This is a genomic window from Nonomuraea sp. NPDC049750 (genome assembly GCF_040659625.1).
In the GTDB taxonomy this organism is placed as follows: domain Bacteria; phylum Actinomycetota; class Actinomycetes; order Streptosporangiales; family Streptosporangiaceae; genus Nonomuraea.
On record NZ_JBFANB010000026.1, the window covers coordinates 57,178 to 157,975 of the forward strand.

The following is a 100,798-nucleotide window of genomic DNA, read 5'->3' on the forward strand; positions in this document are numbered from 1 at the left end:
CCGCACCTTCGTCGACGCCGCCGCCGAGGCCGGAGTTGCCCACCTGGTGTACATCTCCTTCTACGGCGCCGCCCCCGATGCCACGTTCACGCTGGCGCGCGACCACTGGGCCACCGAACAGCACATCCGCGCCAGTGGCCTGGCCTTCACCTTCCTGCGCGACAACCTCTACGCCGACTTCACGCCGGCCTTGGTCGGCGACGACGGCGTCATCCGCGGTCCCGGCGGACAGGGGCGAGCCGCGGTCGTCGCGCAGGACGACATCGCCGACGCCGCCACCGGCGTACTGCTCCATGCCCCCGAGCACGCCGGAGCCACCTACGACCTGACCGGCCCGCAATCGCTCACCCTCGCCGAAATCGCCGCGATCCTGTCGCGGACCACGGGACGCGCCATCACCTACCACCCCGAGGACGTGGAAGAGGCCTACCGCTCCCGCGCCTCCTACGGCGCCCCGGACTGGCAGCTCGACGCCTGGGTCTCCACCTACACCGCCATCGCCAACGGCGAGATGGACGGGGTCAGCGACGCCATCCCTCGCCTGACCGGCCACCCCGCGACACCGCTGGCCGACGTTGTCTCGGATACCTAGAGCTTGCGCCTGGTGACGCAGGCCGTGTGCTCGCTCTTCGAGAGCGATCACTATGTATGGTGCCGGTATGGGGTCATATGACGTCGTTGTCGCGGGTGGCGGGCACAACGGGTTGGTGGCGGCCGCGTACCTGGCGCGGGCCGGGCGGCGGGTGCTGGTGCTGGAGCGGCTCGGGTACGTGGGCGGCCTGGCGATCTCCGCGCGCCCCTTTCCGGGCGTGGATGTACGGCTGTCGCGCTACTCCTACCTGGTCAGCCTCCTGCCCACGGAGATCGTCCGCGACCTGGGGCTCCGCCTGGACCTGCGCCGGCGCCGCTACTCCTCCTACACGCCCCACGGCGACACCGGCCTGCTCGTGGACGACGGCGACGAAAGCGCGACCGCCGCCTCGTTCAGAACCGTCACCGGAGGCGACGCCGACCACCGGGCATGGCGGGAGTTCTACGGGCTGACCGCCGAGGTGGCCCGGGTCCTGGCGCCCACATTGCTCGAACCCCTGCGTACCCCGGCCGAGATCGAGCGCTTGGTGGGCGCCGAGGCGTGGCGGGAGCTGTTCCAGCGGCCGATCGGGCAGACGGTGGACGAGCGGTTCGCTGACGACACCGTACGCGGCGTGGTGCTGACCGACGCGCTGATCGGGACGTTCGCCGACCCCGCAGCGGACCTGCTGGCCAACCGGTGCTTCCTCTACCACGTGATCGGCGACGGGACGGGCGACTGGAACGTGCCGGTCGGCGGGATGGGCGCGGTTTCAGGGGCGCTCGAAGCGGCCGCCAGACAGGCGGGGGCGGAGATCAGGACCGGTGCGGAGATCATCGGGATCTCCCCATCGGGTGAGGTGGCGTTCCGCGCGGACGACGGCGAGCACACGGTCACCGGACGCCACGTGCTGGCCAACCTGCCGCCGGCGGTGCTCGACCGGCTGCTCGGCGCGACACCGGAGGTGCCCGAGGGCGCGCAGCTGAAGGTCAACATGGTGCTGAGCAGGCTGCCGCGGCTCAAGGACGACTCGGTGGACCCGCGCGCGGCCTTCAGCGGTACGTTCCACATCAACGAGAGCCGTGACCAGCTGGCCCGCGCCCACGCGCAGGCGGTGGCGGGCCGGATCCCCGACCTGCCGCCCGCCGAGGTCTACTGCCACTCGCTGACCGACCCGTCGATCCTCGGCCCCGAGCTGCGCGGCCGGGCGGAGACGCTGACGCTGTTCGGGCTGCACATGCCCGCCCGCCTGTTCCGCGACGATCCGGACAAAGCGCGGGAGGAGGCGCTCAGGGCCACCCTGGCCTCCATCGACAGCGTGCTGGCCGAGCCCATCGAGAGCTGCCTCCTGCGCGCCCCCGACGGCACGCCTTGTGTCGAGGCCAAGTCGCCGGTGGACCTGGAGAACGAGGCGGGCCTGCCCGGCGGGCACATCTTCCACCGTGACCTGAGCTGGCCGTACGCGGAGGAAGGCGGCTGGGGGGTGGAGACCGGGCACGAGCGGATCCTGCTGTGCGGCGCGGGCGCCCGCCGGGGCGGCGGCGTCAGCGGTATCGCGGGCCACAACGCGGCGATGGCCCTACTGACCTGAGGACTCGTGGTCTGAGACCAGCCGGGTCGCCACGGTCATGGCGGCAGCGGCCAGCTCGGACGGCGGCAGGTCCATGCCGAACAGCTCCGGCACCCCGCCCAGGATCAGCGCGAACACCGCCAGCCGCGCCTCGAACTGCGCGATCGCGTCGGCCCCCGGCCTGCTCAGCACCGACACCAGCGTGACGATGCGCTCCTGCATCCGGTCGCCCACCGAAGACTGGGCGAAGGCCCCCTGGTTCATCTGCGCGAAGCGCATCAGCGGCCGCCACTTGTCCTCCAGCAACTCGGAGATGCGCCGCAGGATCTCCTGCCGGGCCTCGGGCGTGTCCGGCTGAGCGCGAGCCCACTCCGCGAGCTCGTCGAGCGAGGTGATGAACCCGTCGGCGATGCTGGCGAGAATCTCCTCTTTCGTCCGGAAGTGGTAGTACAGCGCCGGCCGGGTGATCTCCAGCCGCTCCGCGACCTCCTGCAACGTGGTCTTGTCGTAGCCCCGCTCGGCGAACAGCTCCATCGCGACCCGCTGGATCCGCTCACGTGTATCGGTCCGCCGCCCTGCCATTTCGCTCCGTTTCGCTTGACGGCCGGGCTCTCCATTGCTTACTTTCGCGTAAGTAAGCAATGCGATTCCGGCTTCGTAGGGAGCAAGACTATGACCACCTCCTTTCCTGTCCCGCGCACGTGTCCGTACGCGCCGCCGCCCGAGTACGAGCGGATGCGCGAGGAGGCGCCGCTCGTACGGACGTCGCTGCCCAACGGCGACGTCTGGCTGGTCACCAGGTACGCCGAAGCCAGGCAGGTGCTGAACGGCCAGGGCATCAGCACCAGCCCGGCCACCCCCGGCCATCCGAACAACGCCTTCACCACCGAGGAGCCCACCGAGGAACAGCGCGAGTTCATGGAACGGTTCAGGGTCGGCCAGTTCATCGACATGGACCCGCCCGAGCACGGCCGATTCAGGCGGCTGCTCATCCCCGAGTTCACCGTCAGACGGGTCAAGGAGATGCGGCCCGGCATCCAGCGGACCGCCGACCTGCTCATCGACGACATGCTCGCCAAGGGCCCGGAGGCCGAGCTGGTCGCCGACTTCGGGCTGGCGCTGCCGTCGCTGGTCATCTGCCAGCTGCTCGGCGTGCCGTACAGCGACCACGAGTTCTTCCAGTCGCGTACCCGCATGATGGTGTCGAGCGACGACCCGCAGGCGAGCATCGCGGCGATCATGGAGATCAAGGGATACCTCGACGGGCTTGTCACCGAGGCCGAGAAGCAGCCCAAGGACGACCTGCTCGGGCGGCTGATCGTGGCGGGACAGGTGAGCCACGACGAGATCGTCGGCATGATCTCGCTGCTGCTCATCGCCGGCCACGAGACCACCGCCAACATGATCCCGCTCGGCGTCCTGACCCTGCTGCGCCACCCCGACCAGCTGGCCAGGCTGCGCGAGGACCCGGGACTGTGGCCGATGGCGATCGAGGAGCTGCTGCGCTACCTGTCGATCGTCGACTGGGTGGCCTTCGACCGGGTGGCCATCGAGGACCAGGAGATCGGCGGGCAACTCGTCAAGAAGGGCGAGGGCATCTTCGTGCTCGGCGCCTCGGCGAACCGGGACGAGCGGGCCTTCGAGCGGCCGGACGAGTTCGACATCGACCGCGGCGCCCGCCACCACGTCGCCTTCGGCTACGGCGTGCACCAGTGCCTCGGCCAGAACCTGGCCAGGGCCGAGCTGGAGATCGCCTACCGGACGCTGTTCGAGCGGATCCCGTCGCTGCGTCTCGCGGTGGACGAGGAGGAGGTGTCATTCAAGTACAGTCAGGTCATCTTCGGGGCGAACGCCATGCCCGTCACGTGGTAGCTGCTTTAGCACTCATGAAACGGCCTCGGAACTGTTCATGGCGTTCTCATGATGGGGCCTTAGCGTAAAGATTATGAGTGAGCCCGCACGGTTGCTGGTGGTGGACGACGAGCCCGCGTTGCGCGAGGCGCTGCAGTCGAGCCTGGAGTTCGAGGGCTACAAGGTCGTCACCGCCAACGACGGGCAGGCGGCGCTGGACCAGGTGGCGCGCGAGACGTACGACGCGGTGCTGCTCGACGTCATGATGCCGCGCCTCGACGGGCTGACCGCCTGCCGCCGGCTCAGGGCCACGGGCAACCACATCCCCGTGCTCATGCTGACCGCGCGCGACGCCGTCGGCGACCGGGTCTCCGGGCTCGACGCGGGCGCCGACGACTACCTGGTCAAGCCGTTCGAGCTGGACGAATTGCTGGCCAGGGTCCGCGCCCTGCTGCGGCGGGGCGCGCTCAACTCGGCCGTCCCGGAGGTCACGCTGACCTACGGCGACCTGCGCATGGACCCCGACACCCGCGAGGTCACCAGGGGCGAGCGGCGGCTGGACCTGACCAGGACCGAATACCTGCTGATGGAGCTGTTCCTGACGCACCCGCGCCAGGTGCTGACCCGCGAGCAGATCCTGGGCGAGGTGTGGGGGTTCGACTTCGAGCCGACGTCGAACTCGCTCGACGTGTACGTGATGTACCTGCGGCGCAAGACCGAGGCCGGCGGCGAACCGCGGGTGATCCACACCGTCCGCGGCGTCGGCTACACCCTCCGGGCCGCGCCGTGAGGCGATATAGCCTGCGCTCCCGGCTCACCCTCCTCGTCACGGTCGCCGTGGCCTTGGCCATCGCGGCCTGTGCGGGGCTGTCGTGGTTCATCGTGCGCGAGCAGATGGTCCGCCAGCTTGACCAGACCATCATGGATCCCTCGGACAAAGAGGACAAGAGGTGGCTGAGGGACCATTGCTCGGTGGAGGGAACCCCCGCCGAATACGCCGCAGGCCTGGTGACGTTGCTGTCCGGGGACGGTAGTACCTGCTCGCTTGGCTCGCCGATCGTGGTGACTGAGGAGGACAAACCGGCCATCCCCCACCCCGGCAAGCCGATCTACCGCTACGGCGTCACCAAGGACGGCATGCCGGTGCGCGTAGTGACGGTGAACTTCTCGCCAGGCGTGGCCGTCCTGGAGGCCAGGCCGCTGTTCCACCTTCAGGACACGTTGCGCAACACCGCGTTCGCGCTGGCCGCCGTCGCCGCCCTTGGCGTGCTCGGTGCCGGATGGGCGGGCCTGGCCATCTCCCGTACGGCTCTGGCGCCCGTCGGCCGCCTCACCAAGGCCGTTGAGCACATCGCCCAGACCGAGGACCTCGACACCCCCATTCCCGTCAAGGGCGGCGACGAGATCGCCCGGCTGAGCCTGGCGTTCAACGGCATGATCACCGCTCTGGCCGGATCACGCGAGCGCCAGCAGCAACTCGTCGCCGACGCCGGGCACGAGCTGCGCACCCCGCTGACCACCCTGCGTACCAACATCGACCTGCTGCTGCGCAGCGAGCAGACCGGCCGCAGCCTCGACCCCGGTGCCAAGGAACGCCTGCTGATCAACGTGAAGGCCCAGTTCGCCGAGCTCACCGCGCTCGTCGGCGACCTGCTCCAGCTGGCCAGAGGCGACACCGACCACGAGCCGCACGTCGAGCTGGGCCTGCACCAGGTGGTCACCGCCGCCGTCGAACGGGCCAGGCTGCGCGGCGCCGACGTCACGCTCGACCTCCTGCCCTGGTACGTCGTCGGTAACGCCGCCTCCTTGGAACGTGCCGTGCTCAACCTCATCGACAACGCCGCCAAGTTCAGCCCGGACGGCGAGGTCGAGGTGACCCTGCGACAGGGCGAGCTGACCGTACGCGATCACGGACCCGGCATCCCCGAAGAGGACCTGCCGCACGTCTTCGAGCGCTTCTGGCGCTCCCCGGCCGCACGCGGCCTGCCCGGATCCGGTCTCGGCCTCGCGATCGTCGCGCAGGCCGTTGCCGAGGCGGGCGGAAAGGTACGCCTGGAGAACGCCTCTGGCGGCGGCGCGATTGCGATCGTCGAACTGCCTGGGAATCTCACCCCTCACTCATAATCGGCTAATTCCCGTTAAAGACCCCAGCGATGGGATCTGGGTCATGCACACAACAGTGAAGACCCGGCTGGTCGAGGTGGTCGTCCCGGTCTACAACGAGCAGCTGGCCCTGCGCGACAGCATCGGCCGGCTGCACGCCTACCTCTCGGGCACCTTCCCCTACGACTACCGCATCACGATCGCCGACAACGCCAGCACGGACGACACCTGGCGGCTGGCCATAGAGCTGGCCGCCGAACTGCCGCACGTACGGGCCGTACACCTGGACGGCAAGGGACGCGGGCGGGCGCTGCGCCAGGTGTGGTCGGACAGCGACGCGGACGTCGTCAGTTATATGGACGTCGACCTGTCCACCGACCTCGACGCGTTCCTTCCCCTGGTCGCCCCGCTGCTGTCGGGCCACAGCGACCTGGCCATCGGCACCCGGCTGGCCAGGTCGTCGCGGGTGGTGCGCGGGCCGAAGCGCGAGCTCATCTCCCGTTCGTACAACCTGCTGCTCCACTCGGTCATGGGCGCGAAGTTCTCCGACGCCCAGTGCGGCTTCAAGGCCGTACGCACCGAGATCGCGCAGGCGCTGCTGCCCGCCGTCGAGGACGAACAGTGGTTCTTCGACACCGAACTGCTGCTGCTGGCCGAGCGGCACGGGCTGCGCATCCACGAGGTGCCCGTCGACTGGGTGGACGACCCCGACAGCCGGGTGGACGTCTTTCAGACCGCCATGGACGACCTGCGCGGCCTGGTCAGGGTGGCACGCAAGACGCTGTCGGGCGCGGCCCGCATCCCGGTGCCCGCCCGTGTCTCGCAGGCGCGGCTGCCGCGCGGGATGGCGGCGCAGCTGCCTCGGTTCGCGGTCGTGGGGGTGGTGAGCACGCTGGCGTATCTGGTGCTGTTCTCGGGGTTGCGGCAGGCGATCCCGGTGCTGGCGGCCAACGCGATCGCGCTGCTGGTGACGGCCGTGGCCAACACCGCGGCCAACCGGCGCTTCACCTTTGGGGTGACGGGGTCGGCGGGGGCCATGCGGCACCAGTTCGAGGGGCTGATCGCGTTCCTCGTGGGGCTGGCGCTGACCAGCGGCGTGCTGGCGCTGCTGCCGGAGGGGGTCTCTCATGGGGTGGAGCTGGTGGCGGTCGTTGTGGCTAACGCGCTGGCTACGTTGGTCCGCTTTCTGTTGCTGCGCGTCTGGGTCTTCAACCCTCGCCGGAGCACGTCATGACCGATGCGCGTCGCGTTCTTCAACCCTCGCCGGAGGACCTCGTGACCATGACCCTCGACCGTCCGAGTCACCGTCGCATGTCCCGTCCGGCCCGGATCTGGCGCGGCGCCCCGGAGGACCCCCGCTGGTCCCGGCCCGCGCTCTGGGCCGTCCTGGCTGTCGCCCTCGTCCTCTACACCTGGGCACTGAGCGGCAACGCCAACGAGTACTACTCCGCCGCCATCCTGTCGGGCACCAAGAGCTGGAAGGCGTTCTTCTTCGGCGCGATCGACTCCAGCTCGTACATCACGGTCGACAAGCCGCCGCTGGCCCTGTGGGTGATGGGTCTGTCGGCGCGGATCTTCGGCTTCTCGACCTGGAGCATGCTGATCCCGCAGGCGCTGGCCGGTGTGGCCTCCGTCGGCCTGGTGTTCTCCGCCGTTCGACGGGCGTACCCGGTCGTCGTGTCTGCCCACTCGGAGGTACGGCAGGCACACGTGGCGGGCCTGATCGCGGCCGTGGTCATGACGCTCACCCCGATCACGGTGGCGATCAACCGCGACAACAACCCCGACACGATCCTGGTGCTGTTGCTAGTGCTGGCCGCCTGGTTCTGCCTGGAGTCGCTGCGCACCGGGCGGCTGGGGTCGCTGCTGGTGTGCTCGTTGTTCGTGGGGCTGGCGTTCAATGTCAAGATGCTCCAGGCGTACCTGGTGGTGCCCGCGCTCGCGCTGGCGTACCTGCTGTGTGCGCGGGTCTCGTGGGTGAAGCGTGTCGGGCATCTGCTGGCGGCGGGCGCCGTGATGGTGGTGTCGAGCGCCTGGTGGATGGTGATCGTGGACCTGTGGCCCGCTGACTCCCGTCCGTATGTAGGCGGCTCGACCGACAACACTGTCTGGGACCTGGTCATCGGCTACAACGGCTTGGGCCGGATCTTCGGCCAGGGCGGCGGCGGTCCCGGGGGCGGCGGTGGGGGTGGCGCCTCGTTCGGCGGGGCAGCGGGGGCGGACCGGCTGTTCAACGAGACGATGGCAGGTCAGATCTCCTGGCTGCTGCCGTTCTGCGGGCTGGCCTTGGTGTTCGCGCTGTCCGCCCGATGGCGGCGCGCCAAGCTCACTGCCCTGCCTGGGGCCGGCACGGACACCAGCGCCGCCGCTAGGTCTGGGGGCGCTGCGGACGCGAGCGGCGTCGCCAAGCCTGAGACGACCACGCCTTGGGTCGGCCTGGTCACGCCCAAGGTTGGCGCCGCGTCCGAAGTTGGCACCGCGTCGGTGGTTGGCGCCGCGCCTAAGGGTGGTGCCGCGTCCGAGGTCAGTGCCTCGCCGATATTCGTCGGCGCTTCGGGGATTGCTGCTCAGCCCGGAGCGAGCCTTGCCGCGTGGCTGGTCTGGGGTGGGTGGCTCGTCGTTCACTTCATGGTGTTCAGCTTCGCCAGCGGCACCTTCCACCCGTACTACACGACCGCCATGGCACCCGCCGTCGCCGCCATCACCGCTTTCGGCGGACTGGCCATGTGGGACGCGTACCGGCACTCGCGGGTGTGGGCGTGGGTCCTGCCCCTAGGCATCGCCATCACGGGCGCCTGGTCGTTTATGGTGCTGCGCCGTACACCCGACTTCCTGCCGTGGCTGGCCTGGGTGGTGCTCGCCGCGACCGTTGTGGCGGTGGTGGGGCTGGTCCTGGCCAAGTTCCGTCGCAAGGTCGCGGTCCGTCTAGCTGCGATCGGGCTGGCGGCGGCAGTGATCGCCGGGCTCGCCGGACCGGCCGCGTACGCGGTGTCACCCTTGGGGTCGCAGGTCAACGGCTCGAACCCGACAGCGGGACCGTCCACGGGCGGGATGGGCTTCGGCCCTGGAGGCGGCTTCCGCGGCATGATGCGCCCAGGCCAGAACGGCCAGCCTCCCATGACCCCACCGAACGGCCAGGACGGACAGGGCCAGAACGGGCAGGATGCTCAGGACAGCCGGGCTCAGGACAGGCAGGACGGACAGGGCGCGGATGGCCGGTTCGGACGAATGGGCGGTTTCGGCGGCGGAGGCGGTGTCAGCAGCTCGATGATCTCCTACCTGGAGGCCAACCAGGGCAACGCGGAGTGGCTCGTGGCCGTGAGCAGTGCCATGCAGGCGTCGTCGATCATTCTGTCCACCGGCAAGCCGGTCATGGCCATGGGCGGCTTCACCGGAAGCGACCCCGCCATGAACGTCACCCGCCTCAAGGAACTGGTGGCGTCCGGCAAGCTCCGCTATGTACTGGCCAGCGGCGACGACCGGGGTGGGCCCGGCAGGGGCAACAACGAGGTCACCACCTGGGTCCAGGCCAACTGCAAGGCCGTGACCGGCCAGGACGGGCTGTACGACTGCACTGCATGATTCGAGACAAGGGGCGCCGCGATCCATGGCGATGCGGCGCCCCAGCGTCACCCACCTCGAACAGCAATACGGCGTCGCACGCCAAACGGACCGCACGCGAACATGGCGGCGATAGAAGGAACGAGGGGTGAAAGCCCAGGATCCACGAGGGGTGGGCATCGTATGTTGAGTTCAGCCAGCCAGCAGCGCTCCGGAGGAGGTCCTCATGAGCACACATGAAGCGGACCACCCCGCCTACCCGCCGATCAGGCCCTGCTTGTCAGCCGAGGAGTTGCTTGCGGCCAAGAACACCCAGCCGATCCGCTCCGTGGACGACCTCGCCGCCGACACCTTCGAGTCGGATGAGGAACTGGAGGAGTTCCTGGCCTTCACCTACGCCGAGCGCCATCGCGACGTAACCTGAACCGACGCCGCGCAACCTGTCATCTTCGACACCGACATCGCCTCGCTGATCCACAAGCGCAAACTCACCGGCCCGCTGGCCACCCGCCTGATCGGCCGCAAGCCGCTGATCACTTTCGCGACCTTCGGCGAGTTGACCAAGTGGGCTGAGATCCGCCGCTGGGGCACCCGCAGCCGCCAGGAGTTGGCCGACTGGCTCTCTGGTATTCCGATCCTGCCCGGTGACGAACCGGTCGCGGCGATGTGGGCTCGACTGTCGGCCGCCGGCATCCAGCGTGGACGCCCCCGCCCGATCAACGACATGTGGATCGCCGCCTGCTGCCTCACCTACGATCTGCCGCTGGCCACGCTCAACCTCAAGGACTACGAGGACTTCAAGACCCACCACGGTTTGCGCATCCTCGGCACTGACTAGCCCCCGCGAACGCGTGGTCGTTCATGGTCCTGTGCCGTACGCCCGACGTCGTACCGTGGCTGGCCTGGATGGTGCTCGCCGCGACCGTTATGGCGGTGGTGGGGCTGGTCCTGGCCACGTTCTGTCGCGAGGTCGCGGTACGGCTGGTCGCGGTCGGGCTGGCGGCGGCAGTGATCGCCGGGCTGGCCGGGCCAGCCGTGTACGCGGTCACTCCGCTCCAGTCCCAGGTCAACGGCTCGAACCCGACGGCAGGACCGTCAGGCGGCGCAGGCTTCGACCCTGGAGACGGCTTCCGCGGCATGATGCGTCCCGGACAGAACGGCCAGCCCCCTATAACCCCACCGAACGGCCAGGACGGCCAAAGCCAGAACAGCCAGTACGTCCGGGCTCAGGACGGTCAGAACGGGCAGGGCACGGGCGGCCGGTTCGGGCGAACGGGCGGTTTGGGTGGCGGCGGGGCCAGCAGCTCGATGATCTCTTACCTGGAGGCCAACCAGGGCAAAGCGGAGTGGCTCGTCGCGGTGAGCAGCGCCATGCAGGCGTCATCGATCATCTTGTCCACGGGCAAGCCGGTCATGGCCATGGGCGGCTTCACCGGCAGCGACCCCGCCATGACCGTCACGCGCCTCAAGGAGCTGGTGGTATCCGGCAAGCTCCGCTATGCACTGGCCAGCGGCGACGACCGGAGCGGCCCCGGCAGGGGCAACAGCGAGGTCACCACCTGGGTCCAGGCCAACTGCAAGGCCGTGACCGGCCAGGAGGGGCTGTACGACTGCTCCTCATGATCCAGCCAAGGGGCGCCGTGATCCGTAGCGACGCGGCGCCTCAAAGCGCGCCTTCAAGGGCGGCAGGGCTTCCAAGGAACCGAAGCTCTGGCGTACCCAGGCGAGCGATCTCACAGGCTTCGTTCAGCAGGCCGATGAGGGTCAGCACTTGACTCGACCTCTCCTGAACGCCTCTCCTGTCCAGCAAAACTGAGCGATCCATCACTCCTTAGCCCGTCATGCGCATACATGTCATCATGCACGACTGATCATGCGGTAAGTCGCGTTCCGTGATCCTTGATCGCAAAAATCGATCTTGTGTCCGTTTTATGCGCAGCTTACGCTTTGCCCGTTTGGCAATCTTGCTCCGAGCCGCATGGGCCAAGAACCTTCGGGTTCGTACCAGGTGGGTGGAGCTTCGTCCGGCGCTGAGAGGCGCCCCGCGTGGTTCGGAGTGTGACGGCATATGCGCCGGTATTTGGCATGGGATCGTGCACGGCGTTGTCTGCTGATCGCGCGTGTCGCGGTCTTCCTGGCGCTGGTGCCGGGGCTGGCGCAGGTTGCCGTGCTACCTGCCGTTGCGGACTCGCGGGATGCTGCCGTTGCGGCGCAGGGCACGCCTGATACGCCGCGGCAGCAGATGGGCGTGACCAAGGATTTGCCGTCGTTGGTGCCCGCGAGCGTGACGACGGCTCCCGTAACGGGGAAGGCAGCTAGAAGCAAGATCAAGCCCCCGAAGGGTGCCCTTGTTCCTGATATTGCGGCGCGAACGCAGAGCACAAAGTCTGCGAGTGCGGCGTTGCCGTCGGGTGTGGCGCGGGCCGAGGCGAGGGACGCGTCGGAAGATGGCCCCGAGATCGATGACATGTGGCCGCTGAACGGGGCCCTGTCGGGGTCGGTGACACCAACGCTGGTGGCGCATGCCGATGGCGGCGAGTCGCCGTATCGGTATAAATTCACCGTCTGCAAGGCACCCAGCGAGGATGAGCAGTCAAGTTCGAATTACGATCTGTGGTGCTATTGGACAGCTCCCGACGGGACGTTGCGTCTACCGGTGGCGTATTCCGGGCAGCTCGCTGCCGGGGTGAATACTTGGAAGGTCCCGGCGGACTCGCTCAAGTGGGACTGGACCTATGCCTGGAAGGTGGAAGCCACCGACGCGACAGGAGAGACGGTCGCCTCGGCCTATCGGACGTTCGTGACCGGCATACGGCAGCCTTCGGTCGGCTCGCAACTGGCCACCCGTGACAAGAGTGGGCAAGAGTTCCAGGCAGTGTCGGGAAACTACACCACCACGGTGGTCGATGCCTCGGTGGCCACGGCGGGTCCGGCTTTGTCGGTGGTGCGCTCGTACAACAGCCTGGATGCTCGCCGAGACGGCCTGTTCGGCGCCGGTTGGTCGACCCGTTTCGATATGCGCGTTGAGGCGGAGCCGAGCACGAGTTTGCTGGTGACCTATCCCGATGGGCGGCGGCTGCGGTTCTCGCCGAAGGGTGACGGTTCCTTCCTGCCGCCGCCTGGCATGCATGCGACGCTGGCCGCGGTGTCGGGCGGCGGGTGGAAGCTGATGGACAAGTCCTCCACCGTCTACCATTTCAACGGTCAGGGGCGGCTGACGCGCATCGTGGACGCTCGCGGGCTGGCTCAAGAGCTCACTTACGGTAGTGACGGCAAACTGTCCAAGGCCACCTCCGTGGGCCGATCGCTGAACTTCACCTGGAACGGGGCACACGTCTCCACCGTGTCCACCGATCCCGTCAACGGCGAGCCGCTCACGTGGAGCTACTCCTACGAAGGGGACAAGCTCACCACCACCTGCAATCCGGGCCCGACACCCAATTGCACGACCTATGCCTACAACACCGGCTCCCTGTATCGGGGCCTGGTTGAAGACGACGAGCCGGTGGGCTACTGGCGGCTGGGCGCACCCGCCCCCCAGCCCACTCCGACGCCGACGGCACCCTGCCCCCTTCCCCCGCTTTGCGGGCCCCAGGGAACAAACGAGTTCCCTAGCCTGGGTTGGGGTCTGGGGCCGGCTCCCTACACGCGGATCACGCTGGATCAGCCGGGCGCGCTGGTCGGCTCGACCGACACTTCGGCCACACTCGACGGCGAGTCGGAGATTGAGCTTCCGGCCAACGCCCTCGCTCGGCTGTCTGGCCCGCTGTCGTTGGAGCTGTGGTTCAAGACCACTTCGTCAGGCACCTTGGCCTACACCGCGCGGGAGAAGCCCTCATACGTTCTACATCCTTTTCTCTTCAAGGGCGGTACGCCGCTGCTTACCGTCGGCACCGACGGCAAGCTGCGGGGCCAGTTCCGCACTCTCGACACCAGTGGCGCTGATATCGACTCGCCCATCACCTCGGCCGCTGCGGTAAACAACGGCCAATGGCACCACGCGGTGCTGAGCGGCACCGGCACCAGCCAGACGCTCTATCTGGATGGGGTCGCCCTCGGCTCCCTGACCGGAAAGATCGACCACAACTGGATGGCGTACACGGCCATCGGTACGGGCGTGACCTCCAGTTGGCCGGCCAGCAAACCGTCAGAATCGCATGATCACCTCACTAAGTGGGGATTCGTCGGCAACATCGACGAGGTCGCCCTCTACGACCGCGCCCTCGGCGTGGGCGAGGTCACCGAGCACTACGGGGCCCGCCTGGCCGCCCCGCACCTGCTGTCGAAGGTCACCCTGCCGTCCGGCCGCGTCTGGGCGAACAACACCTACAACACCGCCAGCGACCGACTGCTGACCCACACCGATGAGCATGGCGGCACCTGGACACTCGCCGAACCCACCCCGATCAACACCGAGACCGGCTCCACGACCGTCACCGTGACCGACCCCGCCAACCAGAAGATCAGCTACGAGCATGACGCCTGGCGCGGCTACCGCACCATCACCCGTACCGACCAAAAGCTTCAGAAGACCACCTACGAATACGACAGCGGTGGCTACCCCTTCCTGATCAAGGACCCGAACGGCATCTTCACCAGGCTCGCCTACGACGACCGCGGCAACCTGCGCTCCTCCCTCCAATGCCAGCCCCAAGACCCGAACCTGCCGCTGGCGTGCTACGGATTCCCGTCACCGGGAGACCCGCCAGTGGTGAATGAAATGGCGTACGACTACTACGTCAACAAAGACAACGAATTCGACCCACGCAATGACCGGTTGACCAAGGTCCGCGACGGCCGCTCCTCCTCCGACGCCGACAACAGTTACGCCACCACCTTGGAGTACAACCAGTACGGCGAGCAGACCAAGCAGACCACGCCCGCAACCTTAGATTTCCCCAACGGTCGATCCGTCACGGTCATCTACACGGACGGCAGCGAGCCCGCCATCGGCGGCGGCACCACTCCGGCAGGCCTCGCCGCGTCGCAGACCGACGCCCGGGGCAACACCTGGACCTACCGCTACACCGCTGCCGGAGATCTGGCCGAGCAGACCGATCCGGCGGGCCTGCTGGTCAAACTCAGTTACGACGCTCTCGGCCGGGTAGGCGAGAAGTCGCAAGTGTCACAGGCTTATCCGGCTGGGGTGAAGACCACCTTCACCTATGACACGCTGGGCCGCCCCGCGACGCAGACCGACTCGGGGGTGAAGAACGAGGTCTCTCAGGTCACGCACACCAAGCGGACGACGTTCGCCTACGATCCGGACGGCAACAAGCTCAGCGACACCATCACCGACCTGACCGGCGGTGACGCTCAGCGCGCCACCGTCTACACCTACGACAGTCACGGCCAGCTCGAAACCACCACCGACCCCGAGGGCGGTGTCCTCCGACAGGGCTGGAACAGCCTCGGCCTGCTGGCTACGGTGACCGATGCGCGGGGCGCGGTGGTGGATTACGCCTACACCGAGCGCGGCCAGCTGGCCTCGCGCACGTTGAAGGGGTGGACGGACAGCCCGGTCAATCCGAAGCCGGCCAAGGATGTGCCGCTGGAGTCGTTCAGCTATGACCCTGGGGGCCGGCTGGCCGCGCAGCTGGACGTGATGCTCCGCAAAACCTCCTTCACCTACTTCGCCGACGGTCGGCTCCACCAGAAGATCGCCGATGATGTCAGGCTGAACAACGCCACGAGCACTACGGACGTGGTGCTGGAGGATCACACCTATGACAAGGCGGGCAACCAGACCAAACTCGTGACCGGTGGCGGCAAATCAACCACCGAGTTCGTCTACGATGCCGCCAACCGTGTGACCTCGCAGACGTTCGATCCCGCAGACTTGGCCCGCAAGACGGTCTTCGCCTACGACGCCAATGACAACGTGCTGAAGACCACCCGCACCGGCGCCGGGAGCAGCCGCTCCGAGGTCACCGAGTTCGCCTACAACAAGGTCAACCAGGTCACCAAGACCACCGTCGAGAACGGCGACCAGGATCTGATCTCCACCACCTCCTACGACGATCGCGGTGTGGCCACCGCCACTACCGACCCGCGCGGCAACGTGACCGGCGCCAACGCGGCGGACTTCACCTCCACCATGCGCTACGACCTGCTGGGCCGCCTGATCGAGGTGACCGGCCCACAGGTCAAGGTAGACAAGGCTGGCACGGCCAGCGACGCCCACCCCACGGCCCACATCGGCTATGACACGCTCGGCGCCAAGACGCACGAGACCGACGCCGAGGGCCGCACCATCACCTCGGTCTTCGACAAGGCCGGGCGACTGACCAGCCAGAGTGCCCCCAGCTACACCCCGCCGGGCGGCACCGCAGTCACCCCGACCACCTCGCACGGCTACGACCTGGCAGGGCAGTTGACCTCCACCACCGACCCGCGCGGCTACGTCACCACCTTCGAGTACGACAAGCTCGGCCGCCAGGTCCGCATCACCGACCCGGCCCCCGACGGACAGACGCCCGGCCGGTCGATCATCGAGTACGACCTGGCAGGGGAGAAGCTGGCCACCGTCGATGCGACCGGTGCCCGCACCCAGGCGACCTACGACGACCTCGGCCGACAGATCACCCAGACCCAGATCGAACGCAAACCCACTACGGCCGCCTACACCACCACGCTGACCTATGACGAAGCGGGTTTCCTGATCAAGACGGTCGCGCCCGGGCCGAACAGCAAGACCACCAACTACACGGTCAACGCCGACGGCTCGGTCAAGACCCAGACCGACCCGATGACCAACAAGACCACCCTGGACTACGACCTGGCCGGCCGCCTGGTCAAGACCACCGACGCGAACGGCAACGTCACCACCGCCGAATACGACCTGGCCGGCCGCCAGACCGGTGCACAGGACCTGGACCCGACTACGCCCAATGCCGTGGTGCGCACCACCAGCGCCGGCTACGACCCGGCCGGTAACCAGATCAGCGCCACCTCCGGCGAAGGCCACACCACCAAGCAGACTTTCGACGCGCTCAACCGCGTCACCTCACTGATCGAGCCGATCTCCGCCACCGACTCGATCACCACCAGCTTCGGCTACGACGCCACTGGCGCCCGCACCCGCCTGACCGACGGCCGCGGCAACACCACCTGGACCACCTACAACACCCTCGCCCTGGCCGAAACGGTCACCGAACCCGCCACCACCGCCCACCCGAACGCCGCCGACCGTACCTGGACCGCCATCTACGACCAGGCAGGCAACCCAGCCGCGGAACTACAGCCGGGCGGAGTACGCATCGACCGCACCTTCGACCACCTGGGCCGCCTCACCAAGGAGGCAGGCGCCGGGGGAGGAGCGGCCAGCGCTGAGCGCACCTTCGGCTACGACCTGGCCGGTCGGCGGACGGCGATAGGCGACCTGGGCGTCGATTACAACGACCGCAGCCTGCCCTTGTCCATCAAGCGTGGCGCCACTCAGCAGACCGGCTATAGCTACGACGAGCTCGGCAATCCCCTCCAACGTGTCGATGCGGCTGGGACGGCCACCTTCACCTGGGACAAGAACAACCGCCCGGCCACCGCCACCGACCCGGTCACCGGCCGGAAGATCACCTACGGCTACGACAAGAACAACCTGGCCTCGCTGACAGCCACCGTCGGCACCACCACCGTCGACACCCAGATCTTCACCTACGACAAGCTGAACCGGCCAGAAACCCAGACCCTGCGTAAGGGCACCAGCACCGGCACCCAGCTCGCGAAGATCACCTACGGGTGGGACAAGGACGACAACCTCACCACCAAGACCACCGCTGGATTGGCCGGGGCGGGCACCAACACCTACGGCTACGACCACGCCGGACGCTTAACCTCCTGGACCGCACCCGGCGACGCCACCACCGCGTACGAGTGGGACAAGGCCGGAAACCGCACCAAAGCCGGCGACAAGACCTACACCTACGACGAACGCAACCGGCTGACCAACGGCGACGGCACCGACTACACCTACACTCCGCGCGGCACCCTGGCCACCCAGACCAAGGCTGGCGTTACCACCCAGCTCACCTTCGACGCCTTTGACCGGCTGATCGCCGATGGCGACAGCCTCTACAGCTACGACGCCCTCGACCGCGTCAGCTCGCGTATCAAGGGGGCGGCCAAGCAGAATTTCGCCTACGCAGGACTGAGTAACGACCTGGCCACCATCACTGACAGCGGGGGCGCTGTCCAGGCCAAGTACGGTCGCAACGCAGGAGGCGCGCTCCTCGGTCAGCAAGAGGGCACCAACCCCGCCCTGGCCACGCTGACCGACCTGCACGGCGACTTGGTCGCCACCTACAGCACCAGCGCGCTGGCCACCACCACCGCGTACGACCCGTTCGGCACCGTCACTGCCCAAACCGGCGTCAAGACCACCCTCGGCTACCAGAGCGAATACACCGACCCGGACACCGGCAAGGTCAACATGCACGCCCGCTGGTACCAGCCCGGCACCGGCAACTTCACCAGCCGCGACACCGCGACGCTGAATCCGAATCCATCGGTCCAGGCCAACCGCTACACCTACGCCAACGCCTCCCCCCTCACCGGCACCGACCCCACTGGCCACTACACCACCCAGATGGACAGCTGGGGCGCCTACAACCCCGTCTACAACACACAAACCGTTGCCGACACCTACGCTTGGTCGGCGGTCTCAGGAGTCGCAGGCACACCCTACGGGCCCGTCCGAGACGACTACGAAACCGGTGATTGCATGGCTTGCATCAGCGCAGGTGAGGTTGTGCTCGGTGGTCTCACTGTTATGACCGAAGAAGAAATGCGAAGGCAAAATCTTCTTCCTAACGGAATGGAGGCGCCGAAGGGTTTGTGGAGAGAGAAGCGTAGCTTCATTAAGAAATTTATCCAAGCTGTCAATGATGGGTTGGATGAAGCATCATTGATGCTTATGTGGGCGACATATAAGATGGGCTCCTCGGCTCCGCAGGGCGGCGGCAAGGCGGGCCCCTCATCCTCGCCGAATGATTGTGCCAGTGGCAATTTGGGATTCTCTGACAAGTGCAAAAAGCAATATCTAAAATACTGTGGCACCGATCCAGGATCCAATGGCTGCGTGAAGTGGATCGATAAGCAGGTCCGCAATAGGCCGGCTTGGGCCAAGGATCTCCATCATGACTTCTATACTGCGCTGCTGTTTATAAGTTATGAAATGTCCACCAATTTGGATAGCCAAAGCTTTGCAAATATAAATAAAGACTTGCATAGTGGAAGCAAGAAAGCATATGCTAGGGCGCTAAATGAAATGCTAGGTCTGTTCAAGACGAATGGAAGGTGGGATCACAAGCAATACCTACGAAAGCATCTTCAGTTGGGCGACGGACCGTTGCGAAATGGTGGCTACATTTGCATCCAAAAGGACTGCAAGGGTGGCGAGCTGTTCTACGACGTCTTCTCTAATATACACTACGGCTTTATTATGGCGGCTCTTGGTTTCAATAAAAAGGCCACCGCGACTGCCCCTAAGGTGTATGCAATCAGGAGCAGAACGGTCGAAGATGCAGGTGATAGGGCGTCGGAGATGCTTGGATGGGCCATGTATACTCGATTCGACCATGGTGATATTAACTCGGCTCGCCAGAACGGCGTCTATGACCTCTTTATAAGCATGGATGGACTAATTGTAATGCTCAGGGATCGAAACCTGGGCCAGTATAGAGATTAGGAGGTCTATAGTGAAGGCTTCCACGCACCGGCTTCTTGGTGTCGTGCTCGTTATTCTGTCAGTGTCCAGCTGCGCAGCAATCGGCAGATCCGCTCCAGTGCCTGACGGTGTCAAAGTGGAGAATGTTTCTATTGATGCCATTCTAATCGGCGAATCAGAAATTCCTGCAAGCCTTACGGAGCGGCTGCAGTTACGGAACCGGTTGGCAGACGTGCGCAAGGAATCTCTGGTCGAATTTATGGGAGCGAAGAATTATCGAATACGTTCCTGGAATCGCGAAGGGGCAGGACGTAGTGCTTCGTTATCTCAAGTGGTCTATGAATTCCCTAACCCGGATCAGGCGCGGTCGTATTTCGTTGAGCGTCCTTATGGGGAAAACTTCCATCTCGTCGATGGGCTAAAAGCTACGATTGTAGAAGACCTTCGGGGAGTTCAGGCAGATGACTCAAACGTGTTCTGTGTTTCAAGCGCCCAATTGAGAATCCCCATAAACACATGCGGGCAATGGGGAGCGAGGCTGCGCTATAAGAGTTTCGTCGTCGACTTGATTGTTCGCCGCTATGTGGGAGGGGGAGATTATGCAAGTGTTCCGGTGGGCTCGTTTTTCGATTATGTGAGGCTTGTTGATGATTATATTGCCAAGAAAATTGGTAAGTGAACCATTTTCTATGCTGTGTAGATAGTTTCGCGAAATGGCTATCATCGTAGCAGCTGTGGGATAATGAGGGGGTGGCGCCATACGTGCTCTGACTGATACACGCACTGCTTACCGCTATATGATCAGCTGTTGCATCGCCTGTGGAGTGGCCAACCGCTGGCGCCCGGTGAAGAGTCGGAGAATGCCTATCTCCATTTGATTTTGTGGGGAACACCATTGGCCGCAGTGAAACCACCGTCAAGAGTATGTGGTCAATCAAATAGCTAGATAAGGGGCAATCAGCACCGCAAGCGGCGGTCGAGAGACAAGCTGCCGCCATGCGAGGATTGGATGAGTGTATCGGGATAGCCAAGCAATCACGTTGTTCTGATTTCTCCGGATGAAAGGTATTGGCCTCCGTTCAATCCTTGGCGGATTTTATGAGGCTCTATCTAAAGCCTTGTCCACCAGCTCCGGCCACCGCCCCAGCGCGGCCCGGTGCATCGCGGCAACCGCCACCACCGCCTCACCCCATACGTTCGGCGCCGCCGTCATCACGGGCGGTCGGGATCCAGCGCGACGATCCATTCAGCCAGCCCTGACCGCAGCTGACCGGCCCGGCCGCCGACCCGCCGCACCCAGGAACGCACCGTCCACGCCGACCGGCCCATCGCGGTGGCGATCCGCCCATATCCCTGACCCGCCGCGGCCCGGCCGAGTACCTCGCCGGACACCGTGAACTCATCAGCCCGGCGCACCAGCACGTTCGCCGGGAGCAACATGTGCGTGGCGGCACGCACGGCATCGCGCCCGCCGGGGTCGCAGAATCAACCGGGCCCGCACGCCAGGCGCCGTAGCGCGCGCCATGGCTCCACGGCCGCAGAGCATCCGGGACAGGTCAACACGCCGGAGACCAGCGCAGACTCGACCCGCTCGGGACAGGTGCCTACGGTGAGCATCGCAGTCGCAACTCTGCACGGCGCGGCTCTTTCCGGCGGCTGGGCAAAACCATCCGGAAAGAGCCGTTCTTCGTCTCCGTGCTCAAGGTGTCGCCGGGCACGAACGGCGATAACGGGAACAACCACACCCAAGATCATGGACAACGGCTATGACGCCGTACGTCACCTACGTGCTCAAACGGAGTGTCGCTCTACAAGCTGTCACCGTACGGCAGGCAACGGGTCGCCGACTTCATCACCGGCGCCTCCTGCCTGGACGGAACCGTGACGGCTCGCAGGCGGACAAGCCTCAAGAGTGATTTTTAAGCTCTATCTCTCTTTCCGCACGCGAACCAGGGGACGGAGCGGGCGGGCGGGGAACCTGTAGCCCAGGTTCCCCGCCCGCCTAGGGCGTTCGATCAGGCGATGTCGAATTCTCCGTCGTTGACGCCTGCGAGGAAGGCGGTCCACTCCGATGGGGTGAAGATCAACGGTTGGTCGGAGCGGTGCCGGGAGTTACGGACTGCGATCAGCCCTGGCAGGTTGGTGGCGACCTCTACACAGTTGCCGCCGTCCCCACCGCTGTGGCTGCTCTTTCGCCATTCGGCGTGCTGAAGGTCGGGGGCGTCATTGTGGGCCATGCGTCATCACGTCCTTGATGATGTTCAACGATAGATGGTGCGGATAGGCCTCTGAGCGGACGTAATCGTAACGCCGCAGAACGCCGGAGATAATGGCCCGATCCTCATACGCTCGGCCGTGTGGTTGCGACTCCACGTACACCGTCGATGGTGTCCCGTGTCGCTCGGCGATGATCAGCCCGCCGAGCAGCCCCGCGTATGCCCCGGCGTTGTACGGCACGACCTGTACGGAGATCTGGCGATGCTGCGCCAGCTCCAGGATGTGGGCGAGTTGGTTGCGCATCACCTCAACGCCCCCGACCGGTCTGCGCAGGACGCCTTCGTCCATGATGGCGGTGATCGTCGGCGGTTTGTCCCTCGTCAAGACCCTCTGACGTTGCATGCGGGCTTCGGCGCGTTCGCCCACCTCCTGGGGAGTGATCCCGGGCTCGGCGGCGAACAGTGCGCGGGCGTACGCCTCGGTCTGCAGGAGCCCGGTTACCAGCATCGGCTCCCAGCTACGCAGCGCTGTCGCCTCCTGCTCTTCGTCAAGCCACGCGCGGAAATGCTCGGGGCTACCCGCCCAGGTCGTACGCACGTACAGCTGACCGAATTCCTCAATGCCGAACTCGGTATCGAGGAGGTCGGCGAGATGCTGCGTCGGGCGGCGCCGGCCCTGCTCGACCATGCCGATCTGGCTTTCGGAGTAGCCGAGCCGGTCGGCCAAGTCGCGTTGTGTCAGCCCGCCCGAGGTGCGGAGCCGCCGAAGTAGGTAGGCGAACGCGGCCCGGGGGCTCTCGTCCGGGTCGATCTCCACTGATCTGGACATGGACCTCCCATAATAACTCTCGGTGTTGGGACTGCTACACAGCGAGCCTACAAAGAGCGTGGTGTGACTGTGGGGTGATTTCTCAGTCACTCTCTGTTCGCGATCGTCATTCTGGTAGGGGTCAACCCAGTCGGAGAGCGAGGCAAGAACGTGAACGCCCACAAGCCCACCGCCCAACCTGTGGGCACGCAGCCGACCTCCTCGCTCGCGCAGGAGCGTGCCGCCGAGCTCATCCAGACCCTTGCTCGGCAGCACAACATCCCTGCGTTCGCCCTGCCACTACGAGACGGGCAGGTCATCATCTCGATCTACATCGGCCTGTTGGTCTACACCGACGGGACATGGCTCTGGTGGCTCGTTCCCGACACCCGTGGGCGCCCCACGCCGCTTTGGACGTACGCCGCCACCGTGCCGACCGCGGCGGAGCGGCTCGCCGCTCACTACCAAGAGCTGGGCAGCCGTCCCTTGGCCGAGTTGCTACCCGCCACTGGCAGGGCGATGGGGCGCGGACCCGCATACCTCGCCCATAGACGCTGGCAGACCCCGTCGTTGGGCGCGCGGATGCCGCCCCGTGATGTCCACATGCCTGGTGGGGGCTCCCAGCGCACTCATTCACAGGCACCGATACTGAACGGTACGTGTCCATGGCCTTCACACTCAGCTTCCTCAAGCGCTTCCACAGGTGTTTCCGCAAGCCAGATGTTGCGCCCAAGTACCTCTACCATCCGCCGACGTGGTCGCCGGGCGGCCTGATGGCGAGCACCGTGCAAGTCGGGCAGGACCTGCACTGGGACCTGCCTGATGATCCACTCGTAATCGGGCAGGCGCGCGATCTGGTCCGCGACACCCTCACCTCGTGGAATCTGCACCACCTGATCGACGACATCACTCTGGTCATCAGCGAGTTGGTCACCAACGCGTTGATCCACGGCGCCCCTCCGATCAGGCTGTACTTGGGCCTAACCGCCGAGGCGTTGACTGGGCGCGTCTATGACCAGGGTGCCGGACGACCTCGCTGTCTCATGGTCCGACACGACTCAGACCATGGCCGCGGCCTGTCGATCGTGGCTGCTCTCACGGACGAATGGCAGTACGAACCGGTCCCTTGCGGCATAGGGAAAGCCATCTGGTTCAGCCGCAGTCTTCAACCCGCATCTCCGCCACCAAAATCTACGTAAGAGTCCGGTGGCAGAGGCCCGTAGGGGTGAACGGCACGGGTCGGTGGCGGCGACTTCGTTGCCTCCGAGCTCTTCACACCCGTGGGACATATCGGTACGGCCGTGCCCATGAAGAGCAGTCCATGCGCTCATAACGCGCTACCGGGCGAGATCGTCGTGGATGGCAAGCCGATCGCGTTTGAGTCCGTCAAGGAGGCCAGACGGGCGGGGATCGAGACCGTCTACCTGGGCCTCGGCCATGCTGACCGATCACGCTCCGATCAGCCGGTGATTGGCGCGTTCACGGTCAGCACCTCCTCACCTGCGGCCCCATTCAGTCGGATCGAGAGCTCCCAGACGCCGGTCATCGGGAAGAACTCGCCCTCGGCGACGAAGTGGCCGGGTTCCGGCTCCTGGGCGGTGATCTCCGGCATGGCGTGACCCATGGTGGGCATCACCGCGGACAAGGCCGCGCTGTTCGCGTCACCTGAAGTCAGCCGCACATCCACGACGACGCGTCCCGTGGTCGGTCGTTCGATCGAGACGGTGGCCGCGTAATGCGTTCCCCTGGCGGTCACCTGGAGCGGGTCGGGGGCCGAGTTTCTTCCTATGATGAGGAACGTCACCACTGCCACCGCGAGGACGGCGACGGCCACCGCAGCCCGCTTCACTGTGAGGCTCCCGATGCCGTGACGTTGATGGTGAAAGGCGCGGTCACGATGTGGTCGCCGGTCGCGTACTGGACCCAGGCGAGGTAGCGGCCCGGCGACGGGAAGCTGAAGGTGAACCGGAGCCGGGGGCCAGGCGTACCCATCTCGTGTACGTGGCCGAGGAAGGTGCCGTCCTGGCTGCGGACGATCAAGTGGCCGGTCATGCCCAACCAGGGGCGTGGGGTGCCGGACGTGTTGAGTTCGATCGTCGTTGGGCGGCCAGCGACCGGATCGGCGGGCTGCAGGAGCGGCGTGACGGCCTCAACAGGTGTCTCCGCCTCAACAGAAGCGGCGTCAGCGTTAACGCTGAACTCGCCGGTGATGAGTTGCCCGCTGGAGTCCTCGCGCTCCAACTCGGCGTACGCCAGATACCGCCCCGGCCGGTCGGCGCGCATCTTGACCTCCAGCCGGCCCGGTGCCGTGCGCAGGGGGTGTACGTGGCGGAAGTAGCGACCGTCCTCGCTCGTCACGATCACATGGGCGAGGGCGTCATGGTGCAGGACGAGGTCGTCCACCGGCCTGCCGGTGGAGCCGTCGACGAGGTCGAGCCGCATCGTGAACTCCTCTCCGGAGGCCGGGCGGGCCGGGAGCGTCGCCACCCGGCCCTGCACGAACGGGCGCCCGCCGGTCGCCGCCGCCCCCACAGTCGCGCCCGCCGTCGCCGCCACCGTTGGTGGGGCGCCATCGGGTGGGGAAGCAGGGAGTAGTGGCTCGAAGATGACGACCATGGCGGCGACCGTCAAACCGATCGCGGCGCCGCCCGTCAGCAGCATCGCCTGATTGCGGCGGGCCAGTGCTCCGGTGAGCAGGCCGCCGATCATCAGCAGGGCCGCCACGAGCAGGCCGCCGTAGATCAGTAGCTCTATCGGCGACCCGCGGTCCACCAGGACGCGGAATGGCACCACGGCGGTCTCGTTCCCGGCCCGCAGCGTGAGCTCGTGCGGGCCGGTCTGGTCTACCTTGAGCTGCGTGTACTGAGGTTCGTACGCGGCCCGCGCCACGCCCGTCACCGTACGGCTGTCCGCGACCGAGCGCAGCTCCAGGGCAACCGGCAGGTCGGTCACCGGCTGGAAGGCGATGACACCGATCTGCAAAGGCCCGGGCACCCGCTTCGTCCCTTTGATGACGACGGTGACCTCCGTGCCCGCGATCGTCTGGGCGATTCGCAGATCCGCTCCGACCGTGACATTGTGCGCGGCGGCTGGAGCGGCGCCGGCCAGCATCAGGACGGCGGCCAGACAGAGGACCCGGAGGACTCGGATCATGCCCGGTCGGCGTCGGCCGCGCTGGGCGAAACCGGCTCAGGGTCGACCGCACTGGGCTGAACCGACGTGGCAGTGACCGCGCTGGGCGGAACCGGCTCGGCGTCGGCCGCGCTCGGCGGAACCGGCTCCGCGTCCGCCGTGCTGGGCCGAACAGGCTCGGCGGTGACCGCGTTGGGCAGGAACAGCGCCCCGAGCGCGAGCCCGACCAGTCCGGCCACGACCGGCGCGCCGGTCCACAGCTCGGTGACGGCGGGCAGCCCGCCGCCCGCCACCGACGCGGCCCCCATGTACAGCGACCAGGTGAGGAAGCCCGACAACCCGGCGAACGCCCAGTAAGCGCCCCGTCGCTCGCCCGAGGGCTTCAGCCAGAGGATCAGCAGGTCGCTCACGAGGCCCGCGGCCACGAACGTCAGCAGCACCGCCAGATTCCCGAACGCGGTCTGCGCGCCCGACATCAAGATGCCCACAGCGTGCAGGATGGTCACGCTGCCGAACGGCAGGCGCCAGCGACGCGCCAGCAGCAGTACGGGGGCGAGCGTGACGACGTTGCTGATGACCATGCCGGCGGCCAGCCGGTCGGCGCCCTGGCCCTCCATGTCGGAGAAGGCCCTGACGATGCCCTCCGGGCTCCACTGCAGGGCGTCGGCGTACCCCAGGAACAGCGACACCAGCGTGGTGGCGAACGCGAGCCCGATCAGCGCCGGGAGCATCCGGCCCAGCGAAGGGCTCGGGCCCAGGCCGGGGGCGTTCCACAGGGAGCGGAGCGGTGTGGTGATGATGAGGAGCATCGTCACGATCAGCCCGAGATGCGAAGGGCTGAACAGGATGTTGAGGGTGGTCTCGATGCCGAGGAAGGTGTGCCACATCATGTCCGCGAGCCCGAAGACGGCGAACCCGGGAATCGCGAGCAGCCCGGCCAGGTAGCCCGTGGGCACCGCCGCGACCCCCTGGCGGCCGGTCTGGACGTTGCGCCATACCTGCCAGATGATCCAGCCGGACACCACGGCGAACCCCGAATAGAACGCCGCGTGCCAAGGCGTGAAGAACGTCTCCAGCTGCGTCAGGTTCGAGTGCGCCCACGCGTCGATCATCAGCCCGATGCCGAACCAGACCCCGAGCAGCGCGGTGACCAGGTCCGTTCTGGGTGACACCCAGCCGCGTTGCTCTCCCGAGTCCGCGAGTAATCGCTGTATGCCGGTGTTGGTCACTGCCATGTCAAGACTCCCTCCTTCTTCTAGATCGAATAGATCGGACAGCTCGCATCCTGGCAGACGGAGCTGGGAGATGAGCGCCCGGGTGATGATCTTCTCGAAGGCCGCTCGTCATCGCCCCGCCCGGCCGCGTGCGGGAAGGGGGACGTACGGTACACGTCCGGGTCCTTCGTGACGCCAAGTCCCGAACAGCGTAAGCGTCCACGAGTTCGGGGCGCTTCGTACGGCCATACCAAGCCGTGTGAAGATCGGGGTTGACAACGATGTCATACGCGGCACTTGATAGTTCTATGTCCGCACCGCTGCTGGAAGCCCGGGGGATCGTCAAGAGTTACGGCCACGTGGAGGCGCTGCGCGGCGCGGACTTCGCGCTGCTTCCCGGCGAGGTCGTGGCGTTGATCGGCGACAACGGCGCCGGGAAGTCGACGCTGGTCAACATCATTTCGGGCTCCGAAGGACCGGACGCCGGTGAGATCATCGTGGATGGCGAGCCGGTGGAGTTCGGGTCGGTGGAGGACGCCAGGGAAGCCGGGATTGAGACGGTCTATCAGGATCTCGCGCTGTGTGCCGATCTGAGTCCGGCGGCCAATTTCTTCCTCGGCAGGGAACTACTGCAAAAAGGTCTGCTCGGTCGGCTCGGACTGCTCGACAACGCGGCCATGCGGGCTCGTACCAGAGAGGCATGTGAAACGCTCGGGGTGCGGCTCAAGTCGCAGAGCGCGCCGGTTTCCACGTTGTCGGGCGGGCAGCGGCAGGGGGTCGCGGTCGCGCGGGCGGTGACGTGGGCGCGCAGGGTGGTGTTCATGGACGAGCCGACCGCCGCGCTCGGGGTCGTGCAGACGCAGAAGGTGCTCGATCTCATCCGCAGGGTGCGGGACACCGGGGTGGCGGTGGTGCTGGTCAGTCACAACATGCAGGACGTCAAGGCGGTGTCCGACCGGGTCGAGGTGCTGCGGCTGGGGCGGCGGGTGGCCAGGTTCGAGACGGCGCGGGTCTCGATGGAGGATCTGGTCGGCGCCATGACGGGCGCGATCGAACAAGCCGCTGGTCAGGCAATCGAGCAAGCCGAAGGCCAGGTCGCCGAGCAATCGGAGATTCCCAAGTGAGCGTAATCGAATCGCCGCCCGAAACGAGCGCCCCCGAGAAGACCCGCCTGCGCGACCGCCAAGTCGTCTGGATCGCCGCCGTCCTAGCCGCCCTCCTGATCATCTTCTCCATCCTGCGCCCAGCCAGCTTCGCCACCTCCTTCAACCTTCTCAACCTCGTCAGCGACGCCGCCATCCTGCTCCTCCTCGCCACCGGCATGACCTACGTGATCATCACCGCGGGCATCGACCTGTCCGTCGGCGGAGTGCTGGTGTTCAGCGCGGTCGCGGCCACCAAGCTCATGGACGCCACCGGCTCACTCCTGCTCGGCGCCGCGACCGCCGTACTGACCGGTCTGACCTGGGGCCTGCTGAACGGCTTCCTGATCGCCAAGGGCCGCATTCCGGCGCTGATCGTGACGCTCGGCACGCTGGGCATGTCGCTCGGCGGCGCGCTGCTGCTGACGGGCGGCGTGGATCTGCGCGCGCCCAGCGACCTCAACCTCGGCCTGGGGCTGGCGCGCTGGCTCGGCGTGCCGCTGATCGCGTGGATCTGCGCGGCGATCACCGCCGTGCTCGGCGTCACGCTGACACGCACCCGGTTCGGCCGTCACACGTACGCGATCGGCTCCAACGCCAAGGCGGCCCGCCGCGGTGGCGTGGCCGTGAACAGGCATTTGATCAAGGTGTACGGCCTGGCGGGGTTGCTGGCGGGCCTGGCCGGGTACTTGTCGCTCGCCAAGTACGGGATCACCGGCGTCTCCGCCCACTCCACCGACAACCTGCAGGCCATCGCGGCCGTGGTGATCGGCGGCACGTCGCTGTTCGGCGGCGTGGGGACCGTGGTCGGGACCGTCATCGGGGTGTTCATCCCGGTGGTGCTGCAGAACGGGTTCCAGATTCTCGGGGTGCGGCCGTTCTGGCAGCAGGTGGTGGTGGGCGCCGTGCTCGTCGCCGCCGTCTATGTCGACCAGTGGCAGCGCGGCAGGCGCGACCAGTAAGGAGACAGGCATGCGTAAGGCTCTGGCACTCGCGACGCTGTTGCTCACCGTCGCGGCCTGTGGCGGTGGAGGGACGGCGACCCAGAGCGGGCCCACCAAGATAACGCTCATCCAAGGCCTGGCCGGCGAGGAGTTCTACGAGACCATGGCCTGCGGCGCCAAGGCCAAGGCCAAGGAGCTGGGCGTGCAGCTCGACGTACAGGGGCCGCAGAAGTTCGACCCGACGCTGCAGACGCCGATCGTCAATTCCGTGATCGCCAGCAAGCCCAACGCCATGCTGATCGCCCCGACCGACGTGAAGGCGCTGATCGCGCCGCTCACCCAGGCCAAGCAGCAGGACATCAAGATCATCCTGGTGGACACGGTGGTGGAGGACCCGAGCATCGGCCTGTCCCGGATCAGTACCGACAACGTCAAGGGCGGCGCCGCCGCCGCGAAGGCGCTGGCCGAGCAGATCGGCGACAAGGGCAAGGCGCTGGTCATCTCCACCGACCCGGGCGTCAGCTCGGTGGACGCCCGGATCAAGGGGTTCGAGGAGGAGATCAAGGCGAGCCACCCGGGGATCTCCTATCTCGGCGTCCAGTACTCGCACAACGACGTCAGCGAAGCCTCCAAGATCGTCAACGCCGCGCTGGCCAAGGACCCGGACCTGGCCGGGATCTTCGCCACGAACCTCAACTCCGCCACCGGCGCGGGCAGCGCGCTCCAGCAGGCGGGCAAGCTGGACAAGGTGAAGATGGTCGGCTTCGACGCCGGTCCCGCACAGGTCAAGCAGCTCCAGGACGGCGTCGTGTCCGCCCTGATCGCCCAGCTGCCCGGCGAGATCGGCGCCAAGGGCGTAGAGCAGGCCGTCGCCGCGGTGAAGGGCCAGCCGGTCACCGCCTCGATCCCGACCGACGCCACGATCGTCACCAAGCAGAACCTGAACACCCCCGAGATCCAGAAGGTCCTCTACAAGTCAGGCTGCTAAGGGCCAGCTGAGGGCGGATAGGCTGACCCGGTGCGGAGTACGAACCGGGCCGAACAGGCAGACCAGCGCAGGGCCGAGCTCCTGGAGGCCACCCGCAAGGTGGTCCTGGAGCGCGGCCTGGCCCACACCCGGATCGCCGACATCGCCAAGTCGGTGAACGTCAGCGGCGGCCTCATCCACTATCACTTCGCCACCAAGGACGAGCTGATCACCGCCATGCTGCGGGCCACCCTCGACATCGAGGGCGCCCGCCTGGGGGAGCTGGCGGCCGGCCCCGGCACCGCGGTCGAGCGCCTGGACCGGGTTCTCCGCTATTACATCCCGGAGTCCCGTTCCGACCAGAGCTGGCTGCTGTGGATCGACGCCTGGAACACCGCCCTGCGCGAGTCGGCGGTCAGCGAGATCATGCTGGAGCTCGAGTCGGCGTGGCTGGGGGCCCTCACTCAGGTCCTCGCGGACGGTACGGAGTCGGGCGAGTTCAGCTGCGAAGACCCGGCGGCCTCCGCCGAACGCATCGACGCCATGCTGGACGGCCTGGTCATCCGCTACACGCTCCACCCGGCGGTCCTGACCCGCTCCCGCCTGCTGGATCACGCGCACACGGCGGCGGCCAGAGAGGCCGGGATCGAGCCTTCGTCGTTCGAGTAGGGAAGGCGCTTTCCCGACAGGCCTAAAAAAGGAGCTACGCGGGCAACGCGGCCAGGAGGAAGGCCAGCCGGGCGGCCGCGCCCTCGACGTCATCCGTCGTGCCGAGCCGATAGCCCCACGAGGTGAGGAAACTCCCACCCTCGGAAAGGGTGACGGTTTCGGCGAGGTTGGCGGAGAAGCGATTACGCACGGACACGTAAGCGGGGTCGCTGGAAAGCGCGAGGTTCAGAATCGCCAGGTCGGCGTGTCGTCTCGCGTACCAAGCAAACCGCTCGAGGCTGAGCGCGGTGTCAAGCATCATGCATCACCTCCGCAACGTTCTCGCGACAGAATTGCACGATCTTGTGGTGGGAGGCAAGCAATTGCGATGGTTAATGTGAGGATTGTTTGCGGTAGTCGTTAAGAATGCCGATGATGACGTCCCGGCCCGCCTCGTCGAACTCCGCGCACTTCGCGTAGTCCTCGAAGGCCCGCACGTAGAAGGCGATGTCGTCGGGGTCGCGCAGCACCAGGTCTTTCGTCATGGTGGCCAGGCCGATCATGGCCTCGTTGTAGATCCAGAACCCGTTGATCGGCGACGAGGGGATCTCGGTGTCGAACGGGATGACCCCGAACTCCACGTTCGGCAGCGTGCTCACCGCCAGCAGCCGGTCGAGCTGGCCGTGCATGACGTCGAGCGGCGCGATCCGGGTGCGCAGCGCCGACTCCGTCACGACGAACCTGAACGTGCGGCTCCGGTCATAGAGGATCTCCTGACGCTGCATCCGTACGCGAACGGCCGCGTCGATCTGGTCGGCGGCGCTGTAGAGGCGCTTGACCTTGCGGAAGACGTGCCTGGCGTACTCGGAGGTCTGCAGCAGCCCGATGACGATCGCCGGCTCGAACACCCGGAAGAGCTTGGTGCGGGCCTCCAGGTCGCGGATGTCCTCCTGGAGCGCGGCCAGGCCGCTGCGGTGCCGCTGCTTCCAGTCGTCGTGCCGCTCCAGCAGCGCGATGGACTGCCGGATCAGGTCGTCGGCCGTCTCCGAAGACGCCTGTACGGCAGCCGCCCAGACGACCACGTCGTCCTCTGTGGCGGTCTGCCGGGCGTTCTCCAGGCGTGACACCTTCGACGGCTGCCACCGGAGCCTCTCGGCCAGATCTTTGCCCGAAAGGTGGGCGGCCTCGCGCAACTGGCGTAGCTGGCTGCCGAGGTCGACGCGCGCCTGCTGAAACGACGTCACCGCATGAGGCTAGACCGGTTTGCGTGGATCATGCCAGACCCGGTCTGCAATTGTGATCAATCGGTCGCGGGGGGTGTCCCGTCCCTGCTCGGGAAAGCGGTTACCGGAGTTTCGGCCAGGACCCGGCGGGCTATTTCGGTAATGAGCTCGCGGGGTACCTCCACTGCCGTCTCGCCATCGAGGATGTCGCGGAGGTCCGCGAGGGCTTCTTTGTCGGTGAGTTCGAGGCCCTGAACGACGATCGTGCCCCGATCGGTCTCGTACAGGGTGGGGCAGGCGCCCGCCTCCGATGTGGAGCCGAGGAACCGCATCCGCATGTCTATCCTTCCCCGAGTATCAACTGCAATTGCGCGCAATTGTATGGCTCGGGAGGACATAAATGATCGTTTTGGGAAAAATCGGAATTTAGAGGCCAGCCATGAACTCCTGAGCCCTCGCGAACAGGGCCAGCGTGGTGGCGTGCAGCCGATCCCCGATGTCCTTGGGAGCCTGGCCGGCGCAGGCCCTGGCATGGGTGCCCTCCAGCACGATGCCCAGCTTGAAGCAGGCCAGCACGGCGTACCAGCCGATGGCCGACAGGTCGCGCTCGGACAGCGCCGCGTAGTAGGCGACGAGCTCTCCCGGCGGTGGCAGGCCCGGGACGTGTTCGTTGTTCGACGGCCAGGTGGCCAGCAGCCAGCCCAGGTCGAGCAGCGGATCGCCGATGGTGCACATCTCCCAGTCGACGATCGCCGCCACCCGGGGGCCGTCGTGAGCGAACATCAGGTTCGCGAAGTGGTAGTCGCCGTGCATGACCCCCGGCGTGAACGTCGCGGGCCGGTGCCGCTCCAGCCACTCGGCCGTCTGGGCGAGACGCGGGATGTCGGGCCCGGGGTAGCCGTCGAGCCGGCCGTAGGAGTCGAGCTCCTTGAGCCAGCGCGGCACCTGCCGTTCGAGGAACCCCTCAGGCCGGCCGAAGCCGGGCAGCGCGGCGGGATCGACGCGTCCCAGCTCTGCCAGCGCGCCCGCCGCCTCCAACCCCATCCGGTGCCGGATCGCCGGGTCGGAGGCGTGCGGCTCGGGCAGTCCGGTCGACGGGTTGAAGCCGTCGACCGGCTCCATCAGGTAGTAGACCGGCTCGTCCGCCGTCTGCGCGGCCACCAGCCTCGGCGCGGGCACCGAGGTGTCGCGCAGCACCGCGAGCACCCGCGCCTCCCGGCGCAGCACCTCGTTGCTCTGCTGCCGCGCGTGCAGGGGAGGTCTGCGCAGGATGTACGGGGTGCCGCCGCGTTGGAAGCGGACCATGACGTTCTGCGTGCCGCCGAGGACCGGGACGGCGTCGCCGATGTCGCCGCCGGGCAGGCCCTGGGTGTCCATCCAGGCGCCGAGCGCGCCGAAGTCGATGGCGCCGACGTCGATGTGGGTGGAGGTCATCGCCGCCCTTCAGTAGAATGAAGTTCTAGTACCTTATGAGAGGCACGTTCGGCCGGTCAACCGAGCGCCTGCATGTACGGCAGGAACTGGCGGGCCCGATCGCCAGGAAGCTCGCCGCCCAGCACCATGAGCGAGACCGGCCACGGGTTGCCGATGCCATGCTCACCCACCCACTTAACCAGGTCGTCCTTGGCCAGATCGAGGTCCAGTCGCACGACGCCGCCCACGTCCAGAGCCAGGTCGCCGATCAGCGCCTCGGCGGTCGCCTGGTCTCGCGCCACGACAGGGCCGATGACCACGTTGCCGTCGTTGCGCCACGCCTGCCCGAACCCGCCCTCGGTGACCCGCACCTGCTCCCCGAACCCGAACATGCGGCGCAGCAGCGCCGACCTGTCCGTGCCGAACACCTCCGCGTCCAGCGCCAGGATCGCGCCGAGATCCTCCTGCGTGGCGGGCCGGGTCCGGCCGGAACGCTCGCCCTGGAAGACACCGGTATGCGCGGCGACCCTGCCGACGGTACGGAAGCCGAGCCGCTCGTACAGCGGGCGCCCGTTCTCGGTCGCGTGCAGCCAGACGACGCGGTCTCCCGCCTGCCGCAGCACGTGCTCCATCAACTTGCCGGCCAATCCCTGCCTGCCGTATCGGGAGGCGGTGAGGACCATGCTGATCACGGCGTGGTCGTGGCCGTAGCGGGTCAGGATGTTCGTCGCGGCGAGGCCGTCGCCGTCGGGCGCGTCGATCCCGTACACCTCGCCGACCTCGAACAGCAGCCCCCACTTGTGCCGCTCGGGCGGCCACTCGCGGTCCTGGGCCAGCCGGGTGCAGGCGTCGAGGTCGGCTTGGGACAGCAGGCGCGGGTTCATGCCGCACAGCCTTCCCGGTCCCCGGCCGCTCGTTCAAACGATTTACTAGGCGTGTGGAATGCGTGGTGGCGGTCGATGTGGGTGGGACGACGCTGAAGGGCGGCCTCGTCGGCCGCGACGGGACTCCGCTGTACGTGGAGCGCCGGGCCACGCCGCGCGCCGAGGGCCCCGAACGGGTGATCGCCGCCATCTCGGCCTTCGTCACGGACCTCTCCCGCCGCTGCACATCTGGCGGTCTGGAGCCCGTCGCCGTGGGGCTGGCCGTGCCGGGGCTGGTGACGGCGACGCACGCGGTGTTCTCCGCCGCGATCGGCTGGCGTGACGTGCCCGTCGAGGCGTTCACAGAGGTCGACCTGCCGGTCGTGCTCGGCCACGATGTCCGCTCGGCGGGGGAGGCCGAACTGGCGTGCGGCGGCGGATCGGGAGACGTGCTGTACCTCCCCATCGGCACCGGCATCGCGGGCGCGGTGGTCCTGTCCGGCAGCCTGTACGGCGGAGCCGCCGGCTGGGCCGGCCAGATCGGCCACATCCCGGTACGGCCCGACGGCCTCCCCTGTGCCTGTGGCCAGCGCGGCTGCCTGGCGGCGTACGCCTCGGCCTCGGCCATCGCGGCCCGCTGCGGCGAGGACTCCGCCGCCGACGTGGTCACCCGGGTGCTGAGGGGCGACGCCCAGGCCGTGGCGGTCTGGAACGAGGCGGTGGAGGCGCTGGCCCTGGCCCTGGCCACGTACACGCTGCTGCTCGACCCGGCCCTGGTCGTCATCGGCGGCGGCCTCTCGCTGGCGGGCGACACTCTGATCGCGCCCCTCCGCGACCGGCTGGCGGCCCTGCTCACCTTCCGCCGTCCACCGGCCCTGCGCGTTTCGGCCCTCGGCGTCCACGCGGGTCTCCTGGGCGCGGGCCTCCTGGGCTGGCGCGCCCAGGAGGCTCACGTACGACCTATCGGCTGATGACACGCTCCGGCGTGTCCAGCCAGATGTGCTGGCCCTCGGGGGTGACCGTCATGCCGAACCGGTCACGGTCGGGCTCGCCCCAGCTCACCCACCGGTAGTAGGCGTCCACGGCCTCCTGCCAGACGTCCCGGTCGCCGATCTGGAAGACCTCGTAGACGTCCCGCTTCGGCTCCCAGGTCGCCGCCGCCCACCGGTCGCTGTCGCCGATGACCCACATGCGATAGAAGTCAGCCTCGCGATAGGTGCGAGATTGCAGGCCGGTCAGCGTCGAGATCGCCAGGTCGGCTCCGGCCGGGGCGTAGGCGAGGGTGCGCGGGTCGATCCTGGTGGTGGACAGTTGCGCCTGGTCGGGGTCGAAGTCGCCGATGTCGGTGCTCCGCTGGGAGCGCATCATCATGTACGAGGCGAAGCCGGGGAAGCGGCCGATCGCCGTGCCGTCCGGCCTGACCACGAGCCGCAGCGCATTGTTGAGGCCGAAGCCGGGACAGTATGGGGCGACGATCACCGCGCCGGGCCGGGACTGTGCTATCCAGGCGTAGGGCACGGTGTGGATGCCGCACGTGACATGCACCCGATCGAAGGGGGCGTGGCCGGGGAAGCCGTACGCGCCATCGCCGACGAGAAGATGCGGTTGTACTCCGGCGGCGACGAGGTTCTTGGCCGCCTGCTCGGCGTTAGCCCTGTCGATCTCGATCGAGGTGACGTTGGTCGCGCCGGCCACGTGAGAGAGCAGAGCGGCGGTCCAGCCGGTGCCGGTGCCCACCTCGAGCACCCGATGGCCGGGTTCGGGGTCCAGCCATTGGAGCAGGTCGGCTACGGTGCTGGGCGCGGAATTGGACGAGGTGGAGCCTCTGGCGCCGAGCTGGATCTCGGTGGCACCGTCATCGATCTGGGTGACGAGCACACTGTCGGAGTAGACCACCTCCCACCAGGTATCGGGGTCGGCGTCGCGGTCGATGACGCTCTCACGCTCCTCCAGCCCGACGAACGCCTGCGCGATCGACGGGATGAACAGGTGACGGGGAACGGCTCGCAGCGCGCTGAGCACCCACTTGCTGCGTGGGGAAACGGCCATGATCTCGTCGAGCATCCGCTCGATTCGGCCGGGGGCGTTCACTTCTTGTCCCCGTTGTCTTTGTTGTCCTTGTTGTCGCCCTTTCCGCCGCTGTGCTTGCCGTTTCCGCCGCACAAGGTGTCTTCGTCCTTGGCCTTGGGGGCAATGTACGGCTTGTACTTCTTGGGGTCGCCTTCGTGCTTACCCATGACGATCTCCGTCGCCTAGTTAGCGACTCCGCATAGTCATCCCAGCGCAACCATATGGCTACGGAACGTGATGGGGCAAGTGGATTCCGCTCTCAGGGCAGCAACCTCGCGCACACGTCGACCGGCTGGGCGCGTAGCTGCTCGCCAAGGGCCTTGGCCTGGGGATCCATACGAGGACTGGCCGCCACGCCCCTGCCCAGCAGGCCGTGGACGATGAAGTTGAGCGCGTGGAGGTTCGGGAGCTCGTAGCGGGTGATCCGGTGGGCCGCCAGGTCGGGGAGCAGCTCCTTGAGGCGGTCCGTCGTCAGGTACGCCGCCAGCCAGTCGTACCGCTCCGCCGTGTCGACCCAGACCCCCAGGTTGGCGTTGCCGCCCTTGTCGCCCGAGCGGGCGCCCGCCAGGCGGCCCAGCGGGGTGCGGACCGTTGGCTGGGCGCCCGAAACCCGTGCCGGGGACTGCCGTGCGTCATCGGCCCGCCGTGGTCGCGGAGATGATGAGACGGTGGTTCCATCGCGGTCCGTGACTGTCGGCACCTCCTCGCCGTCCAGAAAGACCCGGGCCCGCACCTCCGTAGCCGGTACCAGCACCGGCCAGTACACCCCATACGGCGACGCGTTGCCTGGCGGGGCGAGACCGTAGAAGCCGGGGTAACTGGCCAGCCCCGTCTCCACCACAGCCGAGGAGAAGGCGCGGCCGGCCCGGCGCTGGTCGGCGTCCATGACCGTGATCCGCAGCAGCCCCCCGTCCGCGAGCGTGACGTCCACCTCGTCGAACGACTCCTTCGGCACCCTGGCCCAGATCGCCTCCTCCGCCGCGCGGGCCTTGGCCTCGATATCCAGGCCCGTCAGGACCAGCGTCATCGTGTTGCGGTATCCGGCCAGGTAGTTGACCGCGACCTTGAGCGTGCCGGGCGGCGGCTCGCCGCGTACGCCGGAGACGCGGACCCGGTCGGGGCCGTCGTCCGACAGCGTGATGGTGTCGAAGCGGGCCACCACGTCGGGCCCGAGGTAGCGGGGGCCGGCGATCTCGTAGACGAGTTGGCCGGTCACCGTGCCGATCGAGACCAGGCCGCCGGTCCCCGGGTGCTTGGTGATCACGGAGGAGCCGTCGGCGTGCAGCTCGGCGATGGGGAAGCCGCAGTGCGCCAGATCCGGTACGTCCTGGAAGAACGCATAGTTGCCGCCCGTGGCCTGGCAGCCGCATTCGATGATGTGTCCCGCGACCACCGAGCCCGCCAGCGGGTCGAGGTCGTCGGGCTGCCAGCCGTACCGCCAGATGCCGGGGCCCGTCACCAGAGCGGCATCCGTGACGCGGCCGGTCACCACGACGTCGGCGCCGGCCGACAGGGCCGCCGCGATCGGGCGGCCGCCCAGGTAGGCGTTGGCGGTCAGGGGCGTCGCGGCGAGCTGCTCGCCGGTGTCGGCGTTGGTCAGGTCCAGGTCGCGGCCGGTGAGGTCGTCGCCGGTGACGTGGGCGACCCTGGGGGAGAGGCCGAGGCGGGCGGCGAGTTCGTGTACGGCGGCGGCGCACCCGGCCGGGTCCAGCCCGCCGGCGTTGGTCACGATTTTTATGCCTTTGTCGAGGCAGGTGCCGAGGACCTCTTCGAGCTGCTTCAGGAACGTCGGCGCGTAGCCGGGGCGGCCCTTGAGGCGGTTGCCGGCCAGGATGAGCATCGTCAGCTCCGCCAGCCAGTCGCCCGTGAGCACGTCGATCGGCCCGCCCTCGACCATCTCCCGCGCGGCCGACAGCCGGTCACCGTAGAAGCCGCTGCAGTTCGCGATGCGCAGTGTCATGAAGAAGGAACCCATTTGGCGGGGCGCTTGCCCATGAAGGCCGCGATGCCTTCCTGACCCTCCTCGGAGGTGAAGCGCTGGGCGGACAGCGCGGTCATCTGCCGCAGCCCCTCCTCGAACGACACCTGTGGCAGCTCCCTGACCAGCCGTTTCGTGATGGCCAGCGCCTCGGGGCCGCCCTTGAGCAGCATCCCGGCGTAGTGCCGCACGGTCGCGTCGAGCTCCTCGGCGGGTACGGCCCGCGTCAGCAGCCCGATCTCCACCGCCCTGGCCGCGTCGAACACCTCGCCGGTCAGGAAGTACTCGGCCGCCGCCCGGGGATCGAGCCTGCGCAGGACCGGTACGGAGATCATCGCGGGCACGACGCCGAGCCGTACCTCCGTGAACGCGAAGGAGGCCGTCACCGGCGCGATCGCGAAGTCGCACGCGGCCACCAGGCCGAGCCCGCCCGCGCGGGCGGTGCCGTTCAGGCGGCAGATGACCGGCTTCGGGCTCTCCCAGATCAACGAGAGGATCTCCGGGAACGACGCCGTCACCGGCGCGTCGCCGACCCCGGAAGCGGGCTCGACGCGCTGCTCCTTGAGGTCGGCGCCCGAGCAGAACACCGGGCCCGCGCCGGTCAGCACGATCACCCGGACCTCCGGCTCGGTCAGCGCCCAGTTCAGCCGGCGTTCCAGGTCGCCGAGCAGCCGTACGGACAGCGCGTTCCTGTTGGCCGGCGAGTCCAGCGTGATCGTCGCGATTCCGCCGGCCAGCTCCTTGTGGACCAGGCTCGTCATGAGTCCCCTTCCCGGATGATCGCCAGCACGGCGCCCGCCTCGACCTGCTGTCCCTTTTCGACGTGTACGCCGGAGACGACGCCGTCGGCGGGCGCGGCGATCTGATGCTCCATCTTCATCGCCTCCAGCACCAGCACCGCCTGGCCCTTCGACACGCGGTCACCCGGCTCGACATCGACCCGCAGCACGCTACCCGGCATGGGAGCGAGGAGTGAGCCGGGCGCGACCTGCTCGACGGGTTCGGGCAGCCGGGGAGCGGGCGTCAGCTCGACGGAACCGCTGGGGGAGTCGACGCAGACCTTACCGTCGTAGTGGGCGATGTCGAAGGTGTGCCGTACGCCGCCGCGTTCCAGGACGATTCTGGACGGGTCCGCATGGACCAGCTCGATTCCGTCGGGAAGCGGCTTGTAGACGACTTCGGCCTCTTCGAAGACGGCGCGCGAGGGCTGCGACCGGACGTTGCGCCAGCCGGAGGGCAGGCTGCGCAGGACCGGCGCGGCGGCCCGGTTGGCGGCGGCCTGGGCCAGGGCGGCGGCCAGCACGGCCAGCTCATCGAGGTGTCTCAGACCGGGTTCGTGTCCGTCAAGGAACCCGGTGTGCGTGTCCCCGGCCCTGAAGTCACGATTTTTCAGGACGCTGAGCAGTAAATCCCTGTTCGTGGTGAGCCCGTGGATCTGAGCGTGTCGCAGCGCCGTCGTCAGCTTCCGTACCGCCTCATCCCGGGACGAGCCATGAGCGATCACTTTGGCGAGCATCGCGTCGTAATGAGCGGAGACGACCAACCCGGCCTCGACTCCCGAATCAACCCGTACGTCCCCAGGCACCTCGAACCGTCGCAAGACCCCGGTCTGCGGAAGATAGTCCCCGTCCTCCGCGTACAGCCGCACTTCGACCGCATGCCCCTGAGGCGGCGGCGGGGAGCCCGGCAGCGCCAGCCCTTCGGCCACCTCGATCTGCAGCCGTACCAGGTCCACCCCGTAGACCAGCTCGGTGACCGGGTGCTCGACCTGGAGCCGGGTGTTCATCTCCAGGAAGGCCACCTGATCGCCCTTGACCAGAAACTCCACGGTCCCGGCCCCGACGTATCCGATGGCGTTGGCCGCCCTGACCGCCGCCTCGCAGAGCTCGTCCCTGACCCGCTGAGTGATGCCGGGGGAGGGGCATTCCTCCACGACCTTCTGGTGCCGCCGCTGGATGCTGCACTCCCGCTCGCCGAGCGCCCACACGGTGCCGTGCCGGTCGGCCAGGATCTGTACCTCTATGTGCCTGGCCCCTTCGAGCAGCGGCTCGACGAACACGGTCCCGTCGCCGAACGCCGCCTCGGACTCGCGCCGCGCCGACGCGATCTCCCGTTCCAGTTCGGCGGGGTCGCGCACCACCCGCATACCCCGCCCGCCACCACCGGCCGACGCTTTCACCAGCACGGGGAACGCTGTCACTGGGAACTCCGTCACGGCCGCCGTCAGTGACGGCAGCACCGGCACCCCGGCCTCGCCCATCAGCCGCTTGGCCTCGATCTTCGACCCCATGGCCGCGATCGACTGCGGCGACGGACCCACCCACATCAGCCCGGCATCCAGTACAGCCTGGGCGAAGTCCGCGTTCTCCGACAGGAACCCATATCCCGGGTGCACGGCGTCGGCGCCCGCCGCCTGGCAGGCCGCCACGATCCGCTCGATGTCCAGATAGGTCTCCGCGGGCTTGGCGCCGGGCAGCCGTACCGCGTAGTCGGCCTCGGCCACGTGCGGCGCCCCGGCGTCGGCGTCGGAGAAGACGGCCACGGTCTCGATGCCGAGCGAGCGGCAGGTACGGAAGACGCGCCGGGCGATCTCGCCCCGGTTCGCGACGAGCAGACGAGTGATCACGGCCGGAACACCCCGAATCCCGCCGCCTCGGGCACCGCGGCACTGTTGATCGCCGACAGGCACAGCCCCAGCACGGTCCTGGTGTCGCGCGGGTCGATCACCCCGTCGTCATAAAGCCGCCCCGACAGGAAGAACGGCAGTGACTCCGCCTCGATCTGCGCCTCCACCATCGCCCGCATGGCCGCGTCGCCCTCCTCGTCGTACACCTGACCGCGCGCCTCGGCCGAGGCCCGCCCGACGATCGACAGCACCCCGGCGAGCTGCGCGGGCCCCATCACCGCCGACTTCGCACTCGGCCACGCGAACAGGAACCGCGGATCGTAGGCCCGGCCGCACATCCCGTAGTTTCCGGCGCCGTAGGAGGCGCCCATCACCACGGTGAGGTGCGGCACCGTCGAGTTGGACACCGCGTTGATCATCATCGCGCCGTGCTTGATGATGCCGCCCTGCTCGTAGTCCTTGCCGACCATGTAACCGGTCGTGTTCTGGAGGAACAGCAACGGAGTGCGCGACTGGTTCGCGAGCTGGATGAACTGGGTCGCCTTCTGCGATTCCTCACTGAACAGCACGCCACGCGCGTTGGCCAGGATCCCGACCGGATAGCCGTGCAGCCGCGCCCACCCCGTCACCAGAGAGGCCCCGTACAGCGGCTTGAACTCCTCGAACTCGCTGCCGTCCACGATCCGCGCGATCACCTCGCGCGGATCGAACGGCACCTTCAGGTCCTGCGGCACGATCCCGAGGAGCTCTTCGGCCGGATATCGGGGCTCTTGTACGGCCTGAGGCCGCGTGCCGAGCTTGCGCCAGTCGAGCGACCGGATGATCTGCCGCCCGATCCGCAGCGCGTCGTGCTCGTCGAGGGCCAGGTAGTCGGCCAGGCCGCTGGTGCGCGCGTGCATGTCGGCCCCGCCGAGGGACTCGTCGTCGGACTCCTCGCCGGTCGCCATCTTGACCAGCGGCGGCCCGCCGAGGAACACCTTGGCCCGCTCCTTCACCATCACCACGTAGTCGCTCATTCCGGGCACATAGGCGCCTCCGGCTGTGGAGTTGCCGAACACGAGCGCGATCGTCGGGATCCCCGCCGCCGACAGCCGCGTCAGGTCCCGAAATATCCGCCCACCCGGGATGAAGATCTCCTTCTGCGTCGGCAGGTCCGCGCCACCGCTCTCCACCAGATTGACGTACGGCAGGCGATTCTGGAGCGCGATGTCGGCGGATCTGAGCGACTTCTTGAGCGTCCACGGGTTCGATGCGCCGCCTCTGACCGTGGGATCGTTCGCGGTGATCACGCACTCGACGCCCTCGATCACCCCGATCCCGGTGACCATGCTGGCGCCCACCGGGAACTCGCTGCCCCACGCGGCCAGCGGCGACAGCTCCAGGAAGGGGGAGTCGGGATCGATGAGCAGCTCGATCCGCTCGCGGGCCAGCAGCTTGCCCCGTTTCCGGTGCCGCTCCACGTATTTGTCGCCGCCGCCCGCGACCGCCTTGGCCTGCTCGGCGTCGAGCTCTTCCAGCTTGCCCAGCATCGCCGCGCGCCGCTCCTGATGGTCGGCGCCGCTGGGATCGAGCCTGCTTCGGATCACACGCCCTCCTGTTGCCAACTTGACGCCGATGTCAACCCGATGGCCCTGGCCCAGAGCTTGGTGAGCAGCTCCACCGCCGTCCGCTCGTCGGCCCGCTCGCCCAGGTCAAGCCAGACGTGGGCGAAGTGCTCCACCATCCCGCCCAGCATGACGGCCGTCAGCCGCGGATCGAGGGCCGGGTCGGCCAGCCCCTGCTCCTGCAGCCGGCGCAGCCCCTCGGCACCGCGCCGGACGAACACCTCGCGCAGCTCCAGCAGCAGGCCACGCAGGCCCTCCTCGGCGGTGGCGGCCTGTTCGAGCATCCGGACCAGCCGCGAGTTGGCCGCCCAGGCCCGTAGGTAGAGCCGGTTGGCCGCCTCGATGCGCGCGTACGGGTCGCCGGGCACGCCGGGACCCACGACGCTCGCCGTGAACATCTCCCCGACCACCGCCGCCGCCACCTCGCGGAACAAGGCGTCCTTGGCGTCGAAGTAGGTGTAGAAGGTGCCGTGGGAGACTCCGGCGCGGGCGCACACGTCGTCGATGCGCACCGCCTCGTAGCCGTGCTCGTCGAATGCCTCCCGGCCCGCCCGAACGAGCGCGTCCCTCGTACGCCGTCCTCGGGCGGTCAGCTCGGACTTGACGATCACGTCAACTAGGGTAACCCGCTTGTCCGGCACGCGAAAAGCCCTCCACGACGATCCTTTCCGTCGCGGAGGGCTTGTGGGCCTCGCTATCTCAGGTGCAGTGGCTCCAGCCGGACTTCCAGGACGTGGTGCCCCACGAGCCGCCCCAGATCACGCACTTCTTGACGGCCGCCACTCGCACCGGGCCCGCATAGGCGGTGAACTTGCCCGGGTTGCTGCCGCTGCCGCCGTTCTGTACCTGGAGGGTGGCGTTCATCGAGACCTTGCCGGGATACACCAGCTTGGACATCGTCACGACGCAGTTCTTGCCGTTGCCGTACAGCAGGTAGATCGTCGCGAAGCTGCCCAGCCCGTGGCTGTCGATCACCTTGAAGCCGGAGCCGCACACCGCCGCGGCGTTGAAGGTGTTCGGCTTGGGCGCGACGGTCGGCTTCACCGTTGGCTTCACGGTCGGCTTCACGGTCGGCTTGGTCGTCGGCTTGGTGCTCGGCTGGGGGTTCGGGTCGTCCGTGTTGTCCTCAGTAGGCGAGGTCTTGGGATCGGGGTCCGGGTCCACCATGTCGGTGCGCTTGGTCTTGGTGGGCCTGGGATCCGACTCCGGCTTGTGCGTCGTAGGCTTCGACGTCTGCGGGACAGTGGGGACGGTGACCGGGACCTGGCTGCTCGGGTCCTGGATCACCTGCTCCTTGGTCTTGCTCTTGGTGGGTTCGGGCTCGCTCAGCGTCGGGACCGGCTGCGAGACGACCGGGCTGTCCTCCGTCAGGGGCGGCTCGACGGGCTGTCCGCCCCCGGAGCCATCGGTGGGGGTGGCCTCGGAGGTGTTGCCGACGGCGACCACCTTCTGGATGCCGCCGCTGTTGGCCTGCACGATCACTGCGCCGCCCACGACCAGCAGGGCCGCCGCGGCGGCGCCGGTCAGAGCGAAGGTCAGGGTACGGCGCTGCTTCGCCGACCCGGCGTCAGCCGCCTGCGGCCCCTGCCCCGGCCCGCCCGCGCCGGGGCCGCGACCGCCAGGGCCGTGAGGGCTGTGAGGGCCGCCAGGGCCATATGCCGGGCTGCCAGGGCCTCCTGCGCCGAAGCCCGGAGCGCCGCTCTGTCCCGGTACGCCGCCCATGGGCTGTCCCGGTACGCCGCCCATGGGCTGGCCGGGAGCGCCTGCTCCCTGGGCCATTGGGTCCTGCCGCGTCGGACCGCCGGGTGCTCCCTGGCCGCCGACGGGCATCCCGGGGGCGGCCGGCGCGCTGCCGTGCGGCATGTTCTGGCCGCTCGGGGGGCTGCCCTGGGGCATGCCGGGTGAACCGGCCGAGGGACCTGCCGCCGCCATGGGAGCCGGGGCGCCGCCCTTGGTCGCGCCGGGAAGGCCGAAGTGACCGGTCTGACCGGTCTGACCGGTCTGGCCGGTCGGACCCGTCTGGGAGGCGGCGCCGGGCCGCATCCAGGGGCCGGGGTAGGAGTCCTGCGGGTTCGCGCCCGGCTGTGGCCCCGTACCTGCCGGGGCGCCCATGACGGCGCCCGTCTGAATGTCAGGCTGAGGGCCGGTGCCCTGGCGGTTCGGGCCCGTGGTCAGCGGGTCCACGGCCGCGGGCGGCGCCGGCTGTCCCGTGAGGTGCACGATCAGCTGGTCCGCGCTGGGCCGCTGCGACGGGTCCTTGGACAGGCACGCTGCCACGAGCTGCCCGAGCGCCCCCTCCATCTCGCCGAGCTCCGGCTCCTCGTTCAGGATCCGGTTCATCACCACGGGAATCGAGTCGGCGCCGAAGGCGGGCTTGCCCGTCGCCGCGAACACCATCGTGACGCCCCAGGCGAACACGTCCGCCGCCTCGGAGACGGCCGCCCCGCTGAGCTGCTCGGGCGCCAGGTACGACGGCGTCCCCATGGCCATGCCCGTGGCCGTCGCCCCGGGGGAGTCCAGCGCTCGGGCGATGCCGAAGTCGATCACGACGGGGCCCTCGGGCCCCATGAGGACGTTCGCGGGCTTGAAGTCGCGGTGCAGGATCCCGGCCCGGTGGATGGCCGCCAGCGCGGTCGCCGTACTGATCGCGAGCCGCTCCAGCGCCGCTCCCCGGCGCGGGCCCTCGTTGATCACCAACTGCCGGAGGGACGGCCCCGGTACGTACTCGCTCACGATGTACGGCCGGCTGCCCTCAAGGTCGGCGTGCAGCACCGGAGCCGTACAGAACCTGGCCACCCGCTGCGCCACCGCGACCTCGCGCAGGAATCTGCTCCTGGCGTCAGCGTCGGCCACCAGCGCGTTGTGCAGCAGCTTTACCGCCGCCTGCTCGCCGGTGTCACTCTGGCCGAGGTACACGACTCCCTGGCCGCCCTCACCAAGCCGGGCGACGAGGTCGTAGGCCCCCAGCCGCCGCGGGTCGTCCGCCGCCAGCGGCTGGTGCTGATTCACGCCGTACCCCCAAGACCACGTATAACAAATCGTCAGATGGTGCGAACGCTACCAGCGTGACCCTTGGGGCGTTGCCCGGACCTGTCAGATGTTTCGTCTTTTGACGCAGAATGTCAGTGTTTCGGGGCAGGTCGTGTCCACATTGGCCGGACTAGGTCACGGCTTGGTGAACTCAGATCGCTTTACCCGGATTGAGCAGGCCAAGCGGGTCGAAGACGGCCTTGATGCCCTGCTGCATCTCCTGCGCCACCGGTCCGAACTCCAGGCCGAGCCAGCGCCGCTTGAGGACGCCGACACCGTGCTCGCCGGTGAGCGTTCCCCCAAGCCGCAGAGCGTGCTTGAACACCTCGTCCGCCGCGGCCCACACCTCGGGCGGCGGCTCGGCCGTACCGTGCTCGAAGATGAAGACCGGGTGCAGGTTGCCGTCACCGGCGTGCGCGACTGTGGCGATTTTCACATCGTGCCGTACGGCGGCGGCCTCGATCGCCATGATCATGTCGGGCAGCACCGAACGCGGCACGCACACATCCTCGACCAGGCACGCGCCCATACGCTCCTTGGCGTCGTAGGCCATCCTGCGCAGCCCGATCAGCTCCTCGGTCTCCTGCGGGCTGGAGGAGACCGCCACGAACGACGCGCCGTTGTCGACGCACAGCTGCTCCATGCGCTTGACGACCGACTCGCTGTCCGACGCGTCGGACTGGCCGATCAGCATGGCGATCGTGCTCGTTTCCAGGCCGATGTTGCGATAGTCGTCGATGGCCTCCAGCGTCGCCCGGTCGAGCAGCTCCATCAGCGACGGCTGGCACCCGGCGGCCATGATCGCCGACACGGCCGCACCCGCCTCGCGCAGCGAGCCGAACTCCGCCGCGAACGTCGCCGGCGGCTTGTCCGGTGCCCTGCGCAGCCGTACCGTCGCCGAGGTGATCACGCCGAGCGTGCCTTCCGAGCCGACGAACAGGCCGGTCAGGTCGTACCCGGTGACGCCCTTCATCGTGCGCCGGCCCGTCTCGAGGATCCGGCCGTCGGCCAGCACCACCTCCAGGCCGAGCGCGGAGTCGCGGGTCACGCCGTACTTCACGCACCGCAGCCCGCCCGCGTTGGTGGCCAGGTTGCCGCCGATCGTGGAGATCTCGTACGACGACGGGTCGGGCGCGTACATCAGCCCGTGCTCCCTGGCCGCCCGGTCGAGGTCGGCGGTGATCACCCCGGGCTCGACCACGGCGATCTCGTCGGCGGGGGAGAGCTCCTTGATCGCCGTCATCCTGGCCACGGAGAGGATCACCGACCCGTCGCCGGCGGTGGCGGCGCCGGCCAGCCCCGTACCCCCGCCGCGCGGCACTACCGGGACCCGGTGCTCGGTCGCCCACCTGAGCGTCGTCACCACATCGTCACGCGACGTGGCGAGCACCGCGGCCAGCGGCTTGCCGGGCTCCAGGAACGTACGGTCGCGGGCATAGGAGTCGATGACGTCGGGGTCGGTCAGGACACGGCCCTCAGGCAGGGCGTTCACCAAGGCATCAATGGGTCTCACAAGGGAAACCTTACGGTTTGCGCCGACAGCGGCTAAAGGCCAGACTGCCCAGGTGGAAGTCACGTGTCCGGTATGCAGCCAGTCTGACCAGGTATCCGCAGTCCCTGGAGTGGTGGCGGCGGGCACCACGTACCGGATCGGCCGCGCCCGGATGGCCGCCACGCGCGACATCGTGGACCTGCCGACGGCGGCCTCGCTGGGCGCCTCGAAACACCTCATGAGCCGTACGCAGCTGGCGGTCTGGCTGTCGTTCCCCAGCCGCCACTACACGGCGTGGACCAGGAACCAGGGCTACATCCTGCTCGGCGTGGCCGCCCTGGTCCACCTGGTGACCGCGCTGGTGATCGCGATGGGCAAGGACGCGAACTGGACCGAGGTGCTGCTCGCGCCGTTCTGCCTGACCGGGTTGTTCTGGGGGTTCGGGCTGCTGTTCGTGCTGGGGTCGTACGGGGCCCGCAAGCGGGACACGGCGGAGGCGCCGGCCCGGGTGCAGGCGCTCACCGTGTGGGAGAGGTTGTGTTACTGCCCGCGGGACAACGTGGTGTTCGAGCCGGGCGTCGGGGTGTCGTTCCACCCGAGCGAGACCCGCGAGTACATCTTCGGCTTCCGCAAGACTCAGACCCGCACCATCTAGCCAGCCCCGCACTTCCGGTACGGCGGGCAGGCCGTACCGGAAGCCGCAGGTGTGTCAGGCGCGCGGGCCGAGTCGAAACGGCGGAATCAGACCCGCGAACCGTCGGACCAGGCGCGCGGGCTGAGTCGGAACCGTTGGATCAGGTGCACCCGTTGGCGGATCAGGCGCGCTCTTCGGCCACCGCGCGGACGCAGATGGCCAGACCGGCGATGGCCTGCTCCAGCTCCTCCAGATCGGGATAGGTAGGTGCGATCCGGATCGTCCGGTCGTCGGGGTCCTGACCGTAGGGGTGGGTGGCCCCGGCGGGGGTCAGCGCGATCCCGGCCGCCTTGGCCCTGGCCACGACCTCACCGGCATGCGACACCTCGAGGCTGATGAAGTAGCCGCCCTGCGGGCTCGTCCAGGTGCCGAGGTCGCCGAGCTCCTTGGCCAGCACCCGGTCGACGAGCTCGAACTTGGGCCACACCAGCTCGGCGTGCTTGCGCATGTGCGCGGCCACCCCGTCGGCGTCCTTCAGGAACTCGACGTGCCGGAGCTGGTTGAGCTTGTCGGGCCCGATGGACTGCTTGGCGGTGTTGGCCAGGAACCACTTCACGTTCGCGGGCGAGGACCCGAAGAACGACACGCCGCTACCCGCCAGGGTCACCTTGGACGTGGACCCGAACACGAAGGCCCGGTCGGCGTTGCCGTACTCCGCGGACAGGGCCAGCAGGTCGGCCAGCTCGGCGTGGGTGTCGGTGAGGTGGTGGACCGCATAGGCGTTGTCCCAGAAAATCCTGAAATCAGACGCCGCCGTGGACATAGCGGCCAGCCGCCGCACGGTCTCGTCGCTGTAGGTGGCGCCGGACGGGTTGCTGTACTTCGGCACACACCAGATGCCCTTGACACTCGCGTCCTCGGCGACGAGTCGCTCGACGACGTCCATGTCGGGCCCTTCGCCGTTCATCGGCACGGGCACCATCTTGATCCCGAACCGCTCACAGATCGTGAAATGCCGGTCATACCCCGGCACCGGGCACAGGAACGTGATCTCCGGCTCCTCCACCCACCGCCGCTCGGCCCCGGGCACCTTGGTGAGCAGCGCGTGCACGATCGTGTCGTGCATCACCGCAAGGCTGGAGTTGCCGCCGACGACCAACTGCTCGGCCGGCACTTGCAGCAACGGCCCGAACAGCTCCCGCAGCTCGCTGAGCCCCTGCAGGTTGCCGTAGTTACGCCCGTCGGTGCCGTCGGCCGCCTTGTAGGACGTCGGCAGTTTGAGCAGGTCATTGGCGAGATCCAGCTGTCGCGGCGACGGCTTCCCCCGGGTCAGGTCGAGCGAAAGGCCACGCTGGACGAGTTCGGCGTAGTCGCGCTGAGCGTTCACTGGATCTACTCCTCCGATCGGGTCGGATACGAAGGATAGAAGACGTACGGCCCTGAGCAGGAATCGGTCCGCCATGTGGATGGCCGGCCGCGCAGCAAGGTCCACGCACTTGGAGGACGCAGCTGCGGGAAGCTGCCGCAAAACCGGATGAATGAAGCGGTAAGTCGCACTCCGTCACATTTGATCACTTAAATAGATCTTGTGTGCCATTTATGCCGAGCTTACGCTTTGTCCGTTTGCAGTCATGCTCCGAGTCGCACGACTAGGGACTTTCGGGTTCGGGTCGTGGGGGTGGGGCTTCGTCTGGCGCTTTTTGGGGCGCCCCGCGTGGTTCGGAGTGTGACGGCGTATGCGCCGCTTGCTGGCATGGGCTCATTCTGCTCGTTTCAGGTTCGGCCTCGTGTTTTTGACCTTGGCGGCGACTCTTCCGGGTCTTCTGGCTTTACAGCCGCAGCCGGTAGCCGCTGATGTCGCGAACGCGGTTACGGTTTTCGGGAGTTTGCCTGATACGCCGAAGCAGATGTTGGGTACTGCTGGCGGTTTGCCGTCGCTGGTGTCTGCCGATGCGACGAAGGCGAAGGTTGATCCGGGTACGCCGAAGGCGAAGATCGCGATCCCGAAGAAGGCGTTGCCGAAGGAGGTGCGGGAGGGGGTCCTCCGCACCAAGCAGGCCGGTCCGCTGGCGCCGTCATTGATGCGTGGGGCTGCACCGGTAGGGGTCGCGGCCGCTGTTCCGCCGTGTGGTTCATATTCGCCGTGGCAGCGGTCGGTGTATGTGGCGTATGGCACCTACGTGTCGTCAGGCGGGCGCGTCTGGAAAGCCATCCAGAACATTCCGGCAAACCTGAATTTCTACCCGCCCGAGCAGGAACCGACGGGCTGGTTGCTGATCGGAGACTGCCCCAAGCCGCCGCCGCCCACAGTGACGTCGATGTCTCCCGACAATGGCATCCAGTTGATGACGACGGAGCCCACTTTGGCGGCCGAGGCCACCACGTGGTCAGGGGGCACGATCGGCTTCCATTTCGAGATATGCGACAACCCATCGATGTCGGGTTGTGCCCGCCACGATGACTGCTGCGCTCTGTCCGGCAGCTGGACTGTGCCGGAGGGCACGTTGGCGTGGGGCCGCCAGTATTGGTGGCGGGTCAATGTCAGTGACGCGTCCACTATCGGCGGGCTGAGCGCGTACTCCTCGACGTACACCTTCGTGTTGGGTGTGCGGCAACCGACGATCACCTCGCAGTTGTCGGTACGGGGTGTCAACGGGCAGGAGTTCAACCAGCAGTCCGGCAACTACACCACGACGTTTACCGATGCGCAGGTGGCGACGGCGGGGCCGCCGTTGTCGGTGGTGCGCTCGTTCAACAGTATGGATCCGCGGCGTGATGGCGCTTTCGGGGCGGGCTGGGCCACTCGCTGGGACATGCGGATCGTGCCGGAAAATGTGCGCGGGCGCGAGGCCGTTCTGGTCACCTATCCCGATGGCCGTCAGGTCCGCTTCGCCAAGAAGAGCGATGGGACGTATCAGCCGCCGCCGGGCATGTACGCCACTTTGGCCAAGAACGCCGACGGCAGTTGGCGGTTGATGGACAAGGCGTCGACGTCGTATCTGTTCGATGTCGGCGGACGTTTGCTGAAGGTGGCTGACAGCCGGGGCCGCGACCAGGAGCTGACCTATGGGACGGATGGCAAGCTGGCCAAGGTAACCGCGCCCGGAGGCCGATCGCTGACTTTCTCCTGGACCGGTGCGCACGTCACCACGGTTTCCACGGACCCGGTGGATGGCAAGGCGTTGAGCTGGGCGTACACCTATAACGGCGATGCGCTGGAGAAGGTGTGCGATCCGGCTCAGGCGTGCACCATCTACCAGCTGAATGCGAGTTCGCTGTATCGCAGTACGGTGCTGGACTCCGACCCGATGGGGTATTGGCGGCTGGGCGAAAGCTCCGGCTCGGAGGCGAAGGACCTCGGTTGGATGGGCGAGGGCGGCCACTACAACACCGACTACACGCTCGCCAAACCTGGCGCTTTGGCGGGGACCGCCGACACCGCCGTCCAGATCACCGCCTCGAACATCCCCAACATCAACCTGCCCGCCTACCTTATCCCTCGGACGGGCACCTGGGCCTCGGTGGAGACCTGGTTCAAGACAACCGGCAACGGTTCGATTTTGGGCGCGGACGGTTCGGCGGTCGCGGACCCGTACCCGGTGGTGCAGGTGACGAGCGCCGGGAAACTGTCGGCTGCCTTCAACGAGACCTCCACGCCGATCGTGAGCGGTGCCGCGGTCAAGGATGGCCTATGGCATCACGCCGTCCTGACCATCGGCGGCGATGTGCAGACGCTGTACCTGGACGGGCAGATCGCCGGCACGCTCAACGCGACCATCCCCGACCCCGAGGGCCTGGATTACCTGGACATCGGCGGCGATGGCCTGTCCGGATCCATCGACGAAGTGGCGGTCTATGATCGGCCGCTGTCGTCGGTCGAGGTGGCACGTCACTACGCGGCGCGCGTCGCGGCGCCGCACGAGCTGGCCAAGATCACGTTGCCGTCCGGGCGGGTTTGGGCGGCCAACATCTACGAGAGCTCGACCGAGCGGATCAAGACCCACACCGACCAGCACGGTGGCACCTGGCAACTGGCCGAGCCGACCATCGACCCGGCCGCAGGCACCTCCACAGTCGTGGTCACCGACCCCAAGAACGAGAAGCTGACCGCCGTCCACGATGTCTGGCGCGGCTATCGGCTGATCTCCAAGACCGACCAGCTCGGCAAGACGACTCGTTACGACTACGACACCGGCGGCTTCCTATCGGACATGGTGGACCCGAACTACAACGCCACCACCTGGTACAACGACGACCGCGGTAACACGCTGTCCGTCACGACATGTCATACAGACAGCAGCTGCCAGGACACTTACGCGGAGTTCTATGTCAACAAGAACGACCAGTTCGACGCGCGCAACGACCACCTGCTGAAGGCCCGCGACGCGCGCTCGTCCAGTGCAACCGACAACACCTACGCCACCAGCTACGAGTACAACCAGTACGGCGAGCAAACCAAGGAGACAACGCCGGCCACGACCGACTTCCCCAGCGGCCGCTCGACGGTGATCGCCTACACCGACGGCAGCGAGCCCGCAGTCGGTGGGGGAGTGACACCGGCCGGGCTGGTGAAATCGTGGACCGATGCTCGGGGTAGCTCCGGCACGAACCGCTACACCGCCGCCGGCGACCTCGCCCAGCAGACTCAGCCAGAAGGATTGGTCGTCAACTCCGCCTTCGACGTCCTGGGCCGGATGAAGAGCCGAACCGAGGTATCTGCGGCACAGCCCGGCGGGGTCACGACCACCTACACCTATGACGATCTGGGTCGGCTGGCCACCGAGACCGGCGCGGGGGTCAAGAACGAGGTCACCGACGTCACCCACACGGCGCAGACGGTCTATGCCTACGACCCGGACGGCAACGTGCTGTCCCAGACCGACAAGGACCTGACCGGCGGCGACCCGGACCGGACCACCTCCTATACCTATGACGGCCACGGCCGCGAGGAGACGGTCACCGACCCGGAAGGCGGCGTGACCCGAACAACCTGGGACGAAATAGGCGCCCGCACCTCCGTTACCGACGAACTGGGCTCAATCTTCGGCTACACCTACACCAAACGCGGCGAACTGGAGAAGCGCACGCTGAAGAACTGGACCGGCAGTCCGGTGGCGCCCATTCCAGCCAAAGAGATCACCCTGGAGTCGTACTCCTATGACCCGGCCGGACGGCTGGCCGGCCAGATGGACGCGATGCTTCGCAAGACCACTTACGTGTACTACGAGGACGACCTGCTGAAGCAGGTGATCGCCCATGACGCCATGCTGAACGGCGTGACCGCGACCAGGGACGTGGTCATCGAGGACGACACCTACGACAACGCGGGCAATCTCACGCAGCAAGTGCTGGGCGGCACGACGACTCGTACCGACTACGTCTACGACGCGGCCAGCCGCCTGACGTCGGAGACGCTCGACCCGGTGACGCCGGAGGATCCCGACCCGGCCCAACTCGGCCGCAAGACGACCTACGGGTACGACGCCAACGGCAACATCACCACCGCCAAGCGCTCGGCCGCGGGCACGAGCAGAATCGAAACGAGCGAGTTCGCCTACAACAGGGAGAACCTCCTCACTCGCCGCACGGTCAAGAACGACAGCCAGGACCTGACCACCACGTGGAAGGTCGATGATCGTGGCCTGGTGATCGAGACGACCGACGGGCGGGGCAACGTGTCGGGTGCGGACCCGACCGCCTACACCACCAACCTGCGCTACGACCTCGCCAATCAACTGGTCGAAGTAAAGACGCCGCCCGCTCAGATCGACAAGGCGGGCACCGCCCAGCAGGGCCGCGTCATCACCCGCTTCGGCTACGACGGCGCTGGCCGCCAGACCCACGCCGTCGACGGGGAGGGCCGCACCACCACCTCCGGTTTCGATCGGGCCGGACGTCTGACCTCAGTGACCGGCGCGCCCTACACGCCGCCCGGCGGCAGCACGCTCACTCCCCAGACGAGCTACGGCTACGACCCGGCCGGTCGGGTGATCAAGACCACTGACCCGCGCGGCCAGCTCACCACCCTGGAATACGACGCGCTCGACAACCCCGTCCGTGTTACCGACCCGCCATCCGCTCCGGGCCAGCCCGCCGGACGATGGGTTCGAGAGTACGACCTGCTTGGCGAGATGCTGACCGCGATCGACCCGACCGGGGCACGTACCGAGGCCACCTACGACGATCTCGGCCGCCAGGTCACCCAGACCACGATCGAACGCAAACCCGCCACAGCTGCCTACGTCACCAAGCTCGAGTACAACGATGCCGGCGCGCCCACCAAGGTGACCCTGCCCGGCAACAAGACCACCAATTACAAGGTCAACGCTGCTGGACAGGTCCTTACCGAGACGGACCCGCTGAATCACATCACCACCTACAGCTATGACTTGGCCGGCCGGCCCGCCAAGAGATCCAACGCGCTCGACAACTCCATTACCGCCGACTACGACCTGGCCGGCCGCCTGACCAGCCTCAAATACCTGAGCAAAGCCGGCGCGACGGTCAAGTCCCAGGGTTTCGGTTACAACGCCGCCGACAACCTCACCCAGATCACCTCCGGCGAGGGCCACATCACTCGGCGCACCTTCGACGCCACCGACCTGCTCACCCAGCTCGTCGAACCCGTCTCGGCCACCGACTCGATCACCACCAGCTTCGGCTACGACGCCACCGGCGCCCGCACCCGCCTGACCGACGGCCGCGGCAACTCCACCTGGACCAGCTACAACACCCTCGGCCTGATCGAGACGCTGACCGAGCCCGCCACCACCGCCCACCCGGACCTGGCCGACCGCACCTGGACCCACACCTACGACGCAGCAGGCAACGAGACCGCCCTCATCCAGCCAGGCGGCGTCCGCCTCGACCGACAGTACGACCAGCTCAACCGAGTCACCAAGGTCAGCGGCTCGGGCGCCGGCATTGTGGCCGGCGACAAGACCTACGGCTACGACCTCGCCGACCGCGTCACTACGGTCAGCGACCAGAGCCTGGAATACAACGACCGCAGCCTGCTCACCAAGGTCACCGGACCGTCAGGTGCGAGCTCGTTCGCCTACGATGCGCTCGGCAACCCCACCCAGCGCATCGACGCGACCGGCACCACTTCCTACACCTGGGACGCCGACAACCACCTCAAGACGGTCACCGACCCGGTCAGCGGCCGCACCAACACCTACGCCTACGACACGGTCGACCGGCTGAGCACTATCACCTCGACCAACCCCGTCAACACCCAGGTCTATACGTACGACGCCGCCGACCGCCTCGAAACCCACACCCTCAAGAACAGCACCGGCGGCCAACTCGCCAAGATCACTTATGGGTGGGACAAAGACGACAACCTCACCTCAAAGATCACCGCAGGGACGGCAGGGGCCGGGAACAACACCTACGGCTACGACCACGCCGGCCGCCTCACCTCCTGGACCGGCCCCGACGGCACAACCACCGCTTACGAATGGGACAAGTCAGGCAACCGCACCAAAGCCGGCAACAAGACCTACACCTATGACCAGCGCAACCGCCTGACCAGCGGCGACGGCACAGACTACACCTACACCCCGCGGGGCACTCTGGCCACCGAGACCAAGAACGGTACGACCAGAAACCTCACCTTCGATGCCTTCGACCGGCTCATCAACGACGGCGACACCGCCTACACCTACGACGCCTTCGACCGCATGGCCACCCGCCAAAAGTCCGGCGGCGCTCAGCAACGCTTCGCCTACGCCGGACTCGACAACGACATCATCGCCATCACCGACCAGAACGGCGCGGTCCAAGCCAAGTACGGCCGCGACCCCTCCGGCGGCCTCATCAGCGTCCAAGAAGGCACAGCCCCTGCCATTGGCGCGATGACCGACATCCACGACGACCTGATCGGCACCTTCTCCGGCACAGCCCTGTCCAGCACCACCGCCTACAACCCCTTCGGCGAGGTCACCGCCCAAACCGGTACCCAGTCGAGGCTCGGCTACCAGAGCGAATACACCGACCCCGACACCGGCAAAACCAACATGCACGCCCGCTGGTACCAGCCCGGCACCGCCACCTTCGCCTCCCGCGACACCTGGACCCTGCCCCCAGACCCCTCTATCCAGGCCAATCGCTATACCTACGCAAATGGCAGCCCACTTACCGGCCTGGATCCATCCGGGCACGCGCCGCCTGATAACTTGAGCGGCGGCCGCGCAGCGTCTGTAGGGACTCTGGAAAGAATTCCTGCACGAACAGGGGTAACCTCTGGCCAAAAAATGGCAAATGCGGTCTCCGCAGCAGCGGCAGCCATAGCAGCGGCGGCAGCCGCAGTAGCAGCGGCTAGCGCCGCAAAGAAAGCCTTTGAAGCACAGCAGCGAAGTAAGGCAAAACAGGGTTCTAAACCAGCAAAAAACTATCACGTCACCTTCTCTAAGAAGCAGGACCCTAACGGCGATGGCCACCGCGAGCCCATGGTTCAGCCTAAGAAGACCCCCGATCGATCAGGGCCATGCACGGTTCGGTGTGTAAGAGAGCCTGGTAAGTGCACGGTTCGGTGCGTAGCACCACCGAATCGATGCACTTCAAGTTGCGGTCCCAAGCCACCCACTACTAAGACGTGTAATAAAAATTGTGGCAAGAAAAAAGATGACCCCAAGAAAATAAAAACGGGAGGGGCGGACGGGGGCTGCACGGGCGTTTGCAACCCGCCGTGCCCCGAATGGGTCTGCCCGAAGCCATGTTCAGCTGGTCAACCGTGCGCGAACGAAGACGCGATCACTGTCGATGACTCATCCGTAGACAATCTGAGTGATCACGGAATCGAATATGGCGATCCCGTCATCAAATGCGATTCCTCTCGGTATGGCACAGGCACCTGCATAGACGGTGTCGCCGCAGTCGAGCCCACCGAGACAGACCCTGACTCTGACGGCACGCCACCAACGGCGCCCATCTTTGACTGCGACCTAGGCAACAGCTTCGTCCCTGGCACCAAGGTCCTCATGGCCGACGGCAGCACCAAGCCGATCGAAGGCATCAAGATCGGCGACCAGGTCATAGCCGCCGACCCGGTGACTGACCACACCGAACCCAGACCCGTCACCGCATTGATCACGGGTCAGGGCACCAAACGACTCGTCAAGCTCACGATCGACGTCGATGGGGATCGGGGCAATCAGACCGGAGCAATCACCGCCACCGACAACCACCCGTTCTGGGTGCCCGCACTCCGGCTATGGCTTCATGCCGACCAGTTGAAACCCGGCATGTGGCTACAGACGTCAGCCGGCACATATGTGCAGATCACGGCTATCGCGAAATGGACCGCGACCCGTCGTGTCCACAACCTCACCATCGACGACCTGCACACCTACCATGTGGTAGCAGGCGTCCAAGCCGTCCTGGTCCACAACGATGGAGGACTCAGCGACCAGGAATGCTTCGACGAAGCAGATCGACGACGTGATGCGGTTCTAGGTGGTTGGCACGACGGCGGAAAGACGAAGAGTCAGATCAATAAATATGCAATGATCGTAGGTGCGGTTGACTGCAAAACTGGGCGTTGGGCCGTAGGAAAGAAGCGGTCGGACGCGGGTAACTTTTGTGCAGAAGACATTGCTCGTGATGCGCTGGTTCGCTTAGGGTCTGATCCCGCGGATATTCGATACGGTCATCCACAGTGGCCAAACAGGCGCCTGGATGCAAAAGTTTGCTCTAGGTGTCAAGGGCGGCTCAGCGAAAGTCAGTTTCCCGATAACGTTCCAGCTCAAGAGAATGGTCCATGGGGGCGCTAGTGGAGTGGGACTGGTCACAGTTGGGCACATTGACAGGGGATGGAAAAATGATGCCCAGATTGATCGATGGGATCTTTTCCGAGCAGCCCCAGGAGCGCAGTTCGGCTCACGGTAGTCTGTATTGCGAAGTGGTGAATCAAGGCAGCCTGTACTCTGCTGCCGCAGGAGTCGTGGACGTTATCCTTGCCGAACTCGAAAGAAGGGGGGATCTTTCGGCTGAAGCGTGGTACTTGCTCGATGCAATATTCAGGGGAGCATCGCATGGTCGTACAGTATTCATCGACGGGAGTGAGGTAAAAATTGATGACTATTGTCGCAATAGGATAATAGGGAAGCTTCCGCTTATTGAAGATGCTGCGACAGGTGCTACGGGAGAAGAATTTCGGGGAATTGTTTTCCTGTTGGGGGGGATGGCGGAATTTTGTCCAGTTGTGTCTGAAATACTTGCGCGTGAAGTTGTCGCCTCTGCTGGAGAGCGAAAAATTATCGCAGAAGGCGGCTTGAGTGAGGCTCTTGAACTTATTGAAGAGTCCTCCTGACCAAATAACGTTTTTCAGCATGCCGGATTCGGACGGTAGGGGTTGTCGGGCCGCAGACAGGGCTGGCCTGAGTGTTTCATCAGCGGCAGCGAGTTCGGTAACGGAATGTGAGATTGCGAGAAAGGTGCCTTCCGACCTGCTTGGGTGCGACTTGTCGAGGGTTGGTGACGCTCTCGCTCAGGGTGCCGGACCTTGTTTGACGGCTACAGTAAGTTGGCGGCTGCAGCAGTCATGATCGTTTTCTGGCGACTACGTTTCGGGATGGTCGACGAGGGCGTCTCCCATGCGTTCGAGGGCGTCGCGCTGGAGGCGGAGCCGGACGTGGGTGTAGGGGTCGGCGGTGATGGAGATGTGGGCGTGGCTGAGTAGCTCCTTGATCACCACCAGGTACACGCCCTGGTCCAGCAGGAGCGAGGCACACGAATGCCTCAGGTCGTGAAACCGGATCGTGCGCAGGCCCGCGCGCTGGAGCAGCGCCTTGAAGTCCCGGCAGACGTTGGTCGGGTTGATCATGCCGCTGTGGCGGGTGGTGAACACGGGCCCGGTCTCGGGCCATGCCGCTCCAATGGCCTGGCGTTCGTGTTCTTGGCGTTCACGGTGTTCGGTCAGGGCGTCGACGCATGAACTCGGCCGGGCGATACGCGGTCAGGTCCACGTCGCTCCAGCGCAGGCCGAGTAGTTCGCCGCGGCGCAGGCCGGTGCGCAGGGCCAGCATGACCAGGGCGTTTAGCCGGGAGTCGCGGGAGGCTTCCAGCAGGTGGCGGGCTTCGGTGGCAGTGAGGGGCTCGATGGGCTGGCGACGTTCGGCGGTGACCTGGACGTTGCGGGCGACGTTACGCGGTAGGTCGTCTTCGCGGACGGCGTGCTGGAGTGCCGAGCGGAGCGGGGCGTGCAGGTAGACGATGGTGAGCGGGAACAGGTACTGCCGGCAGCAGCGTCCGAGGGTGCAGCAGCGGGGCCGGTTCCGCTCGTTGGTCGCGTCGAGGTCGCGGGCGACGTCGATGCCCTGGGCGCAGCAGCGGCAGGGGCGCGGAGTTGGTCGAGCCAGACGTGGACTTCATTGGCGGTGAGCCGGTTGAGCTTCTTGGCGCCGAGCGCGGGGATCAGGTAGAGCCGTACGCAGGTGCGGTAGCGGGCCGGGGCGGCGGTGCGGACAGTATGGACGGCGACGTAGTCCAGTCAATGCGTGATGTAGTCGGCTACGGGCGGGTCCTGGGTGGTGCGGGGAGCGTTCTGCCGGTGGTTGTTGATCTTCTTTGGTGAGTTTGTCGGCGGCTTCGCGGCGGGTCTTGCTGCGATCTTGGCAGGCGCCGCATTGCCGGACAACCGCTATCTGGCGTATCTGGCGAGGAGCGAGTCTCTGATCGCCTGTCCTCCGGACGCGCCTGCCTCCGCCAGTTCGTGCGCGGCACGTCGGAGCTCGGCCACGGCGCAGGCGTTGACCGCCGCAGCATCCGGAGCCACGTTCAAGGCGATGGAGGTTGCGGCCTCGGCATCGCCCTGCATGATGTGGGCTCGCGCCAGGCAGGCCCCGAACCATGCTCGATCGCGCCGGTAAGACTCGGGCAGGGTCGACAGCCCGCGTTCGATGTAGTCGGTGGCGCGGCGGCCGTCGCCGAGTTCCAGTTCGGCCATGCCGCGCTGCATGAGGAACCAGCCCTCGCCGTAGAAGTACATCCAGGGCGGTTCGTCGTCGGGGTGTTCGGCCGCGGTTCTGATGAGGTCTTCGGCTTCGGCGAGTCTGGTGCGTGCCTGGTTGGCCTCGCCCATCTGGGCGTGTCCCCTGCCGGCCATCTGGGCGGCCATGCCTCGCACGCCGTGCGTTGTCCGGCCGTACTGCCAGCGGGAGGCCTCGGCGAGGCGGACGCAGCGGTGTGCGTCGCCGAGGCTCCATGCCTGGTGGGCGCGCATGTTCAGGGTGGTTGAAGCGAGGCAGGCGTCTCCGGCTTCGAGGGCCCAGGCGTGGGAGCGGTCGTACCAGGCCAGCGCGGCGGGATGGTCACGGGAGTCCTGGCACATCCATGCGATGAACTGGGCGTACTGGGCGAGGACGGCGACCGCGCGGTCCGCCAGCGGTCCTCTGGCGCCTCTCGCGAGGTCTGCCACGGTGGACAGCTGAGCGTGGACGAGTGGTAGCAGCGGACGGCTGCCGATGGTGTCCTCGACGCGGCGGTGTTCGGCCAGACAGCGTTCCAGCCATTGCACGGTTTCCAGATCGACCCGTGGCGGGTTCTTGATGGCGCGGGTGATGCGCTCGTACAGGTCAGGGTCGGGCGCCAGTGACGGAAGGGCGAGGGCGGGGACCGGCTTGATGACGGTGCCGAACAACTGGTCTTCCGTCACGCCGAACGCAGTGCAGTAGAGCTTGGTGTAGAAGGCGTCGGGCCGATGCTCGCCGGTCTCGTGGCCGCGAATGCGCCGGATCAGGTTCGCCGGCTCAGGGAGCGGCTTGGCAGAGGCTCTGATCAGCTGCTGGGCCAGCTCTCGCTGCGACCAGCCTTGGGTGGTACGGGCGGCCAGCAGCCGGGTGGCCCAGACAGGAACCGCCGGGACGTGGTCGGTCATCCAGCGCACCTCCAGAGACGGGCGGACACGGGGGCGGACATCCGGCTGCGCCTTCTGGTGTCCTCTTCTGACGTGCTACCACGCACGGCTCTGATGTATTCATGCACTTCGAGACCGATGCCTTCTTCTCATGGATGGCCATCGACCACTCCGGGCGGGGAGCGTGCGGCATCACCGCTGAGTCCGAACGGGCTGCCGCACTGCTGACCGAAGCGCTCGGCTTGTTGGCTCCCGGTGCCACAGGGACGGTTCGGCTGGTGCGTCTCGACCGCCATGCGCGGCAACCCTCCTACATCTACGGCAGGACCCTGCTGCGCTTGCGCCGCATCAAGGCCAGCTCGCCGACCGTGATCGCCACCGGCGATTAAGGTGGGGCAGAGCCAGATCGCGATGTCTGAATGGGAACCGCACAGTCCCCATGGCTCTCTCCGGGTAACCGAAACCTCCTGTTGCGGGGAGTACGAGTGGTGCAGCGAGGGCGGCAAGTTCCTCATCCTGCGCTTCAACGGCAAGCACTACGAGGAGACAGCCCGCGGCCGTTACTCGGACGCCCGGCCGGTCTGGGAAGGGCTCTTGAAACACCACCATCGATGCAAGCAAGGGTCATAGCCAAGGATGCCGGGCCTAACTCGGCTTTGGTCAGGCCCGCCGTGATGATCTGAGAGAGACGTGATCGGTTCGGCGGGCCTGCGGGAAGCAAAGGACCGGAGTCACGGCGTATGGAAAGGCGACCGGCTCAGCAAATTTCGTGGGCAGCCACAATAAACTGCCCACCCTCTCGAAGCGCCAGTCGTGGCGGGTTGCGCGCCGAAGGCGCGCCCGAGGAAGGCAGCCCGAGCAACGCGAGGCCCTACAGGGGTCGAGCCGTTGGCTCGACTGGAAGAAGCGCCTGAGCCCCGAAAGCGCGAAGCGCCGATGGACCGAAGCCCGTTGTGCGCGGGGTGGGCATCAGCTGGTTAACCACCCAAATGGGTAACGGGCGGGATCTTGACCGGAAGAACGCCCGGAGCGGAGCGGAGGCCCTCCAGAGGCGGCGGCTCAGCAGTCGCCGATCGTGCAGAGTTTCGCGGCCATCTTCGTGGCGTCTGCCTGGTGCTTGGCCAGGGTGCTGATGGCCGGGGTGTCGTTGTGCATGTCCCAATAAATGGCTACGGCCGTACCCTTACGTACCGCGATGAACTGCTGGGTCTGGGGTACGGGATTGGACTTCGTCGACTTGGTGGCTCTCGCGGCGCCCACCGAGTTGTCGCCGATTTTCGGGTCGATTACCTTGACCAGTTTGCCGCACTTGGTCAGTCGGGCGCGGAACTCGGTCATCATTTTCTCCGCGGCGCTTGCCTTCGCGAAGAGGAAGACCTGTTCGCCGCGTTCGGCGCTGGTCTTCTCACCACCGCCCATGTGTGGGTCATAGGTGAGGTCGCGGCGGGCGATCCACTCCTTTTTCAGCTTGGCGCCCGAGCACTGGATGTTTTCCACCTCGATCAGGTTGTCGTTCTGGGAGAGAAGCCAGTGCTCGTGCTTGGTGTCCTTGCGGGCCTCCTTTTCGTACAGGAGGAAGTTCTTCGGGATCGACGGGGTGGCCAGGGCCGCCGCAGGCGGGAGTAGCAGGGCCGAAACCAGGGCGCCGCCCGTCAGCAGGGTGATCTTCTTTATGTTCATGAGGAGTTGGATGCAGGCGGGCGGGGAAAGGTTCGGTACTTATTTGAGCAATTCGGCTGGGGCGTTTCGTTTGATAAACGAATCCAGCTCGGACAAGGACAGGCCCGGTGGGGTGGCCACGATGAGGCGGTCCATGCCCAGTTCCGCGTACGACCTCACGGTGGCGGCGTCGAGGCGGTGGGCGGCCAGGGTATGGCCGCCGATGACGACGGGGACCGGGCGTGGCAAGGGGCGGGGGGCGTCTACGTCCTTGAAGGAGACGTGCCGGCCGTCGAAGGCGGGTTTCTCGTCCTGCCAGAGGGAGCGGATGGCCGCTAGGTACTCCTCCAGGCGGGAGCCGCGGTCGGACATCGGGACGCCCAGTGCGCGGAGTTCGGGCTCCAGGTAGCCGGCGCCCAAGCCGAAGATCAGGCCAGGGCCGTACACTATGGAGTCATGAGCGGGACCCAACATGTGCCGTACGTTCTCGAACGGGATGAGGACGGAGTGTGGTGCGCCAGTGCCCAGCTTCGTCCGGGAGTTGGGGCGGTCGGCGACGGTTCTACAGCAGAGGCTGCGGTGGAGGACCTACGTGAAGCGCTGATCGCGCTGATCGAGGAGGTCGGCCTGTCACCCGAGGTGACCGTGACGGTGAACGTCGCCTGATGCCGCCTGTTCCATCGATCACCGGCGCCCAGGCCGTCCGGGCCCTGGAGAAGGCCGGGTTCAGCGTCGCGCGCATCCGCGGCAGTCACCAGATCCTTCGCCATGACGACGGACGCACAGTGAGTGTTCCCGTCCATCATGGCCGGGATCTTCCCAAAGGGACCTTGCGGAACATCCTGTCCCTCGTGGGAATCAGCGCGGACGATCTGGCCGATCTCCTTTAGTACGGAGTGCCCTGGTCTCGATTCCTCGACCTGACGGCCCCCATATGCGCCTTGATGGCTGCGCTCACAGCACAGGAGCGGACAACGGGTGACGTCAGCGTCCTGCCGGCGGGGGTAGGCATGCAACACGTCGAAGGACCAGGATCTTCCTTGAAGTGACTGTTGGCCAGGACGTTCAGCAACTGCCGATGCGGCAGAGCTTGGCGGCCATCTTCGTCGCGTCCGACTGGTGCTTGGCCAGGGTGCTGATGGCCGGGGTGTCGTTGTGCATGTCCCAATAAATGGCTACGGCCGCGCCCTTGCGGACCGCGATGAACTGCTGGGTCTGGGGTACGGGATTGGACTTCGTCGACTTGGTGGCCCTCGCGGCGCCCACCGAGTCGTCGCCGATTTTCGGGTCGATTGCCTTGACGAGTTTGCCGCACTTGGTCAGGCGGGTGCGGAACTCGGTCATCAGTTTCTCCGCGGCGCTTGCCTTCGCGAAGAGGAGGACCTGTTCGCCGCGTTCGGCGCTGGTCTTCTCACCGCCGCCCATGTGCGGGTCATAGGTGAGGTCGCGGCGGGCGATCCAGTCCTTTTTGAGCTTGGCGTTCGAGCACTCGATGTTTTCCACCTCGATCAGGTTGTCGTTCTGGGAGAGAAGCCAGTGTTCGTGCTTGGTGTCCTTGCGGGCCTCCTTTTCGTACAGGAGGAAGTTCTTCGGGATCGACGGAGCCGCCAGGGCGGCCGCCGGCGGGAACAGCAGGGCGGCAACCAGGGCGCTGCCGGTCAGCAAGGTGATCTTCTTTATGTTCATGCGGAGTTGGATGCCGGGGAGCGGGGAAAGGTTCGGGACTTATGTGAGGAATTCGGCTGGGGCGTTTCGTTGGATGAAAGATTCCAGCTCGGGCAAGGACAGGCCCGGTGGGGTGGCCACGATGAGGCGGTCCACGCCCAGTTCCGCGTACGACCTCACGGTGGCGGGGTCGAGGCGGCGGGCGGGGGTGACTGAGATGTGCAGGGGCTTCGTCGACACGGCCCTGAGCGACTCCAGTTGGTCGGCTGTGGCGCGTAGGCCCAGCATCCAGCCGTACCAGCCGTCGGCCAGTGTGGCGGCTCGGCGGTGGGCCGCCGGTGAGTGGCCGCCGATGACGACGGGGACCGGGCGCTGCAGGGGGCGGGGGTGGGCGTCTACGTCCTTGAAGGAGACGTGCCGGCCGTCGAAGGCGGGTTTCTCGTCCTGCCAGAGGGAGCGGATGGCCGCTAGGTACTCCTCCAGGCGGGAGCCGCGGTCGGACATCGGGACGCCCAAGGCGCGGAGTTCGGGCTCCAGGTAGCCGGCGCCCACGCCGAAGATCAGGCGGCTGCCGCTGAGGACATCCACGCTGGCCAGTTGCTTGGCGAGGATCAGCGGGTCGCGCTGGGGGAGTACGACGCAGCCGGTGGCCAGCAGGATGCGCTCGGTGTGGGCGGCCAGGAAGGCCAGCGAGACCACGGCGTCCAGGAGCGGCGCGTCCGGTTCGAGGGGGGCGGAGTCCACTCGCGGGCTGGGGAGGACGATGTGGTCGGCGGTCCACAGCGACTCGTAGCCCAGGCTTTCGGCCAGCCTTGCCACGCGGGCCGCGCCCTGGCGGTCCGCGGCTGCGAAGCCGTTCGGCATATGAAGGCCGATGGAGGGCCCGGTGGCGGGTCCCACGGAAGCTGCGGGGGAGGGTCCCACGGAAGCTGCGGGGGAGGGTCCCACGGAAGCTGCGGGGGAGGGTCCCACGGAAGGTCCGGTGAGAGGTCCCACGGAAGGTCCGGTGGGAGGTCCCACGGACGGGCCAGTGGAGGGTGGGGTGGGGGACATATTGGGAAACGTTACGGGGGGTCGAGGGTGGTCCACCAGCGACGATCTCGCATGGAATCCATGCGCCGCGTGCATGCCATATGGACCGAAAAAGGGGCGTCAGGCAAAGACGTGTGCGGCGAATGTTGAAAATTGCTTCCCGTATGGCGATCGTTGGCGTGGAATTGGAGGATTGGGGGCAGAGCACACTCCGCAAAGGAGGGAGCACTCGTGACGACTGTTCGCGAGACCTCGATCGAGCAGGTCAGACGCCGGCGCACCGGGAAGATCATTGTGTCCTGGCTGTCGACGACCGATCACAAGGTCATCGGCTATCTCTATCTGATCACCTCGTTCGGGTTCTTCCTCGTCGCGGGCATTATGGCCATGGTGATCAGGGCCGAATTGGTACAGCCCGGGATGCAGATCGTGAGCCAGCAGCTCTACAACCAGCTGTTCACCATGCACGGCACGATCATGCTGCTGTTGTTCGCCACGCCGCTGTTCGCGGGATTCGCCAATGTGATCATGCCCTTGCAGATCGGCGCTCCTGACGTCGCGTTTCCCAGGCTCAACGCGGTGGCGTACTGGATGTTCCTGTTCGGCGGGCTGATCGTGCTGGCCGGGTTCGTCTCGCCGGGCGGGGCCGCCGAATTCGGGTGGTTCGCTTACACGCCGCTCTCCACCGCCACCTTCACGCCGCACATCGGCGGCGATCTGTGGATCATGGGGCTCGCGTTGTCGGGCCTCGGTACGATTCTCGGCTCCGTCAATTTCATCACCACGATCATCGGGTTGCGGGCCCCCGGAATGACGATGTTCCGGATGCCGCTGTTCACCTGGAACACCCTGCTGACCAGCATGCTCGTCCTCATGGCATTCCCTGTGCTGGCCGCCGCGCTGCTCGTGCTCGAATCGGACCGTAAGTTCGGTACGCACGTCTTCGACCCGGCCAACGGTGGGGCGTTGATCTGGCAGCACCTGTTCTGGTTCTTCGGGCATCCCGAGGTGTACATCATCGCGCTGCCGTTCTTCGGGATCATCACCGAGGTGATCCCGGTGTTCAGCCGCAAACCGATTTTCGGATATGGCGGGCTGGTCGGGGCGACGATCGCGATCGCCGGACTGTCGATGACCGTGTGGGCGCACCACATGTTCCCCACCGGTCAGGTGCTGCTGCCGTTCTTCTCGTTCATGACGTTCCTCATCGCGGTGCCGACAGGGGTGAAGTTCTTCAACTGGATCGGCACGATGTGGCGGGGGCATCTCTCTTTCGAGACGCCGATGCTGTTCGCGGTCGGGTTTCTCGTGACGTTCCTGCTGGGTGGCCTGACCGGGGTCATTCTGGCCTCGCCGCCGCTCGACTTCCACATCAGCGACACGTATTTCGTGGTGGCGCACTTCCATTACGTGGTGTTCGGGACCGTGGTGTTCGCCATGTTCTCGGGGTTCTACTTCTGGTGGCCGAAGATGACCGGGCGGATGCTCGACGACCGGCTGGGGAAAGTGCATTTCTGGACGCTGTTCATCGGGTTCCACACCACGTTCCTGATCCAGCACTGGCTCGGGGCGATGGGCATGCCCCGGCGGTACGCCGACTACAGCGCGGCCGACGGCTTCACCGGGATGAACGAGATCTCCTCCATCGGGGCATTCCTGCTCGGCGCTTCGACGTTGCCGTTCCTCTACAACGTCTGGAAGACCGCCAGGCGGGCGCCCAAGGTGACGCTCGACGACCCGTGGGGCTACGGCAACAGCCTGGAGTGGGCCACCTCATGTCCACCGCCTCGGCACAACTTCACCTTCCTCCCGCCCATCCGGTCCGAACGGCCCGCGTTCGACCTGCACTATCCGCCGTTGCCGAAGGAAGTGCCCGGGGAAGAACTGGATGAGGGGGCTAAGGAGGCTGATGAGGGCGCTAAGGAAGTGGAGAGCGAAGGGGGTGGAGGGGAAGGCTCGGAAGAGACCGAGGAGAAGCCCGGCTGACCGGCCTCTGCCGTAAAGCCGCCCGAAGGAGCCCGAAGACAGCTCGAAAGCCGCCCGAAAGCAGCTCGACGGCAGCCAGAGGCCATCCGAAAGCCGCCCAAACCGGGCCTTCTCCGAAGAAGGCCGGGGTGCTTGTGTGGAGATGACGTTTCGCCCATCTAAGGAGATCGGCGATGACCGGCACGAAGACTCCCTTCACCCCCGAGACGGCCCCCTGCGGCAAGAAGTCCGCCGGCGAGCGCCTCGTCGACGATGACGGCTACGGCCTGGTGATCCGCGACCAGCTCTTCGACTGCGGCTGCCGCAGGATCCGCCACGAGTACCACGACGGCAGCATCCACCTCTCCGCCATCCGCCATGACGGCAAGCGGGTGAAGGACCCGATACAACCCGACCACGGGAGCTGATCGCACATGATCGACGTGCTCATCGTCGGAGGAGGCGGAGCGGGTCTGCGCGCGGCCATCGCGGTCGCCGAGACGGACCCCGCGCTCACGGTGGCGGTCGTGTCGAAGGTCTATCCGATGCGCAGCCACACGGTCTCCGCAGAAGGCGGCGCCGCCGCGGTGATCGGCGTCGGCGACACGCTCGACGAGCACTGCTACGACACGATCTCCGGCGGCGACTGGCTCTGCGACCAGGACGCGGTCGAGGCGTTCGTGGAGGAGGCGCCCCGGGAGCTGATCCAGCTGGAGCACTGGGGCTGCCCGTGGAGCCGCGAGCCGGACGGCCGGGTGGCCGTCCGGCCGTTCGGCGGGATGAAGCGGATGCGCACCTGGTACGCGGCCGACAAGACCGGTTTCCACCTACTCCACACCTTGTTCCAAACAACGCTGAAATATCGGGACATCGTGCGGTACGACGAGTGGTACGTCACCAAGCTCGTCGTCGACGACGGCCGGGTCCACGGCGTCGTGGCCGTCGAAATCAGGACAGGCCGCATCGAGACCATCGCCGCCAGGACCGTCATCCTGGCCACCGGCGGCTGCGGCCGGGTCTTCCCCTTCACCACGAACGCCGCGATCAAGACCGGCGACGGCATGGCCCTGGCCTACCGGGCGGGCGCGCCGCTGAAGGACATGGAGTTCGTCCAGTACCACCCGACCGGCCTGCCGTTCACCGGCATCCTCATCACCGAGGCGGCCAGGGCGGAAGGCGGCTGGCTGATCAACAAGGACGGCTACCGCTACCTCCAGGACTACGACCTGGGCAAACCCACGCCGACCCCCAAGCTGCGCAGCATGGAGCTGGGCCCGCGCGACCGCCTCTCCCAGGCGTTCGTGCACGAACAGCAGCTCGGCCGCACGGTCGACACCCCGTACGGACCGGTCGTCTACCTGGACCTGCGCCACCTCGGCGAGGGCAAGATCGAGGCCCGCATCCCGTTCGTCCGCGAGCTGTGCAAGAGCTACCAGAACCTCGACCCGGCGACCGACCTCATCCCGGTCCGCCCGGTCGTGCACTACATGATGGGCGGCGTCCACACCGACCTCGACGGCGCCACTCCGGTCGCCGGGCTGTTCGCGGCGGGTGAGACCGCGTGCGTCAGCATCAACGGCGCCAACCGGCTCGGCTCGAACTCGCTCCCGGAGATCCTCGTGTTCGGCAGGAGGGCGGGCCTGGCCGCCGCGAGGTTCGCGAAAGAGCACAAAGAGCAGGGCGAGCCCCAGGCCGTACGGACACAGGGGGACGACGAGCGGCGGCGGCTGGAGCGCGCGCGAGACGCCTCGGGCAAGGGCGAGCGGATCGCCGACCTGCGCGAGGAGATGCAGCACACGCTGGAGGGTGCGGCCGGGATCTACCGGACCGGCGGCGTGCTCGCCAGGGCCGTCGACACCCTCGCCGAGCTGCGCGAACGCGCGGCAGAGGCGCGCGTCGACGACTCCAGCACGACGTTCAACACCGAGCTGATCAACCTGCAGGAGCTGCACACCATGCTCGACGTCGCGCAGGCCATCGTCGCCTGCGCGCTCAACCGGAAGGAGTCGCGCGGCGCGCACCAGCGCACCGACTTCTCCGCCAGGGACGACAGCACCTATCTCGCGCACTCGCTGGTGCACCGCGCGCCCGACGGCACGCCGTCGGTCGGCCTGCTGCCCGTGACGATCACCCGCTGGCCTCCGGGGGAAAGGGTCTATGGACGTGACTGACACCGAAGAGTCCGTACGGCAGGCCGCGGCCACCCGCACGATCCGGCTGGAGATCGCCCGCTACCGGCCGGGTCAGGACAGCGAGCCGGTGTTCCAGGGCTACGACGTGCCGCTGACGGCCGACTGGGCGGTGCTCGACGGCCTGAACTACGTCAAGGACCGCCTCGACGGCAGCCTGTCGTTCCGCTGGTCGTGCCGGATGGGCATCTGCGGCTCGTGCGGCATGACCGTCAACGGCGAGCCCCGGCTGACCTGCGGGACCTTCCTCACCGAGTACGGCGACGGGCCGATCAGGATCGAGCCGCTCAAGGGCTTCCCGGTGATCAGGGACCTGGTCGTGGACATCGACGACTTCCTGGCCAAGCTGTCGTCGGTGCGGCCGTGGCTCATCAGGGAGGGCGAGGAACTGCCGCTGACCACGGAGTACGCGCAGACGCCCGAGCAGCTCGACGCCTACAAGCAGTACAGCATGTGCATCAACTGCATGCTCTGCTACTCGGCCTGCCCGGTGTACGTGCTCAACCCCGACTTCCTCGGCCCGGCCGCGATCGCGCTGGCGCAGCGCTACAACCTCGACTCCCGGGACATGGGCGACCGCTTCGACGTGCTCAACCTGGAGGAGGCGGTCTGGGGCTGTACGTTCGTCGGGGAGTGCACGCGGGTCTGTCCCAAGCACGTGGACCCGGCCGAGGCGATCCAGCGCGGCAAGCTGACCGCCGCCCTGCGCTCGGTACTGCCCTGGAGCAAGCGATGACCAGACCGCCCGGGAGGGAGCGAGCGACGAGCACGTACCGGCCGCCGCGGGACGCGTTCTGGTTCGCCCGTACCCGCAACTACACGATCTTCGTCCTGCGCGAGCTGACCAGCGTGCTGGTCGCGTGGACGATCGTCTTCCTGCTCCTGCTGGTCGGCGCCCTGCTGGGCGGCACCTTCCAGGACTTCACCGCCCTGGCCGCCCAGCCCTGGATGATCGCCGTCAACGTGGTGGCCCTGGTCGCGACCGTCTTCCACGCCGTCACGTTCCTCAACCTGGCCCCGAAGGCCACCGTGGTCCGGCTCGACGGCTGGCGGGTGCCCGCCTGGATGATCCAGGGCGGCAACCATTCGGCGTGGCTGGCCCTGTCCGTCCTGATCGCCTACTTCATCCTGAGGTCACCGTGAAGCGGACACTGGAGCCGTACCTGTGGCTGCTCTTCAGCGGCGGGGGAGTGGCCGCCGCGCTGCTGCTGCCGGTGCTGGTCCTGCTGTTCGGCGTGCTCATGCCGCTCGGTGTGATCGACTGGCCGACCGTCGCGCATCTGCGCGCGCTCCTGGGCAACGTCCTCGTACGGCTCGCGCTGCTCGTGGTCATCGTGCTCTGCCTGTTCCACGCCGCGCACCGGATCCGGTTCACCAGCGAGGAGCTGTTCGGCATCGCCCGGTACGACTCGCTGATCGCGGTGCTCTGCTACGGCGGGGCGATCGTGGGTGGTGTGACTGGGGCGCTGCTTTTGTTCTAGTTTCATCACATTTCAACTGGGCTCTTTACGTTTGCTTTACCCACCCTCTAAATTCCGGCATTGCACACCCTGTGGCCATGCGCCCGGCGATCCCGGGCAGAGAGGGTTACTCAGTGCCCAGCACAAAGCGTCTGTTAGCCGCATTACCCGCGGTCGCCCTCCTCGGCGCCGCGTTGACGGTCCCCGCCGCCCCCGCCTCTGCCGCCAGGTACGAGCCGGGCGCGTCCGACTTCTACATCAACTATGCGCCGCCCCGCGTCGAAGAGACGCCCGACGAGCCTCTCCTGCCCAACCAGAAGGCCCGCTCGCTCAGCCCGGCGCAGAAGGTCGACAGGAAGTTCACCAGCGGTAACCCGGCCGCCGCCCGTGTGCTCGCGGCCCGCGAGAACGAGGCGATCAAGACCGGTCGCAACCCCGCCGACTTCATCTTCAAGAAGTCCAAGCAGACCCGCGTCGCCAAGCTGCTGACCGTCCTGGTCGAGTTCAACGACCAGGCCAACGACGACTTCTCCGGCTACAACCGCCTGCGCACGGTCGACAGCGCGCCTGACGACTGCGTGGTCGAGCCGGCGGGCACGGTCAAGAACGGCCCGCTGCACAACAACATCCCCGACCCCGCGACGTTGCCGCACAAGGACAACAACAGCTTCTGGGTCAAGGACTTCAGCACCTCGCACTTCAACACGATGCTCTACACCGACAAGGGCATCACCCAGCGCGTACGTCCCGACTTGAAGGACCCGCGCGACGGCCGTCCCGGCATCGACATCTCCGGCTTCACCATGAAGAAGATGTACGAGGAGATGTCCAAGGGCGCCTACTCGGTCACCGGTTCCGCGGTCGGCTGGATCAAGGCGCCGCACTCCGAGGCCTGGTACGGCGCGGCGGCCTGCGGTGGCGCTCCCCAGGACATGACCGGCAGCCCGGACAACCCGCTCGGCGCGGGCCAGCTCGCCATCGACACGGTGGACGCCCTGGCCAAGAGCCAGCCCAACTTCCCGTGGGCCGACTACGACGTCGAGGACGTCTCCGACGTCGACGGTGACGGCAACTTCAGCGAGCCCGACGGCGTCATCGACCACCTGGTCATGGTGCACGCGGGCAAGGACAAGTCGTCCGACGGCGGCGCCGAGGGCACGTACGCGATCTGGGCGCACTCCAGCGCGGTGGCCGGCGGCTACAAGATCCCCGGCAGCGACAAGAAGATCTCCAACTACATCGTGCAGCCGGAGGACTCCGGTGTCGGCGTCTTCGCCCACGAGTACGGCCACGACCTCGGTCTGCCCGACCTGTACGACACCTCGGGCCAGGCCAGCTCCGCCGTCGACTTCTGGGACCTGATGTCGAGCGGCTCGCACTCAGGTCCGATCTTCCAGTCCATGCCGACCCACATGGGTCTGTGGGACAAGTGGGTGCTCGGCTGGGCGAACCCGAAGACGTTCAACCCGGGCGACGCCGCCAAGCTGGTCACCGTCGGACAGTCGTCGCGGACGCCCAAGCTCACCCAGGACGGCGTCCGGGTGAACCTGGCCTCCACGCCGTTGAAGATGGTCGACCCGCACAGCGGCGCCAACGCCTGGTGGTCCGGGCTGGACCAGGAATGGGCGGACGTCAAGCTGACCCGTGACGTGGCGGTGCCCGCCGGGACCGACCTGCGGTTCTGGATGTGGAACAACTACGAGATCGAGCAGGACTGGGACTTCGGCTTCGTCGAGGTCTCGACCGACGGCGGCGAGACCTGGGCCCAGCAGAAGGTCTACGACGAGGCGGGCAACGAGGTCAGCACGCCCGACGGCTACCCGGACCCGAACAAGAACCTCAAGACGTTCGGCAACAAGAAGTACGGGCTCACCGGCAACACCAACGGCTGGCGGCACGACTACGTCAACCTGAACGCGTTCGCCGGTAAGACGATCAAGCTGCGCCTCGCGTACAACACCGACGCGGCCTTCACCCCGCGCGGCTGGCACGCCGACGACTTCCAGCTCACCAACGGCGGCACCGCCGTGTGGAGCGACGACGTCGAAGGCGGCGAGAACGGCTGGAAGGCCATCGGCGGCACGCACACCAACACGAGCGGCCAGGGCTGGACGATCAACAACGGCTCGCGCGAGGTGTCCCGCTTCTACCTGGCCGAGTGGCGCAACTTCGACGGCTTCGACAAGGGCCTGCAGTACGCCTACGACACCAACTACTCCCGCGACGGGGCGTGGAAGGTGGAGAAGGTCAAGTACAACGCCCCCGGCCTGCTGGTGTGGTACCGCGACTCGACGTTCACCAACAACTCGCTGTCCAACAACCTCGATCTCCAGCCGAGCATCGGGTCGAAGGGCAGCCTGCTGGTCGTGGACTCGCACTTCGATCCGCTGCGCCGCACCGGCACCGCGGCGACCAAGGACCCGTCGCGGCACAAGAACCTCGAAGGTCGCACCCAGTCGTCCAACGCGGCGTTCTCCTTCGGGAAGACGTACCCGCTCAAGGAGTGCCTGGAGGCGGCGGACGAGCCGTTCAGCGAGTACTGCACGGACATCCCGGCGCTGAAGGGCGTGCCGAACTTCACCGACGCCAAGACCTGGTACCCAGGTCTGGAACTGCAGAACGGCAGCCTGTTCTACCGCGACTTCGACGCGTCGGTGGTCGTCCCGTCCAAGGGCGACCAGCCGTACAGCACCCGCGTCGTGAACGTCGACGGAACCCCGGCCACCGAGCTGTACGGCACGGACCTGGGAGGCGGCCACGTGGCTGGCACCGGCAACCCGGGCGACGAGGGCAAGGCGCTCGGCGTCCAGTTCAAGCTGGTCTCGCCGCTGCCTGGCAATCTGGGCGCCATCGTCCAGGTGATCCCGCCGAAGAAGTAAGCAGAAGAACTGATACCGAGGGGTCGCCGGGACTATCCGGCGGCCCCTTCGGCTGGCCCCAGGGGGCGCTCCGCGCACCTACCATGGATGACCATGAGCGAATTGCGTACCAAGACCGAGCACACCGAGGCGATCCGTCAGGACCGCCGGGTGGCGGTGGTGGTCAACACTCGCTCGCGCCGGGGCCGCCGGCACTACTTCGAGGTGATCGACCAGATCCACGCCCTCGGCTTCGAGCCGCAGGCCGAGCTGTCGGTCTCCAACCCCAAGCGGCTGCGCGCCCTGCTCGACCAGGCACTCGAGACCCGGCCCGACCTGCTGATCGTCGGTGGCGGCGACGGCACACTGTCCTCGGCGGTCCGCCACGTGGCCCACCGCGACGTGGCGCTCGGCGTGCTGCCGCTGGGCACCACCAACAACTTCGCCCGCAGCCTGGGCCTGCCGCTCGACCTGGCCGGGGCGGTCGGGGTGTTCGCCACCGGCAAGGTGGCCGACATCGACCTCGGCATGGCGGGTGACCGGCCGTTCGCCAACCTGGCCAGCTTCGGCGTGTCCGTCGAGGTGGCGGGCACGGTCAAGCCGTGGCTCAAGCGCATCCTCGGCCGTCCCGCCTACCCGCTGACCGCGCTGCGGGTCCTGCCCGGCCACCGGCCGTTCCGCGCGTACATCACGGTCGACGGCACGCGCCACGAGCTGTTCACCCACCAGCTCAACATCGCCAACGGCCGCTTCCACGGCGGCTGGCAGCTGGCCAAGGACGTCAGCATCGACAACGGCATGCTGGTCGCCTACCAGCTCGGCTCGGGCAAGAAGCTGCGGCTGCTCGGCGAGACGCTGGTGCGCGCCACGACCGGCCGCTGGCGCAGCCTGGCCGGCGGGCCGTTCGTGATGGGCAGGGAGATGCTGCTGGAGACCGACCCGCCGATGGCGGCCGACGTCGACGGCGAAGTGCGCCTGCGCACCCCGATCCGGCTCCGCGTGGTGCCCAACGGGGTGCGCGTCATGGTGCCCGCCGACTTCGACGACCGTTAAGGCTTGGCGACTAGCCGCTCAGGCGTCGGCGCAGAAGACAGAACTCATTGCCTTCGGGGTCGGTCAGGACGTACCAGGACTCCTCGCCCGTCTGCCCGACGTCGGCGGGCTTGGCGCCGGCGGCCAGCAGGCGTTCGAGCTCGGCGTCCTGGTCGCGGTCGGTGGGGCTCACATCGATGTGCAGCGGCAGTTTTCCGGTACGCGGATGGTCGTCCGGGCTGAGGACGAGCGTCGGCTGGAGGCCGCCGAAGCCTTCGGCCTCAGGACCGATCTCGATGCTGCCGTCCTCGTCCCGCTCGAGAATGACGTAGTCAAGCACCTCGCACCAGAACGCGGCCAGGCGCTCGGGGTCTCGACAATCGATCACCAATTCACTGATACGGCATGCCATCCGGTGGCGATACCCCCGGTCGGCTCTCATCATGCGGGGGTTCGCCGAGGCGGCGGTACGCCGCGGCCAGCGGGTCCGCCAGATCGCGCGGCGGCGGGAAGACACGTGGCAGGAGATCGGCCGCGCCCACCGCGGTGGGACGGCGTTCGGGCCGGTGGGCGGTGGCGCCCGGGGCGTAGAAGTCGGCCAGCCGATCGGCGAACGGCACGTCCCGCACCGCGATCGGCTCCGGCTCCGGATCGGCCAGCGACCCCAGCAACCGCTCCCGGCTGCGCCCGCGCCAGGCCAGCACCAGGAACGGATCGTCGTCGAACGACTCCGCCAGCAGGTACAGCACCGCCGACAGATGCTTGCACGGCAGACCCCAGTCAGGGCACGAGCACTCCATGTCCAGGTCCCGGGGGAACAGGTCGATGCCCAGCGCGGCGAACAGCTCCTCGATCTCCGTCGGCATCTCACCGGCCAGCAGCTTCGCCCGGTAGACGGCCTGGGCCGCGATCGCCTCCTCGATGGCGGTCCAGCGCGCCTCGTCGTACGCCTCGATCTCGATCCTGATGTCGTACGGCCTGCGCCGCGAGCCCTGGACGGCCGCCGTGACCAGGCCGGGGGCGAGGTCTATCGACAGGACCTGGCCCGCGCGGGCGTATGCGCGGCCCCGGGACAGGCGGCCCTTGTCGCAGACGCGCTCCAGGATGTCGATGAAGCGCCGCGACCACCAGGTGGAGCCGATCGAACCCCGCTGAGTGCGCGCCCGCAGCCCGCCCTCGACCTTGATCGGCTTGGCGGCCTCGAACCATGCCATTTCAGCTCACCGCCTCGGCTGTCAGGCGGAAGACCTCACGCAACTCGCCGGTGGACAGGTCGGTCAGCCAGTCCTCGCCGGTGCCGACCACGCTCTCGGCCAGGGCCTTCTTGCGCTCGATCATCTCGTCCACGCGTTCCTCAAGGGTGCCCGCGCAGATGAGCTTGCGGACCTGTACGTTCTTACGCTGCCCGATGCGGAAGGCACGGTCGGTGGCCTGGTCCTCGACGGCGGGGTTCCACCAGCGGTCCACGTGGATCACGTGATTGGCCGCCGTCAGGTTGAGACCGACGCCCGCGGCCTTGAGCGACAGCAGGAACAGCATCGGCTCGTCATCATGCTGGAAACGCTCGACCAGGCGGTCGCGCGTCTTCTTGGGCAGGCCGCCGTGCAGCCAGAGCACCGGCCGGTCGAGCCGCTGCGCGAGGTAGGGCTGGAGCATCGTGCCGAACTCCGAGTATTGGGTGAACACCAGCGCCTTCTCCCCCTCGGCCACGATCTCCTCCGCGAGCTGCTCCAGCCGGGCCAGCTTGCCCGACCTGCCCGACAGGAGCGAGCCGTCCTTGAGCAGGTGGGCAGGGTGGTTGCAGACCTGCTTGAGCCTGGCCATGGCCGCCAGCACCAGGCCGCGGCGCTCGATGCCCTCGCTGTCGTCGATCCTGCCCAGCATGTCGTCGACGACGGCCTGGTAGAGGCTGGCCTGCTCGGGCGTGAGCGGGCACCACTCCTTGACCTCCATCTTCTCCGGCAGATCGGAGATGATCGACTTGTCGGTCTTGACGCGGCGCAGCACGAACGGGCCGGTCGCCCGTTTGAGCGCCCGCATGGCCTGCTCGTCCTGGCGCGCCTCGATCGGCTCCTGGAACCGGGTCCTGAACCGCGACCGCGGCCCGAGCAGCCCCGGATTGGCGAACTCCATGATCGACCAGAGCTCGGCGAGATGGTTCTCGACCGGTGTCCCGGTCAGGGCCAGCCGCGTGCCCGTGGGGATCGCCCGGACGGCCTGGGACTGCAGGGTGCCGCTGTTCTTGATCGCCTGGGCCTCGTCGCAGACCACCCGCCGCCACTCGACCTGTCGCAGCGTCTCCAGGTCCCGCTGGGCGGTGCCGTACGTGGTGATCACCAGGTCGGCGTCGCCGATCGCCTGGGCGTCCCGGCCGCTGCCGTGGTGCACATAGACCCGCAGCCCCGGCGCGAACCTGGCCGCCTCCCGCTCCCAGTTGCCCACCAGCGACATCGGGCACACCAGCAGCGTCGGCGTGTCGGCCCGCTCGTGGACGAGCAGCGCCAGCGTGGTGACCGTCTTGCCCAGCCCCATGTCGTCGGCCAGCACCCCGCCCAGCCCCAGCTCCGACAGGAAGCTCAGCCAGGCCAGCCCGCGCTCCTGATAGGGGCGCAGCGTCGCGTCCAGGCCGCTGGGCGTGGCCATCGGCAGGAGCCGCCGCTCGGCCTGGCCGGACAGCAGATCGCCGAGCACGCCGTCGGCGTCGACCTCCAGCAGCGGCAGCTCGTCGTCGCCCTGGACCACATGACGCAGCAGGTCGGCGGCGGTCAGCTCGCCGGTGCGCTCGCCCCCGACGGCTTTCAGCGCGGCCTTGAGCTGACGGTCGTCGAGCTCCACCCACTGCCCGCGGACGCGTACCAGCGGCACCTTCAGCCTGGCCAGCTCGGCCAGCTCCGCCTCACTGATCGTCTCGTCGCCGACCGCGAGGTCGATCCGGAAGTTCACCAGCTCGCGCAGCCCGAACCCCTGGGCGGTGGCCGCGCTCTGCTTCTTGGTGCGGGTGGTCAGCTTCAGCCCCAGCCTCGTACGGCCGGCCCAGCGCGGCAGCTGCACCCCGAACCCGGCGGCCTGCAGCAGCGGCGCCGCCTGCCGCAGGAACCCGAACGCGCCCGCCGTGTCCAGCTCCAGCCCGGTCGGCTCGGCGACCCGCAGAGCCCGGTCGAGGTCGGGGTACAGGCGTACGGCACGGCCCAGCCCGGCCAGCAGTTCGCGCTCCGGACTTCTGGGCAGTCCGGGCACCGGCTCGCCGCTCCACACCCGTTCGGCGCGTACGTAGAGGCTGGGATCGTCGGCGGCCTGCAACGCGATCTCCACCCGCCAGCCACGGCCATCGTCAGTGGTGGTGCCGGTGGTGCCGCGAGTGTGGTCGGCGGGGGCGGTGTCATCCAGGTTGTCGAGGTCGTCGGTAGAAGCGGGGGCGGCGCTATCCAGGCGGTCGAGGCTGAGGTCGAGGTCGTCGGCAGAGGGCGTGTGGTCGAGGTCGCCGGTGGGTTCGAGCAGGCGGAAGCACACCCTGGCGGCCCCGTCTGCGGCGGTCACGGAAGCCCGCCACTCCTCCAGCTCACGGCGCAGCTCCGGGCTGTCCGGGCAGCTGTCGTCGGCCCCGGTCAGCGCCGCCAGCCACCGCTCCTGATCCGTACGGGGGCCGGTCACGAGCGGCTCGGTGAGCGCCGCCCTGACGAGCGCGTCGGCGAACGCGTCCAGCGCCGCGCCGAGCACCTCCACGGAGGGGCGCTCGACCTCGGAGGTACGGCTGGCGGGCGGCATGGCGAGGGCGAGGTCCCGGAAGTAGGCGGCGTCGGCCCCGCTCAGCACCGCCCGCCATACGGCCCGCCCCCCGGCCTCTTCCGAGTGGGCATGGGGGATGAGCTGGGGAATGACCCGCCCCCGCCGTACGAGGTCGCGCGCGAACTCCGCCACCACGCTCCAGTGGCGTACGGTGGCGGCGCCGGGGTGTTCGGCAAGCACCCGCAGCGCGTCATCGGTGGCCGGGACGACGGCGGGCACCTCCCACAGATGCAGGCGCGGCCGGACGATCTCCGACAGGCGCCCGGCTTCGGGCGAGGCCAGCGGCTCCTTGGCGGAACCGGGCAACAGCAACCGCAGACCGCGCACGGAGCCGCCCAGCGGGACCGGAGGCAGCCGATCGGCTGGCCGCCGTTCCGTGAGGACCCCCTGCGAACCCTCGGCGGAGGAGACGTGCTCACGGAGCGTGACGGCCGGGGCAGACGCGAGCCCGAGCAGATCGCCGAGCGCGACGGCGGTCGCGGCGAACGGGTGCGGCCGCACGACGCCTCCAGCGGTCGTCCCGGTGTCCGGCCGAGCGGCTCCAGCGGTCGTCCCGGTGGCGGGCCGGGCGGTTGTCCCGGTGGTCTGGCGGGCGGCTTCCGCGCTGGTGTCGGTGGCTGGGTGGGTGGTGGCTCCGCCGGTCGTCCCGGCGATGGGCGTGCTGGCAGATTGTGAGGTGCCGTCGGTGTCCTCTGCCCAGAAGGCGAGGGCGTCTCCTGCCCAGATCCCGTGTACGACCAGCATCTCGGCAGCGTATCTCGCCTAGCGGAAGATGGGCCCGGTCTCGAGCGTGACCCCGAACGGCTCGGGCAGTGGCAGCGGCTGCCCCGCCTCGACGACGATCGAGGTGTCGTACGCGCCGTCGGACAGCCCGTGGAGCAGCCTGACTGACGGAGGGGTGGAGAAGTCGTCGAGGATCAATATCATCGGGACCCCCGCCCGCGCGTAGGCGACCGGCTTGGCTTCAAGATCGTCGTCGCGGCTGTCGGACGACACCACTTCGACGGCCATCAGCGTGCCGTATCCGTAGGCCTGGTTGCCGTCGAACTCCGGGCTCCCCGGCGGGGCGATCAGGAGGTCGGGCAGCCGTTTGTCGCCGCGCCCCGGCGGGATGTGCACCGCCCAGGACTGGTAGAACTCCCAGCCGTTCTTCCGCTTGACGTCGCAGAGCTGGTCCGCCAGCCGGTCGACCAGGACACAGTGGCGCCTCTTGGCCCTGGAGCTCACATAGACCCGCCCATCCACGATCTCCGGCCTCAGTCCTTGCCCGACGAGTCTCTCCCACACCTGTTCGCGGCGGAGCTCCTCGTCCGTGGGGCCCAGGGCGCCCCATCCAGGGCCCCACGTGGGTGCGGCGATCGGCGGGCGTTCTGGACCCGGGGCGGGGTCGTGCCCATGTGCCTTCCCGTACGTGCTGCCGGCAGGCATGGTTGTCCTTTCGCTCGCGTCATCAAGCTGTTCAGGCCCCGTACTTGCGCCCCCGGCTGGGTGCCTTGCTCAGCGGAAGATCAGGCCGGTGTCGAGCTCGACCCCGAACGGCTCCGGCAACTTCACCTGCTCGCCTTCATCCACCTTGGTCATGTTGCGATATTCGCCATCACGCGGGTCCGACAGCAGGGTGACCGATGGAGGTTCGGAGAATTCGTCGACGATCAGCATGATGGGTATGCCTGCCCGGGCGTATTCGGCGGGCTTGACTTGCAGATCGTCAGTCCGGCTGTCCTGGGAGGTGATCTCGACGGCCAGGAGCGCGCCGTGGCCGTACGCCTGGTTCTCGTCGAACTCCGGACTGCCCGGTGGTGCGACCAGCAGATCGGGAAGCCGCTTGTCGCCTCGATGGGGCGGGATGTGAACGGCCCAGGTCTGGTAGAACTTCCAGCCGTTCTCCCGCTTGACGTCGCTGAGCTGGTCTATCAATTGGTCGACCAGATCTGCATGGCGCCTCTTCGTCCAGGGGCTCACTATTATCCTTCCACAGACGATCTCGGCTCTCCAGTCCTGTTGGATAAGGGTTTGCCAGAGTTGTTCGCGCTTGAGTTCGGTCTCGGTCGGTCCGGAATGCCCCCAGCCCGGACCCCAATCCGGCGAAGGTCGGGAGTCGCAGCCGGGCTCAGGCGCGGGTGCGCGCCTGCGTGTCTTTCTGCGCGTGGTGCCGGTGGCCATGGCGGTCATCCTCTCGCTCGCGTCATCGGAAATACTACACTGCGTGACCATTGATTTACTCTATGAAAGGTCTTCATGATGGGGTTCTCAGCAGGCGAGAAACGGTGGCGCGAGCGGCTGGGCAGCCTGCGTGACGTGGTCAGGCAGGAGCTGGTGAGCCGCCAGTTGGCGGCCCATCTCCCGCCCCTTCCGGTGAGGGTGCTGGACGTGGGCTGCGGGCAGGGCACCCAGGCGCTCAGGATCGCCGCCCAGGGGCATCGGGTGACCGCGCTCGACGCGTCCAGTGATCTGCTCGGGCTGTTGAAGGAGCGGGTCGAGCCGGGGATGGCCATCGAGGTGGTGCACGCGCCCGCCGAGCGCATGGGGGAGCTGTTCGGGCCCGGGAGCTTCGACGTGGTCCTCTGTCATGGCGTGCTCATGTACTTCGACGACCCCGACCCGCTCCTGACCGCCATGGCGGCGGTGCTCGCGCCCGGTGGAGTGCTGTCGCTGCTCGTGCGCAACGGCGACGCGCTGGCCATGCGGCCCGGGATGACGGGGGACTGGGCGGCGGCCAGGGAGGCGTTCGACGCGGACGCGTACACCAACCGCCTGGGCGTCCGGGCGCGGGCCGACCGGCTCGACGACCTGACGCGGCGCCTGGCCGTACGAGGGCTGGGCGTCCGGCAGTGGTACGGCGTGCGGGTGCTCACGGACCTGGCGGCCGACGACGCGCCTCTCCCCGACGACCTGGACCTGCTGCTGGAGTGCGAGGAGCGGGCCGGGTCGAGCGATCCCTACCGGCGGGTCGCCCCTTTGATCCACGTCATCGCGCAGCCCGGCATCATCGTGCGGCCCGGCGATTCCGGCGACGCCCGACGGTGAAGATTCCCGTGACGCCCGCAGTTGAAGTTGTACAGTGAAAATATGAATCCTCCCGGATCGTGGTGCGAACGGCCCAAGCCGTCGGCTCCTTCGTGTGAGCTGCCCTCCCCGTGGAGCAAGCCCAAGCAGCCCGACAACTGGTGCGACGTTCCCAAGTCCCCGGTTCTGTCCGTCGTCGGCTTCCTGCTGCGAGCCGCCAAGCGGTGATAGAAAGCCACTTCGCTGGGTAGTCGCCTCCTCGGCAGAGGAGGCGATGTGAACGACACCCACAAGCTGGTCAACGATCTCTCCGAGCAGGTCTCCCGGCTCGTCAGGGACGAATTGCGGCTGGCGCGGCTGGAGCTCACGCGGAAGGGCAAGCGGGCGGGATTCGGCGCGGGTCTGTTCGGGGCCGCGGGAATGACCGCGTTCTTCGGCGGCGCCGCTCTGGTGACCGCCGTCATTCTGCTGCTCGCTCTGGTGATGCCCGGGTGGGCGGCTGCCGCTGTTGTGGCGGGTGTCTTGTTCGTCGTCGCCGCCGTGCTGGGTCTCATTGGCAAGAACCAGGTGAAGCAGGCCGCGCCGCTGGTGCCGGCAGAGACGATCGCCAGTGTCAAGGCCGATATCGACGTGGTCAAGGAGAGGGCTCGGCGATGAGTGAGACGGACCCCGAATTCGGCGAGCAGGGATATGACGGTTCTGGATATGACGGTTCTGGATATAGCGAGCAGCACGCTGGGGACGTGGGCGCCCGTCGGACGACGGTCGGTATGCCGACGGACCACGAGTCCGTCAACGTACCGCCGACCAGGCCGGGCGCGGTGGAGAACGCGATGAAGGCGGAGGCCGCCCGCCGGGAGCACGAGACCTTCATCCCCGAACCGCCCGTGGTGGACGAGCGCACCGAGGCGGCCGGGGCCCGGGAAGGCGAGACGGAGTCGCTGAGGGCGGAGCACGCTAACGACGAGGATGAGGAAGAGGACGACGTGCACAAAAACATCAAGGACACCCGTCAGGAACTTGGCGACACCGTGGCTGCCCTGGCCGACAAGGCGGACGTGAAGGGCCGGGCGAACGACGCGGCGGAGGCGGCGAAGGGCAAGGCCACCGAGGTGGCCGGGGTCGCCAAGGACAAGGCCGTCGAAGTGGCCGAGGTCGCCAAGGACAAGGCGGCCGCCGTGGCCGAACTGGCGAAGGACAAGGCCGTCGTAGTGGCGGACGTCGCCAAGGACAAGGCCGCCGAGGTGGCCGACAAGGTACGAGACGTCACCCCCGACCAGGTCAAGGACGCGGCCGACAAGGTCACCACGGAGGCCAGGAAGCGCCCCGTCCTGGTCATCGCCGCCGCCGGCGCCCTTGTGGCGCTGGTCCTGCGCCGGATCATGAGGCGCAACAGGAGCAAGTGAGCCCCGATCCCGATAGCCTGCCTGAGTGATTCGTCGAACGGCCGCCACCGCCCTGCTGGCCCTCCTCATGCTGGGGGCCGGCACGGGCTGCGGCGCGGGGTCGGCCGTCAGCGACTACGGCAAGGTGATCAAGGGCGCCAAGGGCTCGACCGTCACGGTGGAGGTCGGCGCGGGCCAGCGGTTCTCGCTGGCCGTGGCCGACAACGTGTCCACCGGTGACCAGTGGCGTCTCGTGGCGGTGCCCGACGCCAAGGTGGCCTCGTTCATCAGCAAGGAACACGAGAGCGCCGGCGGCGGGCCGGGCTCGGGCGGCACCAGCTACTTCGTCTTCAACGGCAAGCACCCGGGCAACACCGAGATCAGGCTGTACGACTGCTGGCGCTGCCCCAACGCCAGCGCCGGCCCGGTCGACGAGCAGAGCAAGGCACAGTCGGGCGAGGCGATCTTCGCGGTCGTCGTCAAATAGAGCACCCGTGGGGGAGACCTGTGGATTTCATGCGCGTGCGTGCCTCGGTCGACGGCGCGGAGACGATCTCGTGGTGGACCGGAGACGTCTACGGCTGGCAGCAGGACGACGGCCCGCATCACCTGTTCGGCTTCGAGGGCGTCAACGTGGCCAGGGCGGTCGAGACCGACGGCGGCTGGCAGATGCTGACCAGGGAGGCCGCGGCCTACCTCGACCCGAAGTCCCGCGAGATCCTCGACACCTGGGACAACCCGTTCACCGGGGCGTCCGTCGAGGTCCGGCACGTCTTCAACGACCCGGTCAACCAGCGCTTCGGCGCCTACCCCGTGCCCACCACCAGGCTCGGTGACCAGGTCGTCTTCAACGCCGACATCCGGCTGGCCTACCCGTCGCCGCTCAAGGTCGCCGACTATCCCGACAACTCCGCCAGTGACACCTACCGGGCGCTGGAGCTGTTCCAGTTCTTCGCCTCGGCCAAGGATCTCGACTCCGGCGAGCCGAGTGTGCCGTGCGTGTTCTCGTGGTGCCGGGTCTCGCCGTGGCTGCCGTGGATGGCCATGGGGCAGCGCCAGGGCGGGCTGGTCTACCACTGCCGCGGGCACAAGACGACCGAGGTTCCTGACCGGCTCCGCGCGCACGTGGGCGAGCACTTCCTGCACGCGCCCGAGGAGTGGTCGGCGCCCAACGTGACCAGCTGGACGGCCTTCGCGGACAAGGCCGCCCGGTAGGGTCGGCCGGTGAGCAACGACCTGTTCTGCGAGATCGTCGCGGGCGAGCGGACCGCCCACATCGTCCACTCCGACGCGGTGGTCGTCGCCTTCCTCGACGTTCGCCCGGTCTTCAAGGGCCACGTCCTGGTCGTACCGAGGCTCCATGTCGAGACCTTCGGCGACCTCGGCGACGTCGGCCCCTTCTTCGAGCGGGTCCAGCTGCTGACCCGCGCGGTCGAGGAGGGGCTGGAGGCGGCCGGTACGTTCGTCGCGATGAACAACCGCATCAGCCAGAGCGTGGCGCACCTGCACGTCCACGTGGTGCCGCGCAACCCGAAGGACGGGTTGCGCGGTTTCTTCTGGCCCCGCACCAAGTACGCCTCGGAGGAGGAGGCGCGGTCCTACGCCGAGCTGATCGCTAAAGCGCTTCCTGCGCAGTGACGACCCGCTCGGCCTTCGGCGGCCGGGTGACGAGCGGCAGCACGAGGGCCACCAGCGCGATGATCCCGATCACGGTGAACGCCGTGGTGTAGTTGTCGCCCGAGATGAGCGCCGCCGCGAGCAGCGGCCCGACGATCCCGCCGACGCTCCAGGCCACGATCATCAGCCCGTAGATGCCGCCCGCGTTGCGCAGACCGAAGAAGTCACCTGCGGTGGCGGGCATGGTGCCGAACCCGCCGCCGTAACAGAGGTAGACCACCGCCGACAGCACCGCGAACACCGCCACCTGCGAGGCGTGGCCGAGCAGCAGGAAGCAGATCCCCTGCAGGCCGAGCATCCCGGCGAAGGCGAACATCCGCCCGGTCCGCTCCGAGATCCAGCCCCAGAAGATCCGCCCGGCGCCGTTGAACAGCCCCATGACACCGGTCAGCGTGGCCGCGGCGGCCGCGGTGTAGCCGGCGATGGACGTGGCGGCCGAGCTGATCACCGAGATGAGCGCGATGCCCGCCGTCACGTTGAGGCAGAGGATGGCGGCCAGCAGATACCACTGCGGCGTACGCAGCGCCTCGCCCTGCGTGTACTCGCGCCCGCTGGCGGCGATCCGCCCCGTCGCGGCCACCTGGTAGTCGGCCGGCGGGTTGCGGAAGAAGAACGCGCCCACCAGCGTCATCACCAGATACGCCACGCCCAGCGTGAGGAACGCCTTGGTCGGCACCGCCGGGTTGGCCTCGACCAGCCGTTGCGCGACGGGCGAGGTCACCACGGCGCCGAAGCCGAAGCCGCCCACCGCGATCCCGGTGATCAGCCCGCGCTTGTCCGGGAACCACTTCTGCAGCATGGCGATAGGCACGATGTAACCGAGCCCGAGGCCGAAGCCCGCGATGACGCCGTAGCCGAGGATGAGCAGCCATAACCGCGAGTGGTCGGCGGCGAAGCCGGCCAGCAGGATGCCGAGCGAGTAGAGCACGCCGCCCGACAGGGCGACCGGTCGCGGGCCGCGTACGTCCTGGATCCGGCCGCCGATGAAGGTGCCCAGGAAGATCATGCCGATCGTCACCGAGAACGGCAGCGCGGCCTCCGCCTTGGTGAGGTCGAAGTCGCTCGCCTTGGCCTGGAGCGCCTTGGAGAACACGCTCCAGGAATAGACGGCGCCCAGCGCGAGCTGGAAGAGTACCGCGGCCGCCGCGAGTAACCAGCGATTCATCCGACCCTCACCACCGCGTTGTAGTCGGGGATGCCCGCCTGTGGCGAGCGTTTGTTCCGGTCGATGAGCACTTCGCCCTCCGGCCAGTGGACCTGCAGGTTGCCCGGCGTGACGGGGGCGCGCACGACCCGCCCGGTCAGCTCGCCGGTGTCGCTCTTCAGCCGTACCGGGTCGCCGTCCTTCAGGCCGAGCCGGTCGGCGTCGATCGGGTTCATCAGCACGGCCTCGCGGGTGGCTCCGGTCAGGGCGTCGCGCTTCTCGTACACCATCGAGTTGAACTGCTTGCCCCGGCGGGTGGTGACCACGAACGTGCCGTCGGGGCGATTCAGCGGTGGCACCTCGACCACCGAGAAGCGCGCCCGGCCGTCGGGGGTGGGGAACTTCCAGCCCGCGCAGAGCAGCGGGCCGCCGTACTGGAGGTGGTCGCCCTTGGCCTTGAGGCTCTCGATGCCCGCGTAGGTGGGGACGGATCGGGCGATGTCCTCGCGGATCTGCGGCGTGCCGGTATAGCGCACGTGTTCCGAAATTTCGGGACGTGTTAGGGCGGCCAGTTCGGTGGTGATCTTCCACTCCGGCCAGGCCTCGGGGACGCGCGGGCCGGGGATCTCGGGGGAGAAGATGATCCGCCGCTCCGTGGAGGTGGCCGTCACCCCGCCGATCATCTCGTAGCGGGTCTGGGCGGGCAGCAGGAGCACCGCGGAGCCGGGCTCCACCAGCATCTGGCTCGACAGGCAGATGTCGATGTGCACCCGCAGCGGGATCCGGGCCAGCGCCCGGCGGCAGGCGGCCGGGTCGGGCAGGACCTCCAGGAAGTTGCCGCCGCTGGAGATCAGCACGTCCAGGTCGGCCTCCAGCATCTCGGGGGCGGTGCGGCCGGGCGAGGAGGGCACCTCGAAGCCCCACAGGTCCGCGAACGTGGCGGCGTTCTCCGGGGTGACGGCCAGGCCGCCCGGCAGTGCCGTGCTGTAGGCGCCCATCTCGGCGCCGCCCTGCACGCCGCTGTGGCCGCGGATGGGCATCAGCCCGGACTTCTCCCGGCCCACAAAGCCCTTGGTGAGCCCCAGGTTGATGATCGACCGGACGTTGTCCTCGCCGAACTCGTGCTGAGTGACGCCCATCGACCACACCAGCACGGCCGTCTTCGCCTCGTGGAGCATCCTGGCCAGCTCGCGCATGTCGTCCTCCGAGGCCCCGGAGAGCGCGCTCAGCTCCTCGTACGAGCGCTTGCTCAGGGACTCGGCCAGCTCCGCGTAGCCCGCGGTGTGCGAGTCGACGAACTCGTGGTCCACCCAGTTGTTGTCGATCATCATTTTGAGCACGCCGCTGAGGAACGCGACGTCGCCGCCCACGTTCACCAGGAAGAACCGGTCGGTGATCCTGGTGCCGAAGACCGCGCTCTCGATGTTCGACGGCACCCAGTACTTGTCCATGCCGGGCTCGCGGTAGGTGTTGACCACCGCGACCTTCGTGCCCGCCTTCTTGGCGTGGTAGAGGTACTTCATCGCGACCGGCTGGTTGTTGGCCACGTTCGAGCCGATGAAGACGATCAGGTCGCTGCCGATCCAGTCCGTGTAGGAGCAGGTGGTGGCGGCCACGCCGAGCGACCCCTTCAGCGCCACGGTCGAGGGCGAGTGGCAGATCCTGGCCGCGTTGTCGATCGAGTTGCCGCCCAGCGCGCGTACGGCCTTCTGCGCGGCGAAGTAGTTCTCGTTGGGTTCGCCGCGGCTGGTCATGTAGAGGCCGAACTTGTCCGGCCCGGCCTGCCGGAGCCGGTCGGCGGCCAGGTTCAGCGCCTCGTCCCAGCCGATCCGCCGGAACCCGGCGTCGCCGCTCTCCCGCAGCATCGGGTACGGCAGCCGGCCCAGGTCGCGTAACTCCGCGCTGCTCTTGCCGGCCAGCTTCGACACGTCCGCCAGCAGGCCGCCGTCCAGCGGTGGCATCGTGTTCAGCCGCAGCAGCCGCAGGCGGATGTTGCACAGATGGACCTCGTCCATCGTCCAGTCGCGCATGCCGGTGGTGCCGAGCGCGCAGCCGTCACAGGCGCCGTCACGCAGGATCCGCCAGGCATACCGCCGTTGACCGCGGTTCTCGCGGACGGCCTTCCAGATCTCGAGGTAGTTGTTGGGCTTCTGCTCGCCGAGCCCGAATGGTTTCAGGCCGGCCCAGTTCTTCGGATCGAGGCCCATGACAGGAACTCCTTGCTCTTTGTCGGAACGTAGATCGGGACTGTCGAAGCGTCAAGGCGGGCGCTAGGCTCCGGCGGCGTGGAATACCTGGTCGGAGTCGCCGTGGTGACCGTGCTCGTGGGCGTGCCCGCGATCGTGCTCTGGAGGGTCCTGCGCGGGCGGCGCGAGCTGGGCACCAGCCCGGCCGAGCGGGCCACGTTCGAGACCCTGCACACCGCGTCCCTGGCCGGGCCGCCGCTGCGCGCCGGGCTGACCGAGGAGGCCGTCCAGAAGGCGTCGCGGCACCTGCGTACGCTGCTCGGCTCGTCGGCGCTGGCGATCACCGACGGGAAGCGGCTGCTCGTCTACGACGGCGCGGGGGAGCACCACGCGGGTCAGGCGTTCGAGCACGCGGGCGCGACGCTGAAGGACGGGCGCACCCAGGTGCTCGCCATCGAGTGCGAGCTGCTCGAATGCCCGATCCGGCACGCCGTGGTCGTACCGCTCACCACCGACGACCGGGTCGTCGGCGCGCTGGCGGCCTACGGCCCGCACGCCTCGGCGGGGCTGGTCAGGGCCGCCCAGGAGGTGGCCGGTTGGGTGGACTCACAGCTGGAGCTGGCCGAGCTGGACCGCTCCCGCACCCTGCTGATGGAGGCCGAGGTACGGGCGCTGCGGGCGCAGATCTCGCCGCACTTCATCTACAACTCGCTTACCACGATCGCGTCGTTCGTCCGCACCGACCCGGAACGCGCCCGCGAGCTGCTGCTGGAGTTCGCCGACTTCACCCGCTACTCCTTCCGCCGGCACGGCGAGTTCACCACGCTGGCCGAGGAGCTGCGCTCGATCGACCGCTACCTGATCCTGGAACGCGCCCGTTTCGGCGACCAGCTCCAGGTGACCCTCCGCATCGCCCCCGAGGTGCTGCCCGTCGCGGTGCCCTTCCTGTGCCTGCAGCCGCTGGTGGAGAACGCCGTCCGCCACGGCCTGGAGAGCAAGAACGGCGTCGGCCGCATCACGATCGTCGCCGAGGACGCCGGAGCCGAGTGCCGCCTCAGCGTCGAGGACGACGGCCTCGGCATGGAGCCCGACAAGCTGCGCCGCATCCTCGCAGGTGAGATAGCCCCCGCGGGCGGCGTGGGGCTGGCCAACGTGGACGAGCGGCTGCGCCAGGTGTACGGGGACGAGTACGGGCTGGTCGTCGAGACGGGCCCCGGCGCGGGCACGAAGGTCAACATCAGGTTGCCGAAGTATCACCCCGGCGTCTCGGCCCGTTGACCTCGATCTTTGTTGTCGGTTTTATCACTGTGTATGGCACAACTCCGGGTCCTCGCCGTCGACGACGAGCTACCCGCTCTGGAAGACCTTTCGTACTTACTGCGCGCCGACTCACGCATTGGGGAGGTGGCCACCGCGAGGGACGGCGCCGCGGCGCTGAAGCTGCTCGACCGTGCCATCGCCGACGGCCGGCCGATCGACGCCGTCTTCCTCGACATCAGGATGCGCGGGCTCGACGGCGTGGTGCTCGGGCGGCTGCTGTCGCAGTTCGCCAACCCGCCCCGGGTCGTGTTCGTCACCGCGTACGAGGAGCACGCGGTCGACGCCTTCGAGATCAAGGCCGAGGACTACCTGCTCAAACCGGTGCGCCCCGAACGGCTGGCCGAGGCGATCAGACGGGTGGCCGTCTCGGCCGACGTGCCGGTCGAGCTCGGCGAGTCCGACACCATCCCGGTTGAACTGGGCGGCGTGACCCGGTTCGTCTCCAGCGCCGACGTGGTGTACGTCGAGGCGCACGGCGACTACGCCCGCCTGCACACCGCCGCCGGCAGCCACCTGGTACGCATCCCGCTGGCCACGCTGGAGGACCGCTGGGCCTCGGCCGGGTTCGTCCGGGTGCACCGCAGCCACCTGGTCGCGGTCAAGCACATCGAGGAGCTGCACATCGACTCGGGCAAGTGCACGGTCCGGGTCGGCGACACCGAGATCCCGGTCAGCCGCCGCCACACCCGCGAACTGCGCGACATGCTCGTCCGCAGGGCCAAGAGAGGACGGCCGGAGTGAGCCCGGAGCCCCGCCCCGCCCGCCGGGCGCCGCTCGCCCGCCACGACACCGCGCGCCGGGTCACGGTGACGAGCCCCCGCACCGCCGCCGCGCGCCGCCCCCGCTACCCGGCCACCCGCGAGATCGACGAGCAGACGCACCTCGGCGAGGTGTACATGCGCTCGCTGCTGCGCACCCAGTTCCGGCTGGCGCTGTTCGTCTGCACGGTGCTGGCGTGCGTGGTGTGCGGTCTGCCGCTGCTGTTCCTGGCCATCCCGGAGCTGCGCGAGGCGGACCTGCTGGGCATCCCGCTGCCGTGGGCGGTGCTCGCCGGTCTCATCTACCCCGCCTTCGTCGTGGGCGCCTGGCTCTACGTACGGCAGGCCGAACGCAACGAGCGCCACTTCGCCGACCTGGTCGAACGCCCATGAGCCTCGCCGCGGTCGTCATCGTGGTGGTGGCGGCCGTGCTCATCGGGGCGTTCGGCATCCGGTTCTCCCGTACGACCTCCGACTTCTACGTCGCCTCCCGCTCGGTCAGCCCGCTGTGGAACGCCTCGGCGATCGGCGGCGAGTACCTGTCGGCGGCGTCGTTCCTCGGGGTGGCGGGGCTGATCCTGTCGTTCGGCGCCGACATGCTGTGGCTGCCCGTCGGCTGGACCGGTGGCTACCTAGTGCTGCTGGTGCTGGTCTCCGCGCCGTTGCGCCGCTCGGGCGCGTACACGCTGCCCGACTTCGCCGAGGCCAGGCTGGAGTCGATGACCGTGCGCCGCACGGCCAGCGTGCTCGTCGTGCTCATCGGCTGGCTCTACCTGATGCCGCAGTTCCAGAGCGCGGGCCTGGTGCTGCGGACCGTCACCGGGGCGCCGGTGTGGGTGGGCGGGCTGCTGGTGGCGGCCGTGGTCGCGGTCAACGTGCTGTCGGGCGGCATGCGGTCGATCACGTTCGTGCAGGCGTTCCAGTACTGGCTCAAGCTGACGGCGCTGGCCATACCGCTGGTGTTCCTGCTCATGGCGTGGCGCGCGGACGGGGCGCCCGCGGTGAGCGCCGCCGACGCGGCCACCTGGCAGGTGCCGCTGGCCGGCGGCAAGGAGTACGGCCTGTACTCGACGTACTCGCTGATCCTGGCCACCTTCCTAGGCACGATGGGCCTGCCGCACGTGCTCGTCCGCTTCTACACCAACCCCGACGGCCGGACCGCGCGCCGCACCACGCTCGTGGTCCTGTCGCTGCTCGGCGCGTTCTACCTGCTGCCCGCGCTGTACGGCTGGCTGGGCCGGTTGTACGTACCCGAACTGGTGGGGACCGACGCGGTCGTGCTGACCCTGCCGGAGCGGATGGTCGGCGGCACCCTGGGCGACCTGCTGACCGCGCTGGTCACGGCGGGGGCGTTCGCGGCGTTCCTGTCCACCTCGTCGGGGCTGACCGTGTCGGTGGCCGGGGTTATCGCCCAGGACCTGCTCAAGGGCAGCGTCCGCTCGTTCAGGGCCGCCACGCTCATGGCGGTCGCGGTGCCGCTGGCCCTGGCGCTGTGGGCGCGGGCCCTGCCGGTGGCCGACGTGGTGGGGCTGGCGTTCGCGGTGGCGGCCTCGTCGTTCTGCCCGCTGCTCGTGCTCGGCATCTGGTGGCGGCGCCTCAGCACCACGGGCGCGCTGGCCGGGCTGCTCGTGGGCGGCGGACTGGCCAGCGCGGCGGTGCTGGCCACGATCACCGGCGGGCCGTACGACGGGCTCGCGGGCGCGCTGCTGGCCCAGCCGGCCGCCTGGACGGTGCCGATCGCCTTCGCGGTGATGGTGTCGGTGTCGTTCCTGACCCCGCACCGGGTCCCGGCGGGAGTGGCGCGCACCATGGTCCGGCTGCACACCCCGGAGGACCTCGACCTGGACCGCGGCGACTGGCGGCCCCGCTCGTCCTAAGAGGGCCGGTCCTGAGGGGGCTGCTCGCCGGAGCCGCGGGTGATCAGCTCGACCGGGACCTTGACCCGCCGCGGTTGGTCCGAGGGGTCCAGAAGCAGGTCCACCGCGCTTTGGCCCAGCCGTGTCACGTCGTAGCGCACCACCGTCACCCCCGGGTTGAACACCTCCGCCAGTGCGAAGTCGTCGAAGCCCACGAACGCGGGGCGTTCGGGACGCTCGCGCAGTGCCTGGAGGATGCCGATCGCGGCCCGGTTGTTGGTGGCGAAGAACGCGGTCGGCGGGTCGGCCAGTGACAGCAGGCGCGTCACCTCCTGTCCGGCCCGCCACGGGTCGAACACCTCCCGCACCACCAGCGACTCGTCCACCGCCACCCCGGCCTCGCGCAGCGCCGCGCGGTAGCCGGAGGCGCGGTCGTGGACCGAGCTCAGTCCGTCGTCGTCGGAGATCAGCCCGATGCGCCGGTGGCCGTGCTCCAGCAGGTGCTGCGTCGCCATCCGGCCGCCCCTGACGTCGTCCAGCAGCACCACGTCCGCCTGCTCCAGGCCGTGCGGCACCCGGTCCACGAACACCGTGGTCAGGCCGCCGTGCTCGCCGAGCCAGCCGTGGTCGGCGGCCGACGGAACGATGATCAGCGAGTCGACGCCCCGGGCGTACATGGACTCCACGAGCATCCGCTCCCGCTCCGGCCGTTCCTCGTAGGAGCCGAAGATGACCAGTGCCTCATGGTCGGCCGCCGCCGCTTCCACCGCCTTGGCCAGGCGGGAGTAGAACTCGTTGGAGATGTTCTCCATGACCAGGCCGAGCGTCAGCATGGTGGCGCGGCGGGCCAGCCGGCTGGCCGCCTCGTTGCGGCGGAAGCCGAGCGCGCTGATGGCCTCCTGGACCCGCTGCCGCAGCGGCGCGCTCACGTGCGGCTCCTGGTTGACCACCCGCGAGACGGTCTTCAGGCTCACCCCCGCGCGCCGGGCGACGTCGGCCATGGTCGGGTTGATGGCTCCCTTGTGGCCTGTCATATGGTGCCCCCATGGATGATGAATGGATCTGTGGACGGCTGGGCGAGGACGAGCCGTGGATGCTGGGCGCGGTCAACCCGCCCGTGTTCGAGAACTCGCTGTTCACCTTCGAGACGGCCGCCGAACTGGGTGAGGCGATCAGGAACGAGGACGAGCGCTACGTCTACTGGCGGGGCACCAACCCGACGGTCGACCTGGCGCAGCGCAAGCTTGCCGCGCTGGAGCGGGGGGAGCGGGCCAAGTGTTTCGCCTCGGGAATGGGCGCGATCGCCGCGACCATCTCCTCGCTGGTGAAGGCCGGTGACCATGTGCTGGTGCTGGGCGCGGTCTATGGGCCCACCACCCAGTTCCTGCGTTACCTGGAGAAGTTCGGCGTCACGCATACGCACGTCGATGACCTCGAAGGCTGTGACAGCGCTATCACGGCGAGCACCCGCCTACTCTACTTCGAGTCGCCCTCCTACATGGCCTACGCCGTCGTGGACATCGCGGAGGTGACCGCCTGGGCGCGGGAGCGGGGGCTGGTGACGGTGATGGACAACACCTGGTCCACGCCGCTGTTCCAGAAGCCGCTGACGCTCGGGGTGGACCTGGTCGTGCACTCGCTGTCGAAGTACATCGGCGGCCACAGCGACCTGGTCGGCGGCGTGGTGATCGGGCCGTCGCGGCTCATCAGGCCGCTGGCGCTGACCGAGTACCAGCTCTACGGGGCGGCCATGTCACCGCACGACGCGGCCAAGGTGATCAAGGGGCTGCGGACACTTCCGGTACGGATGGCGGCGCACCAGGAACGCGGGCTGGCGGTTGCCGGGTTCCTGGCGGATCATCCGGCGGTGCGGCGGGTCAACTATCCGGGGCTGCCCTCGCATCCCGGTCACGCGCAGGCGCTTCGCCAGATGTCCGGCTTCTCCAGCCTGTTCAGCTTGGAACTGGACACCGACTCTCGGCCGGTGGTCGCAGCATTCATCGATTTGTTGCGATATTTCAGGATCGGAGTGTCCTGGGGAGGCTTTGAGAGTCTGGTCAACGCGCCCGCGCTCTCGACCAAGGAGAGCGTACGAGCGACCATGGGCATCCCGATCGGGCTGGTCCGCCTGTCGGTCGGGCTGGAACCCGCCGATACATTGATCAAGGACCTCGGTCTAGCGCTGGAGGGTGCCAGTCCCCTAGCGTGATTGACAGCGCTGTCTTTCCTCTCTGGAGGCTCAGATGAGAACCCCCCTCCTCGCGTCCTTGGTCGCGGCAACCCTGGTACTCGCGGGCTGCGGCTCCGGGTCGTCCTCCGGAGAGGTACGGCTGCGCATGATCGAGAGCCTGACCAGCCCTGAACGGACGAAGCTGATCAAGACCTTGATCGCGGACTTCGAGAAGGCGAACCCGAAGGTCAAGGTGGAGCTGATCTCGCCGCCACTCGACAGCGCCGACCAGAAGATCACCCAGATCCTGCAGACGAAGAAGGGCCTGGACGTCCTGGAGGTCCGCGACCACACGGCCAAGTCCTTCTCCAACAACGGCTGGCTGGCCGTACTGCCGACCACGGAATGGGCGGGCTGGTCGGACCTGACCGAGCTGGCCCAGAAGAAGGCGGTCGAGGTCGGCGGCAAGCCGTACCTCATCCCGTACGGCTTCTATGAGCGCACGCTGTTCTACCGGACCGACTGGGGCATGGCCCAGCCGCCCACGACCTGGCAGGAGCTCTACGAGGCCGGCAAGAAGATGACCTCCGGCGACAGGTTCGGCTACTCCTTCCGGGGCGGCAAGGGCGGCGCCGACTACGTGGTCCAGATGATCAGCGCCTACAACGGCGAGGCCCTGAACCCCGAGAAGTCCTTCTTCCTCAAGGACAAGCGGACGATCTTCTCGACCCCCGAGGCCGTCCAGGCGACGGACCTGTTCGTGAAGATCTTCAAGGAGATCTCGCCGCCCGACTCGGTGTCGTGGGGCTACCCGGAGATGGTCCAGGGCTTCACCTCGGGCGTCACCGGCATGCTCATCCAGGACCCCGAGGTGATCAAGACGGTCGAGGAGAGCTCGGTCAAGACCTGGTCCACGGCGCCGATCCCCAAGGGTCCGTCGGGTTACGCCTTCCAGCCGGTCGGCTACGCGGGCTGGGGTGTGACGTCCTTCAGCGAACACCCGAAGGAAGCGGTCAAGCTGGTGCAGTTCCTGTCGGAGGCCAAGCAGAGCGTCGCCTTCGCCAAGGGCAACTCGCTCATCCCGATCTCCAAGCAGGCCCAGAGCGACCCGCAGTTCTCCCAGGGCGCCTGGAAGGCCTACCTCCAGGCGCAGCAGGACCCCAAGCAGGTGATCACGATCCGGCCGGTCGACTACCCGGGCTGGAGCCAGTTCCAGGTCGACTCCGACCGTGATGTGCAGGCGCTGCTCACGGGCAAGAAGACCACGGCCGAGGTGCTCAAGTCGTGGGACGCGTTCTGGACGGACCAGGCGAAGAAGGTCTCGTGAGCGTGGGATCGGCCAGACCCGCGTTCACCACCCGCAAGGCCAGGTTCATAGCCCTGTGCCTGCTGCCCGGCGTGGTCTTCGTGGTGCTCTTCACGTACTACCCGGTGATCCGCGGCGCGATCATCGCCTTCCAGCAGTACAACCTGTTCGACCTGACCTCGACGCCGTTCGTGGGCCTGGAGAACTTCCGCGCCGTGCTGGCCGAGGACCGGTTCTGGACGGCGCTCCGCAACACCGGCACCTGGGTGGTCGTGTCGCTGTTCTTCCAGTTCTTCCTCGGCTTCGGGCTGGCGCTGCTGCTGCGGCGGCACTTCCGCGGCCGGGGGCTCTACCAGGCGTGGGTGTTCTTCCCCTGGGCGATGTCGGGGTTCCTGATCGGGCTGCTGTGGCGGTGGATGTTCAACGGGCAGTTCGGGGTGATCAACGACCTGCTGCTCAGGAGCGGCATCATCGAGCACCGCATCGGCTTCCTCGCGACGCCCGGATGGGCGATGACCTCGGTCATCATCGCCAACGTCTGGTACGGCGTGACGTTCTTCGCCATCATGATCATGGCGGCCCTGCAGTCGGTGCCCCGTGAGCTCTATGAGGCGGCGGACGTGGACGGGGCGTCACGGCTCAGGCAGTTCTGGCATGTGACGCTGCCGCACATCCGGCCGACGCTGGCGCTGATCGTGCTGCTGCGCATCATCTGGATCCTGAACTTCCCCGACCTGATCTACTCGATGACCGGCGGCGGACCCGCGGGGAGCACCGACATCATCACCACGTTCCTCATCCAGCAGGTGATCGGCGGCGACTACGGCCGAGGGGGCGCGGTCGGCATGCTCGTCCTCGGCCTGCTGCTCGCCTTCAGCGTCTTCTACCTGAACGCCACCCGATTCGAGAAGGCCCGATGATTCAAGAAAGGATGAGACGCCTGGCCAAAGCGATCGTGCTCGGCGTCTGGCTGCTGATCACGCTCTTCCCCCTCTACTGGATCGTCGTCACCTCGCTCAAGCCCAAGGCCGAGATCTTCTCGATGCCGATCAAATACTGGCCGGGCAACGTGACGTTCGAGCACTACGCGGACCTGTTCTCCTTCGCCGACTTCGGCACCTACCTGCTCAACAGCCTGCTCGTCTCGCTGGTGGCGGCCGGGGCGGTGACCATGATCGGCGTGCTCGGCGGCTACACGCTGGCCCGCTTCAGCTTCCCCGGGCGGGGCGCGCTCATGCTGGCGTTCCTGGTCACCCAGATGCTCCCGTTGTTCATCGCGCTCGGCCCGCTCTACCTGCTGATGTCCGACCTCGACCTGCTCAACCGGCTGGCCGGGCTCATGCTCGTGTACGTCGCCATGCTGGTGCCGTTCTCCACGATCATCATGCGCGGCTTCTACGAGCGCATCCCCGTGGCCCTGGAGGAGGCCGCGCAGGTCGACGGCGCCTCCCGGCTGGTCGCCATGGTCCGGGTGGTGATCCCGGTGATGCTGCCGGGCATCGCCGCGACGTTCATCTTCGCCTTCGTGCAGTGCTGGAACGAGTTGTTCCTGGCGATCACGTTCATCGACAGCGAGGACGCCAAGACCATCCCCGTCGCCATGAACTCCTTCATCACCCAGTACGACATCGACTGGGGCTCGATGGCCGCCGCCACCGTGGTCTCGGTGCTGCCGACGCTGGTGCTGTTCGCCGCGATCCGCCGCTACATCGTCGAAGGGCTCACGGCCGGTGCGGTCAAGGGGTGACGGCCGTCAGCCGGTGAGCGCGGCCATGAGCTCGTCCCTGCCGCTGGCGCCGGTCTTGCGGAAGACCGCCTTCAGGTGGTCGTTGACCGTGTGCACCGACAGTTCGAGGCGGCGGGCGATCTGCTTGGGGGCCGCGCCGTCGTACAGGCACTCCACGACGCATCGTTCGCGCGGCGTGATGCCGTACCAGTCGCAGAACGACGGGAGCAGCAGCGGGCCGGTGGCCGCCTGGATGACGATGGCCACGTCGCCGTCGCCGTCGGGGGACAGGGGCTGGCCCTCGATCACCGTCCAGCGGCCGAAGCTGGCCGCCGGCGCGCAGATCAGCGGGCGCCAGGAGTCCGGGTCGCGGGCGTACGTCCGCGTGTCGAGTGACAGGCCGATCATCGAGGTGTCGGCCAGCCAGCCGGGCAGGTCGCACCGGCCGGGCGTCCACATCTGCGCCAGCCACGCGCGGGCCTGCGGCGTGACCGAGCGGACGGCGTGGTCGGCACCTATCACGATCAGGCCCGCGGGCAGCACCGGGAACGACGGGGTCAGCGGCGCGACGGTCACATAGCGGCGCAGCGCGGCCAGCAGCGCCGGGGCCAGCCGTACCGCTCTGTCCGCGTCCTCGGCGCCGAACGGCCGGCCGCCCTCCGAGCGGATCAGCCCGAGCAGCCCCCACACGCCGTGGGAGTCACGCAGCAGCAGCCGGAGTTCGCAGCCCGCACCGTGCGCCAGCAGCACCTCCCGCGTCAGCCGGTCACCGTGCAGGTCGCACGGCCCCTCGCCGTGCTGCCTGCAGCGGCTGCCGCCGCATCCCGCGCCCACCAGGCCCACCGGCACGGGCCGCCGGGCCAGCGCGGCCGGGCGGCACGGATCGTCGTCGAGGTAGCGGCTCATCGCGAGCGCGCGGATGAGCGCCGGCTCGTAGCGGTGCCAGAAGCTGAAGGACCCGAGTCCCAGCCCGGTCGCCGGGCTGGTGCCGACCAGCCGCAGCGCGTCATGACTCACCCACCGCGAGACGGCGCGCGAGATCGCCGCACCCAGCTCGTCGGGGCTCGCACCCTGCCCCATCGCCGCGTTGAGCTCGCGGAAGAGCCGATCCTCGGATGGAATCACGCCGACACATCAGCATGTCGGGAAGGCCCACCACAATCGCCTCTCAGGGTAGTCATTTGATCACTCAGAGTAAGTATGAACCTGATGGCCTTTCACCCCGACTGTGCTGGCAAGGAGGCAAGGTGGCAGATGAGTTACTGGTGGTGAGATGCCAGCTCGGCGAGCGCGCGGCGCTGACCGAGTTGGTGCGGGCCTGGCACGCGCCGCTGTGGACATACGTCAGGCGGATGCTCGGCGCCGGCGCGGCCGATGACGTGACACAGGAGGTCTGGCTGGCCGTCCTGCGCGGCCTGCCCCGGCTCAAGGAACCGGGCCGGTTCGCGCCGTGGCTGTTCACGATCGCCCGGCGGACGGTGATGGATCGGCTGCGCCACGAGTACGGCGCGGCCGAGACCGAGCTGACCGCCGATCCGGTGGTGGACGACCCGGCCGCGGCCCTGGTGGACCGGGCCGAGCTGGTCGCCGGGCTGGCCGGGCTGCCCGTACGTGAGCGGGAGATCCTTGTCCTGTTCTACCTGGAAGACCTGTCGGTGGAGGACTGTGCCCAGATCTGCGCGATCCCCACCGGCACCGTCAAGTCCCGGCTCAACCGTGCCCGCCGCCTGCTGCGCGAGCACCTCACGGAAAGGGGATTTCAGCAATGACGCAGGATTCGAATGGGCCCTCGCCGGATGACGCGCTGGCCAGGTTGTCGGGGTCGCTGTCGCGGACGAGGCGGATCGGGGCCGTGGTGGCGCTCGTCGCGGGCCTGGCCGGGCTGGTCTTCGTCGGGCTGCTCTGGGCCACCGAGCCGGGAGGGCTGCCGGGCCGTACGCAGGTGGCGTTCGGCGGGTTGATGGCGCTGTGCCTGGTGTGGAGCGGATACGGGGGCTGGGCGCTGACGCGAAGGGTGCCGATGTTCGCGCTGGACCGGGTCGTCGCGGCCTGGATCGCGTTGGCGGCCTCCGTCGTGACGACCGCGGGCCTGGAGGCGGTCGTCCCCCGCCAGGGTGTCGCATCGGTCGTCGGGGCGGTGCTGATCGGTGTTTCGGCGGTCCTGGCCGTACGGGCGCATCTGCGACGGGCGGCACTGCTGCGGCGCAAGCGCGAACTGTCGTGACCGTTCATCGCGCGGATGCGACCTTTCGCCGCAACTCCCTCCCAACTAGGCGCTGAGCTGCGGCGGCTCGCCGAACAGCCTCCCCAGGGGCCTCCACGAAGGATAGGTTTCGCTCCTATCTTGTGCGTGATCCGCATCACAGTGGAGGACTCGTGACGACTAATAAACATGACGCATCCGTCTATGAAGAGATCCAGAGGAGCGCCGAATTCCAGGACCTGAAGCGGCGCTTCCGGCGGTGGACGTTCCCGATGACCGCGGCGTTCCTGGTGTGGTACCTGCTCTACGTGGTGCTGTCCGGGTGGGCGCGTGACTTCATGGGGATCAAGCTGCTCGGCAACATCAACGTGGCGCTGGTCTTCGGCCTGCTGCAGTTCGTCTCCACGTTCTGGATCGCGTGGGCGTACTCCAGGCACGCCGACAAGAAGCTCGACCCGATCGCCGACAAGCTCCGCCACGAGGTCGAGGAGAAGACCCAGTGAAGTCCGAGACCCTGGCCACCATTCTCTTCCTCACCTTCGTCGCGCTTACGCTGGTCATCACGTTCTGGGCCAGCAGGCAGACGAAGACCGCGGCCGACTACTACGCCGGCGGCCGCTCGTTCAGCGGTGTGCAGAACGGCCTGGCGATCGGCGGCGACTACATGTCGGCCGCGTCGTTCCTCGGCATCGCCGGCATCATCGCCCTGTCCGGCTATGACGGGTTCCTCTACTCCATCGGCTTCCTGGTGGCGTGGCTGGTGGCGCTGCTGCTGGTCGCCGAGCTGATGCGTAACTCCGGCAAGTTCACGATGGCCGACGTGCTGGCCTTCCGGATGAGCCCGCGCCCGGTCAGGACCGCCGCGGGCGTGTCCACGATCACGGTGAGCATCTTCTACCTGCTGGCGCAGATGGTCGGCGCGGGCGCCCTGGTCGGCCTGCTGCTCGGCATCACCAGCCCTTCGGGCAAGGCGTGGACGATCGTCGGGGTGGGCGCCCTGATGATCGTGTACGTGGTGTTCGGCGGCATGAAGGGCACCACCTGGGTGCAGATCGTCAAGGCCGTGCTGCTGATGACCGGCGCCGCCCTGATCACCCTCCTGGTGCTGGGCCACTACGGCTTCAACCTGTCGTCCCTGCTGGGCGACGCGGCGACGCAGAGCGGCAAGAACGGCAACTTCCTCATTCCCGGCCTCAAGTACGGCACCGAGGCGCAGGGCCTCGCGGGCAAGATCGACCTGATCAGCCTCGGTCTCGCCCTGGTCCTCGGCACGGCGGGCCTGCCGCACATCCTGATCCGCTTCTACACGGTCCCGACGGCCAAGGACGCCCGCAAGTCGGTGCTCTGGGGCATCGGCATCATCGGCGTGTTCTACCTGCTCACCCTGGTCCTGGGCTTCGGCGCGGCGGCCCTGGTCGGCAGCAAGGCCATCGCCGCCTCGGACAAGGCGGGCAACACGGCCGCACCACTACTGGCCAAGGCCGTCGGCGAGACGTTCCTCGGCTCGGCGGGCGGCACCATCCTGCTGGCGCTGATCGGCGCGGTGGCCTTCGCCACGATCCTGGCCGTGGTGGCCGGGCTCACGCTGGCCTCCTCCTCCAGTTTCTCGCACGACCTGTACGCGCACGTGTTCCGGCGCGGCAACGCCACCGAGCGCGAAGAGGTGCTGGTGGCCCGCATCTCGGCCTTCGTCATCGGCGCGGTCGCGATCGGCCTCGGCATCCTGGCGCAGGGGCAGAACGTCGCGTTCCTGGTGGCGCTGGCGTTCGCGGTGGCCGCCTCGGGCAACCTGCCGGCGATCCTCTACAGCCTGTTCTGGAAGAGGTTCAACACGGCGGGCGCGGTCAGCGCCATCTACGGCGGCCTGATCTCCGCCCTGCTGCTGGTCATCTTCTCGCCGGTGGTGTCCGGCTCGGAGACGGCCCTGTTCAAGACGGCGCACTTCAACTGGTTCCCGCTGAGCAACCCGGGCATCATCTCGATCCCGCTGGGCTTCCTGTTCGGCTACCTCGGCACGATCTTGAGCAAGGAGTACAACGCGGCCAAGTACGCCGAGATCGAGGTCCGCTCGCTCACCGGTGTCGGCGCCGAGAAGGCCACCGAGCACTGACACCCGCTGGTCGAAGGGCCCGGCTCAGGGCGGTTTCAAGGGGTCGTTGCAACACCGCTGGTGTTTTAGGTGGTCAGTAGATCACGCAAGCGCTCGGCTGGGGTGTCCCAGTCGAGCGTTTT

General features: G+C 67.6%; 89 protein-coding genes (1 of these 89 cut by a window edge). 51 read left to right on the top strand and 38 right to left on the bottom strand.

Translation table 11 applies throughout. The annotated features are described in order from the left end of the window. Positions 1 to 592, top strand: partial view of an SDR family oxidoreductase gene (locus AB0J16_RS44015; RefSeq protein WP_358551316.1) — the 3' portion only. The gene continues 254 nt to the left of window position 1, outside the view; the window shows 592 of its 846 coding nt (coding positions 255-846); its start codon lies off the left edge, out of view; its stop codon occupies positions 590 to 592. 67 nt (positions 593 to 659) lie between these two features. Beyond that, positions 660 to 2,162: an NAD(P)/FAD-dependent oxidoreductase gene (locus AB0J16_RS44020; RefSeq protein ID WP_358551318.1), complete on the top strand. Its 1,503-nt coding sequence runs from the start codon at positions 660 to 662 to the stop codon at positions 2,160 to 2,162. On the opposite strand, the gene AB0J16_RS44025 is transcribed toward AB0J16_RS44020, so the two are convergent. Then, the gene (locus AB0J16_RS44025; protein WP_358551320.1) at positions 2,151 to 2,723 is read right to left on the bottom strand and encodes a helix-turn-helix domain-containing protein; all 573 of its coding nucleotides are present in this window, start codon (positions 2,721 to 2,723) and stop codon (positions 2,151 to 2,153) included. The two genes, AB0J16_RS44020 and AB0J16_RS44025, sit on opposite strands and share 12 nt — an antisense overlap. A gap of 90 nt (positions 2,724 to 2,813) precedes the next feature. Here AB0J16_RS44025 and AB0J16_RS44030 point away from each other — a divergent pair, with 90 nt between their 5' ends. The 10 genes from AB0J16_RS44030 (at position 2,814) to AB0J16_RS44075 (ending at position 19,999) form a co-directional block, all read left to right on the top strand. Next, positions 2,814 to 4,013 (top strand): cytochrome P450, encoded by a 1,200-nt coding sequence (locus AB0J16_RS44030; protein WP_358551322.1) that lies wholly within the window; start codon positions 2,814 to 2,816, stop codon positions 4,011 to 4,013. 73 nt (positions 4,014 to 4,086) lie between these two features. Next, the gene (locus AB0J16_RS44035) at positions 4,087 to 4,782 is read left to right on the top strand and encodes a response regulator transcription factor (protein WP_225289654.1); all 696 of its coding nucleotides are present in this window, start codon (positions 4,087 to 4,089) and stop codon (positions 4,780 to 4,782) included. Beyond that, a complete protein-coding gene (locus AB0J16_RS44040) occupies positions 4,779 to 6,116 on the top strand; it encodes a HAMP domain-containing sensor histidine kinase (protein ID WP_358551324.1) in 1,338 nt (445 codons plus the stop codon). Before AB0J16_RS44035 ends, AB0J16_RS44040 begins: the two co-directional genes overlap by 4 nt. Before the next feature lie 43 nt (positions 6,117 to 6,159). Continuing rightward, a complete protein-coding gene (locus AB0J16_RS44045; RefSeq protein WP_358551326.1) occupies positions 6,160 to 7,329 on the top strand; it encodes a bifunctional glycosyltransferase family 2/GtrA family protein in 1,170 nt (389 codons plus the stop codon). Positions 7,330 to 7,406: 77 nt separating this feature from the next. Beyond that, complete coding sequence (locus tag AB0J16_RS44050; protein WP_358551328.1) at positions 7,407 to 9,677, top strand: glycosyltransferase family 39 protein; 2,271 nt, start codon at positions 7,407 to 7,409, stop codon at positions 9,675 to 9,677. Positions 9,678 to 9,882: 205 nt separating this feature from the next. Then, positions 9,883 to 10,080: a hypothetical protein gene (locus AB0J16_RS44055; RefSeq protein ID WP_358551330.1), complete on the top strand. Its 198-nt coding sequence runs from the start codon at positions 9,883 to 9,885 to the stop codon at positions 10,078 to 10,080. Positions 10,081 to 10,116: 36 nt separating this feature from the next. After that, positions 10,117 to 10,494, top strand: coding sequence for a type II toxin-antitoxin system VapC family toxin (locus AB0J16_RS44060; RefSeq protein ID WP_358551466.1), 378 nt, complete (start codon positions 10,117 to 10,119; stop codon positions 10,492 to 10,494). Positions 10,495 to 10,517: 23 nt separating this feature from the next. After that, entirely contained in the window at positions 10,518 to 11,279 is a 762-nt protein-coding gene (locus tag AB0J16_RS44065; protein ID WP_358551332.1) for a hypothetical protein, read from the top strand. Positions 11,280 to 11,724: 445 nt separating this feature from the next. Further along, positions 11,725 to 19,341: an RHS repeat-associated core domain-containing protein gene (locus tag AB0J16_RS44070; RefSeq protein WP_358551334.1), complete on the top strand. Its 7,617-nt coding sequence runs from the start codon at positions 11,725 to 11,727 to the stop codon at positions 19,339 to 19,341. Between the two features lie 10 nt (positions 19,342 to 19,351). Then, a complete protein-coding gene (locus tag AB0J16_RS44075) occupies positions 19,352 to 19,999 on the top strand; it encodes a hypothetical protein (RefSeq protein ID WP_358551336.1) in 648 nt (215 codons plus the stop codon). Between the two features lie 533 nt (positions 20,000 to 20,532). Here the strand turns inward: AB0J16_RS44075 and AB0J16_RS44080 are convergent. The 3 genes from AB0J16_RS44080 to AB0J16_RS44090 all read right to left on the bottom strand — a co-directional run bounded on the left by AB0J16_RS44080 (position 20,533) and on the right by AB0J16_RS44090 (position 22,353). Further along, positions 20,533 to 20,778, bottom strand: a complete 246-nt coding sequence (locus tag AB0J16_RS44080) for a hypothetical protein (RefSeq protein ID WP_358551338.1) — start codon at positions 20,776 to 20,778, stop codon at positions 20,533 to 20,535. Between the two features lie 557 nt (positions 20,779 to 21,335). Then, positions 21,336 to 21,557 carry a DUF397 domain-containing protein gene (locus AB0J16_RS44085; protein ID WP_358551340.1) on the bottom strand — a complete coding sequence of 74 codons (222 nt, stop codon included), beginning with the start codon at positions 21,555 to 21,557 and terminating at the stop codon, positions 21,336 to 21,338. Then, a complete protein-coding gene (locus tag AB0J16_RS44090) occupies positions 21,544 to 22,353 on the bottom strand; it encodes a helix-turn-helix transcriptional regulator (RefSeq protein ID WP_358551342.1) in 810 nt (269 codons plus the stop codon). Before AB0J16_RS44090 ends, AB0J16_RS44085 begins: the two co-directional genes overlap by 14 nt. A gap of 656 nt (positions 22,354 to 23,009) precedes the next feature. On the opposite strand from AB0J16_RS44090, the gene AB0J16_RS44095 reads away from it, so the two are divergent. Further along, entirely contained in the window at positions 23,010 to 23,543 is a 534-nt protein-coding gene (locus tag AB0J16_RS44095; protein WP_358551344.1) for an ATP-binding protein, read from the top strand. A 260-nt stretch (positions 23,544 to 23,803) separates the two neighbouring features. Here the strand turns inward: AB0J16_RS44095 and AB0J16_RS44100 are convergent, their stop codons facing one another. From AB0J16_RS44100 to AB0J16_RS44110, 3 genes are read right to left on the bottom strand one after another with little or no spacing between them, the layout of a single operon-like run. Next, positions 23,804 to 24,193: a hypothetical protein gene (locus tag AB0J16_RS44100; RefSeq protein WP_358551346.1), complete on the bottom strand. Its 390-nt coding sequence runs from the start codon at positions 24,191 to 24,193 to the stop codon at positions 23,804 to 23,806. Beyond that, a complete protein-coding gene (locus AB0J16_RS44105; RefSeq protein ID WP_358551348.1) occupies positions 24,190 to 25,497 on the bottom strand; it encodes a hypothetical protein in 1,308 nt (435 codons plus the stop codon). Before AB0J16_RS44105 ends, AB0J16_RS44100 begins: the two co-directional genes overlap by 4 nt. Then, positions 25,494 to 26,711, bottom strand: coding sequence for a hypothetical protein (locus AB0J16_RS44110; protein WP_358551350.1), 1,218 nt, complete (start codon positions 26,709 to 26,711; stop codon positions 25,494 to 25,496). The genes AB0J16_RS44105 and AB0J16_RS44110 overlap by 4 nt, the downstream gene beginning before the upstream one ends. Before the next feature lie 287 nt (positions 26,712 to 26,998). Here AB0J16_RS44110 and AB0J16_RS44115 point away from each other — a divergent pair, with 287 nt between their 5' ends. The 4 genes from AB0J16_RS44115 to AB0J16_RS44130 are packed head-to-tail and all read left to right on the top strand — an operon-like array spanning position 26,999 to position 30,412. Further along, positions 26,999 to 27,814, top strand: coding sequence for an ATP-binding cassette domain-containing protein (locus AB0J16_RS44115; protein WP_358551352.1), 816 nt, complete (start codon positions 26,999 to 27,001; stop codon positions 27,812 to 27,814). After that, positions 27,811 to 28,794 carry an ABC transporter permease gene (locus tag AB0J16_RS44120; RefSeq protein WP_358551354.1) on the top strand — a complete coding sequence of 328 codons (984 nt, stop codon included), beginning with the start codon at positions 27,811 to 27,813 and terminating at the stop codon, positions 28,792 to 28,794. The genes AB0J16_RS44115 and AB0J16_RS44120 overlap by 4 nt, the downstream gene beginning before the upstream one ends. 10 nt (positions 28,795 to 28,804) lie before the next feature. Next, entirely contained in the window at positions 28,805 to 29,764 is a 960-nt protein-coding gene (locus tag AB0J16_RS44125; protein WP_358551356.1) for an ABC transporter substrate-binding protein, read from the top strand. Positions 29,765 to 29,794: 30 nt separating this feature from the next. After that, positions 29,795 to 30,412 (top strand): TetR/AcrR family transcriptional regulator, encoded by a 618-nt coding sequence (locus AB0J16_RS44130; RefSeq protein WP_358551358.1) that lies wholly within the window; start codon positions 29,795 to 29,797, stop codon positions 30,410 to 30,412. Positions 30,413 to 30,446: 34 nt separating this feature from the next. Here the strand turns inward: AB0J16_RS44130 and AB0J16_RS44135 are convergent, their stop codons facing one another. The 5 genes from AB0J16_RS44135 to AB0J16_RS44155 all read right to left on the bottom strand — a co-directional run bounded on the left by AB0J16_RS44135 (position 30,447) and on the right by AB0J16_RS44155 (position 33,911). Then, positions 30,447 to 30,713 (bottom strand): hypothetical protein, encoded by a 267-nt coding sequence (locus AB0J16_RS44135; protein ID WP_358551360.1) that lies wholly within the window; start codon positions 30,711 to 30,713, stop codon positions 30,447 to 30,449. Positions 30,714 to 30,783: 70 nt separating this feature from the next. Next, entirely contained in the window at positions 30,784 to 31,635 is an 852-nt protein-coding gene (locus tag AB0J16_RS44140) for a helix-turn-helix transcriptional regulator (RefSeq protein ID WP_358551362.1), read from the bottom strand. 56 nt (positions 31,636 to 31,691) lie between these two features. Further along, the gene (locus tag AB0J16_RS44145; RefSeq protein ID WP_357950999.1) at positions 31,692 to 31,952 is read right to left on the bottom strand and encodes a hypothetical protein; all 261 of its coding nucleotides are present in this window, start codon (positions 31,950 to 31,952) and stop codon (positions 31,692 to 31,694) included. Positions 31,953 to 32,040: 88 nt separating this feature from the next. Then, positions 32,041 to 33,048, bottom strand: coding sequence for a phosphotransferase family protein (locus AB0J16_RS44150; RefSeq protein WP_358551364.1), 1,008 nt, complete (start codon positions 33,046 to 33,048; stop codon positions 32,041 to 32,043). A 56-nt stretch (positions 33,049 to 33,104) separates the two neighbouring features. Beyond that, on the bottom strand, positions 33,105 to 33,911 hold the full coding sequence (locus tag AB0J16_RS44155; protein ID WP_358551366.1) for a GNAT family N-acetyltransferase: 807 nt from the start codon (positions 33,909 to 33,911) through the stop codon (positions 33,105 to 33,107). Positions 33,912 to 33,976: 65 nt separating this feature from the next. Here AB0J16_RS44155 and AB0J16_RS44160 point away from each other — a divergent pair, with 65 nt between their 5' ends. Then, complete coding sequence (locus AB0J16_RS44160; RefSeq protein ID WP_358551368.1) at positions 33,977 to 34,861, top strand: ROK family protein; 885 nt, start codon at positions 33,977 to 33,979, stop codon at positions 34,859 to 34,861. Here the strand turns inward: AB0J16_RS44160 and AB0J16_RS44165 are convergent. From AB0J16_RS44165 to AB0J16_RS44205, 9 genes are all read right to left on the bottom strand, one after another. After that, positions 34,851 to 35,981 carry a methyltransferase domain-containing protein gene (locus AB0J16_RS44165; protein WP_358551370.1) on the bottom strand — a complete coding sequence of 377 codons (1,131 nt, stop codon included), beginning with the start codon at positions 35,979 to 35,981 and terminating at the stop codon, positions 34,851 to 34,853. The genes AB0J16_RS44160 and AB0J16_RS44165 overlap by 11 nt on opposite strands. After that, positions 35,978 to 36,127: a hypothetical protein gene (locus AB0J16_RS44170; RefSeq protein ID WP_357951012.1), complete on the bottom strand. Its 150-nt coding sequence runs from the start codon at positions 36,125 to 36,127 to the stop codon at positions 35,978 to 35,980. The genes AB0J16_RS44165 and AB0J16_RS44170 overlap by 4 nt, the downstream gene beginning before the upstream one ends. A 92-nt stretch (positions 36,128 to 36,219) precedes the next feature. Then, positions 36,220 to 37,920 (bottom strand): acyclic terpene utilization AtuA family protein, encoded by a 1,701-nt coding sequence (locus AB0J16_RS44175; RefSeq protein WP_358551372.1) that lies wholly within the window; start codon positions 37,918 to 37,920, stop codon positions 36,220 to 36,222. Further along, positions 37,917 to 38,699, bottom strand: a complete 783-nt coding sequence (locus tag AB0J16_RS44180; protein ID WP_358551374.1) for an enoyl-CoA hydratase-related protein — start codon at positions 38,697 to 38,699, stop codon at positions 37,917 to 37,919. Before AB0J16_RS44180 ends, AB0J16_RS44175 begins: the two co-directional genes overlap by 4 nt. Next, positions 38,696 to 40,564 (bottom strand): biotin carboxylase N-terminal domain-containing protein, encoded by a 1,869-nt coding sequence (locus AB0J16_RS44185; RefSeq protein WP_358551376.1) that lies wholly within the window; start codon positions 40,562 to 40,564, stop codon positions 38,696 to 38,698. Before AB0J16_RS44185 ends, AB0J16_RS44180 begins: the two co-directional genes overlap by 4 nt. Beyond that, the gene (locus AB0J16_RS44190; protein WP_358551468.1) at positions 40,561 to 42,093 is read right to left on the bottom strand and encodes a carboxyl transferase domain-containing protein; all 1,533 of its coding nucleotides are present in this window, start codon (positions 42,091 to 42,093) and stop codon (positions 40,561 to 40,563) included. Before AB0J16_RS44190 ends, AB0J16_RS44185 begins: the two co-directional genes overlap by 4 nt. Before the next feature lie 53 nt (positions 42,094 to 42,146). Next, a complete protein-coding gene (locus AB0J16_RS44195; protein WP_358551378.1) occupies positions 42,147 to 42,779 on the bottom strand; it encodes a TetR/AcrR family transcriptional regulator in 633 nt (210 codons plus the stop codon). Between the two features lie 88 nt (positions 42,780 to 42,867). Beyond that, a complete protein-coding gene (locus AB0J16_RS44200; RefSeq protein WP_358551380.1) occupies positions 42,868 to 45,177 on the bottom strand; it encodes a protein kinase in 2,310 nt (769 codons plus the stop codon). 172 nt (positions 45,178 to 45,349) lie between these two features. Further along, positions 45,350 to 46,711 carry an FAD-linked oxidase C-terminal domain-containing protein gene (locus AB0J16_RS44205; protein WP_358551382.1) on the bottom strand — a complete coding sequence of 454 codons (1,362 nt, stop codon included), beginning with the start codon at positions 46,709 to 46,711 and terminating at the stop codon, positions 45,350 to 45,352. 112 nt (positions 46,712 to 46,823) lie between these two features. Here AB0J16_RS44205 and AB0J16_RS44210 point away from each other — a divergent pair, with 112 nt between their 5' ends. Next, entirely contained in the window at positions 46,824 to 47,345 is a 522-nt protein-coding gene (locus AB0J16_RS44210; RefSeq protein WP_358551384.1) for a hypothetical protein, read from the top strand. A 160-nt stretch (positions 47,346 to 47,505) separates the two neighbouring features. On the opposite strand, the gene AB0J16_RS44215 is transcribed toward AB0J16_RS44210, so the two are convergent. Next, positions 47,506 to 48,711 (bottom strand): aminotransferase class I/II-fold pyridoxal phosphate-dependent enzyme, encoded by a 1,206-nt coding sequence (locus AB0J16_RS44215; RefSeq protein ID WP_358551386.1) that lies wholly within the window; start codon positions 48,709 to 48,711, stop codon positions 47,506 to 47,508. 349 nt (positions 48,712 to 49,060) lie between these two features. Between AB0J16_RS44215 and AB0J16_RS44220 the strand changes: the two genes are divergently transcribed. After that, a complete protein-coding gene (locus AB0J16_RS44220; RefSeq protein ID WP_358551388.1) occupies positions 49,061 to 57,100 on the top strand; it encodes a polymorphic toxin-type HINT domain-containing protein in 8,040 nt (2,679 codons plus the stop codon). Next, positions 57,088 to 57,639 (top strand): hypothetical protein, encoded by a 552-nt coding sequence (locus AB0J16_RS44225; protein ID WP_358551390.1) that lies wholly within the window; start codon positions 57,088 to 57,090, stop codon positions 57,637 to 57,639. Before AB0J16_RS44220 ends, AB0J16_RS44225 begins: the two co-directional genes overlap by 13 nt. Before the next feature lie 249 nt (positions 57,640 to 57,888). Here the strand turns inward: AB0J16_RS44225 and AB0J16_RS44230 are convergent, their stop codons facing one another. From AB0J16_RS44230 to AB0J16_RS44240, 3 genes are all read right to left on the bottom strand, one after another. Continuing rightward, a complete protein-coding gene (locus AB0J16_RS44230; protein WP_358551470.1) occupies positions 57,889 to 58,278 on the bottom strand; it encodes a tyrosine-type recombinase/integrase in 390 nt (129 codons plus the stop codon). Beyond that, positions 58,232 to 58,687 (bottom strand): site-specific integrase, encoded by a 456-nt coding sequence (locus tag AB0J16_RS44235; RefSeq protein WP_358551472.1) that lies wholly within the window; start codon positions 58,685 to 58,687, stop codon positions 58,232 to 58,234. Before AB0J16_RS44235 ends, AB0J16_RS44230 begins: the two co-directional genes overlap by 47 nt. A gap of 281 nt (positions 58,688 to 58,968) precedes the next feature. Then, a complete protein-coding gene (locus AB0J16_RS44240; RefSeq protein ID WP_358551392.1) occupies positions 58,969 to 60,204 on the bottom strand; it encodes a helix-turn-helix transcriptional regulator in 1,236 nt (411 codons plus the stop codon). A 101-nt stretch (positions 60,205 to 60,305) separates the two neighbouring features. On the opposite strand from AB0J16_RS44240, the gene AB0J16_RS44245 reads away from it, so the two are divergent. Further along, entirely contained in the window at positions 60,306 to 60,572 is a 267-nt protein-coding gene (locus AB0J16_RS44245) for a hypothetical protein (protein ID WP_358551394.1), read from the top strand. A 670-nt stretch (positions 60,573 to 61,242) separates the two neighbouring features. On the opposite strand, the gene AB0J16_RS44250 is transcribed toward AB0J16_RS44245, so the two are convergent. Together AB0J16_RS44250 and AB0J16_RS44255 are read right to left on the bottom strand one after the other, a co-directional pair. Then, positions 61,243 to 61,863 (bottom strand): hypothetical protein, encoded by a 621-nt coding sequence (locus tag AB0J16_RS44250; protein ID WP_358551396.1) that lies wholly within the window; start codon positions 61,861 to 61,863, stop codon positions 61,243 to 61,245. A gap of 39 nt (positions 61,864 to 61,902) precedes the next feature. Continuing rightward, positions 61,903 to 62,289 (bottom strand): LLM class flavin-dependent oxidoreductase, encoded by a 387-nt coding sequence (locus AB0J16_RS44255; protein ID WP_358551398.1) that lies wholly within the window; start codon positions 62,287 to 62,289, stop codon positions 61,903 to 61,905. Between the two features lie 9 nt (positions 62,290 to 62,298). On the opposite strand from AB0J16_RS44255, the gene AB0J16_RS44260 reads away from it, so the two are divergent. Both AB0J16_RS44260 and AB0J16_RS44265 read left to right on the top strand, forming a co-directional pair. Continuing rightward, positions 62,299 to 62,508 carry a hypothetical protein gene (locus AB0J16_RS44260; protein WP_357951066.1) on the top strand — a complete coding sequence of 70 codons (210 nt, stop codon included), beginning with the start codon at positions 62,299 to 62,301 and terminating at the stop codon, positions 62,506 to 62,508. Next, on the top strand, positions 62,508 to 62,732 hold the full coding sequence (locus tag AB0J16_RS44265; RefSeq protein WP_357951068.1) for a type II toxin-antitoxin system HicA family toxin: 225 nt from the start codon (positions 62,508 to 62,510) through the stop codon (positions 62,730 to 62,732). The genes AB0J16_RS44260 and AB0J16_RS44265 overlap by 1 nt, the downstream gene beginning before the upstream one ends. Before the next feature lie 175 nt (positions 62,733 to 62,907). Here the strand turns inward: AB0J16_RS44265 and AB0J16_RS44270 are convergent, their stop codons facing one another. Then, entirely contained in the window at positions 62,908 to 63,507 is a 600-nt protein-coding gene (locus tag AB0J16_RS44270; RefSeq protein WP_358551400.1) for a hypothetical protein, read from the bottom strand. A gap of 60 nt (positions 63,508 to 63,567) precedes the next feature. Further along, entirely contained in the window at positions 63,568 to 64,371 is an 804-nt protein-coding gene (locus tag AB0J16_RS44275; protein ID WP_358551402.1) for an LLM class F420-dependent oxidoreductase, read from the bottom strand. 399 nt (positions 64,372 to 64,770) lie between these two features. Here AB0J16_RS44275 and ctaD point away from each other — a divergent pair, with 399 nt between their 5' ends. The 8 genes from ctaD to AB0J16_RS44315 all read left to right on the top strand — a co-directional run bounded on the left by ctaD (position 64,771) and on the right by AB0J16_RS44315 (position 74,064). After that, complete coding sequence (ctaD, locus tag AB0J16_RS44280; RefSeq protein WP_358551404.1) at positions 64,771 to 66,525, top strand: cytochrome c oxidase subunit I; 1,755 nt, start codon at positions 64,771 to 64,773, stop codon at positions 66,523 to 66,525. A gap of 173 nt (positions 66,526 to 66,698) precedes the next feature. Continuing rightward, positions 66,699 to 66,932: a hypothetical protein gene (locus AB0J16_RS44285; RefSeq protein WP_357951079.1), complete on the top strand. Its 234-nt coding sequence runs from the start codon at positions 66,699 to 66,701 to the stop codon at positions 66,930 to 66,932. Positions 66,933 to 66,938: 6 nt separating this feature from the next. Further along, positions 66,939 to 68,675, top strand: coding sequence for a fumarate reductase (quinol) flavoprotein subunit (gene frdA, locus AB0J16_RS44290; RefSeq protein ID WP_358551406.1), 1,737 nt, complete (start codon positions 66,939 to 66,941; stop codon positions 68,673 to 68,675). Then, positions 68,668 to 69,429: a succinate dehydrogenase iron-sulfur subunit gene (gene sdhB, locus AB0J16_RS44295; RefSeq protein ID WP_357951084.1), complete on the top strand. Its 762-nt coding sequence runs from the start codon at positions 68,668 to 68,670 to the stop codon at positions 69,427 to 69,429. Before frdA ends, sdhB begins: the two co-directional genes overlap by 8 nt. Then, a complete protein-coding gene (locus AB0J16_RS44300) occupies positions 69,426 to 69,836 on the top strand; it encodes a hypothetical protein (RefSeq protein WP_358551408.1) in 411 nt (136 codons plus the stop codon). The genes sdhB and AB0J16_RS44300 overlap by 4 nt, the downstream gene beginning before the upstream one ends. After that, positions 69,833 to 70,174, top strand: coding sequence for a fumarate reductase subunit FrdD (gene frdD / locus AB0J16_RS44305; RefSeq protein ID WP_357951090.1), 342 nt, complete (start codon positions 69,833 to 69,835; stop codon positions 70,172 to 70,174). The genes AB0J16_RS44300 and frdD overlap by 4 nt, the downstream gene beginning before the upstream one ends. Positions 70,175 to 70,287: 113 nt before the next feature. Continuing rightward, the gene (locus AB0J16_RS44310; RefSeq protein WP_358551410.1) at positions 70,288 to 73,032 is read left to right on the top strand and encodes an immune inhibitor A domain-containing protein; all 2,745 of its coding nucleotides are present in this window, start codon (positions 70,288 to 70,290) and stop codon (positions 73,030 to 73,032) included. A 93-nt stretch (positions 73,033 to 73,125) separates the two neighbouring features. Beyond that, positions 73,126 to 74,064 (top strand): diacylglycerol kinase family protein, encoded by a 939-nt coding sequence (locus tag AB0J16_RS44315; RefSeq protein ID WP_358551412.1) that lies wholly within the window; start codon positions 73,126 to 73,128, stop codon positions 74,062 to 74,064. A gap of 10 nt (positions 74,065 to 74,074) precedes the next feature. Here the strand turns inward: AB0J16_RS44315 and AB0J16_RS44320 are convergent, their stop codons facing one another. From AB0J16_RS44320 to AB0J16_RS44340, 5 genes are all read right to left on the bottom strand, one after another. Next, positions 74,075 to 74,455, bottom strand: a complete 381-nt coding sequence (locus tag AB0J16_RS44320; RefSeq protein ID WP_358551414.1) for a VOC family protein — start codon at positions 74,453 to 74,455, stop codon at positions 74,075 to 74,077. Continuing rightward, positions 74,436 to 75,257, bottom strand: a complete 822-nt coding sequence (locus AB0J16_RS44325; protein WP_358551416.1) for an SWIM zinc finger family protein — start codon at positions 75,255 to 75,257, stop codon at positions 74,436 to 74,438. The genes AB0J16_RS44320 and AB0J16_RS44325 overlap by 20 nt, the downstream gene beginning before the upstream one ends. 1 nt (position 75,258) lies before the next feature. Further along, complete coding sequence (locus AB0J16_RS44330; protein ID WP_358551418.1) at positions 75,259 to 78,573, bottom strand: DEAD/DEAH box helicase; 3,315 nt, start codon at positions 78,571 to 78,573, stop codon at positions 75,259 to 75,261. 18 nt (positions 78,574 to 78,591) lie between these two features. Then, positions 78,592 to 79,257, bottom strand: a complete 666-nt coding sequence (locus AB0J16_RS44335; RefSeq protein WP_358551420.1) for a Uma2 family endonuclease — start codon at positions 79,255 to 79,257, stop codon at positions 78,592 to 78,594. A gap of 69 nt (positions 79,258 to 79,326) precedes the next feature. Continuing rightward, a complete protein-coding gene (locus AB0J16_RS44340) occupies positions 79,327 to 79,992 on the bottom strand; it encodes a Uma2 family endonuclease (protein WP_358551422.1) in 666 nt (221 codons plus the stop codon). A 75-nt stretch (positions 79,993 to 80,067) separates the two neighbouring features. Between AB0J16_RS44340 and AB0J16_RS44345 the strand changes: the two genes are divergently transcribed. Genes AB0J16_RS44345 through AB0J16_RS44375 form a run of 7 tightly spaced genes read left to right on the top strand, consistent with a single transcriptional unit; the run spans position 80,068 to position 83,858 of the window. Next, positions 80,068 to 80,856: a methyltransferase domain-containing protein gene (locus AB0J16_RS44345; protein WP_358551424.1), complete on the top strand. Its 789-nt coding sequence runs from the start codon at positions 80,068 to 80,070 to the stop codon at positions 80,854 to 80,856. 42 nt (positions 80,857 to 80,898) lie between these two features. Then, positions 80,899 to 81,063, top strand: a complete 165-nt coding sequence (locus AB0J16_RS44350; protein ID WP_357951111.1) for a hypothetical protein — start codon at positions 80,899 to 80,901, stop codon at positions 81,061 to 81,063. A 48-nt stretch (positions 81,064 to 81,111) separates the two neighbouring features. Further along, positions 81,112 to 81,492, top strand: a complete 381-nt coding sequence (locus AB0J16_RS44355; protein ID WP_358551426.1) for a phage holin family protein — start codon at positions 81,112 to 81,114, stop codon at positions 81,490 to 81,492. Then, positions 81,489 to 82,241: a DUF3618 domain-containing protein gene (locus AB0J16_RS44360; protein ID WP_358551428.1), complete on the top strand. Its 753-nt coding sequence runs from the start codon at positions 81,489 to 81,491 to the stop codon at positions 82,239 to 82,241. The genes AB0J16_RS44355 and AB0J16_RS44360 overlap by 4 nt, the downstream gene beginning before the upstream one ends. A gap of 25 nt (positions 82,242 to 82,266) precedes the next feature. Then, positions 82,267 to 82,707 carry a protease inhibitor I42 family protein gene (locus AB0J16_RS44365; RefSeq protein ID WP_358551430.1) on the top strand — a complete coding sequence of 147 codons (441 nt, stop codon included), beginning with the start codon at positions 82,267 to 82,269 and terminating at the stop codon, positions 82,705 to 82,707. A 29-nt stretch (positions 82,708 to 82,736) separates the two neighbouring features. Then, positions 82,737 to 83,435, top strand: coding sequence for a DUF1838 family protein (locus tag AB0J16_RS44370; RefSeq protein ID WP_358551432.1), 699 nt, complete (start codon positions 82,737 to 82,739; stop codon positions 83,433 to 83,435). Between the two features lie 9 nt (positions 83,436 to 83,444). Continuing rightward, positions 83,445 to 83,858, top strand: a complete 414-nt coding sequence (locus tag AB0J16_RS44375) for an HIT family protein (protein WP_358551434.1) — start codon at positions 83,445 to 83,447, stop codon at positions 83,856 to 83,858. Here AB0J16_RS44375 and AB0J16_RS44380 read toward each other — a convergent pair. After that, the gene (locus AB0J16_RS44380) at positions 83,836 to 85,062 is read right to left on the bottom strand and encodes an OFA family MFS transporter (RefSeq protein ID WP_358551436.1); all 1,227 of its coding nucleotides are present in this window, start codon (positions 85,060 to 85,062) and stop codon (positions 83,836 to 83,838) included. The two genes, AB0J16_RS44375 and AB0J16_RS44380, sit on opposite strands and share 23 nt — an antisense overlap. Continuing rightward, positions 85,059 to 87,248 carry an FdhF/YdeP family oxidoreductase gene (locus tag AB0J16_RS44385; RefSeq protein ID WP_358551438.1) on the bottom strand — a complete coding sequence of 730 codons (2,190 nt, stop codon included), beginning with the start codon at positions 87,246 to 87,248 and terminating at the stop codon, positions 85,059 to 85,061. Before AB0J16_RS44385 ends, AB0J16_RS44380 begins: the two co-directional genes overlap by 4 nt. 78 nt (positions 87,249 to 87,326) lie before the next feature. Here AB0J16_RS44385 and AB0J16_RS44390 point away from each other — a divergent pair, with 78 nt between their 5' ends. The 4 genes from AB0J16_RS44390 to AB0J16_RS44405 are packed head-to-tail and all read left to right on the top strand — an operon-like array spanning position 87,327 to position 91,182. Further along, entirely contained in the window at positions 87,327 to 88,505 is a 1,179-nt protein-coding gene (locus tag AB0J16_RS44390) for a histidine kinase (protein ID WP_357951129.1), read from the top strand. 33 nt (positions 88,506 to 88,538) lie between these two features. Then, a complete protein-coding gene (locus AB0J16_RS44395; RefSeq protein WP_358551440.1) occupies positions 88,539 to 89,288 on the top strand; it encodes a LytTR family DNA-binding domain-containing protein in 750 nt (249 codons plus the stop codon). Next, entirely contained in the window at positions 89,285 to 89,698 is a 414-nt protein-coding gene (locus tag AB0J16_RS44400; protein WP_358551442.1) for a hypothetical protein, read from the top strand. Before AB0J16_RS44395 ends, AB0J16_RS44400 begins: the two co-directional genes overlap by 4 nt. Beyond that, positions 89,695 to 91,182: a cation acetate symporter gene (locus AB0J16_RS44405; RefSeq protein ID WP_358551444.1), complete on the top strand. Its 1,488-nt coding sequence runs from the start codon at positions 89,695 to 89,697 to the stop codon at positions 91,180 to 91,182. Before AB0J16_RS44400 ends, AB0J16_RS44405 begins: the two co-directional genes overlap by 4 nt. Here AB0J16_RS44405 and AB0J16_RS44410 read toward each other — a convergent pair. Further along, positions 91,179 to 92,195 (bottom strand): LacI family DNA-binding transcriptional regulator, encoded by a 1,017-nt coding sequence (locus AB0J16_RS44410; RefSeq protein ID WP_358551446.1) that lies wholly within the window; start codon positions 92,193 to 92,195, stop codon positions 91,179 to 91,181. The two genes, AB0J16_RS44405 and AB0J16_RS44410, sit on opposite strands and share 4 nt — an antisense overlap. Before the next feature lie 11 nt (positions 92,196 to 92,206). Here AB0J16_RS44410 and AB0J16_RS44415 point away from each other — a divergent pair, with 11 nt between their 5' ends. From AB0J16_RS44415 to AB0J16_RS44430, 4 genes are read left to right on the top strand one after another with little or no spacing between them, the layout of a single operon-like run. Beyond that, positions 92,207 to 93,370: an aminotransferase class I/II-fold pyridoxal phosphate-dependent enzyme gene (locus AB0J16_RS44415; protein ID WP_358551448.1), complete on the top strand. Its 1,164-nt coding sequence runs from the start codon at positions 92,207 to 92,209 to the stop codon at positions 93,368 to 93,370. Positions 93,371 to 93,404: 34 nt separating this feature from the next. Further along, positions 93,405 to 94,658 (top strand): sugar ABC transporter substrate-binding protein, encoded by a 1,254-nt coding sequence (locus AB0J16_RS44420; protein WP_358551450.1) that lies wholly within the window; start codon positions 93,405 to 93,407, stop codon positions 94,656 to 94,658. Beyond that, entirely contained in the window at positions 94,655 to 95,557 is a 903-nt protein-coding gene (locus tag AB0J16_RS44425; RefSeq protein WP_357951147.1) for a sugar ABC transporter permease, read from the top strand. Before AB0J16_RS44420 ends, AB0J16_RS44425 begins: the two co-directional genes overlap by 4 nt. Next, positions 95,554 to 96,384 (top strand): carbohydrate ABC transporter permease, encoded by an 831-nt coding sequence (locus AB0J16_RS44430; protein WP_358551452.1) that lies wholly within the window; start codon positions 95,554 to 95,556, stop codon positions 96,382 to 96,384. The genes AB0J16_RS44425 and AB0J16_RS44430 overlap by 4 nt, the downstream gene beginning before the upstream one ends. Before the next feature lie 6 nt (positions 96,385 to 96,390). Here the strand turns inward: AB0J16_RS44430 and AB0J16_RS44435 are convergent, their stop codons facing one another. Next, positions 96,391 to 97,488, bottom strand: coding sequence for a helix-turn-helix transcriptional regulator (locus AB0J16_RS44435; protein WP_358551454.1), 1,098 nt, complete (start codon positions 97,486 to 97,488; stop codon positions 96,391 to 96,393). A 122-nt stretch (positions 97,489 to 97,610) separates the two neighbouring features. Between AB0J16_RS44435 and AB0J16_RS44440 the strand changes: the two genes are divergently transcribed. The 4 genes from AB0J16_RS44440 (at position 97,611) to AB0J16_RS44455 (ending at position 100,676) form a co-directional block, all read left to right on the top strand. Beyond that, positions 97,611 to 98,132, top strand: coding sequence for a sigma-70 family RNA polymerase sigma factor (locus AB0J16_RS44440; protein WP_358551456.1), 522 nt, complete (start codon positions 97,611 to 97,613; stop codon positions 98,130 to 98,132). Beyond that, entirely contained in the window at positions 98,129 to 98,587 is a 459-nt protein-coding gene (locus tag AB0J16_RS44445) for a hypothetical protein (RefSeq protein ID WP_358551458.1), read from the top strand. Before AB0J16_RS44440 ends, AB0J16_RS44445 begins: the two co-directional genes overlap by 4 nt. 152 nt (positions 98,588 to 98,739) lie before the next feature. After that, the gene (locus AB0J16_RS44450; RefSeq protein WP_358551460.1) at positions 98,740 to 99,069 is read left to right on the top strand and encodes a DUF485 domain-containing protein; all 330 of its coding nucleotides are present in this window, start codon (positions 98,740 to 98,742) and stop codon (positions 99,067 to 99,069) included. Next, positions 99,066 to 100,676, top strand: a complete 1,611-nt coding sequence (locus AB0J16_RS44455) for a cation acetate symporter (RefSeq protein ID WP_358551462.1) — start codon at positions 99,066 to 99,068, stop codon at positions 100,674 to 100,676. The genes AB0J16_RS44450 and AB0J16_RS44455 overlap by 4 nt, the downstream gene beginning before the upstream one ends. Positions 100,677 to 100,798: the final 122 nt, after the last annotated feature.

Excerpts from the sequence above, each read along its gene's own strand:
- AB0J16_RS44020 (WP_358551318.1), top strand. The coding sequence starts at position 660 with ATGGGGTCATATGACGTCGTTGTCGCGGGTGGCGGGCACAACGGGTTG.
- AB0J16_RS44025 (WP_358551320.1), bottom strand. The coding sequence starts at position 2,723 with ATGGCAGGGCGGCGGACCGATACACGTGAGCGGATCCAGCGGGTCGCG.
- AB0J16_RS44030 (WP_358551322.1), top strand. The coding sequence starts at position 2,814 with ATGACCACCTCCTTTCCTGTCCCGCGCACGTGTCCGTACGCGCCGCCG.
- AB0J16_RS44035 (WP_225289654.1), top strand. The coding sequence starts at position 4,087 with ATGAGTGAGCCCGCACGGTTGCTGGTGGTGGACGACGAGCCCGCGTTG.
- AB0J16_RS44045 (WP_358551326.1), top strand. The coding sequence starts at position 6,160 with ATGCACACAACAGTGAAGACCCGGCTGGTCGAGGTGGTCGTCCCGGTC.
- AB0J16_RS44050 (WP_358551328.1), top strand. The coding sequence starts at position 7,407 with ATGTCCCGTCCGGCCCGGATCTGGCGCGGCGCCCCGGAGGACCCCCGC.
- AB0J16_RS44055 (WP_358551330.1), top strand. The coding sequence starts at position 9,883 with ATGAGCACACATGAAGCGGACCACCCCGCCTACCCGCCGATCAGGCCC.
- AB0J16_RS44065 (WP_358551332.1), top strand. The coding sequence starts at position 10,518 with ATGGTCCTGTGCCGTACGCCCGACGTCGTACCGTGGCTGGCCTGGATG.
- AB0J16_RS44070 (WP_358551334.1), top strand. The coding sequence starts at position 11,725 with ATGCGCCGGTATTTGGCATGGGATCGTGCACGGCGTTGTCTGCTGATC.
- AB0J16_RS44085 (WP_358551340.1), bottom strand. The coding sequence starts at position 21,557 with ATGGCCCACAATGACGCCCCCGACCTTCAGCACGCCGAATGGCGAAAG.
- AB0J16_RS44095 (WP_358551344.1), top strand. The coding sequence starts at position 23,010 with ATGGCCTTCACACTCAGCTTCCTCAAGCGCTTCCACAGGTGTTTCCGC.
- AB0J16_RS44105 (WP_358551348.1), bottom strand. The coding sequence starts at position 25,497 with ATGATCCGAGTCCTCCGGGTCCTCTGTCTGGCCGCCGTCCTGATGCTG.
- AB0J16_RS44110 (WP_358551350.1), bottom strand. The coding sequence starts at position 26,711 with ATGGCAGTGACCAACACCGGCATACAGCGATTACTCGCGGACTCGGGA.
- AB0J16_RS44115 (WP_358551352.1), top strand. The coding sequence starts at position 26,999 with ATGTCCGCACCGCTGCTGGAAGCCCGGGGGATCGTCAAGAGTTACGGC.
- AB0J16_RS44125 (WP_358551356.1), top strand. The coding sequence starts at position 28,805 with ATGCGTAAGGCTCTGGCACTCGCGACGCTGTTGCTCACCGTCGCGGCC.
- AB0J16_RS44135 (WP_358551360.1), bottom strand. The coding sequence starts at position 30,713 with ATGATGCTTGACACCGCGCTCAGCCTCGAGCGGTTTGCTTGGTACGCG.
- AB0J16_RS44145 (WP_357950999.1), bottom strand. The coding sequence starts at position 31,952 with ATGCGGATGCGGTTCCTCGGCTCCACATCGGAGGCGGGCGCCTGCCCC.
- AB0J16_RS44150 (WP_358551364.1), bottom strand. The coding sequence starts at position 33,048 with ATGACCTCCACCCACATCGACGTCGGCGCCATCGACTTCGGCGCGCTC.
- AB0J16_RS44155 (WP_358551366.1), bottom strand. The coding sequence starts at position 33,911 with ATGAACCCGCGCCTGCTGTCCCAAGCCGACCTCGACGCCTGCACCCGG.
- AB0J16_RS44170 (WP_357951012.1), bottom strand. The coding sequence starts at position 36,127 with ATGGGTAAGCACGAAGGCGACCCCAAGAAGTACAAGCCGTACATTGCC.
- AB0J16_RS44175 (WP_358551372.1), bottom strand. The coding sequence starts at position 37,920 with ATGACACTGCGCATCGCGAACTGCAGCGGCTTCTACGGTGACCGGCTG.
- AB0J16_RS44180 (WP_358551374.1), bottom strand. The coding sequence starts at position 38,699 with ATGACGAGCCTGGTCCACAAGGAGCTGGCCGGCGGAATCGCGACGATC.
- AB0J16_RS44190 (WP_358551468.1), bottom strand. The coding sequence starts at position 42,093 with ATGCTGGGCAAGCTGGAAGAGCTCGACGCCGAGCAGGCCAAGGCGGTC.
- AB0J16_RS44220 (WP_358551388.1), top strand. The coding sequence starts at position 49,061 with ATGCGCCGCTTGCTGGCATGGGCTCATTCTGCTCGTTTCAGGTTCGGC.
- AB0J16_RS44225 (WP_358551390.1), top strand. The coding sequence starts at position 57,088 with ATGGGGGCGCTAGTGGAGTGGGACTGGTCACAGTTGGGCACATTGACA.
- AB0J16_RS44240 (WP_358551392.1), bottom strand. The coding sequence starts at position 60,204 with ATGACCGACCACGTCCCGGCGGTTCCTGTCTGGGCCACCCGGCTGCTG.
- AB0J16_RS44245 (WP_358551394.1), top strand. The coding sequence starts at position 60,306 with ATGCACTTCGAGACCGATGCCTTCTTCTCATGGATGGCCATCGACCAC.
- AB0J16_RS44250 (WP_358551396.1), bottom strand. The coding sequence starts at position 61,863 with ATGAACATAAAGAAGATCACCCTGCTGACGGGCGGCGCCCTGGTTTCG.
- AB0J16_RS44260 (WP_357951066.1), top strand. The coding sequence starts at position 62,299 with ATGAGCGGGACCCAACATGTGCCGTACGTTCTCGAACGGGATGAGGAC.
- AB0J16_RS44265 (WP_357951068.1), top strand. The coding sequence starts at position 62,508 with ATGCCGCCTGTTCCATCGATCACCGGCGCCCAGGCCGTCCGGGCCCTG.
- AB0J16_RS44275 (WP_358551402.1), bottom strand. The coding sequence starts at position 64,371 with ATGCCGAACGGCTTCGCAGCCGCGGACCGCCAGGGCGCGGCCCGCGTG.
- AB0J16_RS44285 (WP_357951079.1), top strand. The coding sequence starts at position 66,699 with ATGACCGGCACGAAGACTCCCTTCACCCCCGAGACGGCCCCCTGCGGC.
- frdA (WP_358551406.1), top strand. The coding sequence starts at position 66,939 with ATGATCGACGTGCTCATCGTCGGAGGAGGCGGAGCGGGTCTGCGCGCG.
- AB0J16_RS44300 (WP_358551408.1), top strand. The coding sequence starts at position 69,426 with ATGACCAGACCGCCCGGGAGGGAGCGAGCGACGAGCACGTACCGGCCG.
- AB0J16_RS44315 (WP_358551412.1), top strand. The coding sequence starts at position 73,126 with ATGAGCGAATTGCGTACCAAGACCGAGCACACCGAGGCGATCCGTCAG.
- AB0J16_RS44320 (WP_358551414.1), bottom strand. The coding sequence starts at position 74,455 with ATGGCATGCCGTATCAGTGAATTGGTGATCGATTGTCGAGACCCCGAG.
- AB0J16_RS44325 (WP_358551416.1), bottom strand. The coding sequence starts at position 75,257 with ATGGCATGGTTCGAGGCCGCCAAGCCGATCAAGGTCGAGGGCGGGCTG.
- AB0J16_RS44330 (WP_358551418.1), bottom strand. The coding sequence starts at position 78,573 with ATGCTGGTCGTACACGGGATCTGGGCAGGAGACGCCCTCGCCTTCTGG.
- AB0J16_RS44335 (WP_358551420.1), bottom strand. The coding sequence starts at position 79,257 with ATGCCTGCCGGCAGCACGTACGGGAAGGCACATGGGCACGACCCCGCC.
- AB0J16_RS44340 (WP_358551422.1), bottom strand. The coding sequence starts at position 79,992 with ATGGCCACCGGCACCACGCGCAGAAAGACACGCAGGCGCGCACCCGCG.
- AB0J16_RS44345 (WP_358551424.1), top strand. The coding sequence starts at position 80,068 with ATGATGGGGTTCTCAGCAGGCGAGAAACGGTGGCGCGAGCGGCTGGGC.
- AB0J16_RS44350 (WP_357951111.1), top strand. The coding sequence starts at position 80,899 with ATGAATCCTCCCGGATCGTGGTGCGAACGGCCCAAGCCGTCGGCTCCT.
- AB0J16_RS44360 (WP_358551428.1), top strand. The coding sequence starts at position 81,489 with ATGAGTGAGACGGACCCCGAATTCGGCGAGCAGGGATATGACGGTTCT.
- AB0J16_RS44370 (WP_358551432.1), top strand. The coding sequence starts at position 82,737 with ATGCGCGTGCGTGCCTCGGTCGACGGCGCGGAGACGATCTCGTGGTGG.
- AB0J16_RS44380 (WP_358551436.1), bottom strand. The coding sequence starts at position 85,062 with ATGAATCGCTGGTTACTCGCGGCGGCCGCGGTACTCTTCCAGCTCGCG.
- AB0J16_RS44385 (WP_358551438.1), bottom strand. The coding sequence starts at position 87,248 with ATGGGCCTCGATCCGAAGAACTGGGCCGGCCTGAAACCATTCGGGCTC.
- AB0J16_RS44395 (WP_358551440.1), top strand. The coding sequence starts at position 88,539 with ATGGCACAACTCCGGGTCCTCGCCGTCGACGACGAGCTACCCGCTCTG.
- AB0J16_RS44405 (WP_358551444.1), top strand. The coding sequence starts at position 89,695 with ATGAGCCTCGCCGCGGTCGTCATCGTGGTGGTGGCGGCCGTGCTCATC.
- AB0J16_RS44410 (WP_358551446.1), bottom strand. The coding sequence starts at position 92,195 with ATGACAGGCCACAAGGGAGCCATCAACCCGACCATGGCCGACGTCGCC.
- AB0J16_RS44415 (WP_358551448.1), top strand. The coding sequence starts at position 92,207 with ATGGATGATGAATGGATCTGTGGACGGCTGGGCGAGGACGAGCCGTGG.
- AB0J16_RS44420 (WP_358551450.1), top strand. The coding sequence starts at position 93,405 with ATGAGAACCCCCCTCCTCGCGTCCTTGGTCGCGGCAACCCTGGTACTC.
- AB0J16_RS44430 (WP_358551452.1), top strand. The coding sequence starts at position 95,554 with ATGATTCAAGAAAGGATGAGACGCCTGGCCAAAGCGATCGTGCTCGGC.
- AB0J16_RS44445 (WP_358551458.1), top strand. The coding sequence starts at position 98,129 with ATGACGCAGGATTCGAATGGGCCCTCGCCGGATGACGCGCTGGCCAGG.